Annotated in this window: 101 protein-coding genes and 1 tRNA gene (1 of these 102 cut by a window edge); 36 read left to right on the forward strand and 66 right to left on the reverse strand. The window is 63.4% G+C overall.

Annotated features, from left to right (window positions below; genetic code table 11):
- Positions 1-65: 65 nt before the first annotated feature.
- From ACJJV2_RS11425 to ACJJV2_RS11435, 3 genes are all read right to left on the reverse strand, one after another.
- Positions 66-950, reverse strand: a complete 885-nt coding sequence (locus ACJJV2_RS11425) for a carbohydrate ABC transporter permease (RefSeq protein WP_405280942.1) — start codon at positions 948-950, stop codon at positions 66-68.
- Between the two features lie 31 nt (positions 951-981).
- Entirely contained in the window at positions 982-1,869 is an 888-nt protein-coding gene (locus ACJJV2_RS11430) for a carbohydrate ABC transporter permease (RefSeq protein ID WP_043334545.1), read from the reverse strand.
- A 233-nt stretch (positions 1,870-2,102) separates the two neighbouring features.
- Positions 2,103-3,446 (reverse strand): sugar ABC transporter substrate-binding protein, encoded by a 1,344-nt coding sequence (locus tag ACJJV2_RS11435; RefSeq protein ID WP_107335189.1) that lies wholly within the window; start codon positions 3,444-3,446, stop codon positions 2,103-2,105.
- Positions 3,447-3,619: 173 nt separating this feature from the next.
- On the opposite strand from ACJJV2_RS11435, the gene ACJJV2_RS11440 reads away from it, so the two are divergent.
- Positions 3,620-3,799 carry a hypothetical protein gene (locus ACJJV2_RS11440; RefSeq protein WP_405280947.1) on the forward strand — a complete coding sequence of 60 codons (180 nt, stop codon included), beginning with the start codon at positions 3,620-3,622 and terminating at the stop codon, positions 3,797-3,799.
- Between the two features lie 501 nt (positions 3,800-4,300).
- Here the strand turns inward: ACJJV2_RS11440 and ACJJV2_RS11445 are convergent.
- Positions 4,301-5,257: a sugar-binding transcriptional regulator gene (locus ACJJV2_RS11445; protein ID WP_192837907.1), complete on the reverse strand. Its 957-nt coding sequence runs from the start codon at positions 5,255-5,257 to the stop codon at positions 4,301-4,303.
- 181 nt (positions 5,258-5,438) lie between these two features.
- Positions 5,439-6,032 carry a Yip1 family protein gene (locus ACJJV2_RS11450; RefSeq protein WP_082388794.1) on the reverse strand — a complete coding sequence of 198 codons (594 nt, stop codon included), beginning with the start codon at positions 6,030-6,032 and terminating at the stop codon, positions 5,439-5,441.
- A 322-nt stretch (positions 6,033-6,354) separates the two neighbouring features.
- Between ACJJV2_RS11450 and dctP the strand changes: the two genes are divergently transcribed.
- Both dctP and ACJJV2_RS11460 read left to right on the forward strand, forming a co-directional pair.
- Positions 6,355-7,368 (forward strand): TRAP transporter substrate-binding protein DctP, encoded by a 1,014-nt coding sequence (gene dctP / locus ACJJV2_RS11455; RefSeq protein ID WP_405280951.1) that lies wholly within the window; start codon positions 6,355-6,357, stop codon positions 7,366-7,368.
- A gap of 168 nt (positions 7,369-7,536) precedes the next feature.
- Positions 7,537-8,535, forward strand: coding sequence for a TRAP transporter substrate-binding protein (locus ACJJV2_RS11460; protein WP_405280954.1), 999 nt, complete (start codon positions 7,537-7,539; stop codon positions 8,533-8,535).
- Positions 8,536-8,643: 108 nt separating this feature from the next.
- Here ACJJV2_RS11460 and ACJJV2_RS11465 read toward each other — a convergent pair whose 3' ends face one another.
- Entirely contained in the window at positions 8,644-9,282 is a 639-nt protein-coding gene (locus ACJJV2_RS11465) for a LysE family translocator (RefSeq protein WP_405280957.1), read from the reverse strand.
- Between the two features lie 336 nt (positions 9,283-9,618).
- On the opposite strand from ACJJV2_RS11465, the gene ACJJV2_RS11470 reads away from it, so the two are divergent.
- Together ACJJV2_RS11470 and ACJJV2_RS11475 are read left to right on the forward strand one after the other, a co-directional pair.
- Entirely contained in the window at positions 9,619-10,071 is a 453-nt protein-coding gene (locus tag ACJJV2_RS11470) for an HIT family protein (protein WP_405280960.1), read from the forward strand.
- 99 nt (positions 10,072-10,170) lie between these two features.
- The gene (locus ACJJV2_RS11475) at positions 10,171-10,890 is read left to right on the forward strand and encodes a hypothetical protein (protein ID WP_405280963.1); all 720 of its coding nucleotides are present in this window, start codon (positions 10,171-10,173) and stop codon (positions 10,888-10,890) included.
- A gap of 79 nt (positions 10,891-10,969) precedes the next feature.
- Here the strand turns inward: ACJJV2_RS11475 and ACJJV2_RS11480 are convergent.
- Together ACJJV2_RS11480 and ACJJV2_RS11485 are read right to left on the reverse strand one after the other, a co-directional pair.
- Positions 10,970-11,043: transfer RNA gene (locus ACJJV2_RS11480), tRNA-Gly, on the reverse strand.
- A 158-nt stretch (positions 11,044-11,201) separates the two neighbouring features.
- Positions 11,202-12,242, reverse strand: a complete 1,041-nt coding sequence (locus ACJJV2_RS11485) for an adenosine deaminase (protein WP_405280966.1) — start codon at positions 12,240-12,242, stop codon at positions 11,202-11,204.
- A gap of 335 nt (positions 12,243-12,577) precedes the next feature.
- Between ACJJV2_RS11485 and ACJJV2_RS11490 the strand changes: the two genes are divergently transcribed.
- Positions 12,578-13,645, forward strand: coding sequence for a Bug family tripartite tricarboxylate transporter substrate binding protein (locus tag ACJJV2_RS11490; protein WP_405280969.1), 1,068 nt, complete (start codon positions 12,578-12,580; stop codon positions 13,643-13,645).
- A 175-nt stretch (positions 13,646-13,820) separates the two neighbouring features.
- Here ACJJV2_RS11490 and ACJJV2_RS11495 read toward each other — a convergent pair whose 3' ends face one another.
- Positions 13,821-15,491 carry an MFS transporter gene (locus tag ACJJV2_RS11495; protein WP_405280972.1) on the reverse strand — a complete coding sequence of 557 codons (1,671 nt, stop codon included), beginning with the start codon at positions 15,489-15,491 and terminating at the stop codon, positions 13,821-13,823.
- Positions 15,492-16,084: 593 nt separating this feature from the next.
- Between ACJJV2_RS11495 and ACJJV2_RS11500 the strand changes: the two genes are divergently transcribed.
- The 3 genes from ACJJV2_RS11500 to ACJJV2_RS11510 are packed head-to-tail and all read left to right on the forward strand — an operon-like array spanning position 16,085 to position 19,016.
- Positions 16,085-17,059, forward strand: coding sequence for a tripartite tricarboxylate transporter substrate binding protein (locus tag ACJJV2_RS11500; protein WP_225996384.1), 975 nt, complete (start codon positions 16,085-16,087; stop codon positions 17,057-17,059).
- Positions 17,059-17,496, forward strand: a complete 438-nt coding sequence (locus ACJJV2_RS11505; RefSeq protein WP_043335453.1) for a tripartite tricarboxylate transporter TctB family protein — start codon at positions 17,059-17,061, stop codon at positions 17,494-17,496. Before ACJJV2_RS11500 ends, ACJJV2_RS11505 begins: the two co-directional genes overlap by 1 nt.
- On the forward strand, positions 17,496-19,016 hold the full coding sequence (locus tag ACJJV2_RS11510) for a tripartite tricarboxylate transporter permease (protein ID WP_043335451.1): 1,521 nt from the start codon (positions 17,496-17,498) through the stop codon (positions 19,014-19,016). The genes ACJJV2_RS11505 and ACJJV2_RS11510 overlap by 1 nt, the downstream gene beginning before the upstream one ends.
- 155 nt (positions 19,017-19,171) lie before the next feature.
- Here ACJJV2_RS11510 and ACJJV2_RS11515 read toward each other — a convergent pair whose 3' ends face one another.
- Positions 19,172-19,837 (reverse strand): helix-turn-helix domain-containing protein, encoded by a 666-nt coding sequence (locus tag ACJJV2_RS11515; RefSeq protein ID WP_107335199.1) that lies wholly within the window; start codon positions 19,835-19,837, stop codon positions 19,172-19,174.
- A gap of 200 nt (positions 19,838-20,037) precedes the next feature.
- Here ACJJV2_RS11515 and ACJJV2_RS11520 point away from each other — a divergent pair, with 200 nt between their 5' ends.
- The 4 genes from ACJJV2_RS11520 to putP all read left to right on the forward strand — a co-directional run bounded on the left by ACJJV2_RS11520 (position 20,038) and on the right by putP (position 26,969).
- Complete coding sequence (locus ACJJV2_RS11520) at positions 20,038-20,403, forward strand: hypothetical protein (protein ID WP_043335450.1); 366 nt, start codon at positions 20,038-20,040, stop codon at positions 20,401-20,403.
- A complete protein-coding gene (locus ACJJV2_RS11525) occupies positions 20,403-21,161 on the forward strand; it encodes an AraC family transcriptional regulator (protein WP_054556785.1) in 759 nt (252 codons plus the stop codon). Before ACJJV2_RS11520 ends, ACJJV2_RS11525 begins: the two co-directional genes overlap by 1 nt.
- Positions 21,162-21,840: 679 nt before the next feature.
- Positions 21,841-25,020, forward strand: a complete 3,180-nt coding sequence (putA, locus tag ACJJV2_RS11530; protein WP_405282214.1) for a bifunctional proline dehydrogenase/L-glutamate gamma-semialdehyde dehydrogenase PutA — start codon at positions 21,841-21,843, stop codon at positions 25,018-25,020.
- 467 nt (positions 25,021-25,487) lie between these two features.
- Positions 25,488-26,969: a sodium/proline symporter PutP gene (putP, locus tag ACJJV2_RS11535; RefSeq protein ID WP_107335200.1), complete on the forward strand. Its 1,482-nt coding sequence runs from the start codon at positions 25,488-25,490 to the stop codon at positions 26,967-26,969.
- 143 nt (positions 26,970-27,112) lie between these two features.
- Here putP and ACJJV2_RS11540 read toward each other — a convergent pair whose 3' ends face one another.
- The 10 genes from ACJJV2_RS11540 to ACJJV2_RS11585 all read right to left on the reverse strand — a co-directional run bounded on the left by ACJJV2_RS11540 (position 27,113) and on the right by ACJJV2_RS11585 (position 37,505).
- Positions 27,113-28,984 (reverse strand): glucosyltransferase domain-containing protein, encoded by a 1,872-nt coding sequence (locus ACJJV2_RS11540; RefSeq protein WP_405280979.1) that lies wholly within the window; start codon positions 28,982-28,984, stop codon positions 27,113-27,115.
- A 144-nt stretch (positions 28,985-29,128) separates the two neighbouring features.
- Complete coding sequence (locus ACJJV2_RS11545) at positions 29,129-29,968, reverse strand: mechanosensitive ion channel family protein (RefSeq protein ID WP_248379138.1); 840 nt, start codon at positions 29,966-29,968, stop codon at positions 29,129-29,131.
- A gap of 207 nt (positions 29,969-30,175) precedes the next feature.
- Positions 30,176-30,871 carry a hypothetical protein gene (locus ACJJV2_RS11550; RefSeq protein WP_405280983.1) on the reverse strand — a complete coding sequence of 232 codons (696 nt, stop codon included), beginning with the start codon at positions 30,869-30,871 and terminating at the stop codon, positions 30,176-30,178.
- On the reverse strand, positions 30,846-32,045 hold the full coding sequence (locus ACJJV2_RS11555) for a hypothetical protein (RefSeq protein ID WP_405280986.1): 1,200 nt from the start codon (positions 32,043-32,045) through the stop codon (positions 30,846-30,848). The genes ACJJV2_RS11550 and ACJJV2_RS11555 overlap by 26 nt, the downstream gene beginning before the upstream one ends.
- Complete coding sequence (locus ACJJV2_RS11560) at positions 32,042-32,476, reverse strand: GtrA family protein (protein ID WP_303570186.1); 435 nt, start codon at positions 32,474-32,476, stop codon at positions 32,042-32,044. Before ACJJV2_RS11560 ends, ACJJV2_RS11555 begins: the two co-directional genes overlap by 4 nt.
- A complete protein-coding gene (locus tag ACJJV2_RS11565; protein ID WP_249330445.1) occupies positions 32,466-33,608 on the reverse strand; it encodes a glycosyltransferase family 2 protein in 1,143 nt (380 codons plus the stop codon). Before ACJJV2_RS11565 ends, ACJJV2_RS11560 begins: the two co-directional genes overlap by 11 nt.
- A 554-nt stretch (positions 33,609-34,162) precedes the next feature.
- A complete protein-coding gene (locus ACJJV2_RS11570) occupies positions 34,163-34,468 on the reverse strand; it encodes a cyd operon YbgE family protein (protein ID WP_131431628.1) in 306 nt (101 codons plus the stop codon).
- A gap of 59 nt (positions 34,469-34,527) precedes the next feature.
- Complete coding sequence (gene cydX / locus ACJJV2_RS11575; protein ID WP_024951692.1) at positions 34,528-34,629, reverse strand: cytochrome bd-I oxidase subunit CydX; 102 nt, start codon at positions 34,627-34,629, stop codon at positions 34,528-34,530.
- Between the two features lie 119 nt (positions 34,630-34,748).
- The gene (cydB, locus tag ACJJV2_RS11580; RefSeq protein ID WP_405280992.1) at positions 34,749-35,882 is read right to left on the reverse strand and encodes a cytochrome d ubiquinol oxidase subunit II; all 1,134 of its coding nucleotides are present in this window, start codon (positions 35,880-35,882) and stop codon (positions 34,749-34,751) included.
- A gap of 6 nt (positions 35,883-35,888) precedes the next feature.
- Positions 35,889-37,505 carry a cytochrome ubiquinol oxidase subunit I gene (locus ACJJV2_RS11585; protein ID WP_284727080.1) on the reverse strand — a complete coding sequence of 539 codons (1,617 nt, stop codon included), beginning with the start codon at positions 37,503-37,505 and terminating at the stop codon, positions 35,889-35,891.
- 586 nt (positions 37,506-38,091) lie between these two features.
- Between ACJJV2_RS11585 and ACJJV2_RS11590 the strand changes: the two genes are divergently transcribed.
- The 3 genes from ACJJV2_RS11590 (at position 38,092) to ACJJV2_RS11600 (ending at position 41,003) form a co-directional block, all read left to right on the forward strand.
- Positions 38,092-38,955 carry a lipopolysaccharide kinase InaA family protein gene (locus ACJJV2_RS11590; RefSeq protein WP_405280996.1) on the forward strand — a complete coding sequence of 288 codons (864 nt, stop codon included), beginning with the start codon at positions 38,092-38,094 and terminating at the stop codon, positions 38,953-38,955.
- A gap of 361 nt (positions 38,956-39,316) precedes the next feature.
- Positions 39,317-39,910, forward strand: coding sequence for an OmpW family outer membrane protein (locus ACJJV2_RS11595; protein WP_348472597.1), 594 nt, complete (start codon positions 39,317-39,319; stop codon positions 39,908-39,910).
- 343 nt (positions 39,911-40,253) lie between these two features.
- The gene (locus tag ACJJV2_RS11600; RefSeq protein ID WP_405281000.1) at positions 40,254-41,003 is read left to right on the forward strand and encodes an OmpW/AlkL family protein; all 750 of its coding nucleotides are present in this window, start codon (positions 40,254-40,256) and stop codon (positions 41,001-41,003) included.
- Positions 41,004-41,134: 131 nt separating this feature from the next.
- Here the strand turns inward: ACJJV2_RS11600 and ACJJV2_RS11605 are convergent, their stop codons facing one another.
- Positions 41,135-42,145 (reverse strand): DMT family transporter, encoded by a 1,011-nt coding sequence (locus ACJJV2_RS11605; RefSeq protein WP_405281003.1) that lies wholly within the window; start codon positions 42,143-42,145, stop codon positions 41,135-41,137.
- Positions 42,146-42,301: 156 nt separating this feature from the next.
- Here ACJJV2_RS11605 and ACJJV2_RS11610 point away from each other — a divergent pair, with 156 nt between their 5' ends.
- Positions 42,302-43,996: a PLP-dependent aminotransferase family protein gene (locus ACJJV2_RS11610; RefSeq protein WP_405281005.1), complete on the forward strand. Its 1,695-nt coding sequence runs from the start codon at positions 42,302-42,304 to the stop codon at positions 43,994-43,996.
- Positions 43,997-44,035: 39 nt separating this feature from the next.
- Here ACJJV2_RS11610 and ACJJV2_RS11615 read toward each other — a convergent pair whose 3' ends face one another.
- Positions 44,036-44,911, reverse strand: coding sequence for a DMT family transporter (locus tag ACJJV2_RS11615; protein ID WP_405281007.1), 876 nt, complete (start codon positions 44,909-44,911; stop codon positions 44,036-44,038).
- On the opposite strand from ACJJV2_RS11615, the gene ACJJV2_RS11620 reads away from it, so the two are divergent.
- Positions 44,910-45,476, forward strand: a complete 567-nt coding sequence (locus tag ACJJV2_RS11620; protein WP_405281010.1) for a DUF6314 family protein — start codon at positions 44,910-44,912, stop codon at positions 45,474-45,476. The genes ACJJV2_RS11615 and ACJJV2_RS11620 overlap by 2 nt on opposite strands.
- A 112-nt stretch (positions 45,477-45,588) precedes the next feature.
- Here the strand turns inward: ACJJV2_RS11620 and ACJJV2_RS11625 are convergent, their stop codons facing one another.
- From ACJJV2_RS11625 to ACJJV2_RS11660, 8 genes are all read right to left on the reverse strand, one after another.
- On the reverse strand, positions 45,589-46,272 hold the full coding sequence (locus ACJJV2_RS11625; RefSeq protein ID WP_131431615.1) for an alpha/beta hydrolase: 684 nt from the start codon (positions 46,270-46,272) through the stop codon (positions 45,589-45,591).
- Between the two features lie 211 nt (positions 46,273-46,483).
- On the reverse strand, positions 46,484-47,245 hold the full coding sequence (locus ACJJV2_RS11630) for a haloacid dehalogenase type II (protein ID WP_405281014.1): 762 nt from the start codon (positions 47,243-47,245) through the stop codon (positions 46,484-46,486).
- Between the two features lie 73 nt (positions 47,246-47,318).
- A complete protein-coding gene (locus ACJJV2_RS11635) occupies positions 47,319-47,558 on the reverse strand; it encodes a hypothetical protein (RefSeq protein ID WP_153635374.1) in 240 nt (79 codons plus the stop codon).
- Between the two features lie 274 nt (positions 47,559-47,832).
- Positions 47,833-48,099: a hypothetical protein gene (locus tag ACJJV2_RS11640; RefSeq protein ID WP_213113905.1), complete on the reverse strand. Its 267-nt coding sequence runs from the start codon at positions 48,097-48,099 to the stop codon at positions 47,833-47,835.
- A gap of 520 nt (positions 48,100-48,619) precedes the next feature.
- A complete protein-coding gene (locus ACJJV2_RS11645) occupies positions 48,620-48,952 on the reverse strand; it encodes a hypothetical protein (protein ID WP_215824133.1) in 333 nt (110 codons plus the stop codon).
- A 115-nt stretch (positions 48,953-49,067) separates the two neighbouring features.
- Positions 49,068-49,400: a hypothetical protein gene (locus ACJJV2_RS11650; RefSeq protein ID WP_043335408.1), complete on the reverse strand. Its 333-nt coding sequence runs from the start codon at positions 49,398-49,400 to the stop codon at positions 49,068-49,070.
- Positions 49,401-49,490: 90 nt separating this feature from the next.
- A complete protein-coding gene (locus ACJJV2_RS11655) occupies positions 49,491-49,823 on the reverse strand; it encodes a hypothetical protein (protein ID WP_215824132.1) in 333 nt (110 codons plus the stop codon).
- Between the two features lie 86 nt (positions 49,824-49,909).
- Entirely contained in the window at positions 49,910-50,251 is a 342-nt protein-coding gene (locus tag ACJJV2_RS11660; protein ID WP_107335218.1) for a hypothetical protein, read from the reverse strand.
- Between the two features lie 1,279 nt (positions 50,252-51,530).
- Here ACJJV2_RS11660 and ACJJV2_RS11665 point away from each other — a divergent pair.
- Together ACJJV2_RS11665 and brnQ are read left to right on the forward strand one after the other, a co-directional pair.
- Positions 51,531-52,832 carry a DUF1853 family protein gene (locus ACJJV2_RS11665; RefSeq protein ID WP_405281021.1) on the forward strand — a complete coding sequence of 434 codons (1,302 nt, stop codon included), beginning with the start codon at positions 51,531-51,533 and terminating at the stop codon, positions 52,830-52,832.
- 269 nt (positions 52,833-53,101) lie between these two features.
- Positions 53,102-54,442 carry a branched-chain amino acid transport system II carrier protein gene (gene brnQ / locus ACJJV2_RS11670; RefSeq protein ID WP_197738709.1) on the forward strand — a complete coding sequence of 447 codons (1,341 nt, stop codon included), beginning with the start codon at positions 53,102-53,104 and terminating at the stop codon, positions 54,440-54,442.
- A 135-nt stretch (positions 54,443-54,577) separates the two neighbouring features.
- Here brnQ and ACJJV2_RS11675 read toward each other — a convergent pair whose 3' ends face one another.
- Both ACJJV2_RS11675 and ACJJV2_RS11680 read right to left on the reverse strand, forming a co-directional pair.
- Complete coding sequence (locus ACJJV2_RS11675) at positions 54,578-55,078, reverse strand: gamma-glutamylcyclotransferase family protein (RefSeq protein WP_131431605.1); 501 nt, start codon at positions 55,076-55,078, stop codon at positions 54,578-54,580.
- Positions 55,079-55,195: 117 nt separating this feature from the next.
- Entirely contained in the window at positions 55,196-55,561 is a 366-nt protein-coding gene (locus ACJJV2_RS11680) for a YqcC family protein (protein ID WP_054556809.1), read from the reverse strand.
- 75 nt (positions 55,562-55,636) lie between these two features.
- Between ACJJV2_RS11680 and ACJJV2_RS11685 the strand changes: the two genes are divergently transcribed.
- Together ACJJV2_RS11685 and ACJJV2_RS11690 are read left to right on the forward strand one after the other, a co-directional pair.
- Complete coding sequence (locus tag ACJJV2_RS11685; protein ID WP_082388800.1) at positions 55,637-57,625, forward strand: cation:proton antiporter; 1,989 nt, start codon at positions 55,637-55,639, stop codon at positions 57,623-57,625.
- Between the two features lie 198 nt (positions 57,626-57,823).
- A complete protein-coding gene (locus tag ACJJV2_RS11690) occupies positions 57,824-58,090 on the forward strand; it encodes a late competence development ComFB family protein (RefSeq protein WP_054556810.1) in 267 nt (88 codons plus the stop codon).
- A gap of 180 nt (positions 58,091-58,270) precedes the next feature.
- On the opposite strand, the gene ACJJV2_RS11695 is transcribed toward ACJJV2_RS11690, so the two are convergent.
- The 3 genes from ACJJV2_RS11695 to ACJJV2_RS11705 all read right to left on the reverse strand — a co-directional run bounded on the left by ACJJV2_RS11695 (position 58,271) and on the right by ACJJV2_RS11705 (position 60,588).
- Positions 58,271-59,035: an amino acid ABC transporter ATP-binding protein gene (locus tag ACJJV2_RS11695; protein ID WP_131431600.1), complete on the reverse strand. Its 765-nt coding sequence runs from the start codon at positions 59,033-59,035 to the stop codon at positions 58,271-58,273.
- On the reverse strand, positions 59,032-59,706 hold the full coding sequence (locus ACJJV2_RS11700; RefSeq protein WP_043335389.1) for an amino acid ABC transporter permease: 675 nt from the start codon (positions 59,704-59,706) through the stop codon (positions 59,032-59,034). The genes ACJJV2_RS11695 and ACJJV2_RS11700 overlap by 4 nt, the downstream gene beginning before the upstream one ends.
- A gap of 147 nt (positions 59,707-59,853) precedes the next feature.
- Complete coding sequence (locus ACJJV2_RS11705) at positions 59,854-60,588, reverse strand: amino acid ABC transporter substrate-binding protein (protein ID WP_405282216.1); 735 nt, start codon at positions 60,586-60,588, stop codon at positions 59,854-59,856.
- 780 nt (positions 60,589-61,368) lie between these two features.
- Between ACJJV2_RS11705 and ACJJV2_RS11710 the strand changes: the two genes are divergently transcribed.
- From ACJJV2_RS11710 to ACJJV2_RS11725, 4 genes are all read left to right on the forward strand, one after another.
- Entirely contained in the window at positions 61,369-62,493 is a 1,125-nt protein-coding gene (locus tag ACJJV2_RS11710) for a DUF3549 family protein (protein WP_405281029.1), read from the forward strand.
- 514 nt (positions 62,494-63,007) lie between these two features.
- On the forward strand, positions 63,008-63,517 hold the full coding sequence (locus tag ACJJV2_RS11715) for a RimK/LysX family protein (protein ID WP_082388802.1): 510 nt from the start codon (positions 63,008-63,010) through the stop codon (positions 63,515-63,517).
- A 197-nt stretch (positions 63,518-63,714) separates the two neighbouring features.
- Positions 63,715-64,623, forward strand: coding sequence for a 30S ribosomal protein S6--L-glutamate ligase (gene rimK / locus ACJJV2_RS11720; RefSeq protein ID WP_043335225.1), 909 nt, complete (start codon positions 63,715-63,717; stop codon positions 64,621-64,623).
- Between the two features lie 307 nt (positions 64,624-64,930).
- Entirely contained in the window at positions 64,931-65,389 is a 459-nt protein-coding gene (locus tag ACJJV2_RS11725; protein ID WP_043335223.1) for a hypothetical protein, read from the forward strand.
- Between the two features lie 104 nt (positions 65,390-65,493).
- On the opposite strand, the gene ACJJV2_RS11730 is transcribed toward ACJJV2_RS11725, so the two are convergent.
- From ACJJV2_RS11730 to ACJJV2_RS11765, 8 genes are all read right to left on the reverse strand, one after another.
- On the reverse strand, positions 65,494-66,426 hold the full coding sequence (locus ACJJV2_RS11730) for a vancomycin high temperature exclusion protein (RefSeq protein ID WP_405281033.1): 933 nt from the start codon (positions 66,424-66,426) through the stop codon (positions 65,494-65,496).
- Positions 66,427-66,564: 138 nt separating this feature from the next.
- A complete protein-coding gene (locus ACJJV2_RS11735) occupies positions 66,565-67,170 on the reverse strand; it encodes a YceI family protein (RefSeq protein ID WP_405281035.1) in 606 nt (201 codons plus the stop codon).
- Between the two features lie 255 nt (positions 67,171-67,425).
- Positions 67,426-68,001 carry a putative Fe-S cluster assembly protein SufT gene (sufT, locus tag ACJJV2_RS11740; RefSeq protein WP_043335218.1) on the reverse strand — a complete coding sequence of 192 codons (576 nt, stop codon included), beginning with the start codon at positions 67,999-68,001 and terminating at the stop codon, positions 67,426-67,428.
- A gap of 165 nt (positions 68,002-68,166) precedes the next feature.
- Positions 68,167-69,411, reverse strand: a complete 1,245-nt coding sequence (locus tag ACJJV2_RS11745) for a cysteine desulfurase (RefSeq protein ID WP_405281039.1) — start codon at positions 69,409-69,411, stop codon at positions 68,167-68,169.
- Positions 69,408-70,820, reverse strand: coding sequence for a Fe-S cluster assembly protein SufD (gene sufD, locus ACJJV2_RS11750; RefSeq protein ID WP_405281042.1), 1,413 nt, complete (start codon positions 70,818-70,820; stop codon positions 69,408-69,410). Before sufD ends, ACJJV2_RS11745 begins: the two co-directional genes overlap by 4 nt.
- A complete protein-coding gene (gene sufC, locus ACJJV2_RS11755; protein ID WP_043335213.1) occupies positions 70,820-71,569 on the reverse strand; it encodes a Fe-S cluster assembly ATPase SufC in 750 nt (249 codons plus the stop codon). Before sufC ends, sufD begins: the two co-directional genes overlap by 1 nt.
- 74 nt (positions 71,570-71,643) lie before the next feature.
- Positions 71,644-73,086 (reverse strand): Fe-S cluster assembly protein SufB, encoded by a 1,443-nt coding sequence (gene sufB / locus ACJJV2_RS11760; protein WP_405281046.1) that lies wholly within the window; start codon positions 73,084-73,086, stop codon positions 71,644-71,646.
- A 135-nt stretch (positions 73,087-73,221) separates the two neighbouring features.
- Positions 73,222-73,728, reverse strand: coding sequence for an SUF system Fe-S cluster assembly regulator (locus ACJJV2_RS11765; protein WP_279831138.1), 507 nt, complete (start codon positions 73,726-73,728; stop codon positions 73,222-73,224).
- On the opposite strand from ACJJV2_RS11765, the gene ACJJV2_RS11770 reads away from it, so the two are divergent.
- Positions 73,727-73,957 (forward strand): hypothetical protein, encoded by a 231-nt coding sequence (locus ACJJV2_RS11770; RefSeq protein ID WP_405281049.1) that lies wholly within the window; start codon positions 73,727-73,729, stop codon positions 73,955-73,957. The genes ACJJV2_RS11765 and ACJJV2_RS11770 overlap by 2 nt on opposite strands.
- 192 nt (positions 73,958-74,149) lie before the next feature.
- Here the strand turns inward: ACJJV2_RS11770 and ACJJV2_RS11775 are convergent, their stop codons facing one another.
- The 11 genes from ACJJV2_RS11775 to ACJJV2_RS11825 form a co-directional block, all read right to left on the reverse strand.
- Positions 74,150-75,445 carry an adenylosuccinate synthase gene (locus ACJJV2_RS11775; protein WP_405281051.1) on the reverse strand — a complete coding sequence of 432 codons (1,296 nt, stop codon included), beginning with the start codon at positions 75,443-75,445 and terminating at the stop codon, positions 74,150-74,152.
- Positions 75,446-75,593: 148 nt separating this feature from the next.
- Entirely contained in the window at positions 75,594-76,778 is a 1,185-nt protein-coding gene (locus ACJJV2_RS11780; protein ID WP_405281053.1) for an ATP phosphoribosyltransferase regulatory subunit, read from the reverse strand.
- A 348-nt stretch (positions 76,779-77,126) separates the two neighbouring features.
- Entirely contained in the window at positions 77,127-78,008 is an 882-nt protein-coding gene (hflC, locus tag ACJJV2_RS11785; RefSeq protein WP_405281056.1) for a protease modulator HflC, read from the reverse strand.
- Positions 78,005-79,234, reverse strand: a complete 1,230-nt coding sequence (gene hflK, locus ACJJV2_RS11790; protein ID WP_405281059.1) for an FtsH protease activity modulator HflK — start codon at positions 79,232-79,234, stop codon at positions 78,005-78,007. Before hflK ends, hflC begins: the two co-directional genes overlap by 4 nt.
- 388 nt (positions 79,235-79,622) lie before the next feature.
- Positions 79,623-80,993, reverse strand: a complete 1,371-nt coding sequence (gene hflX / locus ACJJV2_RS11795) for a ribosome rescue GTPase HflX (protein ID WP_052384759.1) — start codon at positions 80,991-80,993, stop codon at positions 79,623-79,625.
- Positions 80,994-81,008: 15 nt separating this feature from the next.
- On the reverse strand, positions 81,009-81,257 hold the full coding sequence (gene hfq / locus ACJJV2_RS11800) for an RNA chaperone Hfq (RefSeq protein ID WP_043335203.1): 249 nt from the start codon (positions 81,255-81,257) through the stop codon (positions 81,009-81,011).
- A gap of 114 nt (positions 81,258-81,371) precedes the next feature.
- Positions 81,372-82,355 carry a tRNA (adenosine(37)-N6)-dimethylallyltransferase MiaA gene (gene miaA, locus ACJJV2_RS11805; protein WP_405281064.1) on the reverse strand — a complete coding sequence of 328 codons (984 nt, stop codon included), beginning with the start codon at positions 82,353-82,355 and terminating at the stop codon, positions 81,372-81,374.
- A 60-nt stretch (positions 82,356-82,415) separates the two neighbouring features.
- Positions 82,416-84,779, reverse strand: coding sequence for a DNA mismatch repair endonuclease MutL (mutL, locus tag ACJJV2_RS11810; RefSeq protein WP_405281067.1), 2,364 nt, complete (start codon positions 84,777-84,779; stop codon positions 82,416-82,418).
- Positions 84,780-84,942: 163 nt separating this feature from the next.
- Positions 84,943-86,397, reverse strand: a complete 1,455-nt coding sequence (locus ACJJV2_RS11815; RefSeq protein ID WP_405281070.1) for an N-acetylmuramoyl-L-alanine amidase — start codon at positions 86,395-86,397, stop codon at positions 84,943-84,945.
- A 121-nt stretch (positions 86,398-86,518) separates the two neighbouring features.
- A complete protein-coding gene (gene tsaE / locus ACJJV2_RS11820) occupies positions 86,519-87,004 on the reverse strand; it encodes a tRNA (adenosine(37)-N6)-threonylcarbamoyltransferase complex ATPase subunit type 1 TsaE (RefSeq protein ID WP_043335197.1) in 486 nt (161 codons plus the stop codon).
- Entirely contained in the window at positions 86,985-88,790 is a 1,806-nt protein-coding gene (locus tag ACJJV2_RS11825) for an NAD(P)H-hydrate dehydratase (protein ID WP_405281074.1), read from the reverse strand. The genes tsaE and ACJJV2_RS11825 overlap by 20 nt, the downstream gene beginning before the upstream one ends.
- A 307-nt stretch (positions 88,791-89,097) precedes the next feature.
- Here ACJJV2_RS11825 and queG point away from each other — a divergent pair, with 307 nt between their 5' ends.
- Complete coding sequence (gene queG, locus ACJJV2_RS11830; RefSeq protein ID WP_225996436.1) at positions 89,098-90,168, forward strand: tRNA epoxyqueuosine(34) reductase QueG; 1,071 nt, start codon at positions 89,098-89,100, stop codon at positions 90,166-90,168.
- Between the two features lie 55 nt (positions 90,169-90,223).
- Here queG and orn read toward each other — a convergent pair whose 3' ends face one another.
- Positions 90,224-90,796 (reverse strand): oligoribonuclease, encoded by a 573-nt coding sequence (orn, locus tag ACJJV2_RS11835; RefSeq protein ID WP_107335235.1) that lies wholly within the window; start codon positions 90,794-90,796, stop codon positions 90,224-90,226.
- A 183-nt stretch (positions 90,797-90,979) separates the two neighbouring features.
- Here orn and rsgA point away from each other — a divergent pair, with 183 nt between their 5' ends.
- A complete protein-coding gene (gene rsgA / locus ACJJV2_RS11840) occupies positions 90,980-91,990 on the forward strand; it encodes a small ribosomal subunit biogenesis GTPase RsgA (protein ID WP_043335189.1) in 1,011 nt (336 codons plus the stop codon).
- Positions 91,991-92,117: 127 nt separating this feature from the next.
- On the opposite strand, the gene ACJJV2_RS11845 is transcribed toward rsgA, so the two are convergent.
- Positions 92,118-93,452, reverse strand: coding sequence for an NCS2 family permease (locus ACJJV2_RS11845; protein ID WP_082388884.1), 1,335 nt, complete (start codon positions 93,450-93,452; stop codon positions 92,118-92,120).
- 606 nt (positions 93,453-94,058) lie between these two features.
- Between ACJJV2_RS11845 and ACJJV2_RS11850 the strand changes: the two genes are divergently transcribed.
- Complete coding sequence (locus ACJJV2_RS11850; protein WP_405281079.1) at positions 94,059-94,922, forward strand: sulfurtransferase; 864 nt, start codon at positions 94,059-94,061, stop codon at positions 94,920-94,922.
- A gap of 291 nt (positions 94,923-95,213) precedes the next feature.
- Positions 95,214-96,131 (forward strand): archaetidylserine decarboxylase, encoded by a 918-nt coding sequence (gene asd / locus ACJJV2_RS11855; protein ID WP_405281082.1) that lies wholly within the window; start codon positions 95,214-95,216, stop codon positions 96,129-96,131.
- A gap of 487 nt (positions 96,132-96,618) precedes the next feature.
- Here the strand turns inward: asd and epmA are convergent, their stop codons facing one another.
- Both epmA and efp read right to left on the reverse strand, forming a co-directional pair.
- A complete protein-coding gene (epmA, locus tag ACJJV2_RS11860) occupies positions 96,619-97,674 on the reverse strand; it encodes an EF-P lysine aminoacylase EpmA (protein WP_405282218.1) in 1,056 nt (351 codons plus the stop codon).
- A 239-nt stretch (positions 97,675-97,913) separates the two neighbouring features.
- Complete coding sequence (gene efp, locus ACJJV2_RS11865) at positions 97,914-98,480, reverse strand: elongation factor P (protein ID WP_043335182.1); 567 nt, start codon at positions 98,478-98,480, stop codon at positions 97,914-97,916.
- Between the two features lie 91 nt (positions 98,481-98,571).
- Here efp and epmB point away from each other — a divergent pair, with 91 nt between their 5' ends.
- Together epmB and ACJJV2_RS11875 are read left to right on the forward strand one after the other, a co-directional pair.
- Positions 98,572-99,804, forward strand: a complete 1,233-nt coding sequence (gene epmB, locus ACJJV2_RS11870; protein WP_405281087.1) for an EF-P beta-lysylation protein EpmB — start codon at positions 98,572-98,574, stop codon at positions 99,802-99,804.
- A gap of 125 nt (positions 99,805-99,929) precedes the next feature.
- Positions 99,930-100,289, forward strand: coding sequence for a 5-carboxymethyl-2-hydroxymuconate Delta-isomerase (locus ACJJV2_RS11875; protein ID WP_043335180.1), 360 nt, complete (start codon positions 99,930-99,932; stop codon positions 100,287-100,289).
- Between the two features lie 109 nt (positions 100,290-100,398).
- Here the strand turns inward: ACJJV2_RS11875 and ACJJV2_RS11880 are convergent, their stop codons facing one another.
- From ACJJV2_RS11880 to pgi, 6 genes are all read right to left on the reverse strand, one after another.
- On the reverse strand, positions 100,399-100,647 hold the full coding sequence (locus ACJJV2_RS11880; RefSeq protein ID WP_043335179.1) for a TIGR02647 family protein: 249 nt from the start codon (positions 100,645-100,647) through the stop codon (positions 100,399-100,401).
- A gap of 241 nt (positions 100,648-100,888) precedes the next feature.
- Positions 100,889-102,100: a phosphoserine phosphatase SerB gene (serB, locus tag ACJJV2_RS11885; RefSeq protein WP_131431580.1), complete on the reverse strand. Its 1,212-nt coding sequence runs from the start codon at positions 102,098-102,100 to the stop codon at positions 100,889-100,891.
- 105 nt (positions 102,101-102,205) lie between these two features.
- The gene (gene parC, locus ACJJV2_RS11890; protein WP_405281092.1) at positions 102,206-104,482 is read right to left on the reverse strand and encodes a DNA topoisomerase IV subunit A; all 2,277 of its coding nucleotides are present in this window, start codon (positions 104,480-104,482) and stop codon (positions 102,206-102,208) included.
- Between the two features lie 126 nt (positions 104,483-104,608).
- A complete protein-coding gene (gene parE / locus ACJJV2_RS11895; protein WP_043335172.1) occupies positions 104,609-106,489 on the reverse strand; it encodes a DNA topoisomerase IV subunit B in 1,881 nt (626 codons plus the stop codon).
- Positions 106,490-106,703: 214 nt separating this feature from the next.
- On the reverse strand, positions 106,704-107,456 hold the full coding sequence (locus tag ACJJV2_RS11900) for a YqiA/YcfP family alpha/beta fold hydrolase (protein WP_339926593.1): 753 nt from the start codon (positions 107,454-107,456) through the stop codon (positions 106,704-106,706).
- A gap of 281 nt (positions 107,457-107,737) precedes the next feature.
- Positions 107,738-109,441, reverse strand: a complete 1,704-nt coding sequence (pgi, locus tag ACJJV2_RS11905; RefSeq protein WP_054557080.1) for a glucose-6-phosphate isomerase — start codon at positions 109,439-109,441, stop codon at positions 107,738-107,740.
- A 204-nt stretch (positions 109,442-109,645) separates the two neighbouring features.
- Between pgi and cmoA the strand changes: the two genes are divergently transcribed.
- Positions 109,646-110,392 carry a carboxy-S-adenosyl-L-methionine synthase CmoA gene (gene cmoA / locus ACJJV2_RS11910; protein ID WP_405281097.1) on the forward strand — a complete coding sequence of 249 codons (747 nt, stop codon included), beginning with the start codon at positions 109,646-109,648 and terminating at the stop codon, positions 110,390-110,392.
- A 31-nt stretch (positions 110,393-110,423) separates the two neighbouring features.
- Entirely contained in the window at positions 110,424-111,452 is a 1,029-nt protein-coding gene (gene cmoB / locus ACJJV2_RS11915; RefSeq protein WP_405281100.1) for a tRNA 5-methoxyuridine(34)/uridine 5-oxyacetic acid(34) synthase CmoB, read from the forward strand.
- Between the two features lie 164 nt (positions 111,453-111,616).
- On the opposite strand, the gene norR is transcribed toward cmoB, so the two are convergent.
- The gene (norR, locus tag ACJJV2_RS11920; RefSeq protein WP_405281103.1) at positions 111,617-113,398 is read right to left on the reverse strand and encodes a nitric oxide reductase transcriptional regulator NorR; all 1,782 of its coding nucleotides are present in this window, start codon (positions 113,396-113,398) and stop codon (positions 111,617-111,619) included.
- A 193-nt stretch (positions 113,399-113,591) separates the two neighbouring features.
- On the opposite strand from norR, the gene ACJJV2_RS11925 reads away from it, so the two are divergent.
- On the forward strand, positions 113,592-114,809 hold the full coding sequence (locus ACJJV2_RS11925; protein WP_405281106.1) for a globin domain-containing protein: 1,218 nt from the start codon (positions 113,592-113,594) through the stop codon (positions 114,807-114,809).
- Positions 114,810-114,974: 165 nt separating this feature from the next.
- Here the strand turns inward: ACJJV2_RS11925 and cysN are convergent, their stop codons facing one another.
- A protein-coding gene (cysN, locus tag ACJJV2_RS11930; protein WP_213113883.1) for a sulfate adenylyltransferase subunit CysN crosses the window boundary here: on the reverse strand, positions 114,975-115,343 show its end. It continues 1,083 nt past the right edge of the window; only the last 369 of its 1,452 coding nucleotides appear in the window; its start codon lies off the right edge, out of view; the stop codon is at positions 114,975-114,977.

The following is a 115,343-nucleotide window of genomic DNA, read 5'->3' on the forward strand; positions in this document are numbered from 1 at the left end:
CGGCGTACCTCTCTGTGGCTTTTGCGTCTTGCGTGTGCGTCTTGCGTGTCTCTGACTGGCGCGGGTTACTTGACGGCGCCGAAGGTCAGGCCGCGTACCATCTGCTTCTGGGTCATCCAGCCGAAGATCAGGATCGGCGCGATGGCGAGCGTGGAAGCCGCGGACAGCTTGGCCCAGAACAGTCCTTCAGGACTGGAGAAGGACGCGATGTAGGCGGTCAGCGGTGCGGCGTTGGAGGTGGTCAGGTTCAGGCTCCAGAACGCCTCGTTCCAGCTCAGGATCATGCACAGCAGACCGGTGGAGGCGATGCCCGGCAGGGTCAGCGGCAGCAGCAGGTGGAAGATCTCCTGCAGGGTGCTGGCGCCATCCATGCGCCCGGCTTCGAGGATGTCCTTGGGAATGTCCTTGAAGAAGGTGTAGAGCATCCAGACCACGATCGGCAGGTTCATCAGCATGTAGATGATGATCAGACCGGTACGGCTATCCAGCAGGCCCAGATCGCGGAAGATCAGGTAGACCGGCAGCAGCACACCCACGGACGGCAGCATCTTGGTCGACAGCATCCACAGCAGTGTCCCCTGGGTGCGCTTGGTGGGCAGGAAGGCCATCGAGTAGGCGGACGGAATCGCGATCAGCAGCGCCAGCAGCGTTGCCCCGAGCGAGATCACCACACTGTTGAGGGCGTACTTGAAGTAGTCCGCACGTGCCTGGATCTCGATATAGCCCTCGACGCTGGGCGTGAAGAACAGGCTGGGCGGCGTGGCGATCGCCTCGGCCTCGGTCTTGAAGCTGGTGAGGATCATCCAGAAGATCGGGAAGAACATCACCAGCGCGATGGTCCAGGCCACCAGGGTCAGGACAAGCTTCTTGTTGATCACGCTGCGGCGCGCGCGACTGGCGCTGACGGCAGCGCTGGCGGCGGCCACGGAATTGGAAGTTGAAGTCGACATCATTGAGTCTCCCTGTGCTGAGCGCTTGTCATCAGTTCTCGAGATTCTTGGCGACGGTACGCACCAGGAAGAAGGCCACGATATTGGCCAGGATGATGGCGATCACGCCACCGGCGGAGGCACCACCCACATCGAAGTCCAGCAGGGCGCGGATATAGATCAGGTACGCCAGGTTGGTCGAGGCAAGCCCCGGACCACCGGAGGTGGTGACGAAGATCTCGGCGAAGATGGTCAGCAGGAAGATCATCTCGATCATCACCACCACGCTGATGGCACGCTTGAGGTGCGGCAGGGTGATGTAGAAGAAGATCGCCACCGGCCCTGCCCCGTCCATGCGCGCCGCCTCGACCTGGTCGTCATCAAGTGACTGAATGGCGGTCAGCAGGATCAACACCGCGAACGGCAGCCACTGCCATGTGACGATGATCACGATGGAGGTCAGCGGCAGGCTGGCGAACCAGTCGATGGCCGGCAGACCGAACAGCCCGGCGACCCAGGCCAGAATGCCGTTGACCGGGTGCATCATCATGTTCTTCCACACCAGGGCACTCACGGTGGGCATGATGAAGAACGGCGCGATCACGAACAGGCGCGCGACGCCGCGGCCGAAGAATTCCTGCTGCAGCAATACCGCCAGCAGCGTGCCGCCGACCACGGTGGCGACCAGCACCCAGCCCACCAGCAGCAAGGTGTTGCCCATGGCGGTCCACAGGGACGGGTCGGTCAGCAGGTAGTAATAGTTGTCGACGCCGGCGAAGCCGGACACCGACGGCATCATCAGGTTGTAACGCTGGAAGGAGAACCACAGGGTCATGACCAGTGGTACCAGCATCCACATCAACAACAGGCTTACGGCTGGGGCTTGCAACGACAGGGTTCGCAATCCCCCGACGGTGCGTCCGGATGCTCTCGTGCGCATGGTGAGTCCTTCGATACGGTGAGGAAGTCAGGCAATGCGGTGGGCTTCAGGCCGAGGCTCCCCGTGCCACGCCGCGAGGGCGTTGCAGGAGTCTCGAGAGGAAGGGGGTACCGCGGGTGCCGGACGGGGCTCCCGCCGTGCTTCGAGTCAATCTCTGTTGAGGCTCTAGGCAAGACGGGAGGCCGTTGCAACGTTCAGATCAGATCGGTTGGGATCAGACCGGTTGGATCAGATCAGTAGCCCGACTGGCGCATGGTGCGCTCGGTGGAACGCTGGGCGGAGGACAGTGCCTGCTCGACCGACATCTGGCCGGCCAGCGCCGCGGCGATCATCTGACCCACCTGGGTACCGATGGACTGGAATTCCGGGATGGTCACCATCTGCACGCCGACATAGGGCACCGGCTCCAGGGTCGGATCGGTCGGGTCGGCACTGGTGATGGCGTCCATCACGAAGCCGGCGAAGGGTGCGGCGTCCTTGTAGGACTGGTTCTCGTAGGTGGAGACACGGGTGCCCGGCGGGATGCTGGCCCAACCTTCACGCTCGCCGACCAGGTTCACGTATTCCTGGGAAGTGGCCCAGGTGATGAAGGTCTGGGCAGCATCCTTGGACTTGGAGGATTCCGGAATCGCCAGCGCCCAGGACCACAGCCAATGCGAGCCCTTCTCCGTCTTGGCGATCGGTGCCGGCGCGAAACCCAGCTTGTCGGCCACGGAAGATTCCTTCGGGTTGTAGAGCTTGCCGGCCGCCGAGGTAGCATCGACCCACATGCCGCACTTGCCGCTGGAGAACAGTGCCAGGTTCTCGTTGAAGCCGTTGGAAGTCGCGCCCGGCGGGCCGTACTTGCCCATCATGTCGACGTAGAAGTTGATGGCCTCGCTCCAGGCCGGGGAATCCAGCTGCGGCTCCCACTCCTCATTGAACCAGCGACCGCCGAAGCTGTTGACCATGGTGCCCAGCACCGCCATGTTCTCGCCCCAGCCCGGCTTGCCGCGCAGGCAGATGCCGTAGACGCCTTCATCCGCGGAGTTGAGCTTGGCGGCCCAGTCGTTGACCTGGCTCCAGGTCGGCTGCTCCGGCATCTCGATACCGGCCTGTTCGAAGAGGTCCTTGCGGTAGTAGAGCATGGAGCTTTCGCCATAGAACGGCAGCGCGTAGAGGCCCTTCTTCTCGCCTTCGGTCACGCTCAGACCATCACGCACCGGCTTGATCAGGTCATCGACCTGATAGTCCTCCGGCAGGTTGTCGAGCTTGGTCAGCCAGCCATGCTTGGCCCAGATGGGCACTTCATAGGTGCCGATGGTCATGACATCGAACTGGCCACCCTGGGTCGCCACATCGGTGGTCAGACGCTGACGCAGCACGTTCTCTTCCAGTACCACCCAGTCGAGGGTGATGTCCGGATGCGCCTTCTCGAATTCGCTGGTCAGGCTCTGCATGACCACCATGTCGGCGTTGTTGACGGTCGCGACGGTGATGGTCTCGGCGCTGACCTGGGCGCTGAGCGGCGCCAGGGCAGCGACACTTGCGAGCGAGAGCAGATGACGGCGGGACTTGGTGATGTGAGGTAGGCGCATGAGGGCACTCCATCGGGGCGTTATTGGCATTGTTCTTTTCGAGGGCAGCGGCGCCTTGGGCACCGAAACCTTCCCATCAACCGGCTTGGTGAACGGATGTCCTGGCGAGACATCGCGACGCAAACACGTTCGATCAAAACGTCATTCATTGAACAAATGATCGGATCAGACCTATGAAAAAGCAAACCCTGAAGCGCTATACCTTGGGCTATACAACCTTGGGATCTGATCCTTTGGGTGTAGACCACAAGGCGGCATGGCCACTGAGCTTGCGTGCAAATCAGCATAGACAGATATTAGCGTTAAACGAAACAACGCAGACCACGATTGCCGCCCCGATTCCTTATCATTGAGGCGAACAAACACATTCGATTGTCAGACAAGAGAAGTCAGTGTTCGCCCTAAAAGTCGTGCCTCCGACGCGAGGATGGGATAACGAAGAGAAAATAAAGAGAGGACAAATAGCGAACCAAGAGAGAGCAAAGAGAGAGCAAAGGGCAAGAAAAAACGCAGGTGTCGCGGGGGAATGGCGAAGGAATGGGGAAGGAATGGCGAAGGAGTGACGGAGAAATAGCAGAGCAATAGCGGCGGGAAGGTAACGGGAACGCCTGGGCATCGCGCGGGCAACGACAATCCTGAACACCGACAACGATAACGACACAAAGAACGACACCAGGAGCAAGGCATGGAGCCATGCGCCCCGCCCTGCTCCCGATGACTCGCTCAGCGCCTTGTGCGACGTGTATCTACGAGAGCCTGTCATCGGGAGCCGATCGTCAAGCGCAAGCCATCAGCAGAAAACTAATAGGCTGCAGACATCTCGGAGAAATCATACGAAGACGGCAGTTCTCTGCTCACTCCCTGAGGGCCGCGCAGACCCGCTGGGCGGCCACCTCGTCGATGATCAGCCCCTGCAGCCAACCACCGCGCAACGCACTCAGGATGGCCGGCACCTTGTCGTGCCCGCCCGCCAGCCCGATCAGCGGCTGCGCCTTGAGCGAGGTCAGCGGCACACTGGTAATGCGCTGCGCCAGCGGGCAATCGATCAGCCGGCCATGGGTGTCCAGCGGCCAGCCCATCAACTCGCCCACGGCACCGACTTCCATCAGCTCATCGCGCTCGGCGGCGCTGATGAACTGATCCTGGAACAGCGTCGCCTGGGCATCGAGGCGCCCGATGCCGATCATGCCCACATCGGCCTCACAGGCGACCTTGAACACCGCCTTGACCAGATTCTGCCCCTGCAGCGACTCCTTCTCCTCGATGCTGGCCGCCACCACGGGCGCGGGCAGCAGGAAGCGATCAGCGCCGATCTTGTCCGCCAGCAGCATCACGCCGTCATAGCGGTTGGAGGAGCCATCCAGCGCCACATTGCCGACCAGTGACACGATGCGATGCTGGGGGCGCTCGCTGCGACTCAGCGCTTCCACCGCCGCACGTACCGCACGCCCGGTGCTCAGCGAGATGGTCTGTGGCTGCTGGCGACCGAGATAGAACGCCAGGCGCTCGGCACCCGCCACCGCCAGATACTCCGCGATGCTCTCCGGTGACTGGGTGTCAGAGGGCACCACATCGCAGAAGCTCAGCCCGAAGTGCTCCACCAGCGTATCCGACAGCGCCATGCTGCTGGCCACGGGATGATCGATGGAGATCTTGACCAGCCGCTCCTGACGCGCCAACGACAGCAGGCGCTGCACGCCGGGGCGCGACACCCCCAGCTGAACCGCGATGTCGTCCTGGGTCCGTCCACCGACATATGACAACCATGCAGCCCGCGCAGCCTGCTCCAGTCGCTGTTCAAACTTGTCCATGCGCTTTCTTCCACACTGTCGATTGAGTCCAACACTTTCCACGCCGCCGCCACCGAGCACAAGTGCCACGCGCCAACCCGCGCGCAAAACGACAACGCCCCGCCGATGAAGGCGAGGCGTTGCAGAGACGCTTTTTCGCGCCGATGGCATCAGCAGACTGACGCCTACGTGCTGCGAAGGACTACATGAACCAGCGTGCGCCATACCCCCACAGCAGCACGGTGACCGCCAGCAGGCCCTCGAGAACCAGCACCCCGATCCCCAGTGTCGACCCGGTGACGAGGAAGCCTTCCTTGTTGGAGATGTCGAGCAGTGGCGGGATGCCCAGATACAGCAGGTATGCGCTGTAACACAGGCCAATGGTGCCCGCGAGGATACACACCCAGATGACGGGATAGAGCGCGACCAGCCCCGCGAGGAACATCGGCGTGGCGACATAGCCCGCGAAGATGATGCAACGCCGGCGGCTGGGGTGCCCCGAGAAACGCTGCGAGAGCATGTGAATGACAGTGCCCATGAAGCCGATCGCTGTCAATATGGCGATATAGAACGCGATACCGGCGAAGAAGGCATCCAGTGGCTCCAGAAGAATGGCGTGGCCTTCCGTCAGGCTCCAACCGAACTGCGTGGTCCCGATATAGGCACAGATGACAGGCACCAGCGCCATGAGCAGCACATGATGTGCGTAGAGGTGGGTGATGGATTCGTGTTCCTTGCGGATGGTCTGCCATTCCCGTTGCGGATGCGCCATCAAGCCCCATACGTGGGTCAGCATGTGGTCTACCTCCCGTTGACAGTCGTCGACAATCCGGCCATGCGGTCCCGGCGCAGAGTTCGTGTCAGGGCAGTTGCACAGCCATGTTCTGAGCGTAGACCACATTGCGCCAACTGGCAGTTCAACGCCCGTTGCCCCTGCCGAATCGTGCCGGTGCAGGCGTGAAACAGGCCAACCGGGGAAGCGTTGATCGAGACAGCGACAGCACGCCCTGCACTTTTGAGGGATACTTGATTTACCCCCTATGGATGGATGACGACGAATGCCAATCGGACAGCGTAGCGGCATGAAGGCAGTGCTTGTCATGCAGGGAGTGCACGACATGAAGAGAATGTTCGGTATCAAGAGAGCGCTCGGCGTGAGCCTGGTACTGAGCCTTGCCACCCTGGGCGCGCCCGCCCAGGCGGAGCCTGTCGAGCTGACCATGAGCCGCGAATACGGCCCCCAGACCATGATGGGCCAGCGCGCCCAGCAGTTCGTCGATCAGGTGGCATCGCTCAGCGAGGGCGAGCTCGCGATCACCTTCGGAGAAGGCCCGCTGAGTCGGCTGCGCTCGGTGAATCACCTCGAGGCCATCAATGCCGACATCATCCAGCTGGCCGACTCCCACAGCGGCGCGCTGGCCGCCGATATGCCGCTGTTCGGCCTCAGCTCGCTGCCGACCCTGGTCGATGACCCGCATCAGGCGCGCGAACTCTACCGCCTGGCGCGCCCCAGCTATGAAGCGCTGCTGGAAGAGCATGACCAGATTCTGCTCTACGCCCTGCCCTGGCCGCCCAGCGGGCTGTGGTCGCGCAAGCCGATCACCACACGCGATGACCTTCGGGGCGTGCCCGTGCGGGCCTACGACCGCAATACCCAGCGCGTACTGCTAAACCTTGGCGCCATCGCCACCGTGCTGGGCTGGGAGCCGATGCAGCAGCAGCTGGCCGAAGGCCGTATCGAGGCGGTGATGACCTCGGCCCTGGGCGGCCTGACGGCGGAGCTAAACCGCACACTGGATCACTACACCGCGCTGCAATACGCCATGCCGCTCAATATCGTTCACATGAGCCGGTCACGCTTCGAAGCGCTCGACGACACCCAGCGCGAGGCCCTTCTCAGCGCCGCGACCGAGATCGAAGACACCAGCTGGAACGCTATCGCCAGCGTCCTGGAGCAGACCCATGCCCAGCTGGAAGAGGCCGGCGTGACGGTCAGCAATCCGCTCTCGCCCGAACTCAAGCGCTCACTGGCACGCGCCAGTGTCAGCGTGATCGAGAGCTGGCGCAGCAAGGTTGACCTTGAGGAAAGCGAACTGCTGGATCGCTATCTCGCACAACGCGATGCCCTCTGAGTCAGGCGCGCGCCCACGCCACCGACCTTGGCCATGACGGCCACCCCACGCGGCAACCTCTCCCGACAGCGCAGGGAAAATGCGCGACGTCACCCTGCAGCTGAGCATAAACGCAGGCATGCACTACCCTAGCGGGCAAAGGTCAAAGACAAAAAGAAAGGATTCCCCATGACGCCTTCTTCACGTATCTCCACCCTGTTGTCCGCTGGCCTGGCAGCGGCAGGCCTGATCGGCGCACTCAGCGCGCACGCTCAGACGACCCTCAGCATGAGCAGCGATTACGAGCCCGACACGATGATGGGCCAACGCGCTGCCGAATTCAGCCAGCAGGTCGCCAGCCAGTCCGAAGGTGACCTGACGCTGGCGCTGCGCTCGGACATTCGCTCCGCCAGTCACCTGCAGGCCACCGCCGGCGGTGTCATCGACATCGCCGCGACACTCAGTGGCGCGCTCGCCGAGGAAGCCCCCTTCTTCGGCATCTCCTCGCTGCCGGCGATCGCCTACGACCTCGATGAAGCTCACCGCCTGTACGTGGTCGCGAAGCCGCGCTACGAGGAACTGCTCGCCGAATACAATCAGATCCTGCTGTATGCCCTGCCGTGGACGCCCAGCGGCCTGTGGTCGAAAGCGCCCATCGCTGACGGTGATGACCTGAAGGACATGCCGATCCGCACCTACGACCGCAACACGCAGCGGGTGCTGCTCAATCTGGGCGCGGCGCCTCAGGTGATGAGCTGGGGAGAGCTCAAACCCCTGCTGCCCAGTGGCAGCATCCACGGCGCGCTGACCTCCGCGATGGGCGGTGTCAGTGCAGAGCTCTACCGCTACATGCCCCACTTCACCACGCTCAACTACGCGATGCCGCTCAATATCATCCACATGAATCGCGATAGCTTCGACGACCTGACAGAGGCGCAGCAGCAAGCGTTGATCGATGCCGCGCATGCCGCCGAGTCTGCCGGCTGGACGGCCACCCACAGCGTGCTGGACGAGGCCTACACCATCCTGCAGAAGAACGGCGCGAAGCTGATCACCCCGGCCCCGCCTGAGTTGCAGGATGCCCTCGAGGAAGCCAGCCAGCATGTGGTGGAAAGCTGGAAGCAGAAGGTCACCAGTGAAGATCGCGAACTGCTGACCCAATATCTCGAATCACGTCCTGAGCGCTGAGCCCGAAAGCACTGATGATCGTCAGGCTCCAGACACGACAACGGCACCCTCGGGTGCCGTTGTCGTTTTCATGGGCTTCACGTCTTGTGCAATAGAGCGGGGCTCGGCTCAACGATGCGACGCCGCCAGCCCCGCGCCGGCCACGACGAACAGACTGCCCGTGGTGCGATTGAACAGCCGCACGCGCCGGTGGCTATCAAACCAGCGGCTGATGCTGGAACCCGCATGGGCGTAGGTGCTCATCGTCAGCAGGTCCACCACCAGCCAGGTCAGCGCCAGTATCACGAACTGGGGCAGCTGCGGCTGGGCCATGTCGATGAAATTGGGAAACAGCGCGCCGAAGAACAGCAGGTCCTTCGGGTTGCTGATCCCGATACCGAAGCCCTTGCGATATAGCTGCCAACGCGTGGCTCGGGCGCGCATCTGCCCGTCTTCCCCCACGGCATCGAACACCACCGGCTGGGATGGCGCCCGCCAGGCCTGAATGCCCAGATAGATGAGATAGAGCGCCCCGACGATCTTCAGCACCAGAAACCCCGTCTCCGACGCCGCCAATGCCGCGCCGAGGCCCAGCGACGACAAGGCCATCAACACCAGTGACGCCGCCGCCCCGCCCGCCACCGTCGCGAACGAGCGGCGTCGGCCGTGGCGCAGGCCATGATCCATGCACAGCAACGCAAACGGTCCGGGAAAGGTGATCAAGGCGGTGATGACGCTGACATATGCCAGCCAGACGGTGAGTTCCACTGGGGTTCCTTGTCGTTCAACGAGTGACGAACTGCTGAAAGGTGACCTGCCAATATCGCGGCTCTCCGCCACGTCAGCAACACTTTTCGCTCCGATCGGCTCGGCAAGACAGCCGCTCCCCTCTTTGAGCATGTTGTTGCTGCCGATAACCATTTCTGCGGGGGCTGCCAGGCATTGACAACCAGACTCCATCACACTTCACTCATACAAGGAGGCTGCCAAGTTCTCTTTACAAGGGCGCTATTCACAAGGGCCCTGCTTACAAAAGCTCTGATCACAGAACTCTGCCCCAGATTCAGGACGAATCTGGCGACACTTAACTACCAGGGAAGAACCATGAGTGACTGCGTGTTTTGTCAGATCGTTGCAGGCCACAGTCAAAGCCAAGTCGTGGCCGAAGATGAGCACTTCCTGGCCTTTCTCTCCATCTTCCCCTCTACTCCGGGCAACACGGTCGTCATCCCCAAACGCCACCTTGGCAGCTGCGTGTATGAACAAGACGATGAGGTGATTCTCGGCCTGATGCGCTTCACGCGCGGCGTGGCGCGCAAGCTCGACGCCTACTTCGGGATAGCACGCACCGCCATCATCTTCGAGGGCTACGGCGTCAACCACCTGCACGCCAAACTCATCCCGCTACATGGCACCCAGCCAGGCGAATGGCAGGCCAGAAACTCCAAGATGAAGTACTACATGACCGAATACGATGGCTACGTCGTCAGCGCCGACGGCCCTCGCGGGGACGATGTGCAGCTCGCTGAACTGGCGGAGGAGATAGTTCGCAATTGATAAAATCTCTAGATTTTAATTTAAATCATAGAAACCATAACTTCCATCCGCGATACTTAATAGCGGAAAAACATTACCCCCTCTGATGGAGTACATACATTGAATAGTATTAGCACATCAAGAATCGTTTTGATGTTAGGAGGAGCATCATTATTTATCACCCCAGCAATTTATGTTGTTTGCTTTGGCACAAACTTATCTGATCAACAAACTACTTGGGCACATTTTGGAACCTTTTTTGGAGGAATCTTAAACCCAATTATAGCATTTTTAGCAATCCTTATGCTATACCAAACATTAAACACTCAAATAAAAGAATTTAAATCTTCTGTAGAGCATCTTTCTGCAGCTTCAGATACAGCAGCTAAAAACTTAGAGCTAGCTCAAGAACAAAGATTAGATAATGAAACCTTTACAGTGCTTTCCAATGGAGAAAAGCAATTAACAGATTTGCTTTTTCGGGTAGTATCACCAGAAGGCTCCCTGAATAAACTACAGATATTCCATATGTGTATGGAAGCACAAAGAACCAATGGACCTTTAGAGGCAAGTGATAGTTATATCAAGTTTATAGAAGTTGCCCAGAGTGAAGGGTCTTTTGTTTGGTCCTATGTATACTCACTAAATGAAATAGTTAACAACATGTTTGACATACTCAAAGAACATAAAGCAAAACATCCTGACAAAAATTCTCCAACAATAGCCTATTACAACAATCGACTTATAACTATAGCGCCTTTACTTAGGGATTCTGGCTACATATCGGAATCGAGATATATTGAAATAAAAAGCCTTACAAGCCAGCATGAAAAAAATTAAAAAACATACAACCTGTCTATCTATAGTATTTTTAAACATACAAAAAAGCCTCCCATTCGGGAGGCTTTTTTGAAGAATCTGGAGCGGGTGAAGGGAATCGAACCCTCGTCTTAAGCTTGGGAAGCTTCTGCTCTACCATTGAGCTACACCCGCAGGGCGGTGCATTGCGCACGCCAGAACTGCATTGTACTCAACGACTTAGCGCGGTCAAGCAACATCTGATGGAGCGGTTGCCGCAGGCGGCGTCGTGCTGGCGATGTTGGTGGCCAAGCCGTTGATTGCATTCAGTATTCAAGCGCCGGTGATAATTCTCAGCCAGCGCAGCTATCGAGTTGCGCCAGCAGCACGCCACGGCGGGCGTCACTCATGCCGAGGCCTTCGGCACGCTGCGGGAAGGCGGCGTCGATGGCGTTGCGGCACAGGGTAAGCCACTGCGCCTCGCTGAGATTCAGCGCTTGCTGCACGGCGATGAAGTTGTCGAGCATGCCGCCGCCGAAATAGGCCGGGTCATCCGAGTTGAGGGTGATATTGAGGCCCGCATCGATCAGCTTCGGCAGCGGGTGGTCTTCCATGCGCTCCACCACCTTGAGCGCGACATTGGACAACGGGCACACCGTCAGCGGGATACGCCGCTCGGCCAATTCCGCGACCAGGGCGGCATCTTCCAGGCAGCGCACACCGTGGTCGATACGCTCCACCCCCAGCACCTCAAGCGCCGTGCGGATGTACTCTGCCGGGCCTTCCTCACCAGCGTGAGCGACACGATGCCAGCCGCGCTCCCCCGCAAGCGTGAAGACCTCGGTGAACTTCTCCGGCGGATTGCCGATCTCGGCGCTGTCCAGGCCGACACCCACGAAGCGTGACTCGAAAGGAATCAGTGCGTCGAACAGCTCGCGCGCAGACGCCGCCGAATGACAACGCAGGAAGCTCGGCACCAGCGCCGAGGTGATATCGAATTCCTTCACCGCCTCACGACAGGCGCGCTCCAGCCCCGCGAACTGGGTTTCCAGACTCACGCCACGCGCCAGATGCGCCTGCGGATCGAAGAACAGCTCCAGATGCTTGACGCCATCGGCGCTCGCACGGCGGAAGTAATCCTGCGCCAGGCGGTAGAAGTGTGACTCGTCATTCAAGACGCCCATGCCCTGATAATAGAGCGCGAGGAAGGCAGGCAGATCCGCGAAGTCATAGGCCGCCTCGACCTCTTCCAGGGTGGCGTAGGGCAATGTGATGCCCTGCTCCGCCGCCAGCTCGAACATCAAGGCCGGCGTCAGCGAGCCTTCGATGTGCAGGTGCAGCTCCACCTTGGGCAGGCGAGCGAGAAAGTCGTGCATGCGCGGGGTAAGGGTCATGGCCCGTCTCCTCAATGAAAGGCGGCGGCTGGAAGATCGCGGAGCGCTCACCACAGCCTGGTGGCGCAATTCTAGCAATCCCGAGACCACCTTGAGGAGAGACGGCGCGGGAAATGCGATTTCTCTACGCGATACCCGCCTGCCGTGCCTTTTCGCGACTCGCCGAAATAGGCTATTTTCGTTCATTCGCACTCTCGCAAGCTCACGACACAGGTTCACGACACAAGCTCACCACAACAGTCATGAGCGTGCGACAGCCAGCAACGCCCAGCCCCATGCCGCGCTGACTGACATAACCATAACGATCGATGCTGAACACCAAGGACACGATTGCCATGCACGCCATATCCCCTGCCCGCCATCCCTTCTCACGCAGAAAGCATGCTCGACAGCGCACTGGCGCCCTGCCCGCTGCGCTGCTGCTCAGCCTAGGCCTGCTGGCACCCTTGAGCGCCAACGCCGCCCAAGAGGAGCAGAACGATAAGACCGACTTCGCCCCGCAGGGCAAGACGGAGTGCATCGCGCCCGCCAAGCCCGGCGGTGGCTGGGATTTCACCTGTCGTAGCGTGGCCCGCCTGCTGGATGAGCAGAACCTCATCCCTGCCGGCATGCAGACCCTCAACGTGCCCGGTGCCAGCGGTGGCGTCGCCTTCGCGCATGTGAAGTCCAAGCGCCACGCCGATGAGCAGGTCATCGTCGCCGCCTCGAGCGCGACCACCACCCGCCTGGGCCAGCATGCCTATCAGGACGGCAAGGTCGATGACGTACGCTGGCTGATGACCCTCGGCGCCGACTACGGCGTGATTGCCGTGGCCAAGGACTCGCCCTATCAATCGCTGAACGAGCTGCTGGCCGCCATGCAGGCAGACCCCAAGGCGGTGCGCTTCGCCGGTGGCGATGTCGCGGGCGGGTTTGATCACCTCAAGGTGCTGATGGCGGCGCGTGAGGCGGGCATCGACAACCTGCGCGCCCTGCCATATCTCGCCTACGACTCCGGCTCCGTCGCCATCACCCAGGTGATGGGCGGCCACCTGGAAGCCTTCACCGGCGACATGACCGAGGCCCGCGGCTTCGTCGAATCCGGCCATCTGCGCCTGCTGGCAGTGTTCAGTGAAGAACGTCTGCCCGGCCAGTACAGCGACATCCCCACCGCGCGTGAGCAGGGGATCGATGTGGTCGCACCCAACTGGCGCGGCTTCTACCTGCCAGGTGGCGCATCGGATGCCGCCTTCGACTGGTGGGAGCAGACCCTCAACCGCATGGCCGAGACGCCTGAGTGGCAGCAGGTGATGCAGGACAACGGCCTGATGCCGTTCCACAAGTCCGGCAAGGCGTTGGATCGCTTCATCACCCAGCAGGTCAGCGATGTCGAGCAGATGTCGCAGGAGCTGGGCCTGCAGTGATCAACTGAAGCCTGAGGTACTGACTCCCTTAAGCCCTGAGGCCCTTGAGCCCTGAGCGCGCGCTCGCCCGGCAAATGCTCAAGACTGGCAAAAGCTCATGGCAGCCCCAAAAAAGCCGCCACCCCGTTTGCCGGGGTGGCGGCTTTTGGCTACTGGCTGGTTCTCTTCAACGACCTCAGGGCATGGAGGGCCACGGCCCCTTGGGCGGCTGATGTTCGGAATCAAACTGATAGGGCGATTGCGGGTCGCGCTCTTCGTACGACTCTGAGTCCGAGTCTGTATCTGTCGCAGCGCCTGAATCTGTCTGTGACCGATGCTCTGTTTCCGGCGCTGCTTCTGTCTCAGTTGCCAGCTCCGCTCCCGGCAACAGCTCGGATAACCGCTCCGTCTCGAACGCGATTTCCGTGTCAGCGTCAGCCTCGAGCAGCGGCTCTGCCACGTACTCGTGGTCCGGCTCCACCAGCTCCGCCTCCTCCAGTGGTGCGACGTTGGCCTCGAACGCCTCATCCAGCGCCTCTTCCAATGCCTCCTCGAAGGCTTCTTCCAGCGCGACCTCGAAGGCCTCTTCCTGCGCCGCCGCCTCGGCGGCCTCGGCGGCCAGCTGCTCATCCTCGGCGTGTTCATGCGCCCACTCCACCGCCACCTCGACCGCCATCGGTGACGCCGTCGGCAGTATGTTGAGGTAACTGTCGGTCTCCTCGACCGGCACCATCTCGCGCTGGGTGATCTGATAGAGCGCATACAGCGAGATGGCCACGAAGGTGGTCGCCAGCACCAGCCAGAAGGCGTAGGGGTCCATCACCTCCATCGCGCCACCTGCCGCCAGCGGCCCGACGATGGCGCCCAGCCCGAAGGCGAACACCAGCCCGCCTGAAGCGCCCGGCATCTCCTCGGCCGACAGCGAATCATTGGTGAAGGCCAGCAGCAGCGCATACAGCGGTGTGGTCACGCCCCCGGCAAAGAAGGCCGAGGCGATCAACGGCCACAGCGCATCGCCCGCCATCCAGCCGAACAGACATGAGCCTGCCCCGGCGGCGGACAGGCCGCAGATGAGCACGCGGCGGTCCATGCGGTCCGACAGCCAGCCGATCGGGGTCTGCAACACCAGCGCACCGGCGAACAGCATGGCGATGAACAGAGCGATATGTGAGCCCGACAGGCCCACCTGGGTGCCGAAGACCGCGCCCATCCCCGACTGGGTCGCATAGACACTGCCGAGCAGGAAGATGCCGATGGCACCCAGCGGTGACGCCTTGAACAGTTTCGCGAACGACATGGCGCGCGACACCTCGACCACCGGGGCCACGGCCGCCGACAGCAGAATCGGCCCGAAGGAGATCGATACCAGGATGGAGGCACAGATGAACAGCACCGAGGTCGCGGCGTCGCCCAGCGTCAACAGGCCCTGCGCGCCGATGATGCCCAACGTCTGCGCCATCATGTAGGCCGACAGCACCTTGCCGCGCGTCTCGTTGCTGGCAGCCGCATTCAGCCAGCTTTCCGCCGTGACATAGATGCCCGACATGCAGAAGCCGATCAGCAGGCGCAGCAACGTCCAGGCCCAGGGTTCGGTCAGCAGTGGCAAGGCGATCAAGGCCGCCGAAATGAAGCTGCCCAGCGCCGCGAACACCCGCACATGCCCGACTCGCTGGATCAGCACTGGCGTATAGCGCGCGCCGGAGAGAAAGCCCACGAAGTAGCCCGAGGTGACGATCGCCAGCTCCGCCGAGGAGAAGCCCTCGATGCCGCCACGCAGACCGATCAGCGTGAAGTGCATGCCATTGCCGAGCATGATCAGCACGATACCCAGCAACAACGCCCACACACTGCCCAACACCTTGGCCATGAGTCTTCTCCCCTCCCCTGTCCCCTAGCACGATTGCCGATGGCACCCGGTCAGCACGCAGTCTGGCCACCGGCTACACGCTAGACCAAAGCCCAATGGCCACGCTTCTGCTGCAACGCCGCATAACGTTTCAAACACGACAAGCAAGCCATGACGCCCGTGAACGCACAGCTCACGCAGGCGACGCAAGCGCCCCGCTCAGGCCTGCTGTGAGAGGTGCGAGGGAGGCAAGCAAGAGCAGCGAGATAGCAGCGAGATAGCAGCGAGAGAGGAACAAGAGAGAAGCAAGAGAGCGTCGGAAACCGCCAGATTCCGACACGACATCCAGCCGGATCATTCACAAAAATGCACCGCAAAGGTGCGCAAATATGCCTTTCGACCAAGGTCGGTGCGACGAATGGGTATCTTGCGAGCCATTGGGCGGCAGTCTAATTTCACCATACAGAATAAAGTTCCGCCTTACAGAATTGTAAGGTTGCTGTCAGGTTCGCGGCCGCAGGGCGAGTCTCTCGCTCAGCCGCTGCCAGCACCTGACTCACGACATGTGCCGCTACCACAATCCAATAACACCAGAGGTCGCCATGACACGTCATATGACACTCAAACTCCTGACAGCCGCGGTGGTCACCGCCATGTCCGCCCAGGCCTTCGCCTTCGAACCGAAAGGCAAGGTTGACTGCATCGCGCCGGCTGATCCGGGCGGCGGCTGGGACTTCACCTGCCGCAGCGTCGGCAAGATCCTGTCTGAGCTCGATTTCGTGCCGGGCAACGTGCAGACCATCAACATGGCCGGTGCCGGTGGCGGCGTCGCCTTCGCGCACACCGTCTCCAAGCGTGCCGGTGACGAGCAGCTGCTGGTGGCCGCCTCCACCGCGACCACCACCCGTCTGGCCCAGGGCCAGTTCCCGGGCATGAATCAGGACCAGGTCGAGTGGATCGGCGCACTGGGCGCGGACTACGGCGCCATCGCCGTCTCCAAGGATTCGCCGTACAACACCCTGAGCGAGGTGATGGACGCGCTGAAGAAAGACCCGAAATCCGTCAAGTTCGCCGGTGGCAGTGCCGCAGGTGGCTGGGATCACCTCAAGGTGCTGATCGCCGCCCAGGCAGCCGATGTCGAGAACCTGCCAAAGGTCTCCTACCTGTCCTACAACAACGGCGGCGAAGCCATCACCCAGGTCGTCGGCGGCCACGTGCAGGCCTTCACCGGTGATATCTCCGAGATTCAGGGCTTCATGGAATCCGGCGACCTGAAAGTGCTGGCCGTGCTCTCCGAAGAGCGCCTGCCGGGCAAGCTGGCTGAGGTGCCGACCGCTCGTGAACAGGGCATCGATGCCGTCGCCCCCAACTGGCGCGGCTTCTACATCCCGGCCGGTGTCAGCGACGATGCCGAGCAGTACTGGACCACCACGCTGGACAGCGTCTATGAAAGCGAAGAATGGAAAGACGTGATGACCAAGAGCGGCCTGATGCCGTTCCACAAATCGGGTGCCGAGTTTGATGCCTTCGTGAAGGCACAGATCAAGGACATCCAGACCCTTTCCAAGGACATTGGGCTGATTCGCTGATGAATGACCGCATCTTTGGTCTGCTGATGCTCACCCTGGCCGTCGCGTACGGCTGGGGTGCCCAGCAGTTCCCGGAACCCTTCGGCGGGGCCGAGTCCATCGGGCCCGAAACCTTCCCCACGGTGCTCTCGATCGTGCTGGCGCTGAGCAGCCTGTATCTGATCGTGCGCCCCGATCCGGACCAGCAATGGCCGTGGAGCCGCACCGGCGCCGAGATGGTGCTGGCCATCGTCATCCTGTGCCTGTACACCGCACTGCTTGAGCCGCTGGGCTTCATCGTCACGACCACCGCTGCGGTCGGCACCCTGTGCTGGCGCATGGGCTCCAAGCCGGTTCGCGCTTACGTGACAGGCCTGCTCGGCGGCATCGTCGTCTTCGCCCTGTTCAACTTCGTGCTTGAGCTACCACTGCCGCTGGGCATCCTGGAGGTGGCGTAATGGAAAGTCTTGGCTTCTTGATGCAGGGCTTCGGCATCGCCCTGCAGCCAGAGAATCTGATGTTCGCCGTGCTGGGGGCCTTCCTGGGCACCCTGATCGGCGCACTGCCGGGCCTGGGCCCGGCCAATGGTGTGGCCATCCTGATTCCGCTGGCCTTCACCCTGGGCCTGAGCCCGGAAACCTCGCTGATCCTGCTGACCTCGGTCTACGCCGGTGCCATGTACGGCGGACGCATCTCCTCGATCCTGCTCAACATCCCGGGCGATGAGCCGGCGATGATGACCTGTCTCGATGGCTATCCGATGGCCCAGAAAGGCAAGGCCGCCGAAGCGATGGCCATCTCGGCGATCGCCTCCTTCATCGGCAGCCTGATCGCCACCATCGGCCTGATCGTGATGGCGCCGTGGCTGGCCAGCTTCGCGCTGACCTTCGGCCCGGCGGAATACTTCGCCCTGTTCGTGCTGGCCTTCGCCACCCTGGGCGGCATCACCGGCAAGAATCCGGTCAAGACGCTGATGGCCGCCGCCATCGGCCTGATGATCGCCACCGTCGGCATCGATGGCTCCACCGGCACCCAGCGCTATACCTTCGACGTGCTGGAGCTGTTCGAGGGCATCGACTTCATCATCGCCATCGTCGGTCTGTTCGCCATCTCGGAGCTGCTGTTCTTCATCGAACAGCACGCCGGTGAAGGCAAGCCGATGATCGCCATGAACAAGATGACCCTGAAGCTGAAGGACATCGTCGCCATCCTGCCGACCTCCTTCCGCGGCGGCGTGCTGGGCTTCATTTCCGGCGTGTTGCCGGGTGCCGGTGCGTCGCTGGGCAGCTTCATCAGCTACACGCTGGAGAAGAAGATCCTCGGCAAGAAAGGCAACTTCGGTGAAGGTGATCCGCGCGGCGTGGCCGCCCCGGAAGCCGGCAACAACGGTGCCGCCTCTGGCGCCCTGGTGCCGATGCTGACGCTGGGCGTGCCGGGTTCCGGCACCACCGCGGTGCTGCTGGCGATGCTGATCTCGCTCAACATCACCCCGGGGCCGCTGATGTTCACCCAGCACGGCGACATCGTGTGGGGCGTGATCGCGGCGCTGCTGATCGGTAACGTCATCCTGCTGCTGATGAACATCCCGATGGTCGGCATCTTCGTCAAGCTGCTGTCCGTGCCGCCCAAGTACCTGCTGCCGGTGGTGACCATGGTCGCCTTCGTGGGCATCTACTCCATCAGCCACTCGACCTTCGACCTGTACTTCATGGTCGCCTTCGGGGTCGCTGGCTACTTCCTGCGCAAGCTGGATATCCCGCTGGTGCCGGTCATTCTCGGCATGCTGCTGGGGCCGGAGATGGAGAAGAACCTGCGTCACGCCATGCAGCTGTCTGACGGCGACTGGACCATCCTGATCGGTAGCCCCTTGGCCGTGACCCTGTGGTGCATCGCCATCGCCGGTCTGCTGCTGCCGGTGATCGTCGGCCCCATCCTGCGTCGCCGCATGAGCGCCGCCAAGGCCGCCACCGACGCCTGATCCTGGCCAGGGTCCGCGCCTCTCATGAGGTGACACGCCCTGAACGACAACGCCCTGAATGACAGCGCTCTGAAATGACGACGCCCCCGCCGGTCTTACCGGCGGGGGCGTCGTCATTTCAGCACTTCAAGACTCCCGTCACTGGTGAGCGCGCATCAGTCGCCCTGCTGCCACTGGGCGAGCAGGCGGTGGGCCTGGGCAGGCGTCAGGCGCGCCGTCGGGCCACTGAGCACGATGACTTCCGCCGGTGCCAGCCCCTCGTCGTGATGCTGGGCGACGCTGACCGCCAACGCCGCCACCGACAGGCCGGCGGCTTCACCGGTCTCGATCTCGCCACTGTCGACACACTGCTGCAGCAAGGCGGACAGCGCCTCATCGACCAGCTCGCCCTCCTCCAGCTGATGGCGCAACGGCCACTGGCTGACATGCGCGTACTGGCACATCGCCTGACGCGGGCGTGTCACGCCCGCTACCGGGCGCGCCTCGGCCAGCGGGCCATGCTCGACCAGCATCAGGCTGGCCGTCTCGCCACTGGCGGCATTCAGCGCCGCCAACCAGCCGCGCAGCTGAGCCTCGCGGGCCGGCAGCGCCGGTGCCAGCTGGGCAAAACGCCCCAGCGCCGCGCCGATGGAGTAGATGCCGTGGCTGTCACGCGCCACATAGCCGAAATGCTCAAGCGAGCCCATCAGCCGCAGAATCGTGCTCTTGTAGAAACCACTGGCCTGCGCCAGCTCGTTGAGCGTCAGGCGAGGGGTCGCGGGGGTAAAGGCTTCCAGCAGCGTCAAGGCACGCTCGACCGCTTCCACACGTTGATTGGCCATGCGGCGGGACTCCCACGGCAGGTGAATAACGAGGCTGACAGGCAACGTGCGCCATGCCGTCTCAATGGACTTGAATCATGCCATAACGTTCTGACAGACAGAACATGACGCGCCTGTCGCACTGACGATACTGGCCGTGCAGCGTGGTAGAATGGTGAGCTACGACACTATTTCCGGTTACGTCCGCACAAGGTTCGCTCATGTCCATCTTCATCATCACCTTCGTGGTCTGCCTGATCGTCACCGTCGGCACCGTGGCCATGCTGATGATGTCGCGTACGCCGCGCTTTCGTACCGACTACAGCGATATCGCCCGCGTGCTGGACCAGGCGATCAGCGGCGAGATCAACGAGAACGAGTGGCACAGCGTGATCGGCTACCCGATTCGCCATGATGAGTATCTGGAGAGTCTGCGGCGCCGCTGCCAGGGCATCTTCGACAACCATGCCAGGCCGTGGCAGCTGGCCCAGGGCGGTGCGCTGTTCTCGCGCGCCGGTCGTGAAGAGCTCAACGTGCTGCTGGGCCATCTGCGTGCCCGCACCGGTGTCGCGGAGACTCGCGCCTGATGGCCGCCAGCGAGATGCGCCTGATCCCGCTCTCCAACCTGCGCGAGCACCACGATCACAGCTACCACCAGCTGGTGATCGGCCTCGATGGCCTGGCCGAGTTCGAGATCGAGGGCCAGGGCGGCGAGATTCGCCCGCTGACCGGCTGCATCGTGCCGGCCGATCATGTCCACTACTACGCGGGCATCGGCGAGAATCGCCAGCTGATTCTCGACCTGCCCGATGATGCGCCCTATCTGACCGGCCATCATCGCGAGCTCAAGCGTCTCTTCGAGCGCCCACGCTTCTTCACGCTGGACACCCGCCTGCGTGGCTATCTGGAATTCATGCTCGCGGAAGTCAACGACTACCAGCAGGCGCCGGGCGACCTGCTCGCCGCCACCTTCCTCGCCTGCCTGAACACGCGCATCGAAGAGCCAATGAGCGCGCTGAGCACCAGTGGCCGTCAGCTGGATCTGGTCGCGCTCAACCGCTTCATCGACGCCAATCTCGGCCAGCGCCTCAGCGTGGCGGATCTTGCCCGCCAGTCGCATCTCTCCGAGCAGCATTTCAGCGAGCGCTTCCGCGTCCTGACCGGCCTCTCGCCCTATCAGTATCTGCTGCGCCGTCGGCTGGAAGAGGCACGCCAGCTACTGGGCACCAGCGAGCTTTCCCTGTCCCAGATCGCGGATCGCTGCGGCTTTGCCAACCAGAGCGCCCTGTCCCACGCCTTCCGCAAGCATCTCGGTTTCCCGCCTTCGGCACTGCGCAAGTCCTGATCGAGTTGGCAGGAGCCGGTGAGGCGTGCGTGTCAGATCCGCCCGTGTGTCTGGCACGCCGCTCTTGAATTCGCCCTCTCTCTAGAATGCCCCTCTTCAATTCGCTCTCTCTAGCACGCCCTCCTTGATTCGCCCCTCTCTCAAGCCAGTCCTTCCTCAATTCATCCCTCTCTGGAAGCACATCGCTTGGGAGACGCACGCCGTTCAACGACGCTCCCACCGTCAGCTGCAAGCCGGTTCACCTTCAAGCCTCTACCACCTTGGTATAACAAGATCGCGTCATTTCGCGGCACAGCCTTCGACAAAGGTCGGAGAAGCGTGTCACTTTTCTGACATGCCCGTGAATTTGACATGCGCAGCCGAGAAATTGGAAAGACCCGCCCCCCTGCGCCACCCTACATTCTCAGTCATACATCCAGACGTGCCGCTGTCGCGCTTTCTGATGCGTTCTGCATCACTCCCGGCGCTGTGACTCGGCAATCCCATTCGGCGCTTCGACGCCCAGCAGCAAGGGGTTCGCACCATGACCACCTCCACTCCCTCCGATCAGTCCAGTGCAGTGAATGCCGCGATCGCCTCGGCCACGTCCACAGCCACGTCCCCGCAGTCCTCGACAAACGACAAGCAAGGGGTGCTCAAGGGCAATGTGCTCAAGGACAACATCCTGCACAGCGACCAGATGCTGGCCGCCAGCACCTGGCAGCAGTCTCCGGAGGCGCTGTTCGCGCGCGTCAGCGACCACTACCTGGTCGATGAAAGCGCCTATGTCAGCGAGCTGGTCGGGCTGCTGAACGCCGAAGACAAAGATGCCAAGCGCATCGGTGACAAGACGGCCGAGCTGGTACGCGAGATCCGCACCATGGACACCGCCGTCGATTCCATCGACGAGCTGCTGCAGCAGTACAGCCTCGACACCCAGGAAGGCGTGCTGCTGATGTGCCTGGCCGAGGCGCTGCTGCGCATTCCGGACAAGGAAACCGCCGATGCGCTGATTGAGGACAAGCTCGGTGTGGCCGACTGGAAGTCCCACCTGGGCCAGAGCGAGTCCTGGTTCGTCAACGCCTCCACCTGGGGCCTTCTGATGACCGGCAACGTCATCAAGATGGATCTGCCCAAGGGTGACGGCAAGCCGGCCACCTTCATCAACCGCATGGTCAATCGTCTCGGCGAGCCGGTCATCCGCCGCGCCATGTACCAGGCGATGAAGGTGATGGGCAAGCAGTTCGTGCTGGGCCGCGACATCAAGGAAGCGCTCAAGCGCTCCCAGCCGCTGTTCGACAAGGGCTACACCTATTCCTACGACATGCTGGGCGAAGCGGCCTGTACCCGCGACGACGCCAAGGGCTACTTCGACGACTACGCGCGTGCCATCCGCACCGTCGGCGAAACCTCTCGCAAGCTGAAGGAAGGCACCCCGTCACCGTCCGTCTCCATCAAGCTGTCCGCTCTGCATCCGCGCTATGAATTCGGCCGTCGTGAGCAGGTGCTGGAAGAGCTGGTGGCAAGCGTGCGTGAACTGGCCGGCATCGCCCGCGAGCTGAACGTCGCCATCACCATCGATGCCGAGGAAGTCGATCGTCTCGAGATCTCGCTGGAAGTGTTCCGCGCCGTCTACGAGAGCGACACCTGCCGTGGCTGGGGCAAGTTCGGCCTCGTCGTGCAGGCCTACTCGACGCGTGCCCTGCCGACCCTGCAGTACCTGAACCGCATCGCCGACCTGCAAGGCGACGAGATCCCGCTGCGTCTGGTCAAGGGCGCCTACTGGGACAGCGAGATCAAGGAATCCCAGGAGCTGGGTGTCGAAGGCTATCCGGTGTTCACCCGCAAGGCCTCCACCGACGTCAGCTACCTGGTCTGCGTGCGCTTCCTGCTGTCCGAGAACACTCGCGGACGCATCTACCCGCAGTTCGCCACCCACAATGCCCACACCATCAGCACCATTCTGGATGTGGCCAACGCCGGCGAGACGCGTCAGTTCGAATTCCAGCGTCTGCACGGCATGGGCGAAGCCCTGTATGAAGCCGCGCTCAAGCGCGCCCCCAAGGGAACCTGGTGCCGTATCTATGCGCCGGTCGGCGCGCACAAGGACCTGCTCCCGTACCTGGTGCGTCGTCTGCTGGAGAACGGGGCCAACTCCTCGTTCGTTCACCGGCTGGTCGACCCGCGCGTGCCGGTCGAGAGCCTGTGCACCCACCCGGTGGTCACGCTCAATCAGTACAAGACCTACCACAACCCACGCATTGCGCTGCCGCCGAACATCTATGGCGCAGACCGCCTGAATTCACGGGGCATCAATCTGAACATCAATAGCCAGTACCAGCCGCTGATCGACGAGATGGCCACGCACATGGACACCACCTACGACGTGCGTCCGCAGCTGGCCTTCGATGTCGAGGTCAATGCCGAGCGTCGTCAGGCCGTCACCTGCCCGTTCGATCGTCGTGACACCCTGGGCCACGTGCAGTGGACCAGCGCCGAGGAAGCTTCCAAGGCCATCGACGCCGCCTGGGCTGCCTTCCCGCGCTGGGAGCAGACGCCGGTCGAGGAACGCGCCGCGATTCTCGAGCGCTTCGGTGACCTGATGGAAACCCACACCGCCGAGCTGATGACCCTGTGCTCCCGCGAGGGTGGCAAGCTGCTGACCGACGGCATCGCCGAGATCCGTGAAGCGGTCGACTTCTGCCGCTACTACGCCAACCGTGCGCGTGCCGACTTCGCCGAGCCGACCGAGCTGCAGGGCCCGACCGGCGAGCACAACCAGATCATGCTCGGTGGCAAGGGCGTCTTCGCCTGCATCAGCCCGTGGAACTTCCCGGTCGCGATCTTCTGCGGCCAGATGGTCGCCGCCGCCGTCACCGGCAACACCGTGGTCGCCAAGCCCGCCGAGCAGACCTCGCTGGTCGCTCACCGCGTGGTCGAGCTGCTGCGCGAAGCCGGCATGCCGCACGATGTCGTCCAGCTGCTGCCGGGCGATGGCCCGACCGTGGGTAGCGTGCTGTCCAGCGACCCGCGCATCACTGGCGTGTGCTTCACCGGCTCCACCCAGACCGCACAGATCATCAACCGCTCGCTGGCCGCGCGTGAGAACGCTCCGCTGCCGACGCTGATCGCCGAGACCGGTGGCCTCAACGCCATGATCGTCGACTCCACCGCCCTGCCGGAGCAGGTCGTCAATGACGTGGTGCAGTCCGCCTTCCAGAGTGCCGGTCAGCGCTGTTCCGCCCTGCGTGTGCTCTACGTGCAGGAAGACGTCGCCGAGCGCGTCATCGGCCTGCTCAAGGGCGCGATGGACGAGCTGAAGATCGGCGACCCGCGTGACCTGGGCACCGACGTCGGCCCGGTCATCGACGAGGAAGCGCGTGCCGGTCTGCTCAAGCACATCGAGGAATATCGCAGCCAGGGCCGCGTGATCGCCGAAGCCGCCGTCGACAAGACCATCACCGAGCACGGCACCTTCGTCGCGCCGGTCGCCCTGCGCATCGACGGCATCGATAGCCTGGAAAGCGAGCAGTTCGGTCCGGTCCTGCACATCGCGACCTGGAAAGGCGGCGAAGTGGACAAGGTCATCGATACCATCAATGGCCTCGGCTACGGCCTGACCTTCGGTGTGCATTCGCGAAACGAAAGTTTTGCTAATGCCGTTGCACAGAAAATTCGTGTTGGTAATGTCTACGTCAACAGGAATATCATCGGTGCTGTGGTAGGTGTACAGCCGTTTGGTGGTCAGGGCTTCTCTGGTACTGGCCCGAAAGCCGGCGGCCCGCACTACCTGCACCGCTTCGCTACCGAGAAGACCCGTACCGTCAACACCACGGCTCTCGGCGGCAACGCGTCTCTTCTCGCCATGGGCGACGAATGACCGACGCTGCCTGCTCTCGCGGCAGCAGCAGAGGTCATGCCTGGCGGAAGACTGCATGCTGGACGTGCATGAGGTAGCCAGGTGACAGGGCATCAGGACGATGCCCAGTGGATGACGGCAGCACGCCAGGCCGTCATCTGCCCCGGACACCGACAGGGACGCCCACGGACATGAATCGCCAGCGACTGGCCCCTCATGCTCGTGCCCTGCGGTGTCCGTTGCCGTTTCCCCTTTTGACTCGACGGCAATATGCGGGGACGGACGAACGTCAGAAGATTCGTTTATGCGCTAGTCTGAACGTACAAGATTGGCAGGAACTTGCGAGAGCCACCGCGACAAGGCCCTCGAAGGACGTTCGATGCATGACGCAGGACTCCCGGCGACGGTCTGACAGGAACCGTCACTGGCAGTGAATCATCACGACGCTCGCCGTCCGACAACAATAAATGCAAAGGATTTACTCCACGATGGTCGATAACAGCCCCACCATACTCATCACGTTCGCTATCTATCTGGCGGTGATGCTCGGCATTGGCCTGCTGGCCTACAAGCGCACCTCCAACATGTCGGATTACATCCTGGGTGGCCGCTCATTGGGCCCCTGGACATCCGCCATTTCCGCCGGTGCGTCTGACATGTCCGGCTGGCTGCTGCTGGGCCTGCCCGGCGCTGCCTACCTCAGTGGCCTGTCCGCTGCCTGGATCGGCATCGGTCTGCTGGCCGGTACCTGGCTCAACTGGCTGATCGTCGCCAAGCGCCTGCGTATCTACAGCTTCGTCGCCAGCGACTCGCTGACCCTGCCGGATTACTTCGAGAAGCGCTTCCGCGACAACTCCAAGATGTTGCGCGTCATCTCGGCCGTCTTCATCCTGCTGTTCTTCCTCTTCTACACCAGCTCCGGTCTGGTGGCAGGTGGCAAGCTGTTCGAGACCGTCTTCGGCCTCGACTACACCATCGCCGTGACCGTCGGTACCATCGCCATCGTGTCCTACACCTTCTTCGGCGGCTTCCTCGCCGTGTCGTGGACTGACCTCATCCAGGGTCTGATGATGGCTGTTGCCCTGATCGTGGTGCCCATCGTGGCACTCACCGACATGGGTGGCGTGGCAGAAGCGACCTCGCGCATCACTGCCGAGAACCCGCTGCTGCTGGAATGGTTCCGTGACGCCTCCACCGGCGAAGCGCTGACGCTGGTCGGCATCGTCTCCTCACTGGCGTGGGGCCTGGGCTACTTCGGTCAGCCGCATATCCTGGCGCGTTTCGCGGCCATCCGCAGCGAGAAGGACATCGGCGCGGCCCGTACCATCGCCGTCGTATGGTCTGCGCTGGGTCTGTTCGCGGCCATCTGCATCGGCCTGCTGGGTCTCGTCTACGTGCCGAAGGACCTGGCCGACAGCGAGAAGATCTTCATGGTCATGGTGAACTTCATCTTCCACCCGGCGGTTGCCGGCGTGCTGCTGGCCGCCATCCTAGCTGCCGTGATGTCCACCGCTGACTCCCAGCTGCTGGTGTCGTCCTCTGCCCTGGCCGATGACTTCTACAAGGCGCTGTTCAAGAAGGATGCGACCCAGTCCGAGCTGGTGTGGGTCGGTCGCTTCGCGGTGGTCGGTATCGCCATCATCGCCTGGATCCTGGCGCTTGACCCGAACTCCAGCGTGCTGGGTCTGGTGTCCTACGCCTGGGCCGGCTTCGGTGCCGCCTTCGGTCCGGCTCTGATCATGTCGCTGTACTGGCGTCGCATGAACCGCTTCGGCGCCCTGGCCGGCATCATCGTCGGTGGCGTGACCGTGGTGGTCTGGAAGCAGCTTTCCGGTGGCATCTTCGATCTCTACGAGATCGTGCCGGGCGTCATCTTCGCCTACATCGCCATCTACGTGGTCAGCATCATGAGCGCAGCACCGGCTGATGAGATCACCACGGAATTCGACAAGGTCGAGAACCACGCCTGATCGAGGTGTGACAAGACACTGTTGGAGCCTGTACCTATTGCCGCTCACATCGGCAATACGACAACGCCGCCCCTCGGGGCGGCGTTGTCGTTCATGGCAACTTGTCCTCACTGACTCTGGCTGTCATGGCTCTCTCATATGGCCTAATCACATTGGCGAGGCTTGCGGAAGTCGATCACCCAGACTCCCTCTTGCAGTGACAGCCCTGGCGACGGCACTTGCGACAGAACTTGAGACTGCACTTGCGACTGAACTGATGAAGGGGCTGAGGACTGACCGTTAGGCTGGCTGGTGGGCTGATCGGAGGCCTGACTGGCAGCATCGCCCGGCGCACAGGGCGACCGCGCTTGCAGGCGTGCCTTGAGCGCCTCATCGCGCAGCAAGGTCACCGCGCTGGCGCCCGCCAGGCGCAGCCGCACCACGGCCCAGTAGTTGTCAGGCGTGAAGGCGGCAACCAGATTCTGGCCTACGGCCGCCACCTGCTGGCGAGCGACCCGCGCCAGTGGCGCCACTGGCGCCTCGCCCAGCACCAGTACCGGCAAGGCATCGCGCGGCTGGTAGCGCTCGGCGTCGCGGGGCGAGTCCAGCGGCAGGCCCTGTTCCCGCGCCTGAGCCACCAGAGTGCGCGCCAGCTGTGTCTCATGGGTCTGCTGGGCGGCCAGCGCATTGCTCCAGGCGGCGAAGATCACCCCATGGCGCACCAGCAACAGGCAGGCGACGATCAACAGACACTGCTTCAAAGGGCACTGCATCAGACGCCGCCAGACAGGTGTCTTGCGCTGCGTGTTGGCCGTTTCTGTCATGCTCTGCGTTGCGCCTGCCTCCGCGCTCGTGCCCTCTCTCACTCTCACACTCAGTGCCAGCATCAGGGCACCGCCCAGCAGCGGCCCCCAGGCGATCAGGGTGCGCGAATGAAATACCGGCTCGGCCAGCAACAGCATCGGCCCCCACAGGGCAGGAACCAGCAGTAGCGCCCACAGGGCCCAGCTCATGCGCTGCAGCGATAGCTGGCGCGCCGAGCGAGACCTGCCCTCGGGCCCGCCAGTGGCGGCTTCCTGTCGCACAAGCGCGCCGTGAGGCAGGAGTCGCAACAGCGCCACCCCAGCCAGCAGCGCCAGACTGATCAGCAACGTGACCTGTCCCAGCCCCTCACGCAGCGCGCCCAGCGCCACGCTCAGGTTGTGCTCGAGTCCCGCCAGCAATGCCTGAGGGTCGGCGAAGGGCAGCATCTGGCCATGCTGCTGACTGTACTCCCCCGCCACCAGCAACCGCGTGATGGGCAGATAGAACAGCAAGGCGACGGCGGCCAGCGCCCCACGCTGCAACAGCATCCGCCAGCGCGACCACAGTGATGTGCTGGCAGCGCCCGCGAACATGGCTTCGAGCAGGCTCAGCACCAGAAAGGCATTCAGGGCCGGTTGATAGCTGCACAGCGCCAGCAACAACAGCAGCAAGGCACTCAGCGGTGGCTGCCAGGCCTGCCACAGGCCTCGCCTTGCGCTGCTATCCCCACATTGCTCTTTCTCTGCCCTGCTTTTCCCGCCAGCACGCAACACGAGGCTGGCCAGTATTGCACTGGCCAGCGCCACGCTCATCGGCAGGCTGTCGAAGGCGTAACTGAAATTCTGCAGGGTGAAGGGCGTCAGCCAGATCAGCGCATTGCCCACTACGCAGCCCGCCAGCGAGAGCCCCGGCAGCCATCGCCACCAGGCCAGCGCCATGCCCGCCGCCAGCCCCCAGGCCGCCAGCTGTGGCAAGGGCGCGACATTAACCAGCACATCGCCAAAGCCCAGCAGACGCATGATGCCCTCGGCGGCCGGGCGTGCATTGAGCATCCAGCCGAAATAGCCATCCAGCGCACGGCTCATGTCATCCAGATATAGCGCGCGCGTGGCGATCAATGGCACAAGCCCGAGGCCGATCACTACAAGACTGGCAAGCAGAATGCGCCATGCCTGACGCCGTCTGGCATCAGCGGTATCACACGCTTGGGACAACGGCTGCGACCTTGTCATGCACTGGACTCCCGATCAGAACGATACCCAGGACGGATGACGTCGAGAGTACCTGACTCGGGGCGCGATGGAATGCCCCGACGAAAGCCCATCAAAAACGCCACCCGAGGGTGGCGTTGTCGACCTGCCTACGTGATGTGGAAGTTACTCGGCCGGCGTGCTGGCCTGATGGAAGTGCACATCGCGCTGCGGATAGGGAATGCTGATGCCGCGCTCATCGAAGGTCAGCTTGATGCGTTCGGTCATGTCCCACTTCAGCGCCCAGTAATCGGAGGCCTGACACCACATGCGGAAGTTGAAGTTGACCGAGCTGTCGGCCAGCTCTGACACGGCGATCAGGTGGGACGGCTCCTTCATGATGCGCTCGTCACCGGCGACCAGCTCCTCGAGCACCGCCTTGACCTGACGGATGTCGTCGTCATAGCTGACACCGACGACCAGATCCAGACGCCGCGTCGGCAGCGCCGAGTAGTTGGTGATGGTGTTGGACATGACGCTGGAGTTCGGCACGGTGACCTTGCGGTTGTCCGGCGTCACCAGGCGGGTCTGCAGCATGGTGATCTGATCGACGCTACCGGAGGTGCCGGCGGCTTCGACGTAATCGCCCTTCTTGAACGGACGCAGCGTGACCAGCAGGAAGCCGGAGGCCAGATTGGACAGCGAGCTCTGCAGCGCCAGACCGATCGCCAGACCCGCCGCACCCAGCGCGGCGATCATGGAGGTGGTATCGACACCGAGCTGATCCAGAGCGGTCAGCAGCACCATGACCACCAGGATGGCGTAGGCGATCTGGCCGACGAAACCGGCCGCCGCCTCGTCCATGCTCTTGCGGTGCAGCAGCGAGGTCGCCCACTGAGTCAGGCGCTTGGCGACCCACATGCCGAAGACCAGCACGGCCAGCGCCGACAGCAGGGTTCCGCCCCATTGCAGCCCTATCTCGAACAGCTGACTGGTATCCATGGGAATGGCATTCAAAAATTCCACGACAACTCCTTGAGCATCCCTTGCGTGGCAGTCAGCAGACCACCGGGTGCTTTATCGTTATAGGGCACGAGGCGCGCGCCGGGGACGCACTGACACTCGGCCGAACGGATCATTGGGTATTCACGCGCGCACAATTTACCTGACTATTGGCGTCACGTCAGTGCTCTTGCGCCCGGGGCCGCGTGCCCTGACAGGCCATTCATCCATTCAGGGCTGCGCTCGAGCGGGCGTCAGTCCCAGCGGTGAGCGCAGCGTCAGTGCGTCCAGGCGCAGGCCCACGGGAAACTTGTTGGCATCCAGGCCCGCGTCACGCGGCGCGATGGGCGGCGGCCCCTTGAGAGTCAGGCTGAAGCTGCCGTCGCTCGCGATCAGCGCGGCGGGCACCTCGACTTCGAAGCGCTCATAACGGCCGCCCACCGGCCAGCGCGTGACGGTCTGCTCCCCGATCATGACTTCCACCGGCAGCGCGGTGGCCGAATCCGGGAAGCGTGACAGCTCAAGCGCCACGACCACGGCCTGCGAGCCTGCCGGCGAGACCTCGGGCGCGACCCGCAGGCGCAAGGTGACCTCCGCCAGCCGCGCACTGACCGGCACGTCTGGCTGGGGCGAGTAGAAACCGGCCCACAGCACGGCGCAATTGCCCAGCGGCTCGCCCTTGCGGACGGGGTAGCGCTCACCGGGCGTCAGTACCGGCACCTCGCCCATCGGCCGGTAGCAGGTGGTGGCATGCTCGATGAAGTAACGCCGATAGTGCTCATCGACCCTGGGCGTGCGCGCCAGCCACAGCAGGGTGAGTTCGAAGGCCAGCACCACCACGGTGGCCAGCAGCCACCAGACCCGCTGGCTGCGCCGTGGCCGTGGCGCGCCATACAGGGCATCAGACGAGCCAGAAGACGGTGTCATACCAGTTCTCCACCAGCCAGAGATTAGCGAGCGCGCCCAGCATGACCAGGCCCCAGGCCAGCGTGCGTGGCAGACGAGTGAGCAGGTCATGCAGGGCCAGCACGAACACCGGCATGCCGATCATGTAGCGCGGAATGGCGTCCAGCCCGGTCGCCAGCGGTACGAACAGCGTGAAGCCCGCCAGCCCCATCTCCAGCCAGCGCCGCTGCAGGCCCAGCCAGCCGATCAGGCCGACACCGACCAGCGCCATGCTCGCCTGCCACGCCGGGCGCAGCGTTTCCGGCGCGCTCTGCCAATAGCTCAGCCCTTCAATGAGGTTGGCGAGGGGGTTGCCCATCTCACGGCCCCAGGAAATCTGCACATGACTGAAGGCCAGCGCGTCGCCCGTCCGGTGATAGAGCAGCGCCATGAACAGAAACAGCCCCAAGGGTCCCACCACGCCGATCAGCAGCCAATCGGGCCGCCGCCACAGCTCGGCGCAGGCGCGCAGGCGCAGCCGCGCCACAAGCTCGATTCCCATCGCGATGACCCAGAACACCCCGGTGGCGCGGGTCATCGACAACAGCAGCGTCCAGAGCATCACGCGGCCGGTGCGCTGACAGCGCCAGTCGATCAATGACGCCAGACACAGCAGCCAGAACAGTGACTCGGAATAGAGCGCGCTGAAATAGAAGCTGTACGGCATGCTGGCCGCCAGCCACACGAACAGCAGCAACGGCGCGCCGGGACGCGTGATGGCCAGATAGCGACAGCCCAGCCCCAGCGCCACGGCCAGCAAGGCATTGCTCAGGAGCACGCCCATCAGTTCGGGGTCCAGCTGACCGCCCAGTGTCACCAGCCACAGCAGCGCCGGATAGAGCGGGAAAAACGCCCAGTTGGCGGCGTCGCCATCGCTCATGCCGCGCGCCTCGACATCGTAGCCGCGCGTCATGATGCCCTTGAACCAGCTGCCGTCGAACTGCGCCATGGCGTGCAGATAGCTGTGATCGCCCCACAGCGCGATGGCGAGCCAGACGGCGCGCGTCACCAGCAGCGCCAGCAGGATGTGCCCCCAGGGAATGCTTACGGCCTGCGCCCGCGCGAGTGCCTCGGCAGGGGGCGGCGTCTCGGCTGCCAATGTCTTGAAGCGCTCCCCCAGCGTCGAGCGCGGCCCTGCGGTGACGCTGTCATTCATGCATGGTCTTCCTTGAAGGCCCACAGCCGTGAGGCCAGATAGGTCACGATCGGCACCGAGAGCGTGGCGATCGCGATGGCGACGAAGCCCGACAGATCGAGCCCCTGCATCAGCAGTGCCAACAGGCCATTGTTGAGCGCGAAGCCGCCCGCCGCGACCAGTCCGAAGCGCCAGGCACTGCCCTGGCGCTTGAAGGTCAGCCGGCGATGGCCGACCAGCGAGACCTGAAAGGCGATGCAGAAGGCAATGATATTGGCGATGAACTCATTGAGCTGCGGCCACAGGAACAGCAGCAAGGCGGCGACGCCCAGGTGCACGCCCGTCGCGGCCAGCCCGACCAGCCCGAAGCGGGTCGCGGTGCCCGCCTCCTCCCTGGCGCGCGCAGTGACTGGCCTGTCGGACTCGCTGACGCCCTCACGATCAGCGCTCAAGTGATTCACCTCGCGCCGCATCGCGTGACGCGCCGCGCACGACTCGCGCAGTGCTCAGGCCGCTGTCGAGGCCCCTGTCCGGTGACACGCTGCCCGGCGGGCTGTCGTGCAGGCTGTCATGGTCGATCAGGTAAAGCGGACGCTGCTTGGTTTCCATGAACAGGCGACCGAGGTATTCACCCAGCACACCGATCGAGATCAGCTGCATGCCGCCGAAGAACAGGATCGCGACCATCAGTGAGGCATAGCCCGGCGCATCGGCGCCGAACAGCACCGTCTTGCTGATGATCACCAGGATATAGAGGAAGGACAGAGCGGCGACGACACTGCCGATATAGGTCCAGACCCGCAGCGGCCAGGTCGAGAAGCTCACCACGCCATCGAGGGCGAAGTTCCACAGCTTCCAGTAGTTGAACTTGGTGGTGCCGGCCGTGCGCGACGGGCGCTGGTAGGTGACGCCCACCGAGCGATAGCCGGGCCACGAGAACAGGCCCTTCATGAAGCGATTGCGCTCGGGCAGGCGCCGCAGCGCCTCGACGACGCGGCGGTCCAGCAGGCGGAAGTCGCCCGCATCGCGCGGTATCTCGGTGAAGGTCAGGCGGTTGAAGACGCGGTAGAACCAGCCTGCCGTCTTGCGCTTGGTGGCGGTGTCTTCATGACGCGCGGCGCGTACGCCATAGACCATGTCGTAGCCGGCCTGCCATTGGCTGATGAACTCGAGGATCACCTCCGGCGGGTCCTGCAGATCGACATCCATCGGCACGACGGCATCGCCACGCGCCTGCTCGATGCCGGCGGACATGGCCGCTTCCTTGCCGAAGTTGCGTGTCAGACTCAGGTAGCGCACGCGGGCATCGCCGGCCGCCGCGGCCTCCAGACATGCCAGGGTGCCGTCGGTTGAGCCGTCATCGACGAACAGCACTTCAAGATGCGGCACCTGCGAGCCCAGGGTCTTCTCGATGGCCTCCAGAAAGAGACCGATGGTCTCCTCCTCGTTCATCACCGGTACCACCAATGACAAGACCCAGTCACCGGAAAGGCGGCGCGACATGTCGCGGGGAATGTGCCCCGACGAGGACGAGGACTGCCGGCCAGACGTCTGGCCGCAGGATGCATCAGCTGAGGACCGCATGGTATTTCCTCCATCGAGAGCCCCGTCATTCATGCACGCCAGGGCATCATCATCTGACAAGGTGAGAGTGAAGAGGACACAGGTGCTGCACCAGCGGCTTACCAGACACTCTCCCGCTCTCGATCGGCGCCTCTCCTCCCTCCGCTCCATTACCTCTTGGGGCCGAGGGCGACGAATACAACGCAGCGTCAATGCGGATGGCGGCCAGCACGAACCGGTCTGCCAGCTGCAAGAATCCGTGAAAAGCCCCGCACAGCGCCAGACATCGGCAATGGCCTGCAAGAGCCAGCGAGGGTTTACGATGGCCTGCGGGGCCGGCGAGGGCTTGCAAGAGTGGTCGGTGAGAGCGGTCTGTGAGAGCGGCCTGCGCGGGTCAATGAGCGCGACGCCACCTCGCTGCGTTATAGAGCCTGCGGCCTCAACAAGTAAAGCCTGAATCACTCAAGGGCTCGCAAGCCATGCCCTTGAGCCATGCCTTTAGCCCTAAACAAACACGGCCGCTCCAGGGAGCGGCCGTGTTTGTTGATGTAATGAATAAAGCCTGCGCAATCGCGTTACTGGCTGGACGCGAGGACCACCAGCGTGATGAGCAGAAGACACCAGCTCAGCGGCGCCCCCAGCAGCCAGGCGCGGGTCGCATGGCGCGGCACCAGGCCGACGCCATGCGTGAAGCCGGCTCCCAGCCCCCACAGCGCGACCAGCAACATCAGATAGCGCGGCCCTGTCTGCATCGAGGCAATCGCATCCGGCCCCAGCAGCATCCAGATGGCCACCATGGCAGACAGCAGCAGCGAGGCCAGATGGGCAGGTCGAGTTCGGCACCAGGCCGGTGGTCGTGAGGCGTACCAGGGTCGTGACATCGAGCTCTCCTTGATCGGAACGGTCAGCGGCGCAGAAGTAACGTTGGGGGCCGCCTCACTCAATCATCGTCAAAGGTGTGGGTCTGCTCAAGCCACAATGCATTGATGATGCCCGCGAAGCAGGCCAGCAACACACCGAGAATCCAGGCGAAATACCACATGATGTCGTCTCCTGGCGAGGGCAGTGCCCTCGCCTGTTTGGCAAATGGAAGCAATTGGCTCAGCTAGGCTCAACTCAATTCAAGTCAGGTCAACTCAGGTCAGATCAGCCCAGCGCACCTCAATACAGGCTGTGACTGTCCTGCTCGATATGCGCAACGGTGACACGACGCCACATCTTCACGTAGCACCAGGTGGTGTAGAGGATGATGGTCGGCACCATCACCAGACCCGCCACGGTGACGATGGAGAGCGTCAGCTCGCTGGAAACGGAATCCCACAGCGTCAGACTGGCCTCGCTCATGCGCGAGGACGGCACGATGAACGGGAACATGCTGATGCCCGCGGTGGCGACCACCCCCCCTACCCCGACGGAGCTTGCCGTGAAGGCCGCGCCGCCCTTGCACCGAGCCGACAGCACCATCGCGGCCAGCACACCGACCACCGCGCTGAGCGGTGCCAGCAGCGTCAACGGCTCACGTGCGTAGACATCCAGCCAGCTGCCCGGCCCGACCTGCTTGTCGAGCAGCTTCAGGGCCGAGGCAGTATCGCCCATCTGATCGATGCTGTAGCCCATGCCGGACAGCCACACCCACAGGCCGCCCAGCGCGAACAGCCCCAGCGTCAAAAGGCCCAGCGGCTGCACCAGACGCGCGCTGCGGGCGGCGACGGCCTCATCGGCACGCGCCACCAGCCAGGTACCGCCATGCAGCATCACCATCACCACCGACAGCGCAGCGCACAGCAGCGCGAAGGGGTTGAACAGGCCCAGGTAGCTGCCGGCGTAGCTGGCACGCATGAACTGATCGACTTCCAGCGGCACGCCCTGCAGCAGGTTGCCGAAGATCAGCCCGAAGAAGGCGGTGGGAATCAGGCTGCCGGCGACGATGCCGCGGTCCCACCAGCCACGCCACTGGGTGTTCTCGAGCTTGGAGCGATAGTCAAAGCCCAGCGGGCGGAAGAACAGCGAGAACAGGATGGTCAGCATCGCGAAATAGAAGCTGGAGAACACGGCGCCGTAGACCACCGGCCACACCGCGAACACCGCGCCGATGGCGGTGACTAGCCATACCTGATTGCCATCCCAGTGCGGGGCCAGGGTATTGATCACCACGCGGCGCTCGCTGTCATTGCGGCTGACCAGCGGCATCAGCATCGCCGCGCCCATGTCCATGCCATCGGTGATGACGAAGCCGATCAGCAGCAGCCCTACCGCCACCCACCAGAACAGCTTGAGGATCTCGTAATCCCACATGATCCATTACTCCTTGAATGACAGTGAAGGATTGAGTGACATGCCGTCATCTTCGGACATGGCGCCATGGTGGATGCCGCCGCGCTCGAAGTGATAGCGACCGGTGTGCAGGGAAGACGGCCCCTTGCGCGCGAAATGGAACATCAGCCACATCTCGATGACGAAGAACAGGCTGTAGAAGGCCAGGAAGCCACCGATGGACCACCACAGGTCGGACTCATCCAGACTCGAGGCCGCCATGAAGGTCGGCAGGATCTCCCCCACCGCCCACGGCTGACGCCCGAATTCGGCCACGAACCAGCCGGTTTCCACGGCGATGAACGGCAGCGGGATGGACAGCAGGCAGATCCACAGGAAGGGACGCACGTCGAAGCGCTGCTTGGCGGTCATCCACACCGCCGCGATGAAGATCACCAGCATCGCCATGCCGCAGGCGACCATGATGCGGAACGAGAAGAACATCGGCGCGACCGGCGGAATCGAGTCGGCGGCGGCCTTGTCGATCATCTCCGGCGTGGCATCTGACGGAGTCTCGACGTAGCGCTTGAGCAGCATGCCGTAACCGAGATCATCCTTGACCGCATCGAAGGCCTTGCGGGTCGCGATGTCGTCCTGGCCATCACGCAGCTGCTGGAGCAGGTCATAGGCCTGCATGCCATTGAGGATGCGTCCGCGGTGCTCCTCGGTCAGCTCCTTTATGCCGGGGATCTCGGTATCCAGCGAGCGCGTGCCGATCAGGCCCATCACATAGGGAATATGGATGCCGTAATCGGTGTGCTGGGTCTCCTCGTTGGGCAGTCCGATCAGCGTGAAGGACGCCGGTGCCGGCTCGGTTTCCCACATCGCCTCGATGGCGGCCATCTTGGCCTTCTGGACATCCCCGACCTCGTAGCCGGACTCATCGCCCAGCACGATCACCGATGCCACCGAGAACAGACCGAAGGCGGCGGCGATGGCGAAGCTGCGCTTGGCAAAGCCCAGATCACGCCCCTTGAGCAGGTAGAAGGCGCTGATGCCGAGCACGAACATGGCGCCGGTCACATAGCCTGCCGACACGGTATGCACGAACTTGGCCTGGGCGACCGGGTTGAAGATGACATCCGCGAAGCTGGTCAGCTCCATGCGCATGGTCTCGAAATTGAAGGCCGCACCGACCGGATTCTGCATCCAGCCGTTGGCGATCAGGATCCACAGCGCCGAGAAGTTGGAGCCGAAGGCCACAAGCCAGGTCACCATCAGGTGCTGACGCTTGGTCAGGCGGTCCCAGCCGAAGAAGAACAGGCCGACGAAGGTGGACTCGAGGAAGAAGGCCACCAGACCTTCGATGGCCAGCGGCGCACCGAAGATGTCGCCGACGTAATGCGAGTAGTAGGCCCAGTTGGTGCCGAACTGGAATTCCATCGTCAGGCCAGTGGCCACGCCGAGGGCGAAGTTGATGCCGAACAGCTTGCCCCAGAACCTGGTCATGTCCTGGTAGACCTGCTTGCCGGTCATGACATACAGGGATTCCATGATGGCAAGCAGGAAGGCCATGCCGATGGTCAATGGTACGAACAGGAAGTGGTAGAGCGCGGTCATGCCGAACTGGAACCGCGACAGCTCCACGACGGTATCGGAGATCATGTCTTAACCCCTTTGCGATAAGGCGGACGGTCAGGCTGCCGTCCCTGCATGCGCTTGCCACCGACGTCGGGCGGACGCATCAGGCCGACTCTCGCCGGCAAGCACACAGGCAATGGCACCGTGGCACCAAGACCTTGGTCGGCATTGTCTACCCTCCCGCGCCAGCCTCCAGATGTCAGGTTGTCGCACTCACCGGGCGAATGTCGCACCCGCCACCTCCGCCAAGTGCCTGTTGTCACTGGACAACTCCGCTGCAAGCCGCATGAATGCTGGAGCGACGGGCCTCGCTGGCCTGGCGCCATCTCAACGCTGACTCTGCGCACCCCTGCGCGCGCTGCGACCATCGACCACACTGCGACGTTGCACCACGCTGCGACCGACTGGCACACCCAAGCGCCGCCAGGCGCCGCGCAGCAAGCCATCACGGTCCCGCGCCATTGACGCGCTGGGAAGGAGAGTTTTGTGCCGCAGGCCTGTCACTTCCCCAGCAGGCTAACTATCATGGCCAGTCACCGCAGCGCTCACCGACAAGGATTGCCAGTGAACGCTTACCGCCTATCACCCGAGACCGTGATTCCTACCTGACATGACGCATCGCTCCCCCATTCATCCCTCTGCTGGTCACACCGCCACCACCAGCCCCAGCGCCACGGCGCCGCGCGGCCACGGCGATTACTGCGAAGCCGGCCTCGCCCGCCTGCTGGAGCAGCACGACCTCAATAGCTTCGATGCCCTGTGGCAAGTGGCAGCCCACGACGTCGACGCGCCGAATCGTGAACGCGGCGGCGTCTCGACGGTTTCGCTGCTGACGCTCGAGGATAAGGACGGCAACAGCCATCGCCTCTATCTCAAACGCCAGACCAACCACCTGGGCCGCAGCCTGGCACGCCCGCTGGGCGAGCCGACCTTCTCTCGCGAATGGCGTGCCATCCGTCACTATCACGCGCTGGGAATACCGGCAGTGGACGCCGGCTGGTACGGCGAGCGGCGCGCAGGCCGGGAATGGCGCGCCATCCTGATCACCTTCGATCTCGCCGGGCGCGATGATCTGGATCACTGGCATGAACGCTGGTCAGAGCTCGACGCGGGCATGCGCTCTCAGGTGATCACCGCCAGCGCCCGCCTCGTTCGCGAGATTCATCAGGCTGGCCTGATGCATGGCTGCCTGTTCCCCAAGCACCTCTTCCTGAGTCGCCCGCCGAGTGAGTCGCCGGACAGCACCTGGCAGATGGACGCCGTCATCATCGACCTCGAGAAGACGCGCCGCTTCGTGCTGCGCCGCCACGAGTGCCTGCGCGATCTCTACGTGCTGTGGCGCCGCCTGAAGGGCTGGCAGCACGATGAATGGCGACAATTTCTTGCCGTCTATCGCGATGCGGATGCGCAGAGCGCCGAGGTCAGTCAGTGGCTGAAAGAGCTGGAAGCACGCGCCGCACGCAAGCGTCGCTGAGCCTGCAGAGGCCGGTGACGGCCTTTGGCGTAGTAAACACTAACCTCGCGCACGGTATGCGACCAAGGTCTTGGTCACCTTGCGCGAGGATGAATGGGGGTGTCGCTCAAATGCGTCATTGCAAGTCTCACTCATGAGACATTAAACTTCCCTGAAATAATCGATAACATCCGCTAACAGGACGCCTAATAAGTTTTCAAACAACGTTCTAAAAAAATGCTTGCCAAACAGAACGCTGTTTTTTATAGTTTGCAGCGTCCCCTGATCGACGCAGCCACGCAGAGCACACGGCCCAAGCCGTAGGGTAGCGAGGCACTGCTGACAGGCAGCTTACGAAGCCAAGCTTCAAGGAGAATTACACATGAAAGCTATCAAGATCCTGACCGCTACTGTTATCGCCGGCACCATGGCTATGGGCGCACAATCCGCCATGGCATATGGCAAGGGTGATACCTTCCTGCGCGGTGGCGTTGCCAAGGTAGACGGCAAGAGCAACAACGGCAACGGTCTGATCGCCAAGGACGAGTCTGGCTTCGCCGGTTCAGTGGGCTACATGTTCCACGACAACCTGGCCATCGCCCTGCAGTCCACTGAAGAATTCAGCACTGACTGGAAAAACAGCGCCGGTGGTTTCGATCAGATGCCGATCAACCTGATGCTGCAGTACTACCCGCTGGGCGGTACTGAAGCCCGCGTCCAGCCGTACGCTGGTGTCGGCCTGAACTACACCCACTTCTCCGGTGAGTCTGCCGGTGGCCAGAGCATGGACATCGATGACAGCTACGGCGCCGCTGCCGAGCTGGGTGTGGACCTCAAGATCACCGAAGCCTGGGCCGTCAACGGCTTCGCTCGTTACGCCGACGTCAAGGCCGATACCAAGATCGCCGGTCAGGACGTGAACGACACCGAGCTGGACCCGGTCACTGTCGGTGCCGGTGTCACCTACCGCTTCTAAGTCCTTGCACGAGGCGTGAACATGCCTCCAGCGAGTACCTGGCAAGCCGTGTGATGCCGCGTCATGAAAACGTCAGTGATGGAGCTCGGCAACGCCGAGCCGTCCAGGCGCCAGATGGGCATCACACACAAACGCCGCAGACCTTCGGGTCTGCGGCGTTTTCGTTGTGGGCAGCCAACGGCTACATGGCCGATCTTCGCCGGCGCGGCGCAGAAATTGACCTGGATCAACCACGTCCCTGACCAAGCAAGAACGCCCGTAAACTCTTGCCCCAGATCAAATTTCTCGAAATTCGGCTACCTAGAATGGGGGCATTGTTTCCCGCCATCCTTCAGGAGCCATCATGTCCGACGTCGTCACTCGCTCAGCCTCCCTCCCCGCGCACCTGACTTCGCGTAGCCCGCGCTCTGCAGCACGCCCGTGGCAGCTTCTGGCACTGGCAGGCCTCACCAGCCTCGCGACTCTCGGCGCCGCACCGGCCATGGCCGCCGACTCGCTGAATGCCAGCTCTCACAGCTCTCGCAACTCTCTCAGCTCTCTCAACTACGGCGCCGGGCAGTTCTGGACGCGAGCGGGTGTTGCCAAGGTCTCGCCGAAGAGTGACAACGGTCGCATCGATGCCATCGGCGCCGACGTGGATGTCGATGATGACAGCGCCTTTGCCTTCACTCTCGGTTATCGCTTCACCGACACCTTCGGTATCGAGCTGCTGGCGGCGCAGGACTTCGACCACGACATCTCGCTCAATGGTCAGAAAGCCGGTTCCGTCGATCACCTGCCGCCGACCCTGACACTGCAGTACTACCCGCTTGGCGGACGTGAATCGCGCATCCAGCCGTACATCGGCGCAGGCGTCAATTACACCCACTTCTCCGACGAAACCCTCGACGATGGCACCAAGCTCGAGATGGATGACAGCTGGGGCGCGGCCGCACAGATCGGCGTCGATCTGGTGATCAACGAGCACTGGGCGGCCAACGTCGCCGCCTGGTATCTGGATATCGATTCCGATGTCACCGTAGCGGGCAGCATCAACGACAAGGTCGAGATCGACCCCATCGTGACCATGGCCGGGATCAGCTACCGCTTCTGATCAGCCACTTCCTGGCTAGCGCTTCTGACTGGCCAGAAACGACAACGCCCCGCCAACCCATCTCGGGCCGGCGGGGCGTTGCGCTTGGTACTGTGTGCGCTGTGCGTTGTGAGTTGTGCGCTCGGCACGCCTCAGCGCGAGGCGGCTTGCCCACTGTTCGTCGTTGCCGAAGCCTTGGAAGTTGCTGAAGCTGTTGAGGTTGAGGGCGCTGAGGGCGTTGAGGGAGTTGAAGGCGAAGGCGGCGTGGCGTCCTCCGCCGGCGCCTTGCTCACCTTGCCCGGACGCGGGCGGTCCAGTACCAGTCCCAGCACCACCAGTGCGGCGCCCGCCACCATCAGCGCGGTCCACTGCTCGTCGAACAGCCACCATGCCATCAGCGCGGCACACGGCGGCACCAGGAAGAAGGTGCGCGCGACCTGATGGGCCTCGCCCCGCTCCAGCATCAGCATCAGCAGCCAGATGGCACCGACCGAGATGGCGATTACCAGCCAGGCCATGGTCAGCAGCAGACGCGGCGTGGGGTCAAAGGCAAAGCTGCCGACACTGGTCGCGGCGACGACGAACACCGCGCCCGCACCGAGATACTGGAACATCAGCCCCTCGACCAGCCCCATGCGCCCGGAGACCCGCTTCTGCCACAGTGTCGAGCTGGACACGCCGATCAGCGCCACCAGGCACCAGACGAGCCCGATCAGCGGCCACTCCAGGGTGCCCGCGCCGTCCTTGGCAAGCCCTGCCCCCAGCACCAGACTGACGCCAATGGCGCCACAGCCAAGCCCCGCCCACTGCTTGGCCCCCAGCCGCACGCCGAACAACGGCAGTGACAAGGCCGCCGTCACCAGTGGATGCAGGCTGACCAGCAGCGCCGTCAGGCCCGCCGGCAGCCCCGCCTTGACCGCCGCGAACACGCCGCCCAGATAGGCGCCATGCAACAGCATGCCAATGCCCATCTGCGCCAGACGGTCGTTGCGCCGGCCCCACTGACGCGGCTTGCGGCGCAGCCACAGAATCAACCCCAGCACCGGCAGCACCAGCAGGCTGCGCACCAGCAGCAAGGTGAAGGGCTCAGCGTCCAGGGTACCGAAGCGCGCGGCGATGAAGCCGCTGGCGAACAGAAACACGAAGCAAAGTGGCATCCACATCACGCAGACTCCAGCGAGAGAAATGACAAGCGGTCGGCCCATAGGCAGGTGCAGGACGTGCACCGACGGGACCACGACATGAGCCTTCAGCTTGCCGCGAACCCTCAAGGGGGCACAAGATACAGATAATCACCAATTCAAGGGGTACAGACAGGCATGTCATCCGCCGAGCACGCTTCGTCCGCCAGCCGCCCTTCGCTTGCCGGCCCCGCCATCAACTCAACCACCAGCTCAGGCGCCACAGCCGCGACGCTGCCGCGCTATCAGCAGTTGGTCGAGCGACTCAAGGCCCAGATGGCGACGGGCAAACTGAGCGCAGGACAGCGCCTGCCTTCGCTCAGGCGGCAGGCGGCGCAGTCGGGGCTCGGCCTCAACAGCGTGATTCGTGCCTATGGCGAGCTGGAAGCGGCGGGCCTGATCATCGCCGAACCGCGTGCCGGCTATCGGGTCGCGCCAGCGACGCAGGCTGCTCACGATACGAATGACCTGAATGCCAGCTCACAGACCAGGCCGGCTTCATCTCGCCACCCCGGCGAGACGCAACACGGGCAGCGGGAGTCACATCACAGACCGCGCGCCATCACCACACTCACCATCAGTGACCCGGCCTGGCAGGCGATGGCGAATGCCAGTGATCCGCGCCTGGCGCCGTTGGGTGCCGCTCACCCGGAGCTGGACGCCCCCGCCGTGCGTCGCCTGTATCGTCTGGCGCGCACTCAGCTCGGGGCGCATGCCCAGCATCCCAGCGCCTATGCCCTGCCGCCGGGCTCAAGCGCGCTGCGCACTGCCATCGCCCAGCACCTCAGCCACCACGGTCATCCCTGTGACAGCGACGCCCTGTTGATCAGTCAGGGGGCGCAGCATGGCATGTCACTGCTGCTCGGCCAGCTGCGGGCCGCCAAGGGCCGCTGCCGGGTCGGCGTCGAAGCGCCGGGCTATTTCGGCATCGTGGCCGCCATCGAAGCCCAGGGCCATCAGGCGATCGCCATCCCTGCCCGCGCGCACCAGGGACTGGATGTCGCGGCGCTCGAGCGACTGCTCGAACGTCATGATGACAAGACGCCCACCCTGACGCTGGATGCCCTGATCGTGACCGCGGATGGCCACAATCCCCTGGGCGGACAGCTGAGCACGCCAGATCGCCACCGCCTGTTGGCACTGGCGGCACGCCACGCCATCCTGCTGGTCGAGAACACCACCTTTGCCGAGCTGAGCTTCGATACCCGCCATCCGTGGCTGGCCGACCTCGCCCACCGCCATGCCGACAGGCCGATGCCTGCGCTGATCAGTCTCGGATCATTTTCCAAGACGCTGGACCCCCGCACCCGCTGCGGCTGGCTGTGGCTGTCACGGCCCGAGCAGGAGTCACCACTGGGGCTGCAGGCGATGATTCGGGCGCGCTGGGCCAATGGCATGGGCGACATGCCATGGATGCATGCTGCCCTGAGCGAACTGATCACCAGCGGGGATTACGGCCGCCACGTACAGCGCATGCGACGCTGCTATGCGCGCCGCCTGGAGCGTCTGCGTGCGCACCTGAGCGCGGCGCTGGGTGACAGCGTCTGGCTGCCGCCACCGAGCGGCGGCTATCTGCAATGGTGTGGCCTGCCCAGCCTTGAGGCGCACCAGCTTGAGCAATTGCATCAGGAGCTGCTGAATGCAGGCATCGCTACCCTGCCCGGCAGCCTGTTCAATGCCGAACAGTCCGGCCTGCGCCTGAATGCGGCCCAGCTCGGCGAGGAAGTGACGCAGAACGCTGCACGGCCCTCTGACACGGCCCCCCGCCAGCAGGACATACTGGCGCGCCTCACCGCTCACCTGCAAAAAGCCCTCGCACAGGGCGAGGGCTGATTGAGGTGCGATGTCTGGATTTGCTTATGGCACAGACTTTCAGGCCATGCGCAGCGCCTGCTCGCGGCGGCGCGCCCACACCTGATTGATCACCAATGCCGCCACGATGACCGCCCCACCCAGCGCCAGACGCGCCAGATCGGCGTCGCGGTTCCAGATCAGCAGATTGGCCAGCAGGCCCGCCGGCACCAGCGCGTTGTTCATGATCGCCAGCGTGCCGGCATCGACCCGCGTCGCGCCCTTGTTCCACAGGAAGTAGCCCAGCCCCGAGGCCACGATGCCCAGCCAGCCCAGCACCACGAAGTGCACCGGCTGCGACGGCAGCTTGTCGGTACTGCCGAACAGCAGGAACATCACGATCACCAGCGCCAGCGCGCCGAGATAGAACCAGCCGAACACATGGCGATGGGCGACATCCGCCGGCAGCTGCGGAGCGACCTGACGGTAGGCCACCTGCCCGATGGCAAAGCACAGATTGGCGCCCTGCACGACCGCAAAGCCGAGCCAGAAGCCGTCACTGACCCCGTCGTAGCGAATGATCGCCGCACCCAGCACCGCAATCGCGGCGGTCAGCAGGTAGAATGGCGACAGGCGCTTGTTCATCAGGTCATCGAGCAAGGTGATGTAGATAGGTGTGAAGATGGTGAACAGCAGCACTTCCGGCACAGGCAGCAGCAGGAAGGAGCGATAGAAGAAGATGTACATCAGGCCGAGCTGGATCGCGCCGATGGCCATCAACTGGAAGCGCAGACGACCACTGATCGCCCGCGGGCGCATGAACGGCGCGAAGATCAGGCACGCCAGCGCGATACGCGTCAGTACGGCCAGATAGCTATCGACCTGACCGGACAGATAGACGCCGATCAGGGAAAACGAGAAGGCCCAGAGGGCCGTGACACCAATCAGGTAGGACATGACGAGTAAACCCGGTAGCCAGAAGAAGTTGACACCAATTGTAACCCTCTATGCGCTGCTCGCGCAGATCCGCCGGCTGGATTTTTCGTCACGCTCCGGCCCGGCCTCGCGCAATGCCTGGTCTGGCCAGGGAAGCGGCGAGGTGACGGTCACCCGCGAAGCCACTGCCTCCCCTCACTACGGGGCACGGCAAGCGACTCAGCAAGAGGCGGAGAGCGTGGTATTTCTCGAGCAGGGCCAGTTCCAGCTCGAGGGCCAGTCATCCAGCGTCAACTTCCACAACCGCTATCGCTGGCAGCTGGCCGCGGATGGTGAGGCGCTGTCGCTCAGTCATGAACGTCGTGGCCGCGATGCCGCCGTCTTCCTGTTCGACCTGGTGGCCGACAGCGCTCGAGGCGAAGACCACTTCGTCAGTCGTGAAGCGCATCTGTGCATCGATGACCTCTACGCCGCCACGCTGGTCATCGTGCGCGATGAGGCGGGCAATGCCCTGGGCTTTGATCTCGACTGGCGCATCACCGGCCCGCGCAAGGATGAACACCTCACCTACCGCTATCGCTGCTGAGCGCGACCAGCATCTGACATGAGGGCTGATGGCGCATGACGGAACCGCTGGCAGCACATGAAAACGCCGCTGACGGAGTGATCCGTCAGCGGCGTTTTTGCCTAGCGGCCGATCAGGCCAGCAGACGCGCCTTGAACCACTCACCGATCGCCTCGATTTCCTCGAGACACACGGCGTGCGCCATCGGCCAGGTCTGCCATTCCAGCGGATGACCCAGCGCACGCGCACTCTCGGCGCCCGCCTCACCCAGTGCCAGCGGCACGATATCGTCGTGGGTACCGTGATGGACACTGATGGCCAGGCCCTGATTGGCGGCGCTCGGCGCGATGGTCGCGCTGGTCGCGAAATAGGTCGAGAGCGCCAGCAAGCCGCCCAGCGGGCGCTCGCAGCTCAACGCCGCCTCATAGACCACCGCGCCGCCCTGGGAGAAGCCGGCCAGAATGATGCGCTCACTGGCGATGCCCTGGGCGATCTGCTCCTCGATCAAGGCATGCACGTAGGCTGCGGATTCACGCAGCTGCACCTCATCGACACGCCGCCCGAGATTCATCTCGAGAATGTCGTACCAGGCCGGCATGCGCATGCCGCCATTGACGGTCACGGCCAGCTCCTGTGCATGCGGAAAGACGAAACGCACGCCGTGATTCTCAGGCAGACCCAACGCAGGCACCACGGGCACGAAATCACTGCCGTCAGCACCCAGGCCGTGCAGCCAGATCACGCAGGCATCCGCCTGGGCGCTCGGCTCGATGATCTGAGGGGCACGGTGGCCATGCTGCTGTGATGCGTCACTCATATTCAGCTCCGGTCGGTAAGAAGGGGAATGCCGCCCAGCCTACCATTGACGCCGTCATCTGCCATGCGCTGAGGCTGGCAATCTCACCATGAACAGGCAAATTGCCCTGTCACTCGACGCCCGCCAGCCTCACCAATGCCATAAACGCCATGATGACAGGATATCTTCAGCACCCGTCGATCAAGGATTCTGTCAATCAAGGGTTCTGGTGCTATTGCAGAATGTCGGCCAGTTCGTTCACATCCTTCACGACATGATCGGGCTTCTTTGACAGCGGGAACAGGGCCTTGCCCGGGCGGGCGATGAACGTGGTCTGCAAGCCCGCCTCCTTGGCGCCCGCGACATCCCAGCCATGTGCCGCGACCATCATGGCTTCCTCGGGTTCGACATCAAGCTTGTCCAGCACCCATTCATAGGAACGCAGGTCCGGCTTGTAGATCTGGATATCCTCAATGCTGTAGCGCGCATCGAAATACGGCAGCAATCCCGCGTTTTCTAACTGCGCCTGAACGCCCTTGTTGGACGAGTTGGTCAGGCTGACGATCTTGTAGCCTTCAGCCTTTAGCCTGGCCAGACCTTCCTTGACATCAGGGTGAGGCGGGAGTGTCAGCAACGGGGTGATGATGGCCTTCTTCGCCTGCTCATCCGTCAGTTCGACACCGTTGTTCTGCGCGACCACCCGCAACGAAGCGACACCGATCTGCCCGAAATCGTGGTAATCCCGGGTCACGGTAGACACCAGAGAATAATGCAGCATGGTCGAGAACCACAGGGGCAGCAGGTCATCTCTTCCCCCCAGTGCCTCGCCGACGGAACTGCGCATCGAGGCAAGATCCAGCAGCGTTTCATTGACATCGAAGATCAGCACCTTGGGCTTTTCGACGACATCACCCGCCATCACACTCCCTGACATCAAACCAACGCCCAACACCAATGAACCTGCCACTTTCTTGAGTTTTCCGCGCACCATCATGGGCCTCCACTTGATTGATATCATGGCATCCTGCCTCGGGATATCCGACATGCAGGCCGGCAATCAACAACGTTTAATCACCGTGATGCATCATGACATCCACACAGTGAACTGCCGATGAATCCTTACGAATCATCTGGAAAACCCTCAGAATATTGCGGGCATCAAGCAAGGTGCCATACACAGAGTCGACCAGCCACTTGCTGTGCCCTTCTGGAATCCGGGCATAAAAAAACCCGCCATGATGGCGGGCAATGAATGTCGGGACAGCGACACCCAGGACAGGAAAGCGTTTGAGAAAGGGTTTTGCCACCAGGTCGTTCTAGAGGGGATGGTGGAGGGTCCCAAAGCCCTTGCTCAAGCGTTCTGCTCACTATCCAAGTGTCTCTACGTCTGGGATATTTCCTTTCGCTCTCCCTGAATTCCGGTAGTCACTGGCTTGCGCATCAGTGCCTACGCTTTCGATCGTCGCTGCGCGGTGATTCAAGCAGCGGCAATCAAATCACAGCGCTTCAATTGTTTCGCAATGACAACTTGTGGCATGAAGTCATGTGAAGCGTGTCATGTGAACCGTCAGCATCGAAAACTCAGCGATGATCGGCGTCGATATCGACTGCACCATGCACATCACTATCGGCAAACACATTGCCACGGCTGGTGATCAGAATGTCAGGATTTGCGGCGTAGCGCTTTTCGCTCTTCTGATAATCACGCACTTCGCTGTGGATGCCGTGAGATTGAGCGCTATTGAAACGCGCATTTCTGCTGTCATCAGTGCTGATATCGGCACTGGCCAGACCGCTGGTGGCGAGGGCAAACGCTGCCAGGCCGTGAGTCATGAATGACTTGATCATCTTTCTATCCTCCGTTCATTTTCACTATCGAGTTGCCATGAAGTGACACATCATTGATCACTTCATGTACTGCGTATATCCAGGCGGGTTATCTATCAGAGTTGATACCTGACATCACCCACATGAACAATTATCAAAGACCATCAACAAGCACTACCCACAAGGATGCGGCTTACGATGGCGCGCTGTTCAGGCTTGCCCATGGCGGGGCCCTTCTACGACATCGTATGAGGCACGGGGCGTCGCTGCGCGGGATGACTCCCGACAGATACCGGCCATTTCAGGAAGGGTCAGACTGCCGTTTCACTTCGCTACGAGGTATCACCTGGCGATCAGTGTCAGTGACACTGCTTTACGACTGGCTTGTTCACGCTTTTAGGACTTCGAGCTATTGCTACTTCTGTTCAGGCCTGACTGCTGCTCATGACGACACTTGCTGCGGGGACACTTGAGTCAGTTGCTGCTATGCGTGGTCACGAATCAGAGCGGGGCTCAGACAACCTGAATCAGACAATCTGGCTCAGACGCTTTCGCTCAGAGCATGCTGGACGCGAGTCGCGGAAACGCTCTTGCCAGCATCGTTGGCGAATTGCTGGGAGTCGGACGCCAGTGTCTCGCGCTGACCTTCGATCGCAGCATCGTTCAAGGAGCTTTCGACACGGCCCGCGGCAACGCTCATGCCGGTATCGGCAAAGGTGGCTTGCTCGGCGGCGGCGGACTGGGCCTGGCCGTGGATGCTGGATTCGCTGAGCGCAGAGCGCACCTGAAGGTCAGCGACGCTGTCTGCAAAGGCAGCACCGGTGGCAGCAACGGAAAGCGCGGTGGCGGCGATGAGGGTATTGAGCATTTTCATGAAATATCTCCAGTGAAATCTTTGTTCGGGTCAACCGGGCCAACTGGGTCAAAAAGGTCAGCCAGGTCGCAAGCAGAGTCCTTGTTCGCTGCCGTCAGCGTGACGGCGCGACGCATCAGGCGTTGTCGTTCAGGGCATGCTCGACACGTGACGCGGCAACGCTCTTGCCGGAATCATTGACGAACTGCTGGGTGTCGCGAGTGACCTGCGCCTGCTGGCCCTTGATGGTCTGGCTGTTCAGCGCCTGCTCGACACGGCTGGCCGCAACGCTCTTGCCTGCATCGGTGATGGCCTGCTGCTGAGTGGCTGCCTGCTGGGCCTGACCGTGGATCACGGATTCGCTGATGTTGGCGCGAACCTGCTGGTCGGCAACGCTATCGGCATTGGCGACGCCAGTGGCGGTCACGGACAGGGCAACGGCGGCGATAAGGGCATTGAGGGTTTTCATGAGATGACTCCAAAAAAGGTGAATAGCGAATAGATAAAAGGGAGATCAGTGCTGCTGTGGTCCTGGGGTCATGAATCAGGACCTGCAGACTCAGGCGTTGTCGTTCAGCGCATCTTCAAAGCGTGATGCCGCGACACTCTTGCCGTTGTCGTTGCTCAGGCTCTGGCCGCGGGAGACGGCGTGCGTCTGTTCACCCTTGATGGTGTCGGCGTTCAGGGACTGCTCGACACGGTTGGCAGCGGCACTCATGCCGGACTCGGTAGCATTCAGCTGCGTCGCGGCGGGCTGCGCCTGGCCGTGGATGACCTGTTCGCTCAGTGCGGCACGCACCTGGGCATCGGCAACACTTTCATCAGCGGTGGCAACGCCGGTGGCAGCAATGGAAATGGCAGCGGCGGCGATCAGGGAAGTCAGGGTTTTCATGATGATTCTCCAGAAATGGGCAAGGTCGAATGTCAGGTGAGGCGATGTTCGGGGGTCACCGAGTTGTCAGCGTGACCTACCCGGCTTCAGGCGTTGTCGCTGATGTGCTGCTGAACGCGGCTAGCGGCGACGCTCTTGCCCTGATCATTGACGGTGGCGTTGGCCTGGGACACGGCAGCGGTATCGACGCCGCGGATGTGGTCAGCATTGAGCGCCTGCTCAACGCGACCGGCAGCAACGCTCATGCCCGTTTCGGAGAAACTCTGCTGGCTGGTGGCAGCCGGCTGAGTCTGGCCCATGATCTGCTGGCTGCTGATGGCGTTCTGGACGCGCACGGCGGCAGGGCTATCGTCGGCTGCGAACACGGAGGTGCTGGCAGTGGCGATGGCGACGGTAGCAATCAGAGTCTTGAGGGAAATGTTTTTCATGGTGTATCTCCTGGTCCTGGTGCGGATGCTTCCGCTTTGAGTCGTTGTCAGTCAGTGAAGAATTGGTTTGCTGACCCCTGTCCGGGTCCTGGCCTTCACTGTCTGTGGTGCGTGCTGCATTTCGATGATTAACAGACTAATGGTTATTCTGCGTTCAAACTAGCCGTGCAACTGGAAGCTCACTGTTTCTCTTTGAGCAACGTCACTGGAAACGAACGGCCTTCCCCAGTGCTTGACCCTCCTACCCCTCTCATCACCCATAAAGCTATTGCAGTGGTTCTGAAAAAGACTTGTACAACATGGAGAGTGCGAGAATTCCTTGTTTGCGTGCTGCCCATCCCCTTGAGCGGCGCTTCGGCCTGGCAGATCACTATCGACTTTGGTTGAGGAAGACAGTGTCTCGCCCACCACCTTGGTCGAACATGCTGCACGCTGCAGGGGGTGTCTTGCTGTGCTGATGAGTTATACGTCGCCACAACAGAACTGGATGCCACAAAAACAAGAAAATGCGTATTTTTCTTTTTGCTTTGGCTAAGACGCCTGAAAACAGCGTCCAACAGCAAGAAATTGTGCACATCAATCTTTACGAATATTCATTGACCGATTGTTCAGGGCGTGGTTCCTGCCCCTCACACTGTCAGTCGGTGACGCCTTGCCCACTGATGTCGAGAAGATTCATGTCGCTCGACAACCAAGAGCTCGAGGTCAATACCGCCTCATCAGCCCTGCATATTTGCTGCAACGTTGATGGAGTGCATTGTGAACCTCGCGAGCCGTGGGATATATCCCCGCGCCGGAACAGGATTGATTCCCCCAGCGAATCAATTCAGCGCTCTTCCAACCCGGACTGAAGCACCCTCACCCACCCACGCGAAGTAATCTCAACGTTTTCAATCGCTTAGGCGACCCACGCAACGATGTCAAAATGATGACAGCCTGGGGACGGCCGTCGCATTTCCGTCGGCGGACAGCAGAACGTGTTGGAAGAGCGTCAAGAAAGCGGCGAGAAAGTGTCGCGTGAGCAGCGCAAGACTGGCGTAAAGGGTCGGACAAGAGTGGCAAGTGAGGAAAAGGAGCGAAAAGACAGAGGGGGCAGACAGGGGGAGCAGAGAGTGGGAGTGGAGGAAGGGAAAGGAGAAGGGAGTAGATAGAGGGAGGAAAGGAGCAGCAGCAGGTCACCACGACCGGCAAACAGCACTCGGCTCGGTTCAGCACAGGGACAGCCCCGAACGGTGCCACGCATTATCGACCGTCATCCGACGTGGGATACACTGGCGTCATGCCTATCGAGCCCGAAGCCCCGTCCCATGCATCGCCCGGTGCAGCCGAGTCAGCGCCCCCTTTTGCCCAATGGGCCGACTCCCCCTGTGCGACCGGCTGCGACCTGCGCCGCGACTGCGCGCGCTACAGTCACCCGCGCGTCAGGGATATCGCCTGGCTTCTGAGTGCCCCGGACCTATTGCAGCTTGCGCGTTACCCGCGCCCGTCCCTGGCGGCACTCGGGCTAAAGGATGACCGCGTCCGCCACCACTGGCTGATGACGCTGGAGCAGGCGCCCTACGCGCTCGAGGCTGCCGTGAATGAGCGCCGCCACTATCGCCTGGGCCACTACCACGAGCTGCTCTGGCAATTCGTGCTGGCACACGCGCCCGGCAGTCGCCTGCTGGTCAACAACCTCAGGATTTCCCAGGGCAAGATCACGCTGGGCGAGCTGGACATGCTCTACTTGGCGGCGCAGGACACGGCGCCCACGCACCTGGAGGTCGCGATCAAGTTCTATCTCGGCCTGCCCGAAGGTCCTGAAGCGGCCGACAGCCCAGCACGCTGGATAGGCCCCGGCGGCGCCGACAGCCTCGCCATCAAGTATCAGCGCAGCCTTGAGCATCAATTGCCCCTGGCCTATACCGAGCGCGGGCAGCAGACGATCCGCCAGGCACTTGCCAGACAAGCACTGGCCAGACAGGCAGGCGCGAGCGAGACGAACTCACCGCTGGCAGAAGATCCGCCTGCCCCGCTGCTTGCAGGCCAGCAACTGGCATTGCCCGGTTGCCTGTTTCGCCCCTGGCAGCCAGATATAGCTCCCGCCGACTGGCTGCCCCCGCCCCGCCATTGCCATCCCGAGAGTGCGCGCCAGGCCGGCTGGTGGATGAGGGTCAGTCAGTTTGCTGCCTTCTGTCAGACCCTCGAGGACTCCCCGATGCATGGCGGCCCGCTGCTGGGCTGCGTCAGGGAAAAGCCTGCCTGGCTGGCCGCCCCGCCCGTGGCGCCGCTGCAACCATGGCATGAACTGGACCGCTGGCTGCGCGATCACTTCGCGCCACCTGGCGCCACTGACGACCTCAAGCCGGACGAACCGGTTCAGCAAGTCACGGCGGCTCAGCAAGACGCGCCGGCTCAGCAGCACAGCCGCCAGCGCACGCATCAACACCCCCGCCAGCTGTGGCTGGAGCGCAGCGTGGCGGCGCCTGACGGCGAGCCGACCACCGCCAGCTCACCCCGCCAGCAATGGCGGATTTTCGTGGTGCCGGACGACTGGCCGAGCTTCATTCCACTACCGCCCTCGGCACCTGCCGCGCAGTGAGCCTGTCGCGTGGCTTGCTGGTGGCTTTGTCTTGCTACGTGAAATCAACGATAATGCGCCGCGTCAGATCAGGGTGGCGACAATCCGTCAGCCTGATCTCGCCATTCGGCCCGCGCGCAACACTACCCCGCTGCTCCCGGGTCTGCTGGTGACCCACCCCTGTCGCTAGCCAACGGCTTCTCGGCACGTCTTCTTGCCTGACCGACCACCTCATCGGTCACCTGATGACGCCTGCTGCAACGCATCTGCTGAATCCGTAGGACGTCATAGTGAAAACACGACTTTCCAGCCTCGATATCGTGGCGCTGGGCTTCATGACCTTTGCCCTCTTTCTGGGCGCAGGCAATATCATCTTCCCACCTCAGGTGGGTCAGGGCGCGGGTGCCGAATTCTGGCCGGCGGCACTGGGCTTTCTGGCCACCGGTGTCGGCATGCCGCTGGCCGGTATCGTCGCGGTGGCCGTGATCGGCGGTGGCCTCGACAAGATCACCTCGCCGTTGCCCAAGTGGGCGGCCGCGGCCTTCGGCGTCGCCATCTACCTGTCCATCGGGCCGATGTTCGCGATTCCGCGCACCGGTACCGTGGCCTTCGAGATGGGCATGCGTCCCTTCATCGACATGTCAGCACAGAGCGGCCTGGCCCTGCATTCGGTGCTGTTCTTCGGCATCGCCACGCTGATCGCGCTGAGCCCGGGCAAGTTGATGGATGTGGTCGGCAAGTGGCTGACGCCGCTGCTGATCGCGCTGCTGGCGCTGATCGCGCTGTTCACCATCATCGACCCGCAGGGGCCGCTGGGGCCGGTGAGCCCCGAGTGGGCCGAGGCGCCGTTCATGACCGGCTTCCAGCAGGGCTACCTGACCATGGATGCGCTGGCCTCGATGGTGTTCGGCATCCTGATCGTCTCGGCGATCAAGGCACGCGGCATCACCGCGACCGCTGACGTGACCCGCTACACCCTGTGGGCCGGCGCCATCGCCGCCATCTGTCTGGCCGCCGTCTACCTGCCGCTGACCTACATGGGCGCCACCAGCCATGCACTGGTCAGCGAAGCGGCCAAGGGCGAACTGATCCCGGTCTACGTCGAGGCACTGTTCGGCGATGCCGGCAAGCTGATCCTGGCGCTGGTCATCACCCTGGCTTGCCTGACCACCGCGGTGGGCCTGTTGACCTCCTGCGGCGAGTTCTTCCACCGCCTGCTGCCGAGCGTGCCCTACCGCCTGCTGGTGATCGTGATGGCCGTGGCCTCGGCGTTGATCGCCAATCTGGGCCTCTCGACCCTGATCAGCGTCTCGATTCCGGTACTGGTGACGCTTTATCCGCTGGTGCTGGTACTGACGCTGCTGTCCTACCTGCGTCCGCGCCTGCACGATGCGCCGCGCGTGTTCGCCTGGACCCTGGGCCTGACGCTGCTGGTCAGCCTGCTGGATGGCTTCGAAGCCAGTGGCATCGACTCGCTGATGGCCATCTCGCACCGCATCGAGCCGCTGCTGCCGCTGGCCTCGATGAATCTGGGCTGGCTGGCGCCGGCGCTGGCGGGGCTGATCATCGGCATGCTGGCCAGCCGTCGTGACCAGACGAACCTGGACCCGGCACTGGCCGCGCAGGACTGAGGCTCACGCCAATCAGTCGCGCAGCGTGACCAGAAACACGAAAGCCCGCCTCTCCAACGAGAGGCGGGCTTTTTGTTGCCACACGATAGCTGACCGAAAACAGATGACAGGCACCCGTACGCTGTCAGGCGACCGTCAGCGCGGCGTAGTACGCGACAGGCCCAGCTGAGCCAGGGTGGCGTCATCCAGCGCATGCACGGCCTCGACGCCGCTCAGCGCCGTGAAGTAATCCGGCGTCAGGAAGTCACGCCCGCCAAGCAGGTGCTCCAGGTATTCGCGCGCCGGCTTGAGGCCCTCGGCGGTGCGCTCGGGCAGCGCTACATACACCCAGGCGTCGATCACGCCTTCACGGGTGACGATGGGATGAAGGAAACGCTCATATTCATGCGGGCGGCCTTCGAAGGGGTCCATCAGCGTGATCTGCTCGGCCTCGAGCAGCTCGTACAGCACGCCTTCGACGCGCTCGCCCGGCGCAGGCTGTACGTTGGCATGCGCGATACCATCGACCCGAGAGGCCTTGTCGAAACTCAGGCGATGCTCTTGCAGCCAACCATGCACGGCCCGTCGCGTCTCGCCGATGCGTGCCACGACACGCGCCGGATTCATGTTGCTGCCGTAGGCGAAGTAATAGGCCATGCAAGCTCCTGACAGTTGTCTCGAGGCGCAATGCGAGGGCATCACGCCTGCATAGGGGCACAGTGGGAGGTGTCGGGTAGAGAAGGCTCGGTGCGAGGTGAGATGCCTGCCCGGCAATCAGTGCGTCGTGATCAGCGTGTCGATCTCACGAATCACTTCCGTCATCGCCACGCGGCGCTCGGGGCGGGCATCCTTCAACCAGGCCTCGATGGCCGGCGCCACTTCACACTTGGCGGGGAACGGCGCACGGGCATCGCACAGCGCTTGCAGACGGGCGATGAACACGAAGCGCAGCCACTGGCCCATGTCCATGCGATCGACACAGAATGGCTCCACACTCATGAAGGCCTGCGGGGATGGCGTGTCCATGCGCCACAGGTCTGCTGCCTTCATGGTCGCTTCCAGACGTGCCAGCAGCGCGCGCAGCTCGTCGTAGGGATTGCCGGCGATTTCGCCGTCCTGGGGTTGTTCAGTCGGATTCATGCGACCTCCGTCAAATCATGCATGGTTCGTTCACGCTATTATCCCGATGATGCTCACGGAAGGCCAGGAGGCCGCATGGCAGACACGCTGTTCAATGATGTGATGATACTGCTGGGAGCCTCGGTAGTGGCCGCGGCGCTGTTCCGCCGCCTGCATCTGCCGCCGGTGCTGGCCTATCTGGCGGTCGGCTTTCTGGTCGGCCCTCATCTGGCGGGCTGGATCGGTCGCCCGGAAGAACTCGCCTTCCTGTCGGAATTCGGGCTGGTGTTTCTGCTCTTCTCGCTCGGCCTCGAATTCTCGGTGCCGCGCATGCGCGCGCTCAAGACCACGGTATTCGGGCTGGGTGCCTGTCAGGTGGCGGTATGCAGTGGCCTGTTCTGGGCACTGGGCTCGGCGCTTGGCCTGTCACCGGCGGCGGCACTGGTCGCGGCCGGCGCGCTGGGGCTTTCCTCCACCGCCATCGTCACGCGGGAACTGGCGCGCTGGAATGAACTGGACAGCCCCCACGGCCACGCCGCCGTGGGCGTGCTGCTGTTCCAGGATCTCGCCGCCCTGCTGTTCCTGATCCTGATTCCGGCCATGGCCGGTGATGGCAGCCAGCTGCTCAGTGACCTGGGCCTGATGCTCATCAAGGGGCTGGGGCTGGTGGCGGTGATGCTGATGATCGGCAAGTGGGTGCTGCCGTTCGTGTTCCAGGAAATCTCTCGCGCGCGCTCGGAAGAGCTGTTCGTGCTCACCGTGCTGCTGGTGGCGCTGTTCTCCGCCTGGCTGACCCACAGCCTGCATCTGTCGATGGCGCTGGGCGCCTTCCTGGCCGGGATGATGCTCGGCGAGAGCCATTTCCGCCATCAGATCGAGGCCGATATCCGGCCCTTCCGCGACATCCTGCTGGGGCTGTTCTTCGTCTCGGTGGGCATGCTGCTGGACCCGCAGGTGTTGCTGGCCCAGTGGTATTGGGTCGTCATCGGCGTGGCCTGCCTGCTGGCGACCAAGGCACTGCTGATCACCGGACTGGCGCGCCTCTCCGGCCGCCCGCTGGACAGCGCGCTGCGCACTGGCCTGGTGCTGTCCCAGGGTGGCGAATTCGGCTTCGCGCTGCTGGCCCTGGCCAGTCAGCAACGCCTGATGGACAACGAGACCGTGGGCCTGGTGGTGGCGATCATCATCGGCTCGCTGGTGGTCACGCCGAGCCTGATTCGCCACAACCAGCAGCTGACGCGCCGCCTGTGTCGCTCCACCACGCCCACCCAGGAGAACCCGCACACCACCGCGGAGCTGAGCGCCGCCACCGCCCCGCTCAGTGGCCATGTCATCGTGTGCGGCTTCGGGCGTGTCGGCCAGACGGTGGGGCGATTTCTCACTCAGGAGAAACTTGAGTGGATCGCCATCGATGCCGACCCCATCCGCGTCCACGAGGCCGCCAGCGCCGGCGAGCCGGTGGTGTTTGGTGATGCGCAGCGTCTGGAAATCCTGCGCGCGCTCGGTATCGAGCGCGCCCGTCAGGTGGTGATCACCGTCAATCAGCTCTCGCATGCGCTGGCCATTCTGCGCGCCATCCAGCCGCTGGAACTCGAGAACCTCAAGGTGCTGGTGCGCACCCAGGATGACGCGGACCTCGAGACCTACAAGGCCGCCGGGGCCACCGAGGTGATTCCCGAGGTGCTCGAGGGCTCGCTGATGCTGGTCTCGCATGTGCTGGTCAATCTCGAGGTGCCCTTCCGACGCGTGGCGCGCTCGATCCAGAATGCACGCGAAGCGCGCTACAGCATGCTGCATGGCTATTTTCATGGTCAGCAGTCCCAGCTGACCGACAAACGCGGCAACCCGCTGCTGCGACGACATCCGCTGACGCTGACCGCCGATGCCTGGGCCTGTGGCCGGCGACTGGACGACATCGCCCTGCCGGAAGTGTGCGGCATTCTCGTCTCACGCGTGGTGCGCGCCAGTGGCGAGAACCTGGAAGAACCCACCGGCGACCTGACGCTGGCGTGTGGCGATACACTGGTATTATCGGGACTGGCTGATCATATTGAAGAGGCGGAAACCCGCCTGCTGACCGGCTGAAAGGCCTTGAGCGGCAGGCGATACCCAAGACTCCACCGCCTGCTGTCCCGCCGCCAGCACCCGTGCTGGCGGCGGGAGGGAGAGCGTCACAGAGAGTCTGCTCGGATGAAGATACTGATGAGCACACTGAAGGGATCGACATGTCAGGGGGCACGGCCCTGCATGGGAGATAGCACCCATCACCAGGAGGCAATACACATGGAAAGCGCAGGCGTACACAACTACATGGAGCAGCTGGTGCTCGACCAGCTGCGCTTGCATCCCGATAGCCACGCCATGGATGTCGACAGCCGCGAAGACGTGGCCTGCATCGCGCTCAATCAGCTGGCGCCCCGCTATATCCGTCACGACGTCGACATGGCGTTCTACATGGCGCCCGCCGAGCAGGAGCTGCTGGAAGAGCGCGTCTCGATGGCGCTTCAGGAAGCCTTCGACAAGGTGCGTTCGATGCCCCGCCACGGCTAGCCACGCGCTGCGACCCCATGAAGCGTCGCCCTGCAACACCAGAAGCGGATCAATGATCACCGCCAGAGAAACGACAACGGCCACCGCGATATCTGTCGCGGTGGCCGTTGTGTCTGTCGCAGGTGCTGCCCGAGGCGTTACCTCACGTGACCTGAGGGGCATTACCTCAACCGGGCAGCATCAGATTCCCTCGGCGCACTGCGGCGGCACTTCATCCAGCACCTTGCGCAGGAAGGCGCGCGTGCGGTCATCCTTCGGCGCACTGAACAGCTGGCTCGGCGGCCCCTGTTCGACGATACGCCCGCCTTCCATGAAGATGACGCGGTCGGCGACTTCCCGCGCGAACTGCATCTCGTGGGTGACCACGATCATGGTCTGGCGCTCGACCGCCAGCTGCTTCATCAGCTCCAGCACCTCGTCGACCCATTCCGGGTCCAGTGCCGAGGTCGGCTCATCGAACAGGATCACCTCGGCCTGGGCGGCCATGGCGCGCCCGATGCCGATACGCTGCTGCTGACCACCTGACAGAGCCGCCGGGAAGGCATCCGCCTTCTCGCTCATGCCGATACGCTCGAGAATCTCGCGCGCTCGCTGGTGCGCCTTGGCCTTTGGCCAGCCATTGACGACGATCAGGCCCTCGGCAATGTTCTCCAGCGCCGTCTTGTTGGCGAACAGCGCATAGTTCTGGAACACGAAGGCACTGCTGCGACGCAGACCGAGAATGTCGTGACGGCTGGCGCGTGTGGCCTCGACCTTGCGTTCGCCGATCTGGATCTCGCCACCATCGGGCTGCTCGAGGAAGTTGATGCAGCGCAGCAGCGTGGACTTGCCGGTGCCTGACGGGCCGATGACGACGATGATCTCACCCTGCTTCACTTCCAGAGTGATGCCATCGAGTACGGCCTGACCGCCGAATTTCTTGACCAGATTTCTGACTGCAATCATCGCTGATAGGCCTTGTTGAGACGTTTCTCCATCCAGCGCTGCACGAAGGACAGCCCTTCCACCATCACCCAGTAGACGATGGCCACCATGATGAAGGATTCAAAGTACAGGAAGCTGCTGGCCGCTTCCTTCTGGGTCGCACCCATCAACTCGGTCACCCCCAGCGTGAAGGCCAGCGACGTGGACTTGATCATGTCCACGAAGTAGTTCATCAGCGTGGGGGCCGCCACGCGGGCCGCCTGTGGCAGCACGATGCGCCGCATCAGCTGGACATTGGTCATGCCGATCGAGAGCGCCGCCTCGGTCTGGCTGCGATCGACCCCGACGATGGCGGCGCGGATGGATTCGGCCATGTAGGCCGAGAAGTGCAGCGTCAGGCCGAGAATCGTCGCGGTGACGCCATCGATCTGGGTCAGGAACGCCATCACCTGCGGCAGGCCGTAGTAGAACAGGAACAACTGCACCAGCAGCGGCGTGCCGCGGAAGAAGGAGATGAACACGATGGTCAGCGCATTCAGCACCGGCACCTTGAGCACCCGCACTACCGCCAACAGCGAAGCCAGTACCAGCGCGGCCACCATGCCGATACAGGCCATCTTGAGTGTCAGTGGCAGGTATTTGAGCATGACCGGCAACAGGCCAAGCATGTAATCGATATTGAGAGTATCCATTCGTTATCCGGACAGGCTGGGGGCTTGGCTGAGGGTCTGGGAAGACACCCGTCGACATGACGACAACGGGGCGACGGTCAAGCCGTCACCCCGTTTGCACATGACATCCTGGCATGCGCCCTTGTATCAGGGCGCAGCGGGCAATGTTCAAGGCGTGGTGATGTCGTTGCCGAACCACTTGTTGGAAATCTGGGCCAGGCGGCCATTTTCCTTGAGCTCGGTCAGCGCGGCATCCACCTCGTCACGCTTGGCCTCGCCTTCGGCGTCCTTGCGGAACGGCAGTGCGTTCTCCAGGCGCGAGAACGGCTTGCCAGCCAGTTCCAGCGGCAGCGGCGTCTTCTGGATCACCTGGCTTGCACTGACGCGGTCCATCACGAAGGCATCGACACGGCCCAGAGCGGTGTCCTGCTCGATGTTGGACTCATAGGTCTTGATGTCGATCTGGTCGGCGTACGGCAGCTCTTTCATCAGCGCTTCGTAGTTGGAGCCCAGGTTGACCGCTACGCTGTGGCCCTTGAGGGACTCGACGCCAGTGATCTCGTCATTGCCGCGACGCTTGACCACCTGAGCTCCGTCATAGACGTAGGGCTGGGTGAAGGCGAACTTGGCCTTACGCGCATCGGTGATGGTGATCTGGTTGGCCACGGTGTCGATGCGGCCGGCTTCCAGCGAGCCGATCAGGCCGGAGAAGCTCATGGTCACGAATTCGATGTCGTCGCCGGTGATCTCGCCGACGGCGTTGAGGACATCCACTTCAAAGCCCTGCAGCTTGTCCTGCTTGACGAAGGTGAACGGGAAGTAGCCGCCCGACATGCCGACCTTGAGGGTGTCAGCCTGTGCCGCCAGGCTGCCCAGGGTGGTCGCGCCCAGCGCGGCAGCCATCACGGCGCCCTTGAGAGCGGTAGAAGAGAAGACAGCTGCGAGCGAACGTGATTGGCGCATCGGGATTCCTCGTGGATCGCAAGACTGAGCCTTTGGCGCTGGACGGTCGCTGACATTCGGCTGATCGCGGATGTCGAGCCAACAGAACAGGTATAAGCACAGCCTTTTATATGTGATTTGGTTGTATAGGATAACGGGACTGCCCCGCATTCCCAATCATTTCATCCCTTAAGGTCATAACCAGAAGGAATAAGACAGCAATTGTGTCAATGAGCGCGATTCTAGCATGCCTGCCATGGCGGGCCAGTGACGCCGTCTGGGCTACCTGCAGCGCTAGATGTCAGCCTGACGACAAGTGGATGACAGTTATTCACGCCATCCGTGGACGATGCTGTGGATAACCCGTCTCGGTCACGCTGCAAGCCGCGCCAGCCGTGGGATGACGAAAATTGATCAAAAAATCATCAACCTGCAAAACGCTCAGCGGGACTTGAGGTGCCGCGTCATCTGTCAAGCCATCACGGGTCGAAAGAGCGGCCATAATAGGATCAGGTCGCCCTCTTCCCTCTGGCCGTCATCACACGCCAGCGGGTGGCATGACAGCCGGTGAATCGCTAAAGTCGCTGCCATTCCAGACATGCTCAGGCACATGTCACGCGCCGGCAGCTGTCACTCAGCGACACATGCCACGCGTGGCAATGATGCTCGACAAGACTCTTTTCTTCCGTTCTTCCGCACGCCCAGCCAAGGCGTGGCGGAGACACAGCCGTGGTGAGCCTCATGACTCCTCTCTCTTCCTTGAGCAACTTCTTCACACGCACCGGCGCCGAGCTGCACCTTTATCACCTGGGCCGCACCCTGGCGCCGCTCAGTCTTGAGCAACTCGAAGCCTTCGAGACCGAACAGCAGCCGTGGGAGCAGCCCTTCAAGGGTCAGGCACGCCTGGCATGCGTGTTCCGTCCGGCCGGGCTCGACGATCCGCTGGTGTGGTTTCTGGCCCTGCCGCTGGATGAAGAAGGTCGTCTGTCCCCCGCGCAACGCGACGCCTTCCTCGAACGCCTGATCACGACGCTGGGTCAGACGGCGCTGACCGTCGGCCGGCCTGATATCCAGCAGGCCGAGGCAGGCAAGATCGACAACCTGATGCAGGACAACCCGCTGGCCCTCACGCCGGATGACAGCCTTCGCGCCATGCTGCACGCCCGCGCCAGCCTCGATTGCGACCGCCCTGCCAGCCAGTACTACGAGCTCGCCGAGCAGTATCTCACCGCCCAGCTACCGCTGGATGACTGGCCGTCACTCGGCCTGCAGGGTATTGCCGACGTGCTGACACGACGCGGCGAGTTGTCCAGCGAGCTTGCCGCGGCCTTCGTGCAGCGTCTGGCTGATCTGCCGGACACGCCGCTGCGCGCCATCGCGCTGTGTCTGGAGCAGGCGCCGCCCGCCCATGCCCAGCTGGCCGCCCCGCTGCCGGAGGAATACGAGACCGAGCTGCTCTCCGCCCTGATCGCGCGTGGCCAGGCCGCGCGTGACCTGGGGGACCTGGAGACGCTGTGCGCCTGCCTGCGGGCCGCCGGTGCCAGCCCACGCCCTGCGGCGGCGGAGTGGATCGACGCCCTGCTGGCCGACGACGAGGCCGTCAATGTCGACGTGCTGGTCGCGATCGCCGCGCGCGGCTACGCCCACCTGGAAGATGCCGAACGTCTGCCGGTCTTCCTGACCCGCCTGGCCAGCTGCCCGCAGGCCAACTTCGCTGCCCTGGCCCGCGACCTCGCCCTGATTCCGCGTCTGCGTCTGCCGGTGCTGATGACGCTGCGCAATGCAAGCGCGGACAGCCCGCTGGGTCAGGCGCTCGCCGCCCTGACTCGCCAGGCCGATACCGGCAATCCTGCCCCGCGTCATTGACGCCGGGCATGCCCACAGGTGACAGTGCTTGAGATCATGCGCATAACCCACGACACTTGATCGAACACTTGAACAGACACTCGATCGGACACTTGCTCAAGGCATGGAATCGGGGCTGATCAGCACCGGTGAACAGGGCGCGCGGCAACGCGCCACCGGCACGACGTCACCCGCGCCTGTGGCCGTGGGTGACTTGCCCAGCGCCCGCAAGCGAGGCGTCCGGCGCCGATGAAAGCGCGCCATGACCGCGTGCCATGACCACGTGCCATGACCGCATGCCCGGGGCGGTTTTGCCGGGCGCTGTCCGCGCCACCGTCATCCCCCGCTTCGTGAGGCGAAAAAAGAGGCTTCAGCAAGGATTGCTGTCAGTACGTTAAGTGACTATGCTGCGCGCCCGCCTGGCCATTACCCCGCCATGCCGGCAACGCACATTACGCTGTGCCGCGCCTGCCCGGTGTCTTCATGCCGTGAGCCGCTGCCCGCTTCGCTCACGCCCTCTGATTCAGGATGAAACATGTCGCATCACAAGAACACTTCGCGTCATCACATCGACAAGGCACCGCCCCTCGATCTCAAGACACTGAATCATGACCTGCTGGGCTTTCGTCCGCGGGGCGTGGTGGGTCGGCGTGAGCTGATCGAGCTGCCGGAACTCAAGCTGCACCTCAATGCCAAGATCGACACCGGTGCGCATTCCAGTGCGCTGCATGCCGAGAGCATCGAGGTCTTCGAACATAACGATGATCTGTGGGTTCGCTTCATCACCCGGACCGGCGGTAGCGACTCCCCGCCGCATACGGTCGAGACGCCGGTGCATGATCGCCGCCGCGTGCGCTCATCCAATGGTCAGGCCGAATGGCGCTACGCGATCCGCTCGCGCATGAAGCTGGCCGGGCTCGACTACGATATCGACATGACGCTGGTGGACCGCTCCCAGATGCGTCACCCCATTCTGCTGGGGCGCCGTGCCCTGCGTCGCCTGCTGGTCGCACCAGGCGCCGCCTATCTGCATGGCGAACCCTGACGGCACCAGCCAGGCGCGCGGCGGCATGCTTCGGCATCTCGCCTCAAGGCGCTGGCCCCGCTGCCATCTGCATCGCGTGACGCCTCGAGACGACAAGGGCTTCACCGGCGAATACCACGCCTCCTGACGGGCATCACGTCAGTCTTCTTCTGATTCATTCCTATCTCTGTCTGGCCCATTCGGCTCCGGAGGATTTCATGCATATCGGTATCCTGTCGCGTAACTCACGCCTCTACTCCACCCGTCGCCTGATCGAGGCCGCCGAGGCACGTGGCCACACCGCACGCGTGGTGGACACGCTGCGTTGCTACATGAACATCGCCTCGCACCGCCCCTCCATCCATTACAAGGGCGCCGAGATCGAGCACTTCGACGCCGTCGTGCCGCGCATCGGTGCCTCCGTCACCTTCTATGGCTGCGCCGTGCTGCGTCAGTTCGAAATGATGGGCACCTACGTGGTCAATGATTCCGTGGCCATCTCTCGCTCACGCGACAAGCTGCGCTCCCTGCAGCTGCTGTCGCGCAAGGGGCTGGGCCTGCCGGTCACCGGCTTCGCGCATTCGCCGGATGACATCCCCGACCTGATCACCATGGTCAAGGGTGCGCCACTGGTCATCAAGCTGCTCGAAGGCACCCAGGGCATCGGCGTGGTACTCGCCGAGACCAACCAGGCCGCCGAGAGCGTGATCCAGGCCTTCATGGGCATGAAAGCCAACATCATGGTGCAGGAATACATCAAGGAAGCGCGTGGCGCCGACATCCGCTGCCTGGTGGTGGGTGACAAGGTGGTGGCGTCAATGAAGCGTCAGGCGGCTGATGGCGAGTTCCGCTCCAACCTGCACCGTGGCGGCACCGCGAGCGAGATCCGCATCACGCCGGAAGAGCGCTCCACCGCCATCCGCGCCGCCAAGGCCATGGGCCTGTCCGTCGCCGGTGTCGACCTGCTGCGCGCCAATCATGGTCCGGTGATCATGGAAGTGAACTCCTCGCCGGGCCTGCAGGGGATCGAGACGGCCACCGGCAAGGACATCGCCGGCCTGATCATCGATCACATCGCCAAGTCCGCCGCGCCGGCCAAGAAGATTCCGCCCAAGCCCAAGGGCTGAGGGCTTGAGCCTTAGGCCTGAAGCCTGAGAGCATTGCGCGCAACGCTTCCCAAGGGTGCAGGTCGTCATGACTGCACCCTTGGCGTTTCTGGGTCAGATGGCCGCGCGTGTACGAGCGTGAGCGATGGAAACAGGGCAAGGACAGCGTCTGGAAGGCAACGATGATCGTCACCAGAACGTCATTGTATTGTCGTAAACTGCAGGGATTGACAGTGCGGGAATAAATATCCTGACTTTCTGCCCTTCAGGGGTAGAAAAACACTGTTTTCACCCGCACAATCTCTTCTGACGGAGGAGGTGACCGCCCATGTTTCTCGACAATCGCCAGGTGGCGATGGATAGCGTCCAGGAAGCCCTGGCAGACAGTCTTGATTATTTCGAGGATAACGCCGAACGGCTGCGTCCCGCGCTCCTGAAGGCCTTCGAGCCCTTCTATGCGAGCCGTGTCGAGCTCAAACAGGCCCTGGAAGTCGAGACACGCAAGCATCTGAGCCTGATGCCGCGCGACGCCGATGTCGAGCGCGATGACTACATGTGGCTGTGGAGTCGCCTGAAGAGCATCGTCGGCAATGACAATCAGGTGCTGATCAACGAGCTGCTCGAACAGGAACGCGTCCTGATGCAGGCCTGCTCGACCGCCTTCACGCATCCGCTGCCTGACAGCATGGAAAAGGTACTGGAAGGCATCTTCCACAACTGCCGCCATCTGATTCGCGAGCTGTACCGTCACCAGACAGGTCAGGCCGCCCGCCGCCGCGCCGGCTAGCCACCTGCCCGCCGCCAGGCCATGAACGCAAGACGCCCCGCCTTCCAAGGAAGTGCGGGGCGTCTTCGTATTGACCCTGTGCGTCTGGCGAGACCAGTGCGTGGCTAGTTCGTATCAGACCTGACAGGCAGCCACTGGAGCAATGCCTGCTTCACTCCGGGCAGACTCGCCAGCAGGCTTGCCTGCGCCTGACGCGCGAGGGCATGCGGGTCCGGCGTGTCGGCAGCGTTCTCTTCATCCGTCACATCCACTCCATCCGCCACATCACGACTGACAGCGGCCTGCTGCCCTGCTCCGGCTGTCACGGTGCCCTCCGACGGCGACATCACGTGCTTGTCTGAGGAGTGAGATGATGAGGGCTGCGAAGATGAGTGCGATGACAACACCGGCGTCGGCAGCGACTCCTGCGGCCCGAGGAAGCGCGGCTTGCGCCCCCACAGGTAGAGATCACCCACTGTCGCCGCACGGGCCAGCCACTCGCGCAGCATCAGCTTGAGCCCCGGCGGCTGGCGCTCGGAGATGGCCGGACAGCCCACCGCCTCCAGACCCAGCGCATCGGCGATGAACAGCGCACGCGGCAAATGCCACGGCTGGGTGACCAGCACCGCCTCGTCGACACCGAAGACCTTGTGCGCTCGCACGAGGGTATCGAAGGTGGAGAAGCCCGCGTAATCGAGCGTCATGAACTCCTGCGGCACGTTGCGCGCTCGCAGATCACGCCACATGGTCATCGGCTCATTGTAGTAACGCGTGCGGTTGTCTCCCGAGAGCAGCAGGTTGGAGACGCGGCGCAGGCGGTAGAGCTGGGCGGCGGTATCGAGGCGCGCCTGATAGTGCGGATTGCTGCCCCCGCCCACCAGGCCGTGGGAGGTGCCGAACACGATCCCCACCTCACGGCTCTGACAGATCAGCGGTGACGTGGCAATGCGATCGTGCGTTGCCATCACGACCCAGAGGTTGAGCCCGACCACCGTCATTGCACCGGCGGCCAGCAGACCGACGATGGTCCAGCCAGCCCGCATGATCACTCGCTGCATCTCTTCCTCACGCCCATCCCTGCCTGTCTTTCCTGCCGTTACCGTCACATCGTGCAGGCATGAGCGCCCAGCCTACCCAAGCGGCCGAGGCTCTGCCAGCATTGACTGTTCCCCGGCCACGCATGCGGGTGACTCCGCTCAGTCTTCCTGCACCATCACGGCCTTGACGTTGACCGGCACCTGGGTCGCGATATTGCCAAGCCCGGCCAGGTCACGCAGGGTGCGAATGCCATCGACCAGCGCGAACTGCTCAGCATCGACCATCACCGGCGTGAGGGTCTGCACCAGCCAGCGATCGCCACGCAGGCGCGTCACCTGCAGGCTCATCGGCAGGTTCTGGGTGTTGTCGTGCAGCGTCAGCTGGCCTTCGACATCCACCTGCTGGGTATCGCTCGGCTCCATCACCTTGAGGGTCGGCATGTCGAGACTGGCGGTCATCACGGCCAACGGATAGGTGCCGGACTCGAACAGCTTCTCGCTGACGCGCTGGTCACGAATGTCGATGCCGGTACTGGCGGAGTCGAGGTCGATCTCCACCGACAGCTGGCCGGCGTCATTGACGCGCGCCCGCCAGGAGGTGAAAGCATCCGTCTCGACGGTGCTGGCGCCCGACTTGGCCATCTTGGTGGTCTGGAAGCTCAGCTGTGACACATCGCCATCCAGCTTCCAGGCGGCCTGCGCGCTGGCAGGGGTGCTCAGGATCAGGGTGGCGGTCAGGGTGCGCAGCGCAGTCTGGAATCGCATTGGGGAGTCTTCCTTGAGGCTGGTGATACGGGAAACCGTCAAACGGACGTGCCGACGCGGCCCGAGGCAGCAACTTGCCCGGACGCTCAGCAACGTGAATTGGATAGCCGGATGGACGAGAGGTTCCCGCCCATCCGGTTGCGTTTGCTGCATCTCACCCGAGTGATACTGCGACTGACGGCCATGAAAGGCCTCCAGGGTGCCGCAGTCAGTTAAGGGCGACAACAGCAGACGACTAAGGTGCGCTGATGATGCTCAGAACATGCCCAGTTCCAGGCGGGCGTCCTCACTCATCATCTCGCGCGACCAGGCAGGCGAGAACACGATCTCGACGTGGACCTTGGAGACATCCTCGGCGCCGAGAATCTTGCGCTTGGCATCCTCGGCGATGACGTTTCCCATGCCGCAGCCCGGCGCGGTCAACGTCATCTTGAGATTGACCATCTTCTCGCCGCTGATCAGGGTGTCGATACGACAGCCATAGACCAGCCCCAGCTCGACGATGTCGACCGGGATCTCGGGGTCGAAGCAGGTGCGCAGCTGGGCCCAGACGAAGGCCTCGATGTCGGCATCGCTCTGGCCGGCCGGCAGATGCGGACGCGGCACGGCGTCCAGCCCCAGCGCATCGAGGCTGAAGCTCTCGATCAGGTACATGCGACCCTCGAAGGCGACGCTGACGGTGCCGCCCTTGGCCTGCATGACTTCGACCACCGAGTCCTCGTGCAGGGTCACCGACTTGCCGAACGGTACCGAGATGCCCTCCACGTCCCGCTGCAACGGCATCTTCTGGCCCTTGCCGAGGCTGGCCAGCTGGTCTTCAGTGTGGCTCATGCCCTCTCCTTGCCGAGCCGCATGACAGGCATGCGGCTCGTGAATTCTGTTGGTTCACTCAAGACGTGCGGGTGACAACACCCCCTGGCAAGGGCCGATACCAATGAGGCCCGCCATGCGCGAGCCTCATTGATCAGCGCCCGTCAGGGCCACCGCAGGGGGTGCTCAGCGCACCATGGTCAGCACACGCTGCAGGGCATCGACGAACATGTCGATCTCTTCCGGCGTGTTGTAGGCCGCGAAGGAAGCCCGACAGGTGGCGTCGACACCGAAGCGACGCAGCACCGGCTGCGCGCAGTGGTGGCCGGTACGGATGGCGACCCCCAGCTGGTCGATCAGCAGACCGATATCCTGGGCGTGGGCACCATCGACCACGAAGGAGATCGCGCCCGCCTTGTCGGGCGAGTTGCCGATGATGCGCAGGCCGTCCACTTCGCGCATGCGCTCGCTGGCATGACGCATCAGCTGCTGTTCCCAGCGCGTGATCAGCGCCATGTGGGTGCAGTCCAGCCAGTCGATGGCCTTGCCCAGTCCAATGACCTCGGCGATGGGCGGCGTGCCGGCCTCGAACTTGTGCGGCAGGTCCGCGAACAGGGTGCCATTCTCGAACGACACCGTGCGGATCATCTCACCACCACCCTGCCACGGCGGCATCGCCTCCAGCAGCGCTTCCTTGCCGTAGAGCACACCGATGCCGGTCGGGCCGTACATCTTGTGGCCCGAGAAGACATAGAAGTCAGCATCGATCTCGCGCACATCGACCTGCTGATGCGGCACCGCCTGGGCGCCATCGACCAGAATCAGCGCGTCGTGAGCGTGTGCCAGCTTCGCCATCTCGGCCACCGGGTTGATGCTGCCCAGGGCGTTGGAGACCTGATTGACGCAGACCAGACGCGTCTTCTCGCCCAGCAGGTCGCGGTAGGCCGCCATGTCGAGCACACCATCGTCGTCACACGGGATGACCTTGATGACGATATCGAGACGCTCGGCCAGAAGCTGCCACGGCACGATGTTGGCATGATGCTCCATCACCGAGATCAGCACTTCATCGCCGGCGTTCAGCCAGTTGGCACCCCAGCTGTTGGCGACCAGATTGATCGCCTCGGTGGTGCCACGCGTGAAGATGACTTCTCGCGTCAGACGCGCATTGATGAAGTTGCGCACCTTCTCACGCGTGCCTTCGAAGGCCGCCGTCGCCTCATCCGCCAGGGTATGCAGACCCCGGTGGATGTTGGCATTGGTCTTGCGGTAGTAGTCGCTCATCGCGTCGATGACGGCGGTCGGCGTCTGGCTGGTGGCGGCGCTGTCCAGATAGATCAGCGGCACATCACCATGCACACGACGCTCGAGAATCGGAAAATCCTCGCGTACCCGCACGACGTCGAGCATCAGGTTGTCGAGTGCGCTCATGCAAAGTCCTCATCACGTGCCACCGCCACGGCGCCACCGCCCAGCTCGACGCTGAGATCGACCAGCTCATCGAGGTGGAAGCGTGACGGCAGGCGTCCCGCGACACTGCGCTCGATGCGCTCGGCGATGGCGTCGATGCCCAGGCCGGTCATGACTTCGTTGGCGAAGGCCAGGGTCAAAAGGCCACGGGCGGTCTGCTCATCGATGCCACGGGCGCGCAGCGCGAACACGGCGGTCTCGTCGAGCTGACCGGTCGTGGTGCCGTGGGAGCACTTGACGTCATCGGCGTAGATCTCGAGTTCCGGCTTGGTGTTGATCTCAGCGCGGTCCGACAGCAGCAGGTTGGCGTTGTTCTGATGCGCCTCGATCTGCTGACTGTCGCGCTTGACCAGCACGCGGCCATTGAAGACGCCGCGGGCGCGGTCGGCCAGGATGCCCTTGTAGTTCTCGTCGGAGAACGTCAGTGCCTCGTTGTGATTGACCAGCGAGTGGGTGTCCACGTGCTGGCGATCACGACCGAAGAACAGGCCATCGAGGCGTGCATGGGCGTTGTTGCCGTTCAGGTCGCAGACGATATCGTTGCGCACCAGACCACCACCGGTGTTCAGGTTGATGGAGCGATACTGGCTGTCACGCGGCTGCTCGACCTGCAGCGAGGCGATATGCGTCTCGCCGGTGGCGGCTTCGCCCAGCTTGTAGTGATTGAGCACGGCGCCGCGCTCCAGCATCACTTCGCTGACCATGTTGGTGAAGTTGGTCGCGCCGCTCTCACCGATGTGATGCTCGATCACGCTGGCTTCGGCGCGGCTGCCCAGCTGCACCAGCAGACGCGGGTGGCTCATGGTCACGGGCTGGCCTACGACGGCGGCACGCGACAGAAACAGCACGTAGACCGGCTTGTCGAGCACCGTGCGCGGGCCGACCTGAATCACCGCGCCTTCTTCGGTGAAGGCGGAGTTCAGCGCCACGAACGGCGTGAAATCGATGCCGGTCAGGCGGTTCAGCGAGCCGCCGATGACTTCCGGCTGATTGACGATGGCGTCAGACAGCGGCACGACACGCACGGTGTCGGGCAGGCCTGCCACATCGGACAGCTCGGCATTGTAGAGGCCATCGACGAACACCAGACGGTAGGCGTCGACGTCGAGAGCCAGCGCATCCTTCACGGCCGGCGCGAGGCTTGCATCGTCGGCGAGACGATATTGCTGACGACCCAGTGCCTGGGTGTCGGTGTACTTCCAGGCCTCGACCTTGCGGGTCGGCAGGCCGAGGGCTTCAAAGCGGGCGATGCCGGCCTGACGGCGGGCGGCCATCCAGCTCGGGTCGGCCGCAAAGCGGGCCTTGCGGGCAGCGAATTCGCTGGCGAAGGCTTCGCTGCCGGGGACGGACGCGGTAGCAAGTGCTGTCATTACGCGGTTTCCTCCTGCAGCCAGTCATAGCCCTGGGCTTCGAGTTCGAGTGCCAGCGACTTGTCGCCGGACTTGACGATGCGGCCATCCATCAGCACGTGGATCTGGTCCGGCACGATGTGCTCGAGCAGGCGCTGGTAGTGGGTGACCATCAGCACGGCGCGGTCTTCATTGCGCAGCGAGTTGACGCCCTTGGCGACGACCTTGAGGGCATCGATGTCGAGGCCGGAGTCGATCTCGTCGAGCATGGCGAGCTTCGGTTCCAGCACCAGCATCTGCAGGATCTCGTTGCGCTTCTTCTCACCGCCGGAGAAGCCTTCGTTGACAGCGCGCTGCAGGAAGCTGGCGTCCATCTGCATGAAGGCCAGTTTCTCGCGGATCAGCTTCATGAATTCCGGGGCCGGAATCTCGCCCAGGCCTTCGGCTTCACGCTTGGCATTCAGCGCCGCCTTGAGCAGGTAGACGTTCTTGACCCCCGGGATTTCCACCGGGTACTGGAAGCCCAGCAGCATGCCGGCACGCGCACGCTCTTCGACTTCCATCTCCAGCACATCCTCACCTTCATAGGTAATGGTGCCCGAGGTCACTTCATAGCCGTCCTTGCCGGCGATCACGGAAGACAGCGTGGACTTGCCTGCGCCGTTCGGGCCCATGATGGCGTGGACTTCACCCTTGTTGATGGTCAGATCGAGACCCTTGAGGATTTCCTTGCCTTCCACCGAAACGTGCAGATCTTTGACTACGAGCATGTTGATACCTTTTGCTGACAGGCCGCCCGCGAGCGGCCCTCAAGAATGGGGTGAATGCGAAAGGGACGGCGGGATCAGCCGACGGCGCCTTCAAGGGTGACGTTGAGCAGCGCCTCGGCCTCGACGGCGAACTCCATCGGCAGCTCCTGGAAGACGTCCTTGCAGAAGCCATTGACGATCATGTTGACCGCATCTTCCTCGCTGATGCCGCGCTGACGGCAGTAGAACAGCTGATCTTCGCCGATCTTGGAGGTCGTCGCCTCGTGCTCGACGGTGGCCGTCGCGTTGCCGATTTCCTGATACGGGAAGGTGTGCGCGCCACAGCGGTCGCCGATCAACAGCGAGTCACACTGGGTGAAGTTGCGCGCGCCCTTGGCCCGCGGGCCGATCTTGACCAGACCACGATAGGACTGCTCGGAATTACCGGCCGAGATGCCCTTGGAGACGATGGTGGACTTGGTGCCCTCACCGATATGGATCATCTTGGTCCCGGTGTCCGCCTGCTGACGGCCATTGGTGACGGCGACGGAGTAGAACTCCCCGACACTGTCCTTGCCGCGCAGGATGCACGACGGGTACTTCCAGGTGATCGCGGAGCCGGTCTCGACCTGGGTCCAGGAGACCTTGGAGCGGTCACCACGGCAGTCGGCACGCTTGGTGACGAAGTTGTAGATGCCGCCCTTGCCGTCTTCATCGCCCGGATACCAGTTCTGGACGGTGGAGTACTTGATGTAGGCGTCTTCCAGTGCCACCAGCTCGACCACGGCGGCGTGCAGCTGGTTGTCATCACGCTGCGGCGCGGTACAGCCTTCCAGATACGAGACCTGAGCCTGCTTCTCGCAGACGATCAGGGTGCGCTCGAACTGGCCGGTGTTGGCGGCGTTGATGCGGAAATAGGTGGAAAGCTCCATCGGGCAGGTCACGCCTTCCGGCACGAACACGAAGGAGCCATCGGTGAAGACGGCCGCGTTCAGCGCGGTGAAGTAGTTGTCTGCCTTGGGCACCACGGTACCGAGATACTGCTTGATCAGTTCCGGGTAGTCCTGGATGGCTTCCGAGATGGAGCAGAAGATGACGCCCGCCTCGGACAGCTCCTTCTTGAAGGTGGTGGTCACGGACACGGAGTCGAAGACCGCGTCGACCGCGACACCGGCCAGAGCGGCACGCTCGTGCAGCGGGATACCCAGCTTCTCGTAGGTCTCGAGCAGCTTGGGGTCGACCTCATCCAGACTCTGCGGACGATCTTCCGGCTTCTTCGGGGCGCTGAAATAGGAAATCGCCTGATAGTCGATCTCCGGATAATCCAGGTGCGCCCAGGACGGTGCCTTCATCTTCAGCCACTGCTGATACGCATCCAGGCGCCATTCCAGCATCCACTCCGGCTCACCCTTCTTGGCCGAGATGAAGCGAATCACGCTTTCATCCAGTCCCGGCGGAATGGTGTCGCTCTCGATATCGGTCACGAAGCCCTGCTTGTACTCGCGCTGTACAAGCTGCTCCATCTCCTGGCTCGCCATGCTGGTCTCCTCTCCCGGAGAGCTCCGGGTCTGTTCAGATGCCTGATCACCCCGCCCGAATCGCAGCGAAGTTCGAATGTTCGTGTTGCCACGGCGACGTGTGTCGCGCGGCAACGGATTCAGTGTTTGCCGGTTCTAGCGTTTGCCAGTGCTGTTGGCTGCCCTGGCCACGGGGGGCGGCTCGTCATCCCCGTACAGGCTGATGGCCTGAATCGGCAGTTGCACCGGCATGCGCAGTGGCGCGGATGACGCCAGATGCGCCAGTGTCACGCTGCCCAGCAGCTCACTGATGGCGTACGAGACGCGCTGCCAGTTGTCGGCCACCCCGCAGGTGTTGACCAGCTCGCAATCGCCGTCGGCGTGACTGCACTCGGTCACGGCCACCGGACCTTCGATGGCGCTGATGATGTCGCTGGCCGTGATCTGGCTGGCCGGGCGTGCCAGGCGATAACCGCCCAGCGCACCGCGCCGCGACTCAAGCAGCCCTGCCCGCACCAGCGCCTTGAGCGTCTTGCTCACGGTGGGATGCGGCAGCTGCACGCTTTCGGCCAGATCGATCGCCGCATGGGCCGAGTCCGGCTCGCGGGCGATGCGCGCCATCACGACAGCGGCATAATCGGTCATCTTGGAAAGCTTCAGCATGCTGGCCTCCACCACGGGAAGATTAATTGGGGACCATTTTAGTCCTGTATCAGAACGATGTGAAGCGGGGACCCCACCGAAAACGTCGAATTACGACCTGGGCAACCAGTTTGCCGACAAGATAGCCGCCGATCACAACAAAAATAACAATCATTCCCATTTAAAATATCTACCAGCCCTGCCCGAAAGCCCAGGCATCCTGTACAACAATCCCGCACGCGCCAGGTGATCGATGACGGCCGCCCCGCTACGCAAGCCCTCCCTACAACGCACCCTCCTCCACTACTCAAGCCCCCTCCCCGCACAACTCCCCCCTCCACAACTCCACAACGCAAGACACCCCGCCGGGAGAATCCCGACGGGGTGTCTTGGTCACGCCATCATGCCGTCATGCAAGGCTCATCTGAGCCATGCGTGATGATCAGCCGTGGAACGGGTTGCGCAGCACGATGGTCTCGTTGCGGTCCGGGCCAGTGGAGATGATGTCGATCGGCACGCCGACCTGCTCTTCCAGGAAGCTGATGTAAGCGCGGGCGTTGGCCGGCAGCTTGTCGACTTCGCGCACGCCGATGGTGGAATCGCTCCAGCCCGGCAGGTCCTGGTACAGCGGTTCGATGGCTTCGTAGCCTTCGGAATCCACCGGATTGTCCAGCACGTCGCCATCCTTGCTGCGATAGCCGATGCAGACACGGATGTTCTCGAGACCATCCAGCACGTCCAGCTTGGTCAGGCAGATGCCGCTGACCGAGTTGATCTGCACGGCGTGACGCAGAGCGACGGCATCGAACCAACCACAACGACGCGCACGACCGGTGGTGGCACCGAATTCGTGACCACGCTCTGCCAGGTGACGGCCGAACTCATCGAACAGCTCGGTCGGGAACGGGCCAGAGCCAACACGCGTGGTGTAGGCCTTGGTGATGCCCAGCACGTAGTCGAGATACAGCGGGCCGACGCCGGAACCGGTGGCGGTGCCGCCGGCAGTGGTGTTGGAGCTGGTGACGTACGGGTAGGTACCGTGGTCGATGTCGAGCAGTGAGCCCTGAGCACCTTCGAAGAGGATGTTCTCGTTGGCCTTGCGCACGGAGTGGACCAGATCCACGGTGTCGCAGACCATCGGGCGCAGCTCTTCGGCCATTTCCATGGCTTCGTCCAGCACCTGCTGGAAGTCGACCGGCGCTTCACCGTGATAGTGCTGCAGCACGAAGTTGTGGTAATCCAGCACTTCGCCCAGCTTGGAGGCGAAACGCTCACGGTGGAGCATGTCACCCAGACGCAGGCCACGACGCGCGACCTTGTCTTCGTAGGCCGGACCGATGCCACGACCGGTAGTGCCGATCTTGGCGATGCCGCGCGCCTTCTCGCGCGCCTGGTCCAGACGCACGTGATAGGACAGGATCAGCGGGCAGGCCGGAGACAGGCGCAGGCGATCACGCACCGGCACGTCATTGGCTTCAAGCTCACGGATTTCCTTGATCAGCGCTTCCGGAGACAGCACGACACCGTTGCCGATGACGCAGGTCTTGCCCGGGTGGAGGATGCCGGACGGGATCAGGTGGAGGACGGTCTTCTTGCCGTCCAGCACCAGGGTGTGACCCGCGTTGTGGCCACCCTGGAAACGCACGACGGCGCTGGCGGATTCGGTCAGCAGGTCGACGACCTTGCCCTTGCCTTCATCACCCCATTGGGTGCCGAGCACGACTACATTCTTGCCCATGGTTCCTATCTCTTTCGGTGAATAACCGTCGGTGAAAACCCACTCACAAGTGCAGCTGCCCTGTCGGCAGCTGCACCTCGGGACCCAGTGGCCCCTGCTGTTCTGCTATCAGGCACTCAACGTCATCGATCTCTCTGCAATGAGAGTCTCAGGACGCGAGCGTCACGACCTGCCAGCCACTGTCGCCATTGACCAGCTCGCGGTTGCAACGGTGCGTGTCGGCACCAGTTGTCTGACCCGGAAGCGCCTCGATGACACGCTCGCCACTGGCGCGCAGCTGATCGACACATTCGCGCAGTGCACTGTCATTGAGTGCCGGCGCCCAGATGCCATCACAGGCAGGAGGCTGCACAGCGAGAGATGCCAGTTGCTTGAGGTCCATCGAGAAGCCGGTTGCCGGGCGGGCGCGACCGAAGGCACGTCCAGTATCGTCGTAGCGACCACCCTTGGCCAGCGCCTGACCATAGCCCGGCACATAGGCCGCGAACACCATGCCGGTGTGATATTCGTATCCACGCAGCTCGGCGAGGTCGAAGTACAGCGTGACATGCGGATGGCGTTCACGCACGACCTGATTCAAGGCCGAGAGCTGATCAAGTGCGCTGGCGACGGCAGCCGGGGCACCGGCGAAGGCGGTACGTGCCTGGGCAAGAATCTCTTCATCGCCATGCAGGTGCGGCAATGCCTTCAGCATGCCTGCCACTACCTTGTCACCCACCACACGATCGATCAATGCATCGAGAGCGGAATACTGTTTACGCTCGATGGCGGCGAACAGTTCACGCTCGTGCTCGACACTCATGCCAGCCTCGGTGATCAGGGCGCGATAGATACCGATATGCCCCAGCGCCAGATGCAACTCACCGGCACCGGCCTGCTCGAGACTGGTCAGTGCCAGATGCAGGATCTCATGGTCAGCCTCAAGACCGGCATGCCCGAAGAGCTCGGCACCGACCTGCACCGGGCTGCGACCGCCCTGGTGCTTGTCCGCCTTGGTGCGCAGCACGTTGGCGCAGTAGCACAGACGTACCGGGCCTTCGCGATGCAGGGAGTGAGCGTCCATGCGTGCCACCTGCGGGGTGACATCAGCGCTGGCGCCCATCATGCGACCGGTCATCTGGTCGGTCAGCTTGAAGGTCTGCAGATCCAGCTCGGTACCGGTGCCGGTCAGCAGCGAATCGAGAAATTCGACGGGCGGCGGCAGCACCAGGTCATAGCCGAAGCGATGATAGAGGTCGAGCAGCGCGCGGCGCAGCGCCTCCATACGGGTTGCCTGAGGGGGCAATACCTCATCCATGCCATCCGGGAGGAGCCAGCGATCTGCGATGGTCATTGCGCTATCCTGCGAGAGATTTATGACAAGGGGTGACTCGTGACGCGAGGAAATTCACCCGGCTGGCGTGCGTGACGAACACGACGCCCGCGGGGGATTTCACAGCAGCCGACCGAGACCCGTGAAGCAAGGTCCTGCTCGACGCTTTCCTGTCGGCCTTGCGCCTATGCATGAAAAGCGGCCACAAAAAAACCGGGCGGTGCCCGGTTGCAGGAGTCTAGCATGAATCCTTGTGGGATGAACCCCGCGAACCTCTCGAGCGACGTTCATCCACTGCGCGGCCTCTCATGCTGCAAGAGGCCGCGCGCAACATCCCCGAAAGCAAGCCTTCGGGCTGAGTGATGCTGCTTATTTGCTGCCACCCTGCGGGTCCTTGAAGAAGCGGAAGAACTCGCTGTCCGGCTGCATGACCATCATGTTGTTGTCGCCTTTGAAGCTGTCACGATAGGCCTGCAGCGAGCGATAGAAGCGGAAGAACTCGGTATCCGCCCCATAGGCACCGGCATAGATGGAAGCCGCGGAGGCATCACCTTCACCGCGCAGGGTCTGCGCCTGCTCTTCTGCCTGCGCGAGCAGCACCGAACGGCGACGATCGGCATTGGCCTGGATCTTCTCGGCCTGCTCCTGCCCCTGGGCACGATACTCACGTGCCTCACGCTGACGCTCGGTCTTCATGCGCTCGTAGACCGCCTGGGAGACTTCGTCCGGCAGGTCGATACGCTTGACGCGGATATCGAGAATCGACACCCCCAGCTCCTTGCGCATCACCTCGTCGAGCTCTTCGGTGGGCTTCTTCATCAGCGCGTCACGCTGTTCGGAGATGATCTGCACCAGTTCGAGCTTGCCGAACTCGTTACGCAGACTCTCGTCGACACGCGGCGCGATCAGGCGCTCGGCCATCTGCTCGTCGCCGGAGGTCGCTTCGTAGTAGCGCTTCGGATCGACGATCTTCCACTTGACGAAGGAGTCGACGATGACAGCCTTCTTCTCGCGGGTCAGATAACGGCTAGCCTGGGCATCCAGTGTCAACACGCGCGTATCGAAGGTACGGATCGTGTTGTAGACCGGCAGCTTGAAGTGCAGGCCGGGCTGGATGTTGTCTTCCACCACTTCACCAAACTTGAGCTTGATGGCGCGCTGGGTCTCATCAACGGTATAGAGGCTGTTGCTACCAAGCCAGGCCACTACGGCCAGACCGGCGACGGCCATCAGTGAGCGATTGTTGATCATTGACGACCCTCCCGACGGATGCTGTTGCTGCTGTCAGTGCTCTGGCTGCGGCTCAGGGCATCACTCGCCTGTCGGGACACACGGTCCAGCTCGCTACGACTCATGCCACTGCTGTCTTCGGCGGCAGCACTGGACTTGTTGGCCAGCTTGTCCAACGGCAGGTACATGAGGGAATTGCCGTTCTCGACATCCACCAGCACCTTGTTGGTCTTGCCGAGCACTTCGCCCATGGTTTCCAGATACATGCGCTCGCGGATGATTTCCGGCGCCTTCTGGTACTCGGTCAGCAGGGACGTGAAGCGGTTGGCTTCACCCTGGGACTTCGCGACCACGGACTCCTTGTAACCCTCGGCTTCCTCGATGATGCGCTGCGCCTGACCCTGGGCTTCCGGGAGAATCGAGTTCTCGTAGGCCAGTGCCTGGTTGATCGTGCGCTGACGATCCTCACGCGCCTTGATGACGTCATCGAAGGAGTCCTGGACCGCTGCCGGCGCAGAGGTGGACTCGACGTTGATGGTCTGCAGCGTCAGGCCGACACCGTAGTTGTCCAGATAGGACTGCAGGCGTGACTTGACGTTGCTGGCCAACAGCTCACGACCGGAGGTCAGGATGTCGTTCATGTCGGCACTGCCGACTTCGTGACGCAGCGCAGAGTCCATGGCGTTCTCGAGACTGATCTCGGGCGCACGGACGTTGAGCAGGAAGTCACGCGGGTTGGACACCTGGTACTGCACGGACATCTGGACTTCGACGATGTTCTCGTCCTGGGTCAGCATCGACTTGGTCTGGGAGAGCGAACGCACCTTGGTGACGTTGACCTCACGCACATCGTCGATGATCGGCGGATTCCAGTGCAGGCCCGGACCGACGATGTCGTTGTACTTGCCGAAACGCAGCACGACGCCACGCTCTGACTGATCGACCAGATAGAAACCGGAAGCCGCCCAGATGGCGACCAGGATGACACCGATGATGCCCGGCAGTGCGAAGGCATTGGTGCTGCCACCGTTGCCACCATTGCCATTGCCACCGGCACCGCCACGACGCTTGCGGCCATTGCCGAGCATGCCGTTGAGCTTGTCCTGGAATTTCTTCAGCGCTTCGTCGAGGTCGGGCGGTCCACCATTGCCACCGCCGTTACCCCCGCCCCCCTTCTTGTCCCCGTTGCGACCACCGCCGCTCCACGGGTCATGCTGGTTGCCGCCACCCGGCTCATTCCAAGCCATACGTCGTCTCCACTCAGTCGATGTTCCGCTCGTCATTATGATGACGCCGCCCTGCCAGCTGCGACCGGTTCCGTGCCTTGAGCCTGATGGCCTCCGGCGACCGATTCTCTCGTACGGCATGGCGACGCGTCCCTTGCGGGAGAAGGCCATGGCCCTGCCCGACGGCCATCGTCCGTCGGACGGCATCCAGCCAATCCTGCTGAATGCCCGCTGCTCTGACGCGCAGGTCATGCCCTGCGCGAGGGCATCCATCGTCATTCGTGCGCGGCGATGGATGCCGGGTAGTGCTTGCCACTGCGTTGCGACAACAGTGCGCTGCTGCCTCGTGCGCCACTTCTCATCGAGCTGCTGCGCAGCGCACCGGCGCAAGTCTCGTTACCAGACGGTATCAGGACTTGTGCGTGACCGACACGCGATGCTTTTCCGCGCGTTCGGCGGACAGCTCACGCTGCCAGGCTTCACGGTCGTCATGTTCACCGCCGAGATAATCTTCAGGCGATTCACCAAGATGCGACAACAACTGCAGAAAGTCGCGTTTCTCGAGACGAATGTCCAGCAGCGCATTGCCCTGCTCGTCATATTGCTCGTCCTTGACCGCGTCCAGCTCATGCAGGCCTGCCCGCAGACGGGACTTGGCAGGCCCCAGCGTCAGCTGCATGGAGATGACGTTGTCGGACAGCAGCTCGGCGAAGGCCTGCATCAGCAGATCCAGCCCCTTGCCGTCACGTGCCGACAGCCACACCGCCAGCGGACGACCGAAACCATCACGCTCGATGCGCGGCGCCATGTCGAGTCGGTCGATCTTGTTCATGACCAACAGACGCGGAACATCACCGGCATCGATCTCGCTCAGGACGTGATTGACCTGCTCGGTATTGCGGTCATTCTCCGGGTCTGCGGCGTCGATGACATGTACCAGCAGATCCGCTTCCGCCGCTTCCTGCAGGGTCGCCTGGAAGGCTTCCACCAGCTTGTGCGGCAGATGACGAATGAAGCCGACGGTATCGGCCAGGACTGCCGGACCGACATCCTCGAGTTCCAGACGACGCAGCGTCGGGTCCAGCGTCGCGAACAGCTGATCGGCGGCGTACACCTCGGAGGTGGTCAGCGCGTTGAACAGCGTCGACTTGCCGGCGTTGGTATAGCCGACCAGCGACAGACTCGGGATCTCGGCACGCGCACGGGCACGGCGGTTCTGATCGCGCTGCTTGTGCACCTTCTCGAGTCGCTTGTGGATCGACTTGATACGGGCGCGCAACAGGCGACGGTCAGTCTCGAGCTGGGTTTCCCCCGGGCCTCGCAGACCGATACCGCCTTTCTGACGCTCAAGGTGGGTCCAACCCCGCACCAGGCGGGTGGACATGTACTCGAGCTGTGCGAGTTCCACCTGCAGCTTGCCCTCATGGGTCCGCGCACGCTGGGCAAAGATGTCGAGAATCAGACCGGTACGGTCGATGACGCGACACTTGAGCGTGGCTTCGAGGTTACGCTGCTGGGAAGGACTCAATGAATGGTTGAAAATGACCAGCTCGGCTTCGTGCACGGCCAGGGCCTCTTGCACTTCCTCAAGCTTGCCTTCTCCGATGAACGTACGGGAGTCGGGGCGGGGCCGGCTACCCTCGATGAGGGTCGCCGGCACGGCGCCTGCCGAACGTACGAGTTCGAGGAGCTCACCGGCATCCTCGCGTTCTTTTTCGTCCCGGAAATTGACATGCACCAGGACGGCCGTTTCACCGGCTTCGGGTCGTTCGAAGAACAATCAGCGCCTCTAACTTCAGCTTTCTGTGGACGGCACGCTCGGATCCTGGGCCGGCAGGCGCACATTGCGCGACGGCACCACGGTCGAGATAGCGTGCTTGTAAACCATCTGGGAGACAGTATTGCGCAGCAGGATCACGAACTGATCGAAGGATTCGATCTGGCCCTGCAGCTTGATGCCGTTGACCAGGAAGATCGAGACCGGGATACGTTCCTTGCGCAGGATGTTCAGGTACGGGTCCTGGAGTGATTGACCTTTGGACATGTGACTCTCCGTAAAAATGTCTCGTTCGAGGTAAGTATGGTTATGTTCGCCAGCGCTCCGGGTTGCCCTCTTGAGGGGGCTTCACGGGCGCGGGTCGTGACCGCTCATGTTACGCTAAGTGCAGGTCTGGCGCACGATTTTCAAGGTTTCACTGTAAGGATCTACACCCATGGAATCCACCGGGTGAATCCCCTGCCAGCTCCGCAACCAGGTCAACTGTCGCTTGGCGAGTTGACGCGTCGCGATGATGCCGCGTTCGCGCATCTCATCCCGGCTCAGATGGCCATCGAGAAAATCCCACACCTGACGGTAGCCGACACAACGTATCGAGGGCAGGCCCGCATGCAGCTCCGGACGTGCCTTCAGCGCTTCGACCTCGGCAATGAAGCCCTGTTCCAACATCTGATCAAAACGCGTCTCGATACGTTCATGTAACACGGCTCTATCGTGGGGCGCCAGTGCGATCGCTATCGGCCGGAACGGAAGTTCCGCCTCTGGCTGCTCCGCGAGCAGCTCGCTCATCGGGCGCCCGCTGATCAGACAGACCTCCAGCGCGCGTGTCAGCCGCTGTGGATCAGTGGCCCGAATGCGCTGTGCCGTGGCCGGATCAAGCCGCGCCAGCTGCGCATGCAGCGCTGGCAGACCCTCGGACTGGATACGCGCCTCGAGCTCCGCGCGCAGCTCGGCATCCGCTGCCGGCAGCTCCGCCACGCCTTCCAGCAGACGCTTGAAATACATCATGGTGCCGCCGACCAGCAGCGGCATCTTGTCGCGGGACTGGATCTCGGCGATATGCGCCAGCGCGTCGCGACGAAACTCGGCGGCGGAATAGCTCTCCAGCGGGTCGAGAAAGTCGATCAGGCGGTGTGGCGCGCGGGCCAGCTCTGCCGCGCTCGGCTTGGCCGTGCCGATATCCATGCCGCGATAGATCAGCGCCGAATCGACACTGACCAGCTCCGCGCCCTGCTCCTCATGCCAGCGAATGGCGAGGTCGGTCTTGCCGGAGGCCGTCGGCCCCATCAACAACACGACAGGCGGCTTGTCAGCCACCTCAGGCGCGTGGTATCGGGAATCTTCAGGGGGTTGAATCTGGGTCATGGCCTATTGTCTGGGCTGGGAGGTGAATCAGGGGTGAACCGCGACGCCACGGGGCGTCATCTACTGGCCGCGCAGGAACAGCTTGTCGAGCTCATGCATCGAAAGCTCGGTCCAGGTCGGTCGGCCATGATTGCATTGCCCGGAGCGCTCGGTGCGCTCCATGTCACGCAGCAGGGCATTCATTTCCGGAATCGTCAGTCGGCGGTTGGCGCGCACGCTGCCGCGACACGCCATGTCGGCGAGCAGTTCATTCATGTGCGCCTCCATGCGGTCACTGCGTCCATAGCGCTCAAGATCTTCCAGCATGCCGCGCACCAGGGGTTCCACATCGGCATTGCCGAGCACGACCGGCACCTGACGCACCAGCAACGTTTCCGGCCCGGCAGCGTCCAGCTCGACGCCCAGACGCGTGAACGCCTCTGACTCGCGCTCGAAGGTGCCCATCTCGCGCGAACTGACCGCCAGCGACACCGGCACCAGCAGCGGCTGGGCCTCCAGATGGCCGCCACCGTGAACATGCTGCTTCATGCGCTCATAGGTGATGCGCTCATGAGCGGCATGCATGTCGACCATCACCAGCCCGCGCGAGGTCTGCGACAGGATGTAGACGCCATGCAACTGCGCCACGGCGTAGCCCAACGGCGGGGTGTCATCGTCGTCACTCTGGGCCGGCAGACCACGCATCACCACTGCCGAGCTGCCTGAGACCGAACCAGCCGAGACCGCGCCACCCGGGACCGAACTGCCTGAGCCCGAGCCACTAGAGACAGACGGCGCCGACATGCCAGGCCCTGCGTCGCTGGAAGGCGCGCCACCGGACGGCCCACCCACCTGAGGCGAGTCGACCCGCCAGCCGGGCGCAGCTTCCCCGACACCGGCCTGCGCACTCCCCAGTCCTGTGCCCTGCCCTGGCCCGTCACCCTCGCGGCCACCTTCGCCCAGCGTGACACGTGGCGCACGCCGCGCCTCACGCTCGGCACTGGCGATCGCCGCCGGATCATTGGCCACGCCCGCGCCGCCTGCGCCGCCACCCGGCGTGAGCAGATGATCTTCGCTGGGGTGCAGTGCCCGATAGCCGGCCATGAATTGACGCACACGCTCGGCACTCAGGCGTTCGCTGGAACGACCATCACCGGCAGGCGGCAACTGCGAGGAAGGCTGCCAGGGGGCCGCAGGGCGGCCTGCAGGCGCGCTCGGCGAGGCCGACGAGTCGCCCCCGGCCTGCGGACCGGCCGATGTCGATTGCTGTTCGGAGGCGGCATTTGGCTGGGCATCCTGCTCCTGACGGCCAAGGCGCATTCCCTGCTGCTGCCAGCCGGGGTCCTCTTCCTTCTCCTGCCCCTCGATGCCAGTAGGCGCGGCGCTGTTGTCACCGGGGCGCACCTCGGCCAGCGCCTTGTGCAGGCTCGAGAACAGGAAGTCATGCACCAGTCGCCCGTCCCGGAAGCGCACTTCGTGCTTGGTCGGGTGAACGTTGACATCCACCACCGTCGGGTCGAGCTCCAGATAGAGCACGAACACCGGATGCCGACCATGGAACAGCACATCGCGATAGGCCTGACGCACGGCATGCGCGACCAGCCGGTCGCGCACCACGCGGCCATTGACGAAGAAGTACTGCTGATCGGCCTGGGCACGCGAGTGCGTCGGCAAGCCCACCCAGCCGGACAGGCGCAGGCCGGAGGCCTCGATATCCAGATGCAGCGCATGCTCGAGGAAGTTGCGCCCCAGCAGCGCACCGATGCGCCGCTCCACCGTCAGGGTGTCTTCACCGGCACGCAACTGATGTACCACCTTCTGGTTGTGGCGCAGCGTCCAGCCGATATCGTGGCGTGACAATGCCAGCCGCCGGAAGCTTTCCTCGACATGGCCGAACTCGGTCTTCTCGGTGCGCATGAACTTGCGGCGCGCCGGCGTATTGAAGAACAGATCACGCACCGCGACGCTGGTGCCACGCGGATGCGGCGCCGGGGAGACGCGCGGCGCCATCTCGCGCCCTTCCGCCACCACGCGCCAGCCGTTGGCTGGTTCCTCCGAGACATTCGAGAACAGCTCCAGCCGCGAGACCGAACTGATCGAGGCCAGTGCCTCGCCCCGGAAACCGAGGCTCGCCACGCCCTCGAGGTCATCCAGGCTCTCGATCTTGCTGGTCGCATGCCGTGACAGCGCCAGCGGCAGGTCTTCCTCGGTGATGCCGCAGCCGTTGTCGCGCACGCGAATCAACCGCGCACCGCCACCTTCCAGCTCCAGCTCGATGCGGGTGCTGCCGGCATCGATGGCGTTCTCGACCAGCTCCTTGACCACGGAAGCCGGCCGCTCCACGACCTCACCCGCCGCGATCTGGTTGGCGAGGCGCGGATTGAGGATACGGATCCGTCGCTCGCCAGGGCGAGCGGGCTGCATGTCGGTCAGCTCGTCAGACATCGATAGACTCCTGGATACACGAGCGAAAAATGCCGCTTCTCTGAAAACGATACTGTCCGCCGACCCAGCCACGGCAAGCAACGCATGCCGGAACTGCATCAGCGGACAGTGTCTGCGCCCCGACAACGCAAGGCGCGGTCAGGGCGACTTCATGACGTCAGGTTCAGCTGCGCGGGATCTTGAGCAGCTGGCCCACGCGCACCGTGTCGCCACTCATGTTGTTGGCCTGCTTGAGGGCCGCCATGCTCACATTGTGGCGCTGGGCCACTTCCGACAGCGTATCGCCACTCTTGACGCGATATTCGCCGCCGTTGCCACCGCGTGCCTGGCTACGCTGCCATGCCAGCAGACTCGCGGGCGGCGGATTGCGCTCGAAGTGGCTCTGGATTCCCGAGAAGATCGAGCGCGCCAGCTTCTCCTGATAGGGGCCGCTGTTGAGATTGCGCTCTTCCTGGGGGTTGGAGATGAAGCCCGTCTCCACCAGCAGCGAGGGGATATCCGGCGACTTGAGCACCACGAAGCCCGCCTGCTCCACCTGACGCTTGTGCAGGGAATTCATGCGCCCGAGGTTGGCCAGCACGCCGCTACCCGCCGCCAGCGAATCGTTGAGCGTCGCGGTCATGGTCAGGTCGAGCAAGACGCCACGCAGCATCTCATCCTTGTCATTCAGGCTGAGATTGCCATCCACGCCCCCGATCAGGTCAGCACGGTTTTCGGTGGCGGCCAGCCAGCGTGCGGTCTCGGACGTCGCCCCGCGGCTTGAGAGCGCAAAGACCGAGCTGCCGTGCGGGCGCGGGCTGTTGAAGGCATCGGCGTGAATCGAGACGAAGAAGTCCGCCTTCTGCTCACGCGCGATCTCGGTGCGCTTGCGCAGCGGAATGTAGTAATCACTGTTGCGGGTCAGGATGGCCTTGAAGCCGGGCTGGGCATCGAACATGCGCTTGAGGCGCTTGCCGATCTTGAGCACCACATCCTTCTCTCGAGTCCCGCTGGGGCCGCTTGCGCCCGGGTCTTCCCCGCCGTGGCCAGGGTCGATCGCGATGATGATGTCACGTTTGGGATGTGCCACCGCCTGGGTATTGACCACAGGCTCCGCCGGCTCGCCCTTCAGCTTGCGCTTGGCCGCAGCCTGTTCCTGCTCGCGGATACGGGCCTCGATGGGGTCGATGGGATTCTCGACCGCCGATTCGCCGGGGAACTCGAGATCCACCACCAGGCGATTGCCGTACTTGGCATTCGGCGCCAGCGTGAAGTCCTTGGGATTGACCGGGCGCGTCAGGTCGAGCACCACACGCAGGGCATCCCCTTGACGCCCGCTGCGGATCGACTTGATGGCACTGCCTTCGAGATTCAGCGCGGCGAACTTGCGCTCGACGGCGGCACTGGCCACTTCACTGCCGGCAAGGTCGATCACCAGACGGCGCGGATTGTCGAGGCCGAAGACCTTGGCCTTGGCGGCACTGTCGAGATCGAACACCAGCCGCGTGTGGTCCGGTGCGGTCCACAGGCGCAGGTTCTCGACCTTGGCGGCCAGCGCCTGCGGCGCCAGCACCAGGCTGGCAAGCGAGCAGACGACGCCACCCGCCAGCCAGCGACGGAAGCTGCGCGCCAGACGCATACGGGGAATTTTGGACGCTATTTCAGGCATCAGACAGGATGACCCAGACAGAAAGAACATGAATGAAGATAACGAATGACCGGACACTGCGCCGCCAGACATCGCAAGCGGAACGGCGTCATCATGCCTGAGAGGTTCGGCGCTCGGCCAGTGTTGCCAACCAACCCTCACCTCGCGGTGTCAGGGCAGTCAATTCGGCCTCGCGTCCTTCGTCGGCGACGAACAGCGTGATGCGCAGATCCGGCGTGGGCAGAAAGCCCTGACCACAGCTCGGCCACTCGATCAGCGCCAGGCTGTCGGCGGCGAGCAGATCGCGCCCCCCGATGAACTCGAGCTCTTCAGGGTCGGCGAGGCGGTAGAGGTCGAAGTGGTTGATGTGCCACTCGCCACCCTCGGCCCGTGGCAGCACGTAGGGCTCCACCAGGGTGTAGGTCGGGCTCTTGACCGCGCCCTGGTGACCATAGGCGCGCAGCACGCCGCGGGTCAGGGTCGTCTTGCCCGCCCCCAGCTCGCCCTCCAGGAACACCAGCCCGCGGCCGGCAAGGATATTTCCCAATTGAGTGCCGAAGGCAACCTGGGCGTTTTCATCAGACAGAAGTATGCGCATCTCGGGCCCGTGGATTGAGCAATAAATGCATATAGGATGCCAGATCACCTGCGAGCAGGCCACGTTCACCACGCTCCTGTACCGCCCGGTCGGCCGCCAGGGCATGCACCAGCACCCCAAGCCTGGCCGCCTGCGCCATGGCGCGCGTGACTCGCCGGGCCTGCGCCGCCTCATCCTGGGAGGAACGCGGCTGGCGTGCATCGAAGCCGCCGTTGAGCGCCTGCGCCGCCAGACCCGCGATGATGCCACCCAGCACATCGCCCATGCCGCCACTGGCCATGCCCGGATTGCCATAGGGGCAGAGCGCCACCGCCGGCCCCTCGAGCACCCCCGCAGGACTCGCCACCAGACTGCCCGCGCCCTTGAGCACCACGCTGCCGCCGAAACGCTGCTGAAGCGCTCTTGCGGCTGCGATCCGGTCATGTTCGACGTCCGCCACACTGCAATCGAGCAAACGCGCGGCCTCGCCGGGATGCGGCGTCAGCACCCAGTCGTCGCGACGGATGATCTCGCCTTCGCTCGCGCGCCAGGCCAGCAGGCTCAGGCCATCGGCATCGACGACCAGCGGCTGCCCCGCCGCCAGCACCCGCGACATGCCGCCCCAGCCCCACAGCATGCTCTCGAGACTCTCGGTGCCCATGCCCGGTCCGACCAGCGTCACGCTGGCCTGAGCCAGCTGTGATTCCAGCACGGCGAAGCCATCGTGGCTGCTGCCCTCCGGGCCACTCTTGAGGCCGCGCGCCATGACCTCGGGGCAGCGCGTCAGGCTGGCGCTGATATGCGCGGGTGCCGTCAGCAGCGCGACCTTGCCGGCACCGGCCCGCGCCGCTGCCTCACTGGCCAGCAACACCGAGCCCCCCAGCCCCGGCCCGCCGCCGAAGACCAGCACGCTGCCGGTATCGCCCTTGTGGGCCAGCGGCGAGCGCGGCACCAGCTCGGATTCCAGCCAGCGCGGTGTCAGCCGCTGCACGGCGTCCTCTGCCAGCAAGGCCGCGGTTCGCGACTGCGCGACCACCTCCGGCAACACGCGCGCCGCGCCCAGGCGCGCCAGACTGACGTGCCCGGCGTGCAGCTCGGCGCGTCCGGTGTGCAGGCCCGGCTTGTCGACCAGAAACGTCAGCGTCACATCCGCTTCCACGGCGACACCCGCGACCGCGCCCGTCGCGGCATTCAAGCCTGAGGGCACATCCAGCGCCATGACATGCACGCCCTGCTGATGAGCGTGATTGATGCGCTCGATGGCTTCGATCACGCTGCCGCGCGGCGCATCGCGCAGGCCGATGCCGGTCAGCGTATCCACCAGCAAGGGCCAGCCCTTGAGCAGCGCATCCGCCGCCTCCTCATCGGCCTTCGGCCATGCCAGCGTCTCGACGCCAGCCTCGCGCGCCGCGATCGCGGCCAGCTGCGCATCCCCGATCAAGGCATCCTCCGGCGTCAAGGCGATGACCCGCACCTCGAAGCCCGCCAGCAATGCCAGACGCGCCAGCAGATAGCCATCGCCGCCATTGTTACCGCCGCCACACAGCACGCACAGCCTGCGCGTCTCCGGCCAACGCTGACGCAGCAGATCGAACGCCGATTGCGCGGCGCGCCCCATCAGGCGCTTCTCCACCGGCGCCTCGCTCTGGCCACTGTCAGCGGCGACGGTCTCCTCCGCGAGCATCCAATGCTCCAGATCACGCAGCGCCGCCAACGGCCACAGACAGTTGACCGAACGCCACAGCGTCATGGTCGCCGAAGATGCCGGGGGGCAGGTCTGGTCAGAGGTCGATTCGTGCGCTGTCATGCCTACACTCCTTGTCTGGATATCCATTGCCTGACTGGATGTTCGTTGCCTGTCTGGACGCTCGTTGCCTGCCTGGATGTGCGTTGCCTATCGTGAGGCATGGCGCTGCATGCCGCCTTCCTTTCTACTGCGCCTTACCTGCCGTGCTCACGCCGTCAGGCAGCACGCTTGGGCTGACCGGCAAGTTGCGCTAAGGTGGCGCGCCTCTGTCCTCGATCTCGCTGGAACCCCCATGTCTGCTCCGCACTCATCCACCGCCGCCGCTTCACCTGCCGACACCGGGAGCCCCGCCGCCGATGAACAGGCCATGGCGGAACTGGCGACGCGCATCAAGACATGGGGGCGCGAGCTGGGTTTTCAGCAGGTCGGCATCACCGATGTCGACCTCTCGGCCCATGAGGCCTATCTGGAGCGCTGGCTGGCCAACGGCCATCACGGCGAGATGAACTTCATGGCCAAGCACGGCACCAAGCGCACTCGTCCTGAGGAGCTGGTGCCCGGGACACTGCGCGTCATCAGCGTGCGCCTCGATTACCTGCCGCCTGAGGTCGAGACCACTCAGGTGCTCAGCCAACCCGAACGCGCCTATGTGTCACGCTACGCGCTGGGGCGTGATTACCACAAGCTGATGCGCAAGCGACTGGCCAATCTGGCCAAGCAGATCGAGAAGGAAGTCGGCAAGTTCGGCTATCGCGCCTTCGTCGACTCCGCCCCGGTGATGGAGCGCGCCTTGGCACAGAAGGCCGGCATCGGCTGGTTCGGCAAGAACGCCATGCTGATGAATCAGCAGGCCGGCTGCCTGTTCTTTCTGGGCGAACTCTACACCGACCTGCCCCTGCCGGTGGACGCCCCCTTTGAAAAGGAACACTGCGGCAGCTGCAACGCCTGCAAGGTCGCCTGCCCGACGGATGCCATCGTCGAGGACAAGGTCGTCGATGCGCGGCGCTGCATTTCCTACCTGACCATCGAGCTCGATGGCGCCATCCCCGAGGAATTCCGTCGCCCGATGGGCAACCGCATCTACGGCTGCGATGACTGTCAGCTGTTCTGCCCCTTCACGCGCTTCGCCAAGGCGACCCAGGAGACTGACTTCTCGCCGCGCCATGATCTGGATCGCATCGAGTTGATCCGCCTGTTCTGTTGGGGGGAGCAGGAATTCCTCAGCAAGACGGAAGGCAGCCCGATTCGACGCATCGGCTACGAGAAGTGGCTCTCCAACATCGCCATCGGGCTGGGCAACGCGCCCTGGTCGGAGCAGGTCGAGCATGTGCTGCGCGCCCGTCTGGCCTACCCCAGCGAGCCGCTGCGCGAGCATGTGCGCTGGGCGCTGAAGGAGCAGGCCATCAAGCGCGGCGCCCGCCTGGCCACCGCGCTTTGAGAGGCGTTGCCTCCAGGGCTTTCGCTTCGAGCGCCCTTGCCTAGAGGAACGATGCTTAGACGATGCCCTGCTGGGTCAGCTTGAGGAAGGTCTTGCGGTAATGCGCAAGCTCCGCCAGTGACTCACGGATATCGTCCATCGCCTGGTGGGTCGCACGCTTCTTGAAACCGTCGAGCGCGGCCGGATTCCAGCGCTTGGCCAGCTCTTTCAGGGTCGAGACATCGATGTTGCGGTAGTGGAAGAATTCTTCCAGCAACGGCATCTCGTGCTGCAGGAAGCGGCGGTCCTGATGCACGCTGTTGCCACACATCGGCGAGGCGCCTGCCGCCACGTGCCGGGCCAGGAACTCGAGGGTCTGGCGTTCGGCTTCGGCGGTATCTATCTGACTTTCCTTGACGCGCTTCACCAGCCCGGACTCACCATGGGTGCGCGTATTCCACTCATCCATCGCCTCCAGCAGGCTGTCCGGCTGATGCACGGCCAGCACCGGGCCTTCGGCGATCAGGTTGAGGTCGCCGTCGGTGACCAGCGTGGCCACCTCGATGATGCGCTCACGCGCCGGGTCGAGACCGGTCATTTCCAGGTCGATCCAGATGAGGCGGTCGGCCTGCGCGGTGGGATTTGCCATGGGTCACTCCTTGCTGAGCAGATGATGGAATGGCGCGGGACGCCAGTCGATGACAGCAGTATCACACGCCATCCCGGGGCGTCGCACGACACCCGAGGGCGCAAAGGGTACAATCGCGCCGCAAAGGGGGGAAGACTCTCCCATCCCTGGCGAACGAACGGCGACCGGAGTCACCAGCCAAGCATGAGTAAACGCAAGCTAAGCCGCCAGCAGCAATGGCGAATCGAGAAGGTGCAGGCCGAGCGTACCAAGCGCGCCGAGAAGCGCGAGACGCAGGACCGCGACAAGCTCGACGCCGGCGAATATGGCCCGGAGCAGCATGGCCGTGTCATCGCCCACTACGGGCGCAGCCTGGAAGTCGAGAGCGAATCCGGCAGCCTGCACCGCTGCCACCTGCGCGCCAACCTCGAGACGCTGGTCACCGGTGACCGGGTCATCTGGCGCGAAGCCAGCGATGCCAGCGGCGTCGTCGTCGCGCGTGGCGCACGCACCACCGAGCTTGAACGCCCCGACATGCGTGGCGTGCTCAAGCCGGTGGCGGCCAACATCGACCAGATCCTGATCGTGTTCGCCGCCGAACCCGCCCCGCAGCCCAACCTGATCGACCGCTATCTGATCGCTGCGGAAGCCACCGGCATCACGCCGGTGCTGGTGCTCAACAAGGTCGACCTGCTGCCGGAAAGCGGCGGTGAGCTGCGCGACCTGCTGGCGCGCTATGAAGCGCTCGGCTACGAAGTCGTCGCCTGCACCACGCGTGGCGAGTCGGGGCTTGACGCCCTCAAGGCCCAACTCAGCGACCGCACCTCGGTCTTCGTCGGCCAGAGTGGCGTCGGCAAGTCGTCACTGATCGGCATGCTGCTGCCCAGGGAAGAAGTTCGTGTCGGCCCGCTGTCGGCCGAATCACGCCAGGGCATGCACACCACCACCACCGCCTGGCTCTATCACATGCCGGATGGCGGTGACCTGATCGACTCGCCCGGCATTCGTGAATTCGGCCTGGTGCACCTGACTCCCGAGCAGGTCACCGACGGCTTCCGCGAGTTCCACGACTATCTCGGCTATTGCCGCTTCCGCGACTGCAAGCACGAGAAGGAGCCGGGCTGCGCCCTGCTTCAGGCCGTGGACAACGGTGAGATCGGCCGCGTGCGCTTCGAGAGCTACAAGAAGATTCTGCTCTCGCTGACCGAGAGCTGATCAGGCGCTATCAAAAGCCGTCAACAAAAAGCCCCGCCAGGCAGTCACTGCCTGGCGGGGCTTTTTCATGCTCGAGGCCCTCGAGATACATCACAGCCTCGAGACACATCACTGCCGCTTTCGAAACCTAGCCTTCCAGCAACAGCAGCAGTGACAGCGCGAACAGCACCCACATGGTCGGGCGAATCTCACGCGCCTTGCCAACGCCAAGCTTGATGACCACGAAGCTCAGGAAGCCGAACACGATACCGTGGGTGATGGAATAGGTCAGCGGAATCATCACCATGGCGATGAAGGCCGGAATCGCATCATCGAACTGGTGCCAGTGGATCTTGCCGATCGGCTCCATCATGAATACGCCGACCAGAATCAGCGCCGGGGCAGTCGCGATGGACGGCACCAGCGACAGCAGCGGCGCCAGGAACAGGAACGGCAGGAAGCAGAGCGCCACCACCACCGCGACCAGCCCGGTGCGTCCGCCCTGACTGATACCGGCCGCCGATTCGATGTAGGCATTCGCCGGGCTGGTACCCAGTGGCGCGGACACCAGCGCCGAGAAGGCATCGACCATCATCGAGCGACGGATATTGCGCGGGTCACCATTCTCGTCCTTCAGATTGCCCGCCTCGGCCACCGCCATGAAGGTCGAGAGCGCATCGAAGAACACCGTGAACAGAATGACGAAGATGAACGGCGCATAGGCCACCTTGAGCGAACCGAGCAGGTCCAGCGCCAGCAGGCCACTGAAATCAGGCGCAGCGAAGATACCGGTGAAGTTGACCAGCGTCGGCTGAGCGATCTCCGGCGGGAAGTAGGCGCTGCCATCCCCCCACAGACGCCCGATGGTGGTCGCCATCAGGGTCGTGACGATGATGCCGATGATCAATGCGCCGTGGATACGCTTCGCGACCAGGATGGCGGTCAGTGCCAACCCCAGCAGGAAGACCACCAGCGAGGGCGTCATCGGCGCGACACTGACCACGGTGACCGGGTTGGAGACGATCAGCTTGGCATTCACCAGACCGATCAAGGTGATGAACAGGCCGATACCACAGGCGATGGCGTAGCGGAGCTGAGCGGGAATCGCATCGATCACCAGGCGGCGCACGTTGAACATGGCCAGTACCGCGAAGATGACGCCGGCCCAGAACACGCAGCCCAGCGCGACCTCCCAGCTCATGCCGCCGCCCAGCACCATGGTGTAGGCGAACAGGGCATTGATGCCCATGCCCGGCGCGACCAGGATCGGGTTGCGCGCGTACAGGCCCATCATCAGGCTGCCGAAGAAGCTGACCAGCACGGTCGCCGTGAGGGCGGCACTGAATGGCACGCCGGCGGCTGACAGGATGCCGGGATTGACCACGATGATGTACATCGACGCCATGAAGGTGGCGATGCCCGCCAGCACTTCCGTGCGCGTCGTGGTGCCTTCGGCACGCAGTGAGAATAGGCGCTCGAGCAAGATGATGACTCCCGTTCAGGATGAAGCGATTGAGTAGCAGCTCAGCGTCGACGGGTCGCCGACACGCTGCACCGAAATGACACACGTTGAGCGCCCGCACCGCACTCGAAGAGTGCAGCAGCGCCACTGGCTATAGACAGTGTATTGCCTGGGGCCGCGAAGAGGGTGTTCCCGAGGGCCAGAATGTGGCATTCGCCCCAGGCCCGCTGCACTGAAACAAGCGCTTCTTTCGACAAGACCTACTGGATCTACTGGCTGCTGGGGCTACCGGCTGGCCTCGCCATCTGATCAGAAGCCTGTCCAGAAGCCTGTCCAGAAGGCTGTCCAGAAGGCTGTCCATAAGGTCAGGTCATGGCGCGCACTGTGCCCTGCTGGCACACGCGTCGTCCACGTCTGTACCGTCATACGTGCGCACTGGGCATTCACACGTTCGCCCCAGAATGTGACGCGCGGCATTATACTGAAAACATGTCGTTTCAGGGGACAAGATGGCAAGGAATCTGGCGCGGTGACACTTCGCCTCGCCGCAGTCACTTGACCACAGTGCCAGCCGACGTGCCATGATGCCGGAAGGATCACTCTCTTCGTAGAAGCAAGGATTACGCCATGTCTCACGATTCTTCACACCCTTCCCCCTCGGAAGCCGACCTGCTGCCCTTGATCGTCGAACCGCAGCAGCTCGCGGAGATGCTCGACCATCCTGATATCGTGATCGTCGACGTGCCGCTGAAAGCCGAGAGCCATGCGCGTCATGTGCCCGGCGCTCGCCTGCTCGACTTCAAGCAGCTGGTCGGCAGCAATGACGATGACATTCCCGGCGTGCCGAGCCCCGAGGCGCTGTCTGGCGTGATGTCAGCCCTTGGCATCACCCGCGACAGCCATGTGGTGGCCTATGACGATGAAGGCGGCGGCTGGGCCGGACGCCTGCTGTGGACCCTGGCGCTGCTCGGCCATACCCGCTACAGCTACCTCAATGGTGGCCTGCACGCATGGCAAGGCGATGGCCTGCCGCTGAGTGACACCGCCAGCGACTGGAGCCCCAGCGAGTATCACGCCGCCTACATGGACACCAGCGTGATGGCGACGCGGGAAGACATTCTCGATCGACTGGCGGCCGAGGACCCGCAGGAAAGCGTCGTGGTCTGGGATGCGCGCTCCGCGGAAGAGTATCGCGGCGAGAAGGGCCAGAACGCCCGCCTCGGCCATATCCCGGGCGCCGTGCATTTCGAGTGGACCGAGGCCATGGACCGTGAGCGCAACCTGCGTATCCGCGACTATGCGGAGCTGGTAATGGAGCTGGGCGCTCGCGGCCTCAACCCCGAACAGCACATCGTGACGCACTGCCAGAGCCATCACCGCTCCGGCCTGACCTGGCTGGTGGGTCAGGCGCTGGGCTTCAGCGATGTGCGCGCCTATCCCGGCTCCTGGAAGGAATGGGGCAACCGTGACGATACGCCCATCGAGCGCTGACGACTGATAATGGGTTGAAGGCTCCTGATAACAGACTGAAGGCTCCAGATTGCAGCCTGGGACGGGCCTATCGAGCGCCAGCACGCCAATGCAGGCCATGCCGGGATGAAACGCATGGCCTGCCTGGCAACTGTCGCCAGGCCCGCTGCTGCGGCAATTCGCAGGCTTGAGCCGTTATTGACGATGGGCTAAGGTGCAGCCCAACTGCTGGCCGCCGCTGTTGCCGGCCAACGCCCGCCCTCTCGAGGAGCGGGCTTTTCATTCCTGAAAGTGCCTGCAAGGATCGCCATCGTGGATCGCGCCAAGCTGTTTTCCCTGAGCCAGTACCCACTGCCCCAGCACCTGATCTCACGCCTCATCGGCCGTGTCGCCGCCTGCACCAATCCGTGGGTCAAGAACACCTTCATCGAGCGCTTCATCAAGGCCTACGGCGTCAACATGAACGAGGCGCTCGAGGAGAATCCGCGTGCCTACGCCTGCTTCAATGACTTCTTCACCCGCGCCCTGAAGGCGGATGCCCGCCCCATCGGTGAAGGCCTGGTGTCACCGGCCGATGGCGTACTGTCCCAGTTCGGCAACATCGAACACGGCACCCTGGTACAGGCCAAGGGTCAGGCATTCTCGCTGACCCAGTTGCTGGGTGGCAGTGAAGAGCGCGCCGCGCCCTTCCGCAACGGCCGCTTCGCCACTGTCTATCTGTCACCGAAGGACTACCATCGCGTCCATATGCCGGTGGCCGGTCGTCTGGTCGAGATGGCTTACGTCCCGGGACGCCTGTTCTCGGTCAACGAAGCCACTGCCAAGCACGTGCCGGGCCTCTTCGCGCGCAACGAGCGCCTGGTGTGCATCTTCGAGACCGAGCATGGTCCGATGGCCATGGTGCTGGTGGGCGCGATGATCGTCGCGGCGATCAAGACCGTCTGGAGCGGTCAGGTCACGCCGCTTTCCGGTGATGTCGAGACGACCCGTTTCGATCAACTCATCGAGCTGGCGCATGGCGCCGAGATGGGCCGCTTCCAGCTCGGCTCCACCGTGGTGATGTGCTTCCCGGACAGCGTCGAGTTCGATGACGCCCTGACACCGGGCCAGAAGGTCAGCATGGGTCAGTCACTCGGCATGCGCCCGTCTGCGACAGCGCCGGCCCCGACCGAGTCAGAAGAGCATGCGGCAGAGACGGTGCAGGACACGCCGGCCACAGGCGAGAAATAAGGTCAGGCATGGCGCAGCGCGAGCACGACACTCGCGCATAAAGCCCGCACATGAAATCCGGGCATAAAAAAAGGGAAGCCTCTGGCTTCCCTTTTTAACGACAGGAGCCTGACCGCGCCCCTCGCCTTCTTGCCTTGCCCCGCGATGAACGCTGCCATCGGGGTGATCACTACCTTCAGTGCCCAAACAGATCAGAGTCCTCCATGACGGGCGTCACGCTCTCACGACGCGACTGCCGGATGATGCCTCGAAGGCTCCGAGGGTTCGAGACATCATCTGTCGCCTTCTTTCACCATGCCCGATAAAAGAAGACCCGCTGCGACCATTGCCCTGGTCCTGCCATCACCTTGCCTGCGGGCTTCGCCGGCAAGCGCCAACCCTCCATGCTGACCTCTCCAGTCTAGTCGACGCACGCTCGGCAAGCGTGTTGGCAATAAACGCTGGAATTCACGCAAATCACATCAAAATCTGCCTCTCATGCCGGCTCTCAAGCACGTGATGCCGGAAAAGCGATGACCGCCGAGATATCGCGCTCTCCCAGCGCCAGCATGATCAGGCGATCCAGCCCCAGCGCCACCCCGCTCCCCGCTGGCATTCCCGCCTGCAAGGCCGCCACCAGACGCTGGTCCGCCGCCACTTCGGGCAGACCCTGGGCGACTCGCGCGGCATTGTCTTCGGCAAAGCGCGCCGCCTGCTCGCTGGCATCGGTCAGCTCGTCATAGCCGTTGGCCAGTTCGATGCCCGCCACGTAGGCCTCGAAGCGCGACGCCACCCAATCGCCCTCACTGTCCTGATGCTTGCGCGCCAAGGCAGCCTGCGCGGCCGGATACTCGGTGACCAGCTCCACGGTGGCTCGTCCCTGTGCTTCTGCTCCCTGAGACCCTGAGCCAAGGGTCGGCTCGATCACCAGGCTCATCAGCGCATCCAGGCATGTCTCATGCGACCAGTCGTCAGCCGCGACCTCACATTCTCGCGCACAGGCGGCTCGCAGCTCCTCGAGCGAGGCCGTGAAGGGGTCCAGCGCCAGCACACGGCGAAACAGCGCACGGTAAGGCGTGATGGCAGGCCTGGCCTGGGCGTCCTGAGACTCACTGAGCAGCGACGGCTGTCCGGTCAACTGTGCCCCGAGGGCCATCACGCGCCGGATCAGCTCGCAGGTCTCCGTCATCAGCGCCTCAAGGCTCATGCCGGGGCGATACCACTCCAGCATGCAGAACTCGGGATTGTGACGGCGGCTGACCTCGCCATCCCGGAAGGCACGCGCGATCTGGAAGATCGGCCCGCTGCCGGCCGCCAACAGACGCTTCATGTGAAATTCCGGCGATGTCTGCAGCCACATCGGCACGCGCTCACGCTCGCCCGGCAACTGCGCGGTCAGTGACAATGACGCGAGACCGACATCCGTCGAACCGGCCCGCCCCAGCACCGGCGTTTCCACCTCCAGCACCTCACGCTCGGCGAAGAAGGTGCGCACCTCACTGATCAGACGCGCGCGCTGGACGAGCCGCTCGCGCGTGGCAGTGGGCGCCCAGTCCTCAGCCAGGGCGGCGCCTGGCGCGGCAGTGGCTGAGAGAGGTGAAGCAGCGGCGGAAGAATCGGCATCAGACATGGACAGGCTCGAGGAAGGGATCAGCGGGAGACGTTGGCCAATCGCGAGGGCTGATCGACACGATCGCCCTGCACGACTGACCAGCAGGAATGAGGAGCACGAAGGAGCAGCACAAACGATGATGCCCCGCACGAGGCGAGGCATCAGGGTGTTCACGACGTGAGCGAAAAGGCTCAGGCGCGAGACACGTACTCGGCGCTGCGGGTATCAACCTTGAGGACTTCGCCCTGGTTGATGAACAGCGGCACACGCACCACGGCGCCGGAAGACAGGGTCGCCGGCTTGGAGCCACCGTTGGCGGTGTCGCCCTTGAGGCCCGGGTCCGTCTCGACGACTTCCAGCTCGATGAAGTTCGGCGCGGTGACGGCGATCGCGTTGTCGTTCCACAGCGTGATGGTGTAGACGACCTGCTCTTTCAGCCACTTGACCGTGTCGCCCAGCGCCTTGCCATCGACAGCGTACTGCTCGAAGGAGCCATCGGTACGCATGAAGTGCCACATCTCACCGTCGGTGTAGAGGTATTCCATGTCGACTTCCATGACATCGGCGGCTTCGATGCTCTCGCCGGACTTGAAAGTACGTTCCCATACACGACCGGTCTTCAGGTTGCGCAGCTTGACGCGGTTGAAGGCCTGGCCCTTGCCCGGCTTGACCAGTTCGTTATCGACGATGGCACAGGGATCATTGTCCAGCATCACTTTCAGACCGGACTTGAATTCGTTGGTAGAATAGTTGGCCATCTTGCTCGCTCTCGACTCGTTAACGGGTCTTGCCCGCCATGAATTCCAGATTGCAGTCAATTGGCTGCAATCATGACTAGAAGTGATGCGCATGATAACCCGAACCCCTGCATCCTTGCATACCATCCCGCACACCAGCCACGAAAGTCGTGCCTCAGAGGCCTTCTCATCTGCCGCTGAAGCCCCGTCGGCCCCGAATGACTGGCGTGCACAGCTACGCGACGTGATCCGCTCTCCACAGGCTCTGCTGGAGCGCCTGGGGCTGGAGCACGAGTGGCTGCCGGGCGCCCGTGACGGTCATGAACTGTTCGCGATCCGCGTGCCCGAGGCCTATGCCAGCCGCATCCGCGCCAATGACCCCGACGACCCACTGCTGCGCCAGGTGCTGCCGCTGGACGCCGAGACCGATGTGCTCGACGGCTACGTCACCGATCCGCTGGAAGAGGCCGAACATACGCCGCTGCCGGGGCTGATCCACAAGTACACCAACCGGGTGCTGCTGATGGCCAGCGGCGGCTGCGCGATCAACTGCCGCTACTGCTTCCGCCGTCACTTCCCCTATGACGACCATCAGCCCAGCCGCGCGCAGTGGCAGGATATCCTCGACTACCTGCGCGCCGACGAGCGCATCCACGAGGTGATCCTGTCCGGCGGCGACCCGCTGGTCTCACCCGACAAGCGCCTGGCGTGGCTGGTGGAGTCGCTGGGCGAGATCCCGCATCTCAAGCGCCTGCGCATCCACACGCGCCTGCCGGTGGTGATTCCGGACCGCGTCAATGACGAGCTGCTCGGCTGGCTGGGTAGCACGCGTCTGCAGAAGGTGCTGGTCATTCACACCAACCATGCCAACGAGCTGGACGACGCCGTCGCTGCCGCCATGACTCGCCTCAAGAGCGCCGGCGTCACCCTGCTCAACCAGGGCGTCATCCTGCGCGGCGTAAATGACAGCGTGGAAGTGCAGACGGCCCTCGCCGAGCGACTCTTCGAGTGCGGCGTACTGCCCTACTACCTGCATGCCTTCGACCCCGTGCAGGGCGCCGCCCACTTCGCGGTCAGCGATGAAGAGGCCTGCAACCTGATGGAAGCGCTGCTTGAGCACCTGCCCGGCTTCCTGATGCCGCGCCTGGTACGTGAAGTGCCCGGACGACGCTCCAAGACACCTCTGTCCAAGCCCTCTGTGTCCAAGCCCCCTCTGTCCAAGCCCACAGTGTCCAAGACACATCCGGGAGTCGACGCCGCCACTGGCCCTTCGGCGTCTTACCCTGCGGGCGACGAGCGCGAGCCATCTTCGCTCAACCTGACGGGTATCATCGCCAGCGCGTGAATGGCGCACTGGCAGCGTGAGGCAACAACAGGCGGCGTGCTGCACAAAATTTGCTACTATCGCTGGCCAATTTCATCATCGGCACACGCCCCGAGAGGCGTGGCCATGCTCAAGGAGCCCATCCCATGCCTCATCTCGTCATTGATTATGCCGACAGTCTGGCCCCCAGCCTCGACATGGACGCGATCATGGATGACCTGCATGCCGCAGCCATGCAAAGTGGCCTGTTCAAGGAAACCGACATCAAGGTGCGCGCGGAAAGCTGGCGTCACTGGCGTCTGGCCGGCAATCAGGCACCGCTGGCGCACAAGCACGGCTTCGTCAATCTGCACTGCCACCAGCTGGAAGGCCGCAGCGATGACGACAAGTCGCGCCTGGCGGATATCCTGATGGAGGCCCTCAAGCCTCACTGCGAGGCGGCCCGCGAAGTCAGCGTGGAGATCGTCGAGATCACCCGCGCGACCTATCGCAAGCACAAGGCCTGAGCGCACGGGTGACTCACCGCCCCTGAGGCCACTGACGAAAACGCCCCGTGGCCGAAAGCCACGGGGCGTTTTTCCTTCTCGCGATCAGCGATTCAGCCAACGGGCGAACTCAGGTGCCCGTCATGGCCATCGGGACGTGAAGCAGGTCATTGAGACGATGGGCGTGTTCGGCGGCCTCACGGCCCACCGACGTCAGATAGCCGCCATCCGGCAGCGTGGTCAACCCCTTGGCATGCAGACGCTCGGCGGCGGCCACCATGTCGGGACTGGCATCGTGGCGAATCTTCAAGCCCTTGAGGGCGGCATCATGCGGAAACAGGCACAGCAGGTGCAGTTCATCGTCATAGGGTGACGGCATGGGCAAACTCCTGACGGCGTGGCGAGTGGCGTTTCAGTATGGCGTCAACTGACGAGCGACGAGTCGTCGGCGCTTCCCCTCCAGTCTAGCCCTCACACCCGAAAGCGCATTGCTGCTTTGGGACTATTCTGCGACCTGATGACCAGACGACAACGCCCCCATCGCGGGGCGGCGATGGGGGCGTTGTCACTCACACACTGGCTTGTCACTCAGCGCAGGCGTTCAGCGCCTGAATCACGGATCAGTGCTCGAGATCCTGCTGGCGATAGCCCATCAGGTAGAGCACGGCATCCAGGCCCAGGGTCGAGATCGACTGGCGCGCCTGTTCACGCACCAGCGGCTTGGCGCGGAAGGCGATGCCCAGCCCCGCCTCGGCCAGCATCTTGAGGTCATTGGCACCGTCACCGACGGCGATGGTCTGCTCCATACGCAGGCCATGACGCTCGGCGATCTCGCGCAGCAGCAGCGCCTTGCGCTCGGCATCGACGATCGGCTCGCGCACTTCACCGGTGACCTTGCCATTGACGATCACCAGCTCATTGGCGTGGATCTCATCGAAGCCCAGCAGCTGCTGAAGATGACGCGCGAAGTAGGTGAAGCCGCCGGACAGGATCGCGGTGCGATAGCCCAGCGCCTTGAGGTTGGCCATCAGGCGCTCGACCCCATCCATCAGCGGCAGATTGGCGGCGATATCGGCCAGCACCGACTCATCCAGGCCTTCCAGCTTGCTCATGCGTTCGCGGAAGCTTTCCTTGAAGTCCAGCTCGCCCCGCATGGCACGCTCGGTGACTTCCGAGACTTCCTCGCCGACACCGTGACGACGCGCCAGCTCGTCGATCACCTCGGTCTGGATCAGCGTCGAATCCATGTCGAAGCAGATCAGGCGACGATGGCGACGCCAGATATCGTCTTCCTGGATCGCGATGTCGACACCGTGCAGCGCGCCCAGCGCCAGCGCCTTCTCGCGCAGGGCATTGATGTCGGTGCCACTCTCCGGCAGGCGCAGCCAGCACTCGACACAGGCGCCTTCGGCCGGTGACTCGCCATCCAGCGGCTCACGCCCCGACAGACGATGCATCAGCTCGACGGTGATGCCGAATTCGGCCGTCAGGCCGCCGACCTCGGCCAGAATGCCGGCCGGCAGACACGGTGCCAGCAGCGTCAGAATCCAGCGCGGGCGCTCCGCCTGATGGCTCCAGCGCGCATATTCCTCAGCACCGACCTGCACGGCCTGCACATCCAGCCCCAGCTGTTCACCGGCGGCGGCCAGCGCGGCCTCCAGATCGGACTCCGCGCCGAGAGCCACCAGCGCTTCCAGCGACACCAGCCCGAAGGTCACGCTCTGATTGATGTCCAGCAGTCGTGCGCCGCTGCGCGCCAGCGCCTGACCAAGCCCTGCCAGCTGTCCTGGACGAGCCGTACCGGTGGCACGGATCAAGATACGTTGTGTCATTGGAAAATCATTCCTGAGCAATGAATCATCAAGGTGTCGCCCACGGGGCATGTCGGCGTCAACGCCGACGCACCTCAGCTAACAAGCCAGGCCATCCGGCCCGGATCAACTATCGACGGCCAGACGGTCGACCTTCTGGAAGCCCTTGGGCAGCTTGCTGCCGCGGCGGCCACGCTCGCCACGATAATAATCGAGATCCGCCCCCTTGAGCAGGGTCTTGCGCTTGCCGGCATGCACCACCAGGGTCGCGCCGGCGGGCAAGACCACCAGCGAGCGCACGAACTCCTCGCGGTTGGCAGCGCGTTCGCCCGGAATCGACAGCATCTTGTTGCCCTTGCCCTTGTACATCTCGGGCAGCTCGGAGAGCGGGAAGACCAACAGGCGCCCTTCGTTGGACACCACCGCCACTTCCAGGGCCGCGGGCGTGCCATCGGCAGCCTCCGGCACTGTCGGCACCTCGACCGGTGGCAGCACCGCACAGCCGCGCGGCAAGGTCAGTGCCGCCTTGCCGGACTTGTTCTTGCCGGTGAGCTGCTCGAGCGTGGTCACGAAGCCATAGCCGCCATCGGAGGCCAGCAGATAGCGCGCGGAAGGCGCATCGAGCAGCAGCCCGACCATCGCCGCCCCCGCCGCCGGATTCATGCGCCCGGTGATCGGTTCGCCCTGCCCGCGTGCACTGGGCAGATTGTGCGCGGCCAGGGTGTAGGCACGCCCGGTGTCATCCAGCAGCACCAGCGGCTGATTGGTCTTGCCGCGCGCCGCCAGATGGAAGCGGTCGCCGGCCTTGTAGGACAGGCCTTCGGGGTCGATATCATGCCCCTTGGCGGCACGGATCCAGCCCTTCTCGGACAGCGCGACGGTGATCGGGTCGGCGCCCATCAGCTCGACTTCCGACAGCGCCTTGGCTTCGCCGCGCTCGACCAGCGGCGAGCGACGTGCATCACCGAAGTCGGTGGCGGCCTGCTCAAGCTCACTGTCGATCAGGTCCGTCAGTGCTTCGTCATTGCCCAGCAGATGCTTGAGGTGCTTGCGCTCGCGCTTGAGCTCGTCCTGCTCGCCACGCAGCTTCATCTCTTCAAGACGCGCCAGGTGACGCAGACGCAGCTCGAGGATCGCCTCGGCCTGACGCTCGGAGAGCTGGAAGGTCTCGATCAGGCTGGCCTTGGGGTCTTCCTCCTCGCGGATGATGCGAATCACCTCGTCGAGATTCAGATAAGCCGTCAGCAGACCCTCGAGGATATGCAGACGGTCCTCGACCTTGGCCAGACGATGCTCGAGGCGACGCCGCACGGTGGCGCGACGATAGCGCAGCCACTCGGCCAGCATCTCGTGCAGCGCCATCACCCGCGGGCGCCCCTTGAGGTCGATGACGTTCATGTTGACGCGTGCGTTCTTCTCGAGGTCCGTGGTGGCGAACAGGTGCGCCATCAGGCCTTCGATATCGACACGATTGGAGCGCGGCTGAATCAGCAGGCGCGTCGGGTTCTCGTGGTCGGACTCATCACGCAGGTCCGCGACCATCGGCAACTTCTTGGCCTGCATCTGGGCGGCGATCTGCTCGATCACCTTGGCACCGGAGACCTGATACGGCAGCGCCGTGATCACGATATCGCCCTCTTCCAGCACATAGCGGGCGCGCATCTTCACGCTGCCACGACCGGTGCGGTAGAGCTTGGCGAGGTCGGTGCGCGGCGTGATGATCTCCGCCTCGGAGGGGAAGTCCGGTGCCGGCAGGTACTCCATCAACTGATCGCTGTCGGAGTCCGGATGACGCAGCAGATGGCGGGTGGCGGCCACGACTTCATGCACGTTGTGCGGCGGGATGTCGGTCGCCATGCCCACCGCGATACCGGTGGTGCCGTTGAGCAGCACATTGGGCAGACGCGCCGGCAGCACCTTGGGCTCGTTCATGGTGCCATCGAAGTTGGGCACCCAGTCGACGGTACCCTGGGAGAGCTCGGACAGCAGCACCTCGGAGTACTTCGACAGCCGCGATTCGGTGTAACGCATCGCCGCGAAGGACTTGGGGTCATCCTGGCTACCCCAGTTGCCCTGGCCATCCACCAGCGGATAGCGATAGCTGAACGGCTGCGCCATCAGAACCATCGCCTCGTAACAGGCGCTGTCACCGTGGGGGTGGAACTTGCCCAGTACGTCGCCGACGGTACGCGCCGACTTCTTGTACTTGGCATTGGCCGTCAGGGACAGTTCGCGCATGGCGTAGACGATGCGGCGCTGCACCGGCTTCATGCCATCGCCGACATGCGGCAGGGCGCGGTCGAGAATCACGTACATCGAGTAGTCGAGGTACGCCTTTTCGGTGTAGTCGCGCAGGGCCAGACGTTCGACGTCACCCTCCGCAACCTGGATATCCATGCTCATGGGCGCTTGACCTTGATTACGAGCGTAAAACCGGGGAGCGCCTGACTGTGGCGCTCCCGAAAGAATGCTGTCGCGCAGCTTGTCTGGCTTTCGAAGTTCAGCTGGCTGTGAAAGCTCAACCGATGATCAGACCTCGATATCGGCCATGTTGCCGTAGTCCTCGAGCCAGCTCTTGCGATCACTGGCACGCTTCTTGGCCAGCAGCATGTCGAGCATCTCGTGGGTGCCGTCATCCGCACTGCGCGTCAGCTGCACCAGACGGCGGGTGTCCGGCGCCATGGTCGTTTCCCGCAGCTGCAGCGGATTCATCTCGCCCAGACCCTTGAAGCGCTGCACATTGGGCGTGCCACGCTTGCTCTCGAGCTGCTTGAGGATGTGCGCCTTCTCGCTCTCGTCCAGGGCGTAATGCACTTCCTTGCCCAGGTCGATGCGGTACAGCGGCGGCATGGCGACGAAGACACGCCCGGCATCCACCAGCGCCGGGAAGTGACGCACGAACAGCGCGCACAGCAGCGTGGCGATGTGCAGACCATCGGAGTCGGCGTCCGCCAGGATGCAGACCTTGTGATAACGCAGCTTGGTGAGGTCATCCGAGCCCGGGTCCAGTCCGATGGCGACCGCGATGTCGTGGACTTCCTGGGAGGAGTAGATGTCATGCGACTCGACTTCCCAGGTATTGAGGATCTTGCCACGCAGCGGCAGGATCGCCTGAGTCTCGCGGTTGCGGCCCTGCTTGGCGCTGCCGCCGGCGGAGTCACCCTCGACCAGAAACAGCTCGCTGTCGGCAGGGTCGGAGCTTGAGCAGTCCGAGAGCTTGCCCGGCAGCGCGGGCCCGGAGGTGACCTTCTTGCGCGCGACCTTCTTGGCGCTCTTCAGACGGCGCTGGGCCGCCGAGATCACCAGTTCCGCCAGTGCTTCGGCCTGATCGACATGGTGGTTGAGCCACAGCGAGAAGGCGTCCTTGACCACGCCGGAGACGAAGGCGGCGACGCTGCGCGAGGACAGACGCTCCTTGGTCTGGCCGGCGAACTGCGGATCGAGCATCTTCACCGACAGCACGAAGGCGGCGCGCTCCCACAGGTCATCCGCACTCAGCTTGACGCCACGCGGCAGCAGGCTGCGGTAGTCGCAGAATTCCTTGAGCGCCTCGAGCAGACCGGAGCGCAGGCCATTGACATGGGTGCCACCCAGCGGCGTGGGGATCAGGTTGACGTAGGGTTCCTGCACCAGCTCGCCGCCTTCCGGCAGCCACTGGATCGCCCAGTCGACCCCGTGCTCCTCGTCCTCGAAATGGCCGACGAAGGGCGATTCCGGCAGGCGCTCGAAGCCATCGGTGGCGCCGAGCAGGTAATCGCGCAGGCCATCCTCGTAGTGCCAGGTCGTCTCGCTGCCATCGGTCTCGATGAGCACGACCTTGAGGCCCGGACACAGCACGGCCTTGGCACGCAGCAGGTGGCGCAGGCGCGGCATCGCCAGGCGCGGGCTATCGAAGTAGCTCTCGTCCGGCCAGAAGCGCACCAGGGTGCCGGTATTGCGCTTGCCGACGGTGCCGATCTGGGTCAACTCCTCGGCCTTCTCGCCATTCTCGAAGGCGATGCGCTGACGCAGGCCATCGCGGCACACTTCCACTTCCAGACGCGTCGACAGCGCATTGACCACCGAGACGCCCACGCCGTGCAGGCCGCCGGAGAAGCGATAGCTGTCCTGGGAGAACTTGCCCCCCGCGTGCAGCTTGGTGAGGATCAGCTCGATGCCGGTCACGCCATGCTCGGGGTGGATGTCGGTGGGCATGCCACGACCGTCATCGCCGACCTCGATACCGCCATTCTCGAGCAGGCGCACGCGGATTTCCTTCGCGTGCCCCGCCAGCGCCTCATCGACGGAGTTGTCGATGACTTCCTGCGCCAGGTGGTTGGGCCGAGAAGTATCGGTATACATGCCGGGCCGCTTGCGGACCGGTTCGAGGCCGGAGAGGACCTCAATGGAACTGGCGCTGTACTGACTCATCGCAGCCTTGTGTCCTTGGTGTTGACGTCCGCCATCCGACTCGCCATTTCACATGCGCGAGACGGACAACGGATTCCTGAAAAATGAGAGACCGGCGCCTGGCGTCCAGCATCGAACGCCCTGCCAAGTCGTGCCAATCCATGTCGTGCCAAGAGGTGCCGTGCCCAGCCAGGTCGTGGTGTGTCGTAGCAGAAAGCACCACGCGCATGACCTGCTAGTCCGGCGCGACATGCATCGCCGCTGCGGTGGCGGGGGCCAGCCGGTGCCCGCCATGCGCCATGATCGCCGGCAGATATTCCGCCAGCTGCGCAAAGCCGTGATCGCCACCCGGCGTGATGATCAAGCGACTTCCCTGATAGAGCCCTGCGGCATCATTGACATCCAATGTCTCATCGGCCGTCGCCAACAGCACCAGGGTGCGCTGCGCCGTGACCGGCTCCGCTTCCAATGCGAGCAGCCCGGGCCCGAAATCCTCGGTGACGGTGAACGTCACGCCGGTATAGGGGTTGGCATGCACCGAGCCGAGCCATTCGCTGACCAGTCGCGCGGGACGCACGGCCGGATTGATCAGCACACTGCGCGGCCCCTGACGCCAGACGCTCTGTGAAGGGCCTGCCGGCCCCTCGAGGCGTGCGGCCTCACGCGCGACCAGCCAGGTAGCCAGAAAGCCGCCCATGGAGCTGCCGATCACCATGATGGCGTCATCACAGACAGGGTCTGCGGGGTCCAGCGCCAGGCGCTCACACAACGTGAGATAGGCCGCGTTGACCGCCGCCTGACCCGCGCCGGGCTCCGGGGGGATGTCCGGCATCACGCACGGCAGGCCGAACTGCTCTGCCGCGCGCTGCATCAAGCGTGCCTTGGGCGAACAACTGGCCGAATTGAAGCCGTGCAGATACAGCAGACCCTTGACGGGCGCGGTGGCGTGCATCGCTGCCGTATCTGACGGAAAGGGGGAATTGGCCATCAGCACTCCCGACAACACGCCAGACCGCGAAACCTCCCCTCCCACGCCTCAAGATGGCTGGGCATCTCTCGAGCGTTCATAGGTTGGGAGCAGGGTTTTCGACGGTCCGCGTCGTGCTGTCTAGTGTAAACGATTGATTCGCTTATAGGATAGCGAGAATACTGTATAAATCAACAGAGAGCGACGACTGACGCCGCCGCTCGTCTTGCATGGCATATCAGCATGCCCTTACACACTCACACTCACACTCACACCCACTCTCACTCACATCCGCCGTGGGCTCAGCGCGGGTCCTGATCCTGGGCTGCCCACACCGCTTCGATCAGCGCACGGCTGGAGGCATCCAGCGTCTCGAAGCCTTCGCCAGTGGTCATGGTCGCTTCGGTGGCGGTGGCGATCTGCTTGCCCAGCTCCACGCCCCACTGATCGAATGGATTGATATCCCAGATGGTGGCCTGAACGAAGACCTTCTGCTCGTAGAGCGCAATCAACGCACCCAGCGTTTCCGGTGTCAGCGTTTCCAGCAACAACGTGGTCGACGGCTGATTGCCACGGTAGCGCTTGTGGTTCGGCTGCGCCTCATCACCGGGAATGGCGTCATCACCCAGCATCAGCACACGTGACTGGGCAAAGCAGTTGGCCAGCGTCAGACGGTGCTGTGCCTTGAGGTGGGCGCGTGTCTCGGCGTCCTCGACGTGATCATAACGGCACATCGGCGCGATGAAGTCACACTCGACCGCCTGGGTGCCCTGGTGCAGCAGCTGATAGAAGGCGTGCTGGGCGTTCGGCCCCAGCTGGCCCCACAGCACCGGACAGGTCGAGTAGTCGATCATCTCGCCATCGTTGGTCACTGACTTGCCGTTGGATTCCATCTCCAGCTGCTCGAGGTAGCTTGCGAAGTATTCCAGGCGACCGTCGTAGGGCAGGATGGAGTGGGCGCGGATATCGAGGAAGTTGTTGTTCCAGATACCGGCCAGCGCCAGCAGCACCGGCAGGTTGTCTTCCAGCGGCGCGGTGCGGAAGTGCTCATCCAGCTCATGCGCCCCGGCTAGCAGGCGACGGAAGTTGTCCATGCCGACATTGAGCGCGATGGGCAGACCGATGGTGCCCCACAGTGAATAGCGGCCGCCGACCCAATCCCAGAACAGCAGCTGGTGTTCCGGCGCGATGCCCCACTCGGTCATCTTTTCCGGCTTGGCGGAAGCGCCGATGAAGTGCTGACGGTTGATCAGCGCTTCCAGGCGCCCTTCCGGATCGAGGCGTGATTTCAGCCAGTCGCGCGCGGTGCGGGCATTGGACAGCGTGTCGATGGTCGAGAATGACTTGGAGGACAGGATGAACAGCGTGGTTTCCGGGCTGAAGGATTCCAGATAATCCGCCAGCTGGGAGCCATCCATGGTCGAGGCGAAGTGCACGCCGATCTCGTGGATGTCCTTGGGACGGCAATCGCTCAAGGCGCTGGAGACCATCAGCGGGCCCAGGTCCGAGCCACCGACACCGAGGTTGACCACGTCGGTGATCGGCTTGCCGGTGGCGCCGCGCCACTGGCCGCTGTGGAAGGTGTCGACCATCTCGGCCAGGTGCTCGAGGCTCTCGTGGATGGCCGGCACGATATCCTCGCCGTCCACCTCGAGGCTGGCGGAGCGCGGCAGACGCAGCGCGGCGTGCAGCGCCGGACGGTCTTCGGAGCGATTGACATGTTCACCGGCCAGCAGGCGCTTGATGCCCTGCTCGACGCCGGTTTCGCGCGCCAGATCCAGCAGCAGCTCCAGGGTCTCGCCCTTGAGGCGCTGCTTGGAGAGATCCAGACGCAGTCCCGCGGCTGAGCGCGTGAAGGTCGCCACTCGGTCACGCCCTTGCGCCGCATCCTCGGCGAACAGGTCCTTCAGATGCACATCGGCCATCTGCTCTTGATGATGGCGCGCGAGAGCCTGCCAGGCCTGGGTATTACGACGCGCAGAACGTGCCGCTGATTGAGTGGACATGGCCACCTCTCTCCTTGAAGTGTAATGACCGGCCCTGCATGGCCCGGCCTGAAATCGATTGATGGAGGCATCACCCGCCGGCCGTGACGGGTGCGTCACGGGCGCCGAATGCGTAGAATGGCGGGCCCGACGGGGCGCTCTGCCCGGCCGGTCCTCGGCCACAGGCATGTCGCCCTGGCCCACTGCCCGATGAAGCCTTGATCCATGAGTGATGCATCTTACCGTGACGCGATATTTACGACACCCCTTGACCGTGTCGCCAGCTTCTCCTTCGACGAGCAGGTCGTCAGCTGCTTTCCGGACATGCTGCGCCGCTCGGTGCCGGGTTACGGTCAGATCATCGCCATGCTGGGCCTGATGGCCCGCGCCCACCTGCGCCCCGGCGCGCGGGTCTATGATCTGGGCTGCTCACTGGGCGCTGCCAGCATGGCGCTGGCCCGCGAGATGGCCGCCGAGGATATCGAGATCGAAGCCGTCGATCTGTCCAGACCGATGGTCGAGCGCGCCAGCCGCGAACTCGCCGAGGCCTTCCCCGACCACCGCATCAACGTCACCGAAGCCGACATTCGCACCCTCGACTATCAGCCGGCCGGCATGATCGTGGTCAATCTGACGCTGCAGTTCCTGCCGCCGGAAGACCGCGACGCCGTGATCGACAAGCTGTTCGCGGCGCTGGAACCCGGCGGCTTGCTGATCCTGTCCGAGAAGATCATCAGCGATGATCCGGTCGAGAATGCCTGGCTGATCGAACGGTATCATGACTTCAAGCGCGCCAACGGCTACTCCGATCTGGAAATCTCCCAGAAACGTGAGGCCCTCGAGGACGTGATGAAGCCCGACAGCCTGAACACGCATCATGAGCGCCTGGCGCGCGCCGGCTTCCAGCGCAGCCACACCTGGCTGCAATACCTGAATTTCGCATCGATGGTCGCCTTCAAAGCCGCCGAATGACCGCTACGCCTGCACGGACCCGACCCAGCGCATGAGCATTTCCCCGTACGACCGCGACCTTTACCGCGCCTTCACCGAGCTTGCCTGTGAGCCAGGCGCCGTCGGCGACGGCTTCGCCCGCTGGCTGGGCGCCCTGCCCGAGCAACTGGCCAATGGCCTGGACCGCAAGCGTCACGCCGACCTCAAGGCCTGGCATGGCGCGCTGGAAAAGCTGCCCGCCCTGCCCGACGCGCGCGATGTGCAGCTGGATGCCGACCGGGTCGGTGCACGCTTTCCGACTGGCCTGACTAGCGGCCAGCTGCGCCAGAGCGAGAACCTGCTGCGTGCGATGATGCCGTGGCGCAAGGGCCCCTATCAGCTCGACGAGATCCATATCGACACCGAATGGCGCTCCGACTGGAAGTGGCAGCGTCTCGCGCCGCACCTGTCGGATCTCACCCATCGCCGTGTGCTGGATGTCGGCGGCGGCAATGGCTACCACGGCTGGCGCATGGTCGGTGCAGGCGCGGCCTTCACGCTGGTGATCGACCCTTCGCCACGCTTCTACTGCCAGTTCCATGCCGTACGCCACTTCATCGGCGCGGACCACCCCCGGGGCCGCAATCTGCACTTCCTGCCGGTGGGCATCGAGGATGTGCCAGCGAAGATGGGCGCCTTCGATACCGTGTTCTCGATGGGCGTGCTCTATCATCGCCCCTCGCCGATGGACCACCTCTTCCAGCTGCGTGACACCCTGCGTCCCGGCGGCGAGCTGGTGCTGGAAACCCTGGTGGTGGAAGGTGACGTGACGACGGTACTGATGCCTGGCGAGCGCTACGCCGCGATGCCCAATGTCTACTTCCTGCCCTCCTCCCAGGCGCTGGCCCACTGGTGCGAGCGCGCCGGCTTCAAGGACGTGCGCATCGTCGATGAAGCCGTGACTACCCTGGACGAGCAGCGTGCCACCGACTGGATGACCTACCACTCGCTGAGCGACTTCCTCGATCCCGCTGACCCGAACCTGACCCGCGAAGGCCACCCGGCGCCGCGGCGTGCGGTGCTGATCGCCACTCGCGCCTGAACTGGCGTTTGAGCGGGCGCCTGAACGCGCGTTCGAGACACGGACTTCTCGTCGCGCCAGGGCCGCCGGCGGCAGAGATACAAGAACGGCGATGCTCCATGAGCATCGCCGTCTTCTTTTCTCTCCTCAGACACTGCCCCTCGTCTCAGGCACTGCAACTCGCCTCAGACAATCCCCAGACGCTGCGCCTGCCGGTACAGGTTGCCGCGATCGACCTTGAGCCTGCGCGCCGCCTTCGCCCAGTTGCGATCACTCGCATGCCAGACCCGCGAGATGTGCTCACGCTGAAATGCCTCGGTGGCATCGCGTAGCCCCAGCGTCTCGTCGCCGTCCTGCCAGGCGGTGCGCGGTGCAGAGCTTGCTCCTTCTGTCTGACTCGCTTCCGCCGCCTGACTCGCTCTTCCCGCCTGATCCACCAGCCCCACCTGCGCGCCCTGAATCTCCTGCGCCGCGCCGGTGGCCCGTTCAAGTGACATCTCGGTATTGACCTCCAGCCCCAGCAGCTCCGGCGTGATCACCACCAGCTGGCGCCCATCGGCGCGCAGGCGAGTCGGGTGGGCACCATGCGCGAGCCGGGCATGCAGGGCGGCGCGGCTCAGGCAGTGCTCCAGCTCACGCACGTTGCCGGGCCAGGGGTACTCGCACAGCAGGCGCTCCGCCGCCGGCGTCAGGCGCAGATTGCCCAGTCCGAGGCGCGTGCGGTTGTGCTCAAGAAAGGTGCCGGCCAACGCCAGCAGGTCCGCACGTCCGCGCTCACGCAGCGGCGGCACCCTGAGCGGATAGACGCTCAGGCGGTGATAGAGGTCTTCACGGAAATGCCCGGCGGCGACCTCCGCCTCGAGATCGCGATTGGTGGCCGCGATGACACGCACATCGACCCTGACTACGCGATCGCTGCCCAGCGGCTGCAGCTCGCCCTCCTGCAAGACCCGAAGCAGCTTGGGCTGCAGCGCCAGCGGCAGCTCGCCGATCTCATCCAGCAGCAGGGTGCCGCCATCCGCCATCACGAAGTGGCCACGGTGATCATGGGTCGCGCCCGAGAAGGCGCCACGCCGATGCCCGAACAGCGCGCTTTCGACCAGGTCCGGCGACAAGGCGGCGCAGTTGATGCGTACCAGCGGCCGCGCAGCCCGCCGGGAAGCGTCGTGCAGGCGCTGGACCGCGCCCTCCTTGCCCACGCCGGTCTCGCCCTGCACCAGCACCGTCATCTCGGTATCGGCGACCGCCTCCAGCTGCGCCTCGAGCCTGGCCATCGCCGGGCCACGCTGCGGGCAGGCCATGGCGCTCTGTGACGCCATGCCTGTCGGTGACACCACCATCGGCGCCGAAAGCCCTGACCTGCCGTCCGTGGCCCCCGCAGCCCACTCCTGTCGCAGTGACAGCGACAGACAGTGTGCGGGGAGTGACAACCAGGCCTGCAACTCCTGAAGCGGAAGTGCCAGCTCGTCCGTACTCGCAGAGGCGCTCAGCGATTCCAGCGGGGCCAGCACCCCCGGCGTCAGCGCATCGAAGGTCATCACCCCCAGCAGGGTATCGCCCTCGCGCAGCGCGATACCGGCGCAGTCATGCACCAGCAGATCCGGCCCATGCACGTCCCCCAGCAGGCCATCGAAGGGGTCCGGCAGGTCGCTGTCCAACGCGAAACGATGTACCCCCGTGTGCTCGACGATCGCCTTGAGCCGCAGGTGCTCCGCCAGCGCGAAGCGTCGCCCGCGCACCTCGGCAGGCAGGCCGTAGGTGGCCAGTGGCAATAACTCGTCAAGCTCGGGCAGGTAGCGCATCAGGGTCGCCGCCTCACCGGGCAGCTGCTGCATGATCGCGGCCAGCAGACGCGTCCATGGCAGCGCGCGCCGCTCGCCGCCCTCCTCGCGGGACAACCAGGCGGCGAGCCAGGCATTCACGGCCGCGACCGGCGTATCGTTCAGGGGCAAGAGGGCATCGGGCATGCGGTCATCCTTGCGGATATCGGGAGTGAGAGGGCTGAAGTTTGATGTCATCATGACACGCTTGATGTCATTAGAACACGTCACATGACCATGTCATTTTGACATCACAGGCCTGCAGGGCGCATGACGACTGGCCTCGAGAGTTGGCACGCCCCTTGCCATGGATAGGAGGACATCAATCAGAGGTATCGTCATGCTGACCAACGCCCAGGAAGACCTGATCGCCGCCACCGCTCCCGTCGTCGCCGAGCATCTCAATGCCATCACGGCGCGCTTCTATCCACTGATGTTCGAGCGCTATCCCGAGGTGAAGCCGCTGTTCAACCAGACCCACCAGGCCAGCGGCGGCCAGGCCCGTGCGCTGGCCGGAGCCGTACTCGCCTATGTCGGCGCGCGCCACTCGCGTGAGGCGGTGGACCGCCTGCTGGCGCCCGTGGTCAGCAAGCATGTCTCGCTCAATATCCTGCCGGAACACTACCCCATCGTCGGCGAGTGCCTGATGGCCGCCATCGGTGAGGTGCTGGGGGACGCCGTCACGCCGGAGATCGCCGATGCCTGGGGCGCCCTCTACGGGGAACTGGCCGCTGTGCTGATCGCCGCGGAGCAGGGCCGCTACGACAGTTTCGCCGCTACCCGCGGCGGCTGGCAGGGGCTGCGTCGTTTTCGCATCGTGCGCACGCAGGACGAGAGCCGCGAGATTCGCTCGCTGTACCTGGCGCCGGTGGAAGGCCCGATGTTCTCCTTCCTGCCGGGCCAGTACATCGGCATGCGCCTGACGACACCGCAGGGCGTGATCCACCGCCATTACAGCCTGTCCCACGCGCCGGACGAGCGCTTCTGCCGCATCTCGGTCAAGCGTGAGGCCCACGGCCAATCCAGCCAGTACCTGCATGCGCTGAAGGCAGGTGACGAGATCGAACTGCTGCCGCCAGCCGGCGAGCTGACCTTCGAGCATGCTGCCCCGCAGAGCGCCGATGCCCCGGTGCTGTTGCTGTCGGCGGGTGTCGGCCAGACGCCGATGCTGCCGCTGCTGACGGCGGCGCTGGCGGCGGGCCGCCAGGTGATCTACCTGCATGCGGCGCGCAATCCCGAGGTACATGCCTTCGACGCCACCCTCAAGGCACTGGTCGCGCAGTATCCAAGGCAGCTGCATTATCAGGTCTGCTACGAACAGGCCGAGACGCTGCCAGCCCATGCGCAATTGGGCATCATCGAGCGCGACTGGCTGGCGCAGCAGCTCGCCGCGACCGGTGCCAGCGCCGAGTCACTGCAGGCCTTCGTGATCGGCCCGCATGGCTTCATGCAGAGCATGATCCAGCACCTCAGCCGTATCGGCGTACCGCTCAGCCAGTGTCACCACGAGCATTTCGGCCCCTCCGCCCCACTCGCCATCGACACTGCTGTCGCCTGATGCGCCAGAGGTGAGCCGCGCTATGCAAAAAGCCCCCATCGCCTTGCGGCCATGGGGGCTTTTGCGTTCTCCGGCTTCATTTCAGCAGGCCGTGTTGTTATTGCGTGTCCAGCGTTGTTGTTGGTATTTCGCTGACTTCCATGCTGCTGTCGCTACAGGACGGAATCAGTTGGTGCGGCCGAGCAGTTCGCGTACATCTCGCGCTTCCCAGTGCGGGAAGTGCTTGCGCACCAGTGCGTTGAGGTCGGCTTCAAACGCGGCCCAGTCGGTCTGCTGGGTGGTGGCCTGGGTGCCGGAGCGACCCACGCCGCGAATCATGCCCGCGCCGACGGTCACGTTGCTCAGACGATCGATGACGATGAAGCTGCCGGTCCCCGGGCTTGAGCGATAGTCGTCCACCGGCACCGCCTGGGTCAGCTCGAGCTGGACGCGGCCGATGGCGTTCAGCGCCAGACTGTCGCCCTCGTGATGCTCCAGCGTGTTGACGTCGTAGAGGTAGTCGATGGCGCTGACCTGGCCGGTCAGGTCACGGGT

Source organism: Cobetia sp. Ld8, assembly GCF_045066615.1.
Lineage (GTDB): Bacteria > Pseudomonadota > Gammaproteobacteria > Pseudomonadales > Halomonadaceae > Cobetia > Cobetia amphilecti.

Bases quoted from the DNA above. Each gene is read 5' to 3' on its own strand.
- ACJJV2_RS11425 (WP_405280942.1), bottom strand. From the start codon at position 950: ATGTCGACTTCAACTTCCAATTCCGTGGCCGCCGCCAGCGCTGCCGTC.
- ACJJV2_RS11430 (WP_043334545.1), bottom strand. From the start codon at position 1,869: ATGCGCACGAGAGCATCCGGACGCACCGTCGGGGGATTGCGAACCCTG.
- ACJJV2_RS11435 (WP_107335189.1), bottom strand. From the start codon at position 3,446: ATGCGCCTACCTCACATCACCAAGTCCCGCCGTCATCTGCTCTCGCTC.
- ACJJV2_RS11440 (WP_405280947.1), top strand. From the start codon at position 3,620: ATGAAAAAGCAAACCCTGAAGCGCTATACCTTGGGCTATACAACCTTG.
- ACJJV2_RS11445 (WP_192837907.1), bottom strand. From the start codon at position 5,257: ATGGACAAGTTTGAACAGCGACTGGAGCAGGCTGCGCGGGCTGCATGG.
- ACJJV2_RS11450 (WP_082388794.1), bottom strand. From the start codon at position 6,032: ATGCTGACCCACGTATGGGGCTTGATGGCGCATCCGCAACGGGAATGG.
- dctP (WP_405280951.1), top strand. From the start codon at position 6,355: ATGAAGAGAATGTTCGGTATCAAGAGAGCGCTCGGCGTGAGCCTGGTA.
- ACJJV2_RS11460 (WP_405280954.1), top strand. From the start codon at position 7,537: ATGACGCCTTCTTCACGTATCTCCACCCTGTTGTCCGCTGGCCTGGCA.
- ACJJV2_RS11470 (WP_405280960.1), top strand. From the start codon at position 9,619: ATGAGTGACTGCGTGTTTTGTCAGATCGTTGCAGGCCACAGTCAAAGC.
- ACJJV2_RS11485 (WP_405280966.1), bottom strand. From the start codon at position 12,242: ATGACCCTTACCCCGCGCATGCACGACTTTCTCGCTCGCCTGCCCAAG.
- ACJJV2_RS11490 (WP_405280969.1), top strand. From the start codon at position 12,578: ATGCACGCCATATCCCCTGCCCGCCATCCCTTCTCACGCAGAAAGCAT.
- ACJJV2_RS11495 (WP_405280972.1), bottom strand. From the start codon at position 15,491: ATGGCCAAGGTGTTGGGCAGTGTGTGGGCGTTGTTGCTGGGTATCGTG.
- ACJJV2_RS11500 (WP_225996384.1), top strand. From the start codon at position 16,085: ATGACACTCAAACTCCTGACAGCCGCGGTGGTCACCGCCATGTCCGCC.
- ACJJV2_RS11505 (WP_043335453.1), top strand. From the start codon at position 17,059: ATGAATGACCGCATCTTTGGTCTGCTGATGCTCACCCTGGCCGTCGCG.
- ACJJV2_RS11510 (WP_043335451.1), top strand. From the start codon at position 17,496: ATGGAAAGTCTTGGCTTCTTGATGCAGGGCTTCGGCATCGCCCTGCAG.
- ACJJV2_RS11515 (WP_107335199.1), bottom strand. From the start codon at position 19,837: ATGGCCAATCAACGTGTGGAAGCGGTCGAGCGTGCCTTGACGCTGCTG.
- ACJJV2_RS11520 (WP_043335450.1), top strand. From the start codon at position 20,038: ATGTCCATCTTCATCATCACCTTCGTGGTCTGCCTGATCGTCACCGTC.
- ACJJV2_RS11525 (WP_054556785.1), top strand. From the start codon at position 20,403: ATGGCCGCCAGCGAGATGCGCCTGATCCCGCTCTCCAACCTGCGCGAG.
- putA (WP_405282214.1), top strand. From the start codon at position 21,841: ATGCTGGCCGCCAGCACCTGGCAGCAGTCTCCGGAGGCGCTGTTCGCG.
- putP (WP_107335200.1), top strand. From the start codon at position 25,488: ATGGTCGATAACAGCCCCACCATACTCATCACGTTCGCTATCTATCTG.
- ACJJV2_RS11540 (WP_405280979.1), bottom strand. From the start codon at position 28,984: ATGACAAGGTCGCAGCCGTTGTCCCAAGCGTGTGATACCGCTGATGCC.
- ACJJV2_RS11550 (WP_405280983.1), bottom strand. From the start codon at position 30,871: ATGACACCGTCTTCTGGCTCGTCTGATGCCCTGTATGGCGCGCCACGG.
- ACJJV2_RS11555 (WP_405280986.1), bottom strand. From the start codon at position 32,045: ATGAATGACAGCGTCACCGCAGGGCCGCGCTCGACGCTGGGGGAGCGC.
- ACJJV2_RS11565 (WP_249330445.1), bottom strand. From the start codon at position 33,608: ATGCGGTCCTCAGCTGATGCATCCTGCGGCCAGACGTCTGGCCGGCAG.
- ACJJV2_RS11570 (WP_131431628.1), bottom strand. From the start codon at position 34,468: ATGTCACGACCCTGGTACGCCTCACGACCACCGGCCTGGTGCCGAACT.
- cydX (WP_024951692.1), bottom strand. From the start codon at position 34,629: ATGTGGTATTTCGCCTGGATTCTCGGTGTGTTGCTGGCCTGCTTCGCG.
- cydB (WP_405280992.1), bottom strand. From the start codon at position 35,882: ATGTGGGATTACGAGATCCTCAAGCTGTTCTGGTGGGTGGCGGTAGGG.
- ACJJV2_RS11585 (WP_284727080.1), bottom strand. From the start codon at position 37,505: ATGATCTCCGATACCGTCGTGGAGCTGTCGCGGTTCCAGTTCGGCATG.
- ACJJV2_RS11590 (WP_405280996.1), top strand. From the start codon at position 38,092: ATGACGCATCGCTCCCCCATTCATCCCTCTGCTGGTCACACCGCCACC.
- ACJJV2_RS11595 (WP_348472597.1), top strand. From the start codon at position 39,317: ATGAAAGCTATCAAGATCCTGACCGCTACTGTTATCGCCGGCACCATG.
- ACJJV2_RS11600 (WP_405281000.1), top strand. From the start codon at position 40,254: ATGTCCGACGTCGTCACTCGCTCAGCCTCCCTCCCCGCGCACCTGACT.
- ACJJV2_RS11605 (WP_405281003.1), bottom strand. From the start codon at position 42,145: ATGTGGATGCCACTTTGCTTCGTGTTTCTGTTCGCCAGCGGCTTCATC.
- ACJJV2_RS11610 (WP_405281005.1), top strand. From the start codon at position 42,302: ATGTCATCCGCCGAGCACGCTTCGTCCGCCAGCCGCCCTTCGCTTGCC.
- ACJJV2_RS11620 (WP_405281010.1), top strand. From the start codon at position 44,910: ATGACGAGTAAACCCGGTAGCCAGAAGAAGTTGACACCAATTGTAACC.
- ACJJV2_RS11615 (WP_405281007.1), bottom strand. From the start codon at position 44,911: ATGTCCTACCTGATTGGTGTCACGGCCCTCTGGGCCTTCTCGTTTTCC.
- ACJJV2_RS11625 (WP_131431615.1), bottom strand. From the start codon at position 46,272: ATGAGTGACGCATCACAGCAGCATGGCCACCGTGCCCCTCAGATCATC.
- ACJJV2_RS11630 (WP_405281014.1), bottom strand. From the start codon at position 47,245: ATGATGGTGCGCGGAAAACTCAAGAAAGTGGCAGGTTCATTGGTGTTG.
- ACJJV2_RS11640 (WP_213113905.1), bottom strand. From the start codon at position 48,099: ATGATCAAGTCATTCATGACTCACGGCCTGGCAGCGTTTGCCCTCGCC.
- ACJJV2_RS11645 (WP_215824133.1), bottom strand. From the start codon at position 48,952: ATGAAAATGCTCAATACCCTCATCGCCGCCACCGCGCTTTCCGTTGCT.
- ACJJV2_RS11650 (WP_043335408.1), bottom strand. From the start codon at position 49,400: ATGAAAACCCTCAATGCCCTTATCGCCGCCGTTGCCCTGTCCGTGACC.
- ACJJV2_RS11655 (WP_215824132.1), bottom strand. From the start codon at position 49,823: ATGAAAACCCTGACTTCCCTGATCGCCGCCGCTGCCATTTCCATTGCT.
- ACJJV2_RS11660 (WP_107335218.1), bottom strand. From the start codon at position 50,251: ATGAAAAACATTTCCCTCAAGACTCTGATTGCTACCGTCGCCATCGCC.
- ACJJV2_RS11665 (WP_405281021.1), top strand. From the start codon at position 51,531: ATGCCTATCGAGCCCGAAGCCCCGTCCCATGCATCGCCCGGTGCAGCC.
- ACJJV2_RS11675 (WP_131431605.1), bottom strand. From the start codon at position 55,078: ATGGCCTATTACTTCGCCTACGGCAGCAACATGAATCCGGCGCGTGTC.
- ACJJV2_RS11680 (WP_054556809.1), bottom strand. From the start codon at position 55,561: ATGAATCCGACTGAACAACCCCAGGACGGCGAAATCGCCGGCAATCCC.
- ACJJV2_RS11685 (WP_082388800.1), top strand. From the start codon at position 55,637: ATGGCAGACACGCTGTTCAATGATGTGATGATACTGCTGGGAGCCTCG.
- ACJJV2_RS11690 (WP_054556810.1), top strand. From the start codon at position 57,824: ATGGAAAGCGCAGGCGTACACAACTACATGGAGCAGCTGGTGCTCGAC.
- ACJJV2_RS11695 (WP_131431600.1), bottom strand. From the start codon at position 59,035: ATGATTGCAGTCAGAAATCTGGTCAAGAAATTCGGCGGTCAGGCCGTA.
- ACJJV2_RS11700 (WP_043335389.1), bottom strand. From the start codon at position 59,706: ATGGATACTCTCAATATCGATTACATGCTTGGCCTGTTGCCGGTCATG.
- ACJJV2_RS11705 (WP_405282216.1), bottom strand. From the start codon at position 60,588: ATGGCTGCCGCGCTGGGCGCGACCACCCTGGGCAGCCTGGCGGCACAG.
- ACJJV2_RS11710 (WP_405281029.1), top strand. From the start codon at position 61,369: ATGACTCCTCTCTCTTCCTTGAGCAACTTCTTCACACGCACCGGCGCC.
- ACJJV2_RS11715 (WP_082388802.1), top strand. From the start codon at position 63,008: ATGTCGCATCACAAGAACACTTCGCGTCATCACATCGACAAGGCACCG.
- rimK (WP_043335225.1), top strand. From the start codon at position 63,715: ATGCATATCGGTATCCTGTCGCGTAACTCACGCCTCTACTCCACCCGT.
- ACJJV2_RS11725 (WP_043335223.1), top strand. From the start codon at position 64,931: ATGTTTCTCGACAATCGCCAGGTGGCGATGGATAGCGTCCAGGAAGCC.
- ACJJV2_RS11730 (WP_405281033.1), bottom strand. From the start codon at position 66,426: ATGCAGCGAGTGATCATGCGGGCTGGCTGGACCATCGTCGGTCTGCTG.
- ACJJV2_RS11735 (WP_405281035.1), bottom strand. From the start codon at position 67,170: ATGCGATTCCAGACTGCGCTGCGCACCCTGACCGCCACCCTGATCCTG.
- sufT (WP_043335218.1), bottom strand. From the start codon at position 68,001: ATGAGCCACACTGAAGACCAGCTGGCCAGCCTCGGCAAGGGCCAGAAG.
- ACJJV2_RS11745 (WP_405281039.1), bottom strand. From the start codon at position 69,411: ATGAGCGCACTCGACAACCTGATGCTCGACGTCGTGCGGGTACGCGAG.
- sufD (WP_405281042.1), bottom strand. From the start codon at position 70,820: ATGACAGCACTTGCTACCGCGTCCGTCCCCGGCAGCGAAGCCTTCGCC.
- sufC (WP_043335213.1), bottom strand. From the start codon at position 71,569: ATGCTCGTAGTCAAAGATCTGCACGTTTCGGTGGAAGGCAAGGAAATC.
- sufB (WP_405281046.1), bottom strand. From the start codon at position 73,086: ATGGCGAGCCAGGAGATGGAGCAGCTTGTACAGCGCGAGTACAAGCAG.
- ACJJV2_RS11770 (WP_405281049.1), top strand. From the start codon at position 73,727: ATGCTGGCCTCCACCACGGGAAGATTAATTGGGGACCATTTTAGTCCT.
- ACJJV2_RS11765 (WP_279831138.1), bottom strand. From the start codon at position 73,728: ATGCTGAAGCTTTCCAAGATGACCGATTATGCCGCTGTCGTGATGGCG.
- ACJJV2_RS11775 (WP_405281051.1), bottom strand. From the start codon at position 75,445: ATGGGCAAGAATGTAGTCGTGCTCGGCACCCAATGGGGTGATGAAGGC.
- ACJJV2_RS11780 (WP_405281053.1), bottom strand. From the start codon at position 76,778: ATGACCATCGCAGATCGCTGGCTCCTCCCGGATGGCATGGATGAGGTA.
- hflC (WP_405281056.1), bottom strand. From the start codon at position 78,008: ATGATCAACAATCGCTCACTGATGGCCGTCGCCGGTCTGGCCGTAGTG.
- hflK (WP_405281059.1), bottom strand. From the start codon at position 79,234: ATGGCTTGGAATGAGCCGGGTGGCGGCAACCAGCATGACCCGTGGAGC.
- hfq (WP_043335203.1), bottom strand. From the start codon at position 81,257: ATGTCCAAAGGTCAATCACTCCAGGACCCGTACCTGAACATCCTGCGC.
- miaA (WP_405281064.1), bottom strand. From the start codon at position 82,355: ATGACCCAGATTCAACCCCCTGAAGATTCCCGATACCACGCGCCTGAG.
- mutL (WP_405281067.1), bottom strand. From the start codon at position 84,779: ATGTCTGACGAGCTGACCGACATGCAGCCCGCTCGCCCTGGCGAGCGA.
- ACJJV2_RS11815 (WP_405281070.1), bottom strand. From the start codon at position 86,397: ATGCGTCTGGCGCGCAGCTTCCGTCGCTGGCTGGCGGGTGGCGTCGTC.
- tsaE (WP_043335197.1), bottom strand. From the start codon at position 87,004: ATGCGCATACTTCTGTCTGATGAAAACGCCCAGGTTGCCTTCGGCACT.
- ACJJV2_RS11825 (WP_405281074.1), bottom strand. From the start codon at position 88,790: ATGACAGCGCACGAATCGACCTCTGACCAGACCTGCCCCCCGGCATCT.
- queG (WP_225996436.1), top strand. From the start codon at position 89,098: ATGGCGGAACTGGCGACGCGCATCAAGACATGGGGGCGCGAGCTGGGT.
- orn (WP_107335235.1), bottom strand. From the start codon at position 90,796: ATGGCAAATCCCACCGCGCAGGCCGACCGCCTCATCTGGATCGACCTG.
- rsgA (WP_043335189.1), top strand. From the start codon at position 90,980: ATGAGTAAACGCAAGCTAAGCCGCCAGCAGCAATGGCGAATCGAGAAG.
- ACJJV2_RS11850 (WP_405281079.1), top strand. From the start codon at position 94,059: ATGTCTCACGATTCTTCACACCCTTCCCCCTCGGAAGCCGACCTGCTG.
- efp (WP_043335182.1), bottom strand. From the start codon at position 98,480: ATGGCCAACTATTCTACCAACGAATTCAAGTCCGGTCTGAAAGTGATG.
- epmB (WP_405281087.1), top strand. From the start codon at position 98,572: ATGATAACCCGAACCCCTGCATCCTTGCATACCATCCCGCACACCAGC.
- ACJJV2_RS11875 (WP_043335180.1), top strand. From the start codon at position 99,930: ATGCCTCATCTCGTCATTGATTATGCCGACAGTCTGGCCCCCAGCCTC.
- ACJJV2_RS11880 (WP_043335179.1), bottom strand. From the start codon at position 100,647: ATGCCGTCACCCTATGACGATGAACTGCACCTGCTGTGCCTGTTTCCG.
- serB (WP_131431580.1), bottom strand. From the start codon at position 102,100: ATGACACAACGTATCTTGATCCGTGCCACCGGTACGGCTCGTCCAGGA.
- parC (WP_405281092.1), bottom strand. From the start codon at position 104,482: ATGAGCATGGATATCCAGGTTGCGGAGGGTGACGTCGAACGTCTGGCC.
- parE (WP_043335172.1), bottom strand. From the start codon at position 106,489: ATGAGTCAGTACAGCGCCAGTTCCATTGAGGTCCTCTCCGGCCTCGAA.
- ACJJV2_RS11900 (WP_339926593.1), bottom strand. From the start codon at position 107,456: ATGGCCAATTCCCCCTTTCCGTCAGATACGGCAGCGATGCACGCCACC.
- pgi (WP_054557080.1), bottom strand. From the start codon at position 109,441: ATGTCCACTCAATCAGCGGCACGTTCTGCGCGTCGTAATACCCAGGCC.
- cmoA (WP_405281097.1), top strand. From the start codon at position 109,646: ATGAGTGATGCATCTTACCGTGACGCGATATTTACGACACCCCTTGAC.
- cmoB (WP_405281100.1), top strand. From the start codon at position 110,424: ATGAGCATTTCCCCGTACGACCGCGACCTTTACCGCGCCTTCACCGAG.
- norR (WP_405281103.1), bottom strand. From the start codon at position 113,398: ATGCCCGATGCCCTCTTGCCCCTGAACGATACGCCGGTCGCGGCCGTG.
- ACJJV2_RS11925 (WP_405281106.1), top strand. From the start codon at position 113,592: ATGCTGACCAACGCCCAGGAAGACCTGATCGCCGCCACCGCTCCCGTC.